This is a genomic window from Pseudomonas sp. PSB18 (assembly GCF_014596565.1).
Classification (GTDB): Bacteria; Pseudomonadota; Gammaproteobacteria; order Pseudomonadales; family Pseudomonadaceae; genus Aquipseudomonas.
The window spans coordinates 1-115343 of record NZ_NOIN01000014.1; the positions used below are offsets into that span (position 1 = coordinate 1).

Annotated in this window: 88 protein-coding genes and 1 pseudogene (1 of these 89 running past the window's edge); 52 read left to right on the plus strand and 37 right to left on the minus strand. The window is 61.3% G+C overall.

From position 1 onward, the window contains the following. The 4 genes from CGA22_RS24300 to CGA22_RS24315 form a co-directional block, all read left to right on the plus strand. Window positions 1-11513 (plus strand): DUF6883 domain-containing protein (locus tag CGA22_RS24300; protein ID WP_188258733.1); only part of this gene is annotated, 11513 nt, incomplete at its 5' end. A gap of 5 nt (window positions 11514-11518) precedes the next feature. Further along, complete coding sequence (locus tag CGA22_RS24305; protein WP_084213702.1) at window positions 11519-11716, plus strand: DUF4926 domain-containing protein; 198 nt, start codon at window positions 11519-11521, stop codon at window positions 11714-11716. Between the two features lie 28 nt (window positions 11717-11744). Then, on the plus strand, window positions 11745-12173 hold the full coding sequence (locus tag CGA22_RS24310; protein ID WP_041020783.1) for an Sbal_3080 family lipoprotein: 429 nt from the start codon (window positions 11745-11747) through the stop codon (window positions 12171-12173). After that, window positions 12170-12601: a DUF2846 domain-containing protein gene (locus tag CGA22_RS24315; RefSeq protein ID WP_041020784.1), complete on the plus strand. Its 432-nt coding sequence runs from the start codon at window positions 12170-12172 to the stop codon at window positions 12599-12601. Before CGA22_RS24310 ends, CGA22_RS24315 begins: the two co-directional genes overlap by 4 nt. A 61-nt stretch (window positions 12602-12662) precedes the next feature. Here the strand turns inward: CGA22_RS24315 and CGA22_RS24320 are convergent, their stop codons facing one another. Then, window positions 12663-12935: a hypothetical protein gene (locus tag CGA22_RS24320; RefSeq protein WP_041020785.1), complete on the minus strand. Its 273-nt coding sequence runs from the start codon at window positions 12933-12935 to the stop codon at window positions 12663-12665. Between the two features lie 543 nt (window positions 12936-13478). Between CGA22_RS24320 and CGA22_RS24325 the strand changes: the two genes are divergently transcribed. From CGA22_RS24325 to CGA22_RS24335, 3 genes are all read left to right on the plus strand, one after another. Continuing rightward, window positions 13479-15368 (plus strand): ATP-binding protein, encoded by a 1890-nt coding sequence (locus tag CGA22_RS24325; protein ID WP_041020786.1) that lies wholly within the window; start codon window positions 13479-13481, stop codon window positions 15366-15368. A gap of 166 nt (window positions 15369-15534) precedes the next feature. Next, the gene (locus CGA22_RS24330) at window positions 15535-16773 is read left to right on the plus strand and encodes a porin (RefSeq protein ID WP_041020787.1); all 1239 of its coding nucleotides are present in this window, start codon (window positions 15535-15537) and stop codon (window positions 16771-16773) included. 11 nt (window positions 16774-16784) lie between these two features. Next, window positions 16785-17222: a phosphate ABC transporter substrate-binding protein gene (locus CGA22_RS24335; RefSeq protein WP_052435078.1), complete on the plus strand. Its 438-nt coding sequence runs from the start codon at window positions 16785-16787 to the stop codon at window positions 17220-17222. Between the two features lie 24 nt (window positions 17223-17246). Here CGA22_RS24335 and CGA22_RS24340 read toward each other — a convergent pair whose 3' ends face one another. The 5 genes from CGA22_RS24340 to xylA all read right to left on the minus strand — a co-directional run bounded on the left by CGA22_RS24340 (window position 17247) and on the right by xylA (window position 25117). After that, entirely contained in the window at window positions 17247-19619 is a 2373-nt protein-coding gene (locus CGA22_RS24340; RefSeq protein ID WP_188258734.1) for a putative bifunctional diguanylate cyclase/phosphodiesterase, read from the minus strand. A gap of 108 nt (window positions 19620-19727) precedes the next feature. After that, window positions 19728-20864, minus strand: a complete 1137-nt coding sequence (locus CGA22_RS24345; protein WP_041021525.1) for a sugar ABC transporter permease — start codon at window positions 20862-20864, stop codon at window positions 19728-19730. Next, window positions 20865-22421, minus strand: a complete 1557-nt coding sequence (xylG, locus tag CGA22_RS24350; protein ID WP_041021526.1) for a D-xylose ABC transporter ATP-binding protein — start codon at window positions 22419-22421, stop codon at window positions 20865-20867. It lies immediately after the preceding gene. A 172-nt stretch (window positions 22422-22593) separates the two neighbouring features. Continuing rightward, window positions 22594-23595: a D-xylose ABC transporter substrate-binding protein gene (xylF, locus tag CGA22_RS24355; protein WP_041024488.1), complete on the minus strand. Its 1002-nt coding sequence runs from the start codon at window positions 23593-23595 to the stop codon at window positions 22594-22596. A gap of 205 nt (window positions 23596-23800) precedes the next feature. Continuing rightward, a complete protein-coding gene (gene xylA / locus CGA22_RS24360) occupies window positions 23801-25117 on the minus strand; it encodes a xylose isomerase (RefSeq protein WP_041024489.1) in 1317 nt (438 codons plus the stop codon). Between the two features lie 152 nt (window positions 25118-25269). Here xylA and CGA22_RS24365 point away from each other — a divergent pair, with 152 nt between their 5' ends. The 4 genes from CGA22_RS24365 (at window position 25270) to CGA22_RS24380 (ending at window position 28217) form a co-directional block, all read left to right on the plus strand. Beyond that, on the plus strand, window positions 25270-26469 hold the full coding sequence (locus CGA22_RS24365) for a XylR family transcriptional regulator (protein WP_041024490.1): 1200 nt from the start codon (window positions 25270-25272) through the stop codon (window positions 26467-26469). A gap of 77 nt (window positions 26470-26546) precedes the next feature. Further along, a complete protein-coding gene (locus CGA22_RS24370) occupies window positions 26547-26879 on the plus strand; it encodes a type II toxin-antitoxin system HigB family toxin (RefSeq protein ID WP_024780344.1) in 333 nt (110 codons plus the stop codon). Continuing rightward, window positions 26876-27511: a type II toxin-antitoxin system HigA family antitoxin gene (locus tag CGA22_RS24375; RefSeq protein ID WP_041024491.1), complete on the plus strand. Its 636-nt coding sequence runs from the start codon at window positions 26876-26878 to the stop codon at window positions 27509-27511. Before CGA22_RS24370 ends, CGA22_RS24375 begins: the two co-directional genes overlap by 4 nt. An 82-nt stretch (window positions 27512-27593) precedes the next feature. Beyond that, window positions 27594-28217, plus strand: coding sequence for an SMI1/KNR4 family protein (locus CGA22_RS24380; protein WP_041024492.1), 624 nt, complete (start codon window positions 27594-27596; stop codon window positions 28215-28217). A 189-nt stretch (window positions 28218-28406) separates the two neighbouring features. On the opposite strand, the gene CGA22_RS24385 is transcribed toward CGA22_RS24380, so the two are convergent. The 7 genes from CGA22_RS24385 to CGA22_RS24415 form a co-directional block, all read right to left on the minus strand. Further along, a complete protein-coding gene (locus CGA22_RS24385) occupies window positions 28407-29276 on the minus strand; it encodes a GyrI-like domain-containing protein (protein WP_041024493.1) in 870 nt (289 codons plus the stop codon). A 162-nt stretch (window positions 29277-29438) separates the two neighbouring features. Beyond that, a complete protein-coding gene (locus tag CGA22_RS24390) occupies window positions 29439-30389 on the minus strand; it encodes a DUF3829 domain-containing protein (RefSeq protein ID WP_052435198.1) in 951 nt (316 codons plus the stop codon). Beyond that, complete coding sequence (locus CGA22_RS24395; RefSeq protein ID WP_041024494.1) at window positions 30386-32050, minus strand: J domain-containing protein; 1665 nt, start codon at window positions 32048-32050, stop codon at window positions 30386-30388. The genes CGA22_RS24390 and CGA22_RS24395 overlap by 4 nt, the downstream gene beginning before the upstream one ends. Beyond that, on the minus strand, window positions 32047-33753 hold the full coding sequence (locus CGA22_RS24400) for a molecular chaperone HscC (RefSeq protein WP_041024495.1): 1707 nt from the start codon (window positions 33751-33753) through the stop codon (window positions 32047-32049). The genes CGA22_RS24395 and CGA22_RS24400 overlap by 4 nt, the downstream gene beginning before the upstream one ends. Window positions 33754-33971: 218 nt before the next feature. Continuing rightward, window positions 33972-34706: an ABC transporter substrate-binding protein gene (locus CGA22_RS24405; protein WP_041024496.1), complete on the minus strand. Its 735-nt coding sequence runs from the start codon at window positions 34704-34706 to the stop codon at window positions 33972-33974. Window positions 34707-34721: 15 nt separating this feature from the next. Continuing rightward, a complete protein-coding gene (locus tag CGA22_RS24410) occupies window positions 34722-36062 on the minus strand; it encodes a GGDEF domain-containing protein (protein WP_041024497.1) in 1341 nt (446 codons plus the stop codon). Between the two features lies 1 nt (window position 36063). After that, window positions 36064-36834: a substrate-binding periplasmic protein gene (locus tag CGA22_RS24415; RefSeq protein WP_041024498.1), complete on the minus strand. Its 771-nt coding sequence runs from the start codon at window positions 36832-36834 to the stop codon at window positions 36064-36066. 246 nt (window positions 36835-37080) lie between these two features. Between CGA22_RS24415 and CGA22_RS24420 the strand changes: the two genes are divergently transcribed. From CGA22_RS24420 to CGA22_RS24430, 3 genes are all read left to right on the plus strand, one after another. Continuing rightward, window positions 37081-39000, plus strand: coding sequence for a diguanylate cyclase (locus tag CGA22_RS24420; RefSeq protein WP_041024499.1), 1920 nt, complete (start codon window positions 37081-37083; stop codon window positions 38998-39000). Between the two features lie 119 nt (window positions 39001-39119). Continuing rightward, the gene (treA, locus tag CGA22_RS24425; protein ID WP_041024500.1) at window positions 39120-40745 is read left to right on the plus strand and encodes an alpha,alpha-trehalase TreA; all 1626 of its coding nucleotides are present in this window, start codon (window positions 39120-39122) and stop codon (window positions 40743-40745) included. 25 nt (window positions 40746-40770) lie between these two features. Then, window positions 40771-41334, plus strand: a complete 564-nt coding sequence (locus CGA22_RS24430; RefSeq protein ID WP_041024501.1) for a DUF488 family protein — start codon at window positions 40771-40773, stop codon at window positions 41332-41334. A gap of 2 nt (window positions 41335-41336) precedes the next feature. Here CGA22_RS24430 and CGA22_RS24435 read toward each other — a convergent pair whose 3' ends face one another. After that, window positions 41337-43046 carry an amidase gene (locus tag CGA22_RS24435; RefSeq protein ID WP_188258735.1) on the minus strand — a complete coding sequence of 570 codons (1710 nt, stop codon included), beginning with the start codon at window positions 43044-43046 and terminating at the stop codon, window positions 41337-41339. A 446-nt stretch (window positions 43047-43492) separates the two neighbouring features. Here CGA22_RS24435 and CGA22_RS24440 point away from each other — a divergent pair, with 446 nt between their 5' ends. Further along, a complete protein-coding gene (locus tag CGA22_RS24440; protein WP_041023158.1) occupies window positions 43493-44503 on the plus strand; it encodes an ArsJ-associated glyceraldehyde-3-phosphate dehydrogenase in 1011 nt (336 codons plus the stop codon). Beyond that, on the plus strand, window positions 44500-45717 hold the full coding sequence (gene arsJ, locus CGA22_RS24445; RefSeq protein ID WP_188258736.1) for an organoarsenical effux MFS transporter ArsJ: 1218 nt from the start codon (window positions 44500-44502) through the stop codon (window positions 45715-45717). The genes CGA22_RS24440 and arsJ overlap by 4 nt, the downstream gene beginning before the upstream one ends. Here the strand turns inward: arsJ and CGA22_RS24450 are convergent, their stop codons facing one another. Together CGA22_RS24450 and CGA22_RS24455 are read right to left on the minus strand one after the other, a co-directional pair. Further along, on the minus strand, window positions 45718-46137 hold the full coding sequence (locus CGA22_RS24450; protein ID WP_041020029.1) for a YeeE/YedE family protein: 420 nt from the start codon (window positions 46135-46137) through the stop codon (window positions 45718-45720). A 2-nt stretch (window positions 46138-46139) separates the two neighbouring features. Continuing rightward, window positions 46140-46574, minus strand: a complete 435-nt coding sequence (locus tag CGA22_RS24455) for a YeeE/YedE family protein (protein WP_041020030.1) — start codon at window positions 46572-46574, stop codon at window positions 46140-46142. A 150-nt stretch (window positions 46575-46724) separates the two neighbouring features. Between CGA22_RS24455 and CGA22_RS24460 the strand changes: the two genes are divergently transcribed. From CGA22_RS24460 to CGA22_RS24495, 8 genes are all read left to right on the plus strand, one after another. Continuing rightward, window positions 46725-47456: a GntR family transcriptional regulator gene (locus CGA22_RS24460; RefSeq protein WP_041020031.1), complete on the plus strand. Its 732-nt coding sequence runs from the start codon at window positions 46725-46727 to the stop codon at window positions 47454-47456. Window positions 47457-47589: 133 nt separating this feature from the next. Further along, window positions 47590-48879, plus strand: a complete 1290-nt coding sequence (locus tag CGA22_RS24465; RefSeq protein ID WP_041020032.1) for an MFS transporter — start codon at window positions 47590-47592, stop codon at window positions 48877-48879. Further along, window positions 48872-49729, plus strand: a complete 858-nt coding sequence (locus tag CGA22_RS24470; RefSeq protein WP_041020033.1) for an amidohydrolase family protein — start codon at window positions 48872-48874, stop codon at window positions 49727-49729. Before CGA22_RS24465 ends, CGA22_RS24470 begins: the two co-directional genes overlap by 8 nt. A 165-nt stretch (window positions 49730-49894) precedes the next feature. Then, window positions 49895-52069: a PAS domain S-box protein gene (locus CGA22_RS24475; protein WP_041020034.1), complete on the plus strand. Its 2175-nt coding sequence runs from the start codon at window positions 49895-49897 to the stop codon at window positions 52067-52069. A 2-nt stretch (window positions 52070-52071) separates the two neighbouring features. After that, complete coding sequence (locus CGA22_RS24480; RefSeq protein ID WP_041020035.1) at window positions 52072-52446, plus strand: response regulator; 375 nt, start codon at window positions 52072-52074, stop codon at window positions 52444-52446. A gap of 202 nt (window positions 52447-52648) precedes the next feature. Further along, the gene (locus tag CGA22_RS24485) at window positions 52649-53806 is read left to right on the plus strand and encodes a hypothetical protein (protein WP_156996818.1); all 1158 of its coding nucleotides are present in this window, start codon (window positions 52649-52651) and stop codon (window positions 53804-53806) included. 51 nt (window positions 53807-53857) lie between these two features. Continuing rightward, on the plus strand, window positions 53858-54433 hold the full coding sequence (locus tag CGA22_RS24490) for a hypothetical protein (RefSeq protein ID WP_223194919.1): 576 nt from the start codon (window positions 53858-53860) through the stop codon (window positions 54431-54433). 190 nt (window positions 54434-54623) lie between these two features. After that, window positions 54624-55577, plus strand: a complete 954-nt coding sequence (locus tag CGA22_RS24495) for a bifunctional helix-turn-helix transcriptional regulator/GNAT family N-acetyltransferase (protein ID WP_041020038.1) — start codon at window positions 54624-54626, stop codon at window positions 55575-55577. Window positions 55578-55631: 54 nt separating this feature from the next. On the opposite strand, the gene CGA22_RS24500 is transcribed toward CGA22_RS24495, so the two are convergent. Further along, entirely contained in the window at window positions 55632-56573 is a 942-nt protein-coding gene (locus CGA22_RS24500; protein WP_052435060.1) for a hypothetical protein, read from the minus strand. Between the two features lie 335 nt (window positions 56574-56908). On the opposite strand from CGA22_RS24500, the gene CGA22_RS24505 reads away from it, so the two are divergent. From CGA22_RS24505 to CGA22_RS24520, 4 genes are read left to right on the plus strand one after another with little or no spacing between them, the layout of a single operon-like run. Further along, window positions 56909-57391: a formate dehydrogenase subunit gamma gene (locus CGA22_RS24505; protein ID WP_041020039.1), complete on the plus strand. Its 483-nt coding sequence runs from the start codon at window positions 56909-56911 to the stop codon at window positions 57389-57391. Next, window positions 57385-58944, plus strand: a complete 1560-nt coding sequence (locus tag CGA22_RS24510) for a formate dehydrogenase beta subunit (RefSeq protein ID WP_041020040.1) — start codon at window positions 57385-57387, stop codon at window positions 58942-58944. Before CGA22_RS24505 ends, CGA22_RS24510 begins: the two co-directional genes overlap by 7 nt. Further along, entirely contained in the window at window positions 58941-61817 is a 2877-nt protein-coding gene (gene fdhF / locus CGA22_RS24515) for a formate dehydrogenase subunit alpha (RefSeq protein ID WP_188258737.1), read from the plus strand. The genes CGA22_RS24510 and fdhF overlap by 4 nt, the downstream gene beginning before the upstream one ends. Beyond that, window positions 61814-62023 (plus strand): formate dehydrogenase subunit delta, encoded by a 210-nt coding sequence (locus CGA22_RS24520; protein ID WP_041022443.1) that lies wholly within the window; start codon window positions 61814-61816, stop codon window positions 62021-62023. Before fdhF ends, CGA22_RS24520 begins: the two co-directional genes overlap by 4 nt. Window positions 62024-62090: 67 nt before the next feature. Here CGA22_RS24520 and CGA22_RS24525 read toward each other — a convergent pair whose 3' ends face one another. The 4 genes from CGA22_RS24525 to CGA22_RS24540 form a co-directional block, all read right to left on the minus strand. Continuing rightward, entirely contained in the window at window positions 62091-62786 is a 696-nt protein-coding gene (locus CGA22_RS24525; RefSeq protein WP_188258738.1) for an OmpW/AlkL family protein, read from the minus strand. A gap of 303 nt (window positions 62787-63089) precedes the next feature. Beyond that, on the minus strand, window positions 63090-64229 hold the full coding sequence (locus CGA22_RS24530) for an epoxide hydrolase family protein (protein WP_041022445.1): 1140 nt from the start codon (window positions 64227-64229) through the stop codon (window positions 63090-63092). Between the two features lie 13 nt (window positions 64230-64242). Further along, entirely contained in the window at window positions 64243-64692 is a 450-nt protein-coding gene (locus CGA22_RS24535; RefSeq protein WP_084213756.1) for a GNAT family N-acetyltransferase, read from the minus strand. A gap of 118 nt (window positions 64693-64810) precedes the next feature. Beyond that, window positions 64811-65599 carry a DNA polymerase beta superfamily protein gene (locus tag CGA22_RS24540; protein ID WP_041022446.1) on the minus strand — a complete coding sequence of 263 codons (789 nt, stop codon included), beginning with the start codon at window positions 65597-65599 and terminating at the stop codon, window positions 64811-64813. A 345-nt stretch (window positions 65600-65944) separates the two neighbouring features. Between CGA22_RS24540 and CGA22_RS24545 the strand changes: the two genes are divergently transcribed. Further along, the gene (locus CGA22_RS24545; RefSeq protein ID WP_052435118.1) at window positions 65945-66448 is read left to right on the plus strand and encodes a DUF6998 domain-containing protein; all 504 of its coding nucleotides are present in this window, start codon (window positions 65945-65947) and stop codon (window positions 66446-66448) included. Between the two features lie 46 nt (window positions 66449-66494). On the opposite strand, the gene CGA22_RS24550 is transcribed toward CGA22_RS24545, so the two are convergent. Further along, window positions 66495-66779: a hypothetical protein gene (locus CGA22_RS24550; protein ID WP_041022447.1), complete on the minus strand. Its 285-nt coding sequence runs from the start codon at window positions 66777-66779 to the stop codon at window positions 66495-66497. A 179-nt stretch (window positions 66780-66958) separates the two neighbouring features. Between CGA22_RS24550 and CGA22_RS24555 the strand changes: the two genes are divergently transcribed. Beyond that, complete coding sequence (locus tag CGA22_RS24555) at window positions 66959-67654, plus strand: tRNA (adenine(22)-N(1))-methyltransferase (protein WP_041022448.1); 696 nt, start codon at window positions 66959-66961, stop codon at window positions 67652-67654. Here CGA22_RS24555 and CGA22_RS24560 read toward each other — a convergent pair. Beyond that, window positions 67635-68894: an acyl-CoA dehydrogenase family protein gene (locus tag CGA22_RS24560; RefSeq protein ID WP_041022449.1), complete on the minus strand. Its 1260-nt coding sequence runs from the start codon at window positions 68892-68894 to the stop codon at window positions 67635-67637. The two genes, CGA22_RS24555 and CGA22_RS24560, sit on opposite strands and share 20 nt — an antisense overlap. A gap of 378 nt (window positions 68895-69272) precedes the next feature. Here CGA22_RS24560 and msuE point away from each other — a divergent pair, with 378 nt between their 5' ends. From msuE to CGA22_RS24600, 8 genes are all read left to right on the plus strand, one after another. Beyond that, the gene (gene msuE / locus CGA22_RS24565; protein ID WP_041022450.1) at window positions 69273-69878 is read left to right on the plus strand and encodes an FMN reductase; all 606 of its coding nucleotides are present in this window, start codon (window positions 69273-69275) and stop codon (window positions 69876-69878) included. Beyond that, window positions 69875-70972 (plus strand): dimethylsulfone monooxygenase SfnG, encoded by a 1098-nt coding sequence (sfnG, locus tag CGA22_RS24570; protein WP_041022451.1) that lies wholly within the window; start codon window positions 69875-69877, stop codon window positions 70970-70972. Before msuE ends, sfnG begins: the two co-directional genes overlap by 4 nt. Window positions 70973-70987: 15 nt before the next feature. Then, window positions 70988-72133 (plus strand): AMP-binding protein, encoded by a 1146-nt coding sequence (locus tag CGA22_RS24575; RefSeq protein WP_041022452.1) that lies wholly within the window; start codon window positions 70988-70990, stop codon window positions 72131-72133. Between the two features lie 11 nt (window positions 72134-72144). Next, window positions 72145-72927: an ABC transporter ATP-binding protein gene (locus CGA22_RS24580; protein ID WP_041022453.1), complete on the plus strand. Its 783-nt coding sequence runs from the start codon at window positions 72145-72147 to the stop codon at window positions 72925-72927. 61 nt (window positions 72928-72988) lie between these two features. After that, window positions 72989-73870, plus strand: a complete 882-nt coding sequence (locus CGA22_RS24585; RefSeq protein WP_041022454.1) for a branched-chain amino acid ABC transporter permease — start codon at window positions 72989-72991, stop codon at window positions 73868-73870. A gap of 10 nt (window positions 73871-73880) precedes the next feature. After that, entirely contained in the window at window positions 73881-74948 is a 1068-nt protein-coding gene (locus CGA22_RS24590; RefSeq protein WP_041022455.1) for a branched-chain amino acid ABC transporter permease, read from the plus strand. 63 nt (window positions 74949-75011) lie between these two features. Continuing rightward, on the plus strand, window positions 75012-76337 hold the full coding sequence (locus CGA22_RS24595; RefSeq protein WP_041022456.1) for an ABC transporter substrate-binding protein: 1326 nt from the start codon (window positions 75012-75014) through the stop codon (window positions 76335-76337). 57 nt (window positions 76338-76394) lie between these two features. After that, complete coding sequence (locus tag CGA22_RS24600; RefSeq protein WP_041022457.1) at window positions 76395-77189, plus strand: ABC transporter ATP-binding protein; 795 nt, start codon at window positions 76395-76397, stop codon at window positions 77187-77189. Here CGA22_RS24600 and CGA22_RS24605 read toward each other — a convergent pair. From CGA22_RS24605 to CGA22_RS24625, 5 genes are all read right to left on the minus strand, one after another. Beyond that, window positions 77181-78284: a sigma-54 interaction domain-containing protein gene (locus CGA22_RS24605; RefSeq protein ID WP_041022458.1), complete on the minus strand. Its 1104-nt coding sequence runs from the start codon at window positions 78282-78284 to the stop codon at window positions 77181-77183. The genes CGA22_RS24600 and CGA22_RS24605 overlap by 9 nt on opposite strands. Window positions 78285-78525: 241 nt before the next feature. Beyond that, the gene (locus CGA22_RS24610; RefSeq protein ID WP_041022057.1) at window positions 78526-79560 is read right to left on the minus strand and encodes an HlyD family secretion protein; all 1035 of its coding nucleotides are present in this window, start codon (window positions 79558-79560) and stop codon (window positions 78526-78528) included. Between the two features lie 6 nt (window positions 79561-79566). Beyond that, entirely contained in the window at window positions 79567-81120 is a 1554-nt protein-coding gene (locus tag CGA22_RS24615) for an MFS transporter (protein WP_041022058.1), read from the minus strand. Further along, the gene (locus CGA22_RS24620) at window positions 81117-82586 is read right to left on the minus strand and encodes an efflux transporter outer membrane subunit (protein ID WP_188258739.1); all 1470 of its coding nucleotides are present in this window, start codon (window positions 82584-82586) and stop codon (window positions 81117-81119) included. Before CGA22_RS24620 ends, CGA22_RS24615 begins: the two co-directional genes overlap by 4 nt. A gap of 144 nt (window positions 82587-82730) precedes the next feature. After that, window positions 82731-83120, minus strand: coding sequence for a response regulator transcription factor (locus CGA22_RS24625; protein ID WP_041020730.1), 390 nt, complete (start codon window positions 83118-83120; stop codon window positions 82731-82733). 271 nt (window positions 83121-83391) lie between these two features. On the opposite strand from CGA22_RS24625, the gene CGA22_RS24630 reads away from it, so the two are divergent. From CGA22_RS24630 to CGA22_RS24655, 6 genes are all read left to right on the plus strand, one after another. After that, a complete protein-coding gene (locus CGA22_RS24630) occupies window positions 83392-88860 on the plus strand; it encodes a trifunctional serine/threonine-protein kinase/ATP-binding protein/sensor histidine kinase (RefSeq protein ID WP_041020731.1) in 5469 nt (1822 codons plus the stop codon). 127 nt (window positions 88861-88987) lie between these two features. Next, window positions 88988-89596: a lecithin retinol acyltransferase family protein gene (locus CGA22_RS24635; RefSeq protein ID WP_041020732.1), complete on the plus strand. Its 609-nt coding sequence runs from the start codon at window positions 88988-88990 to the stop codon at window positions 89594-89596. A gap of 43 nt (window positions 89597-89639) precedes the next feature. Beyond that, the gene (locus tag CGA22_RS24640) at window positions 89640-90290 is read left to right on the plus strand and encodes a response regulator transcription factor (protein WP_041020733.1); all 651 of its coding nucleotides are present in this window, start codon (window positions 89640-89642) and stop codon (window positions 90288-90290) included. Window positions 90291-90579: 289 nt separating this feature from the next. After that, a complete protein-coding gene (locus CGA22_RS24645) occupies window positions 90580-91842 on the plus strand; it encodes a serine hydrolase domain-containing protein (RefSeq protein WP_041020734.1) in 1263 nt (420 codons plus the stop codon). A gap of 117 nt (window positions 91843-91959) precedes the next feature. Continuing rightward, window positions 91960-93294 carry a hypothetical protein gene (locus CGA22_RS24650; protein ID WP_041020735.1) on the plus strand — a complete coding sequence of 445 codons (1335 nt, stop codon included), beginning with the start codon at window positions 91960-91962 and terminating at the stop codon, window positions 93292-93294. A 38-nt stretch (window positions 93295-93332) separates the two neighbouring features. Next, window positions 93333-94436 carry a polyamine ABC transporter substrate-binding protein gene (locus CGA22_RS24655; protein WP_041020740.1) on the plus strand — a complete coding sequence of 368 codons (1104 nt, stop codon included), beginning with the start codon at window positions 93333-93335 and terminating at the stop codon, window positions 94434-94436. 194 nt (window positions 94437-94630) lie between these two features. Here the strand turns inward: CGA22_RS24655 and CGA22_RS24660 are convergent, their stop codons facing one another. Then, window positions 94631-95242: a TetR/AcrR family transcriptional regulator gene (locus CGA22_RS24660; RefSeq protein WP_041020736.1), complete on the minus strand. Its 612-nt coding sequence runs from the start codon at window positions 95240-95242 to the stop codon at window positions 94631-94633. A gap of 301 nt (window positions 95243-95543) precedes the next feature. On the opposite strand from CGA22_RS24660, the pseudogene gabP reads away from it, so the two are divergent. The 8 genes and pseudogenes from gabP (at window position 95544) to CGA22_RS27250 (ending at window position 104140) form a co-directional block, all read left to right on the plus strand. Then, window positions 95544-96943: pseudogene (gene gabP / locus CGA22_RS24665) on the plus strand (GABA permease). 418 nt (window positions 96944-97361) lie between these two features. After that, window positions 97362-99083 carry a type I secretion system permease/ATPase gene (locus CGA22_RS24670; RefSeq protein ID WP_041020737.1) on the plus strand — a complete coding sequence of 574 codons (1722 nt, stop codon included), beginning with the start codon at window positions 97362-97364 and terminating at the stop codon, window positions 99081-99083. Then, on the plus strand, window positions 99076-100446 hold the full coding sequence (locus tag CGA22_RS24675) for an HlyD family type I secretion periplasmic adaptor subunit (RefSeq protein WP_188258740.1): 1371 nt from the start codon (window positions 99076-99078) through the stop codon (window positions 100444-100446). Before CGA22_RS24670 ends, CGA22_RS24675 begins: the two co-directional genes overlap by 8 nt. 2 nt (window positions 100447-100448) lie before the next feature. Beyond that, on the plus strand, window positions 100449-101798 hold the full coding sequence (locus tag CGA22_RS24680) for a TolC family outer membrane protein (protein WP_041024964.1): 1350 nt from the start codon (window positions 100449-100451) through the stop codon (window positions 101796-101798). A gap of 237 nt (window positions 101799-102035) precedes the next feature. Further along, the gene (locus tag CGA22_RS24685; RefSeq protein WP_041024965.1) at window positions 102036-102332 is read left to right on the plus strand and encodes a DUF5629 family protein; all 297 of its coding nucleotides are present in this window, start codon (window positions 102036-102038) and stop codon (window positions 102330-102332) included. Further along, complete coding sequence (locus CGA22_RS24690; protein ID WP_041024966.1) at window positions 102319-103494, plus strand: lactonase family protein; 1176 nt, start codon at window positions 102319-102321, stop codon at window positions 103492-103494. Before CGA22_RS24685 ends, CGA22_RS24690 begins: the two co-directional genes overlap by 14 nt. Window positions 103495-103650: 156 nt before the next feature. After that, window positions 103651-103830: a hypothetical protein gene (locus tag CGA22_RS24695; RefSeq protein WP_041024967.1), complete on the plus strand. Its 180-nt coding sequence runs from the start codon at window positions 103651-103653 to the stop codon at window positions 103828-103830. A 184-nt stretch (window positions 103831-104014) separates the two neighbouring features. Next, the gene (locus CGA22_RS27250) at window positions 104015-104140 is read left to right on the plus strand and encodes a hypothetical protein (RefSeq protein WP_256223202.1); all 126 of its coding nucleotides are present in this window, start codon (window positions 104015-104017) and stop codon (window positions 104138-104140) included. Window positions 104141-104277: 137 nt separating this feature from the next. Here CGA22_RS27250 and CGA22_RS24700 read toward each other — a convergent pair whose 3' ends face one another. From CGA22_RS24700 to CGA22_RS24735, 8 genes are all read right to left on the minus strand, one after another. Further along, on the minus strand, window positions 104278-107919 hold the full coding sequence (locus CGA22_RS24700) for an AAA family ATPase (protein ID WP_041024968.1): 3642 nt from the start codon (window positions 107917-107919) through the stop codon (window positions 104278-104280). Continuing rightward, the gene (locus CGA22_RS24705; protein ID WP_041024969.1) at window positions 107916-109160 is read right to left on the minus strand and encodes an exonuclease SbcCD subunit D C-terminal domain-containing protein; all 1245 of its coding nucleotides are present in this window, start codon (window positions 109158-109160) and stop codon (window positions 107916-107918) included. The genes CGA22_RS24700 and CGA22_RS24705 overlap by 4 nt, the downstream gene beginning before the upstream one ends. Before the next feature lie 123 nt (window positions 109161-109283). Continuing rightward, window positions 109284-110921, minus strand: a complete 1638-nt coding sequence (locus tag CGA22_RS24710; RefSeq protein ID WP_041024970.1) for a BatD family protein — start codon at window positions 110919-110921, stop codon at window positions 109284-109286. After that, the gene (locus CGA22_RS24715; RefSeq protein ID WP_041024971.1) at window positions 110918-112651 is read right to left on the minus strand and encodes a tetratricopeptide repeat protein; all 1734 of its coding nucleotides are present in this window, start codon (window positions 112649-112651) and stop codon (window positions 110918-110920) included. Before CGA22_RS24715 ends, CGA22_RS24710 begins: the two co-directional genes overlap by 4 nt. Next, window positions 112648-113727: a vWA domain-containing protein gene (locus CGA22_RS24720; RefSeq protein WP_041024972.1), complete on the minus strand. Its 1080-nt coding sequence runs from the start codon at window positions 113725-113727 to the stop codon at window positions 112648-112650. The genes CGA22_RS24715 and CGA22_RS24720 overlap by 4 nt, the downstream gene beginning before the upstream one ends. Continuing rightward, the gene (locus CGA22_RS24725) at window positions 113720-114214 is read right to left on the minus strand and encodes a DUF4381 domain-containing protein (protein WP_041024973.1); all 495 of its coding nucleotides are present in this window, start codon (window positions 114212-114214) and stop codon (window positions 113720-113722) included. The genes CGA22_RS24720 and CGA22_RS24725 overlap by 8 nt, the downstream gene beginning before the upstream one ends. Next, on the minus strand, window positions 114211-115155 hold the full coding sequence (locus CGA22_RS24730) for a DUF58 domain-containing protein (protein WP_041024974.1): 945 nt from the start codon (window positions 115153-115155) through the stop codon (window positions 114211-114213). The genes CGA22_RS24725 and CGA22_RS24730 overlap by 4 nt, the downstream gene beginning before the upstream one ends. A gap of 9 nt (window positions 115156-115164) precedes the next feature. Continuing rightward, window positions 115165-115343, minus strand: the 3' portion of a protein-coding gene (locus CGA22_RS24735) for an AAA family ATPase (protein ID WP_041024975.1). Its footprint extends 781 nt past the window's final position; the window shows 179 of its 960 coding nt (coding positions 782-960); its start codon lies off the right edge, out of view; the stop codon is at window positions 115165-115167.

A 115343-nucleotide genomic window follows, 5' to 3' on the forward strand; every position in this document is an offset into this window, starting at 1 on the left:
AAAGCCTCAACAACAGCGGCAAGAGCGTGATCGCCAGCCGCAACCTGACGGCCAACGTGGCGCAAACCCTGAACAACCAGGGCGGGACCCTGAGCGCCGGGCAGGCCTCGACTGTCAAAGCCGGGACTCTGGATAACCAGAACAATGGCCGAGTACTGAGCAGCAACACGCTGAGCGTCAGCGCCGACACACTGCTCAACACCCAGGGCACCGTCAGCAGCAATGGCAACCTCACGGCGAATATCGAGCAGTTGAATAATAACAGTGGCCAACTCAGCAGCCTGGGCAACGTCACGGTGCACGTCACTTCGCTGGATAACGTGGCGGGCTTGGTGGCGGTCGGTCAGGTGCTGGACATCAATGCCAGCGGCCAGGTTAACAACCAGAATGGGCGCCTCAGCGCAAGCAAGGGTGTTCAACTGACGGCCGCTTCGCTGGATAACACTGCTGGACGTTTGCTCACGGACGGCGCGCTCACCGCCAGCATTTCGGCGCAGTTGCTCAACCAGGCTGGATTGCTGTCATCGGCCGGGCTGCTGAGCGTCAATGCGGGGAATCTGGACAATCGCCAGGGATCTCTTTATGCCCAGCAAGGCTTGGACGTGAGGCTGAGCGGGCAATTGCTCAACGCTCAGGGCAGCTTGAAAAGTGACGCCACGGGTAGTGTCAAAGCGGCGGGGATGAATAACGACGTTGGTCAGATCTCCAGTGTCGGTGCCTTGAACGTCGACAGCACTGCGAACCTGAGCAACCTGGGCGGCAGTGTGATCAGCAGTGATAGGCTGGTCTTGAACGCGGGGCAGGTTAATAACGCCAATGGTCGCATCGCCAGCGCGAAGGCCCTGAATGCCACCGTGACCGGCCTGGATCAACGCAACGGCCAGCTCTTCAGCAATACCAGCGTTTCTCTCGATCTCAGCCATGGGCAATTGAATAACCAGGGTGGGCTGATCAACGCCCCCGGCAGCTTGTTGTTGAAGAACCTGGGTGCAGTCAACAACCGCGACGGTGAGATATCCAGCGATGCGGCGTTCAGTCTGATCGCCACAAGCCTGGATAACAGTGCAGGCTCGATCATCAGCCAGCAAAGCCTCAACCTGGTTGTTGCTCAGGTATTGAACAACGCCAAAGGCCTGGTCTCGGCCAAGGGCCTTGAGCTGCACGCGGCCAGCCTGGACAACAGCGCTGGCAACCTGAGCAGCGACGCAGACCTGAGCATGAGTGTCGACGGAACGCTGATTAACCTCAGTGGCCAGATGTCCAGTGCAGGCCTGACCCGCCTCAACGCGATGGCATTGGATAACGGCAACGGCCAGATCCTCGGCGACAAGGCCTTGAGCATCACCTTGGGCGGCGCTCTGGACAACCGCAAGGGCGTGCTCGGTTCGGCTGAAGCCGTGGATATCACCGCGGCCAGCCTGAATAACAGCAACGGCGGGCAGTTGATCAGCGACGGTACCCTGACCGCACGCATAAGAGGTTTGTTGGACAATCAGAACCTGGGTGAAGTGGCCGCCAAGGGCGCGGTGGATCTACAAGCCGCTGCGCTCGACAACCGTGGTGCACGCATCCGCGCCGACAAGGCGTTGCAGTTGACGGTCGATCAGCTGGATAACCGAAACAGCGGCGTCATCACGGGCAAGATCAGCCTCAACGTCGAAGGCTCGCACCTGGATAACAGCGGTGGCTTGCTGACGAGCGTCGGTCCGCTGACCCTGAAGGTCGGCGAAGTGCAGAACGGCCTCGGTCGTATTTCCAGCCAAAGTGATTTGACCGCCGTGATCGGTGCCCTGCAACAGCAGGGCGGCGAGCTGATAGCCCAGGGTAATTTGAGCTTGACCGGCAACACGCTTGATAACCGCAACGGTGGCCTGGTCGGCACCACAAAAGCGCTGGACCTGCACGTTGGGCAGATCGATAACCGCGCGGGGGAGATATCCGGTGCGCTTGGTTTGAAAGTCGGCGGACAGCGGCTCGATAACAGCGATGGCGGCAAACTCATCGCCGGCACTGATCTTGAGCTGAAAGTCGCCCAACTGATCAACCAGAACAGCGGGCTGATTCACGCCCAAGGCAGCATGATGCTGCGCGGCGACACGCTGGACAATACGGGCGGTGCGCTCAACAGCCTCAACGGTCTGGTGATTACCCTCGATAACGCTCTGTTGAACGGCGAGGGGCTGATCAACAGCGAAGGCGAGTTGACCGTGAACGCGGGCACGATCGATAACACAGCCGGTGGCTTGAGCAGCGCCGCTGCATTGTCGATTGTCAGCAACGGTGGGCTGATCAACCAGGACGGCTCCATCAGCACCGATGCCGCTCTGACCCTCAAAAGCACTCAACTGGACAACAGCCTGAACGGTCTGGTCTCGGGCAAGACCGCGGCCCAGGTCACCACCGGCGCTTTCGACAACAGCCAAGGTGGACGCCTGACCTCGGGCGGTACGCTCACGGTTACCGCTGCCAAGGTGAACAACGCTGCCGGTCGTATCGCCAGCAGCCAAGCCCTGACCGCCTCCGTTACCGGGCTGGATCAACAGCAAGGGGAATTGTTCAGCAACACCAACCTGAGCCTGGACATGAACCAGGGCCAATTGAACAACCAGGGCGGTCTGATCAATGCGTCGGGTACGCTCCTGCTGAGCAATCTCAAGGACGTTAACAATCAGAACGGTGAAATTTCCAGTCGGCAAGCGTTCACCCTGGCCGCGCGTTATCTCGATAACGGCGGCGGCAAGTTGCTGAGCAATCAAGGGCTGGTGCTGAAGACTGCGCAACCGCTGAACAACGCCCGAGGAGTGATTTCGGCGGCGTCGCTGGACAGCCGAAGCGCCAGCCTGGACAACAGCGACGGCCTGATCAGCAGCCTTGGTCAACTCGACCTGACGGTCGATTCCACAGTCGACAACCAGCGCGGCTCGGTGGTCGCCGACGGTGCATTGTTACTGGCGGCAGATCGCCTGGACAACCGTGCCGGGAGCATTGCGGGCAAAGCTGGGCTCCAGGCCACGGTCGGTACCATGGATAACCGCCAAGGAACGTTGGTCAGCGCTGACGCCTTGAAGCTAGAGGCGGCCAGCCTCGACAATCGCCAGGCCGGTCTGGTGGGCGCAACTAAAGCGTTGGAAATCGACGTCGATCATCTCGACAACCGTGGCGGTGAGTTGTCGGGTAACGGCGACGTTACGTTGCTCAGCCAGAACCTCGACAACAGCGATCGCGGCCAGGTTCTCGCCGGACAGGCGCTGAAGCTGACCGTGGACACATTGCTCAACCGTAGCAAGGGCTTGCTCAGTGCCAAGACCGAGTTGAGGCTCGATGGCGGCTCCCTGGACAACAGCGGCGGTTATCTGGTCAGCCAGCAGAATCAGCGCATGACCCTGAGCCGCGACCTGGTCAACAATCAAGGCCAGCTCAGCAGCGAAGGTGCGCTGAGTGTCAACGTGGCCAACCTGACCAACACCGGCGGCAGCTTGTCCAGCGCTGGCGACCTCACTGTGAACAGCCAGGGACGTCTCGACAACCTGGGCGGCGAACTGGTCACCGACAACGCGTTGTTGCTCACCAGTACGGCGCTGGATAACCGCCAACAGGGCAATATCAGCGGCAAAGGCGCAGTGAGTGTCACCACCGGCGCCTTCAACAACAGTCAGGATGGGCGTCTCAACAGCGGCTCCACACTGAATCTCAAGGCTGCCCAAGTCACTAACCAAGACGGTGGGCGCATCGGCAGTCAAGACGCGTTGACCGCCTCGGTTGCCGGTCTTGATCAGCAGGGCGGCAAGTTGTTCAGCAACACCTCGCTGAGCCTGGACATGAACAACGGCCAGCTCAACAACCAGAACGGCTTGATCAACGCGCCCGGTACGCTGCTGTTGAAAAACCTCAGCGGCGTGGACAACCGGGGCGGTGAGATCTCCAGCGGCCAAGCCTTTACCCTTGCGGCGCAAAACCTCGACAACGATAACGGCCGGGTGCTGAGCAGTCAGGGCTTGACTCTGCGCATCGCCCAGGCGCTGAACAACGTCAGAGGCATGATCGGTGCGGCAACCCTGGATGCCCAGGCACAAAGCCTGAATAACAACGGTGGCACGTTCACCAGCCGCGGTAATCTTGATCTGACAATCGATAACCAGCTGGATAACCAGGCCCAGGGCCTTATCAGCGCCGCGCAATTGCTCACGCTCAACAGCGGGGACCTGAATAACCAAGGCGGCAGTCTGTTGGCGGGCGGTGCGTTGGTCCTCAATGCCATGGCGCTGAACAACAGCGTCAACGGCCTGATCAATGCTCAGGGTGACCTGACCCTCACTGCCGATTCGCTGGACTCCAGTGCTGGGGGCGAGGTGTCAGCCAAGGGTGACGTGAATCTCACGCTCTCGGCGCTGACTCAGGAGGGCGGTCGACTGCTGGGCGAGAAAGCCGTCACGCTGAACCTCGGTGGCAGCGATCTGAACAACCGCAATGGCCTGATCACCACCAAAGGCCCGCTGACCCTCAACGGCTTGCGCAACCTGAACAACCAGGGCGGTGAAATCTCCAGCAGCGAGAGCTTCGGCCTGCGCGGCCAGACACTCGATAACAGCGGCGGCAAGCTGATCAGCAGTCAGAACCTGAGCCTCGATGGTACTGCGCTGGTCAACCAGAACGGCTTGATCTCCGGGTGGCAAGGCCTGCTGGTCAACGGCGCCAGCCTGGACAACCGCAACAACGGTACGCTGTCCAGCCGCAACGGTAACTTGAATCTCTCTCTGCTGGGCAACCTGCTCAACAGCAATGGCGGCGCACTGGTGAGCCAGGGCAGTCTGGGCGTACTCGCTGTTTCGGTGGACAACAGTCAGCAGGGCATCCTCAGCAGTGCTGGGGCGCAGAACCTCAATCTCAGCGGTGCCCTCGATAACGGCCAGGGCGGTCTAATCGACAGCGGTGCCGGCCTGACCATCAAAACCACGACCATGAATAATGCCGGCGGTTCGGTCAATGCCCAGCAGACACTGACCCTCAACACCTCCGACCTGAACAACAGCCTGGGTGGCCTGATCGGTAATGCAGCGGTCAACCTGAACCTCAATGGCGTCCTCGACAACAGCGGCGCCAAGCTCGCCAGCGGCGGGCCGTTGAGCGTTCAAGGCGCGACGACAATCAACAACCAGGGCGGCCAAATTGCCAGCCAGGGCTTGCTGACTTTGCTCACCGCTGGCCTGGACAACCGCAATCGCGGCACCGTTGCGGCCAATGATCAACTTACCCTGACCGCCACGGGCACGGTGCAAAACGACGCCGATGGCTTGATCTACAGCCAGAACGGCGGCGTGCAGATCGACGCCGCCAGCCTCACCAACGGCAAGGGCACGGTGCAGAGCCAGGGCGCCATAACCCTGACCGTCACCAACGACATCGACAACCAGAGCGGTCGCCTCCAGGCCAAGGCCGGTGACCTGATGGTCGTCGCCCGCAACCTGGACAACCGTGGCGGCGTGCTCGCCAGCCTGCAAGGTTTGCTCACCACCCAACTGAGCGGTGTGCTGAAGAACGGCTACGACCTGAACAACAACCGCCTGGGCGGCATCACCCAGGCCCAGCGCCTGAACCTCATTGCCCTGGGTGGCCTCGACAACTACGGCGGGCGAATCTCGGCACAGACCGGCGATGCCATTGTCAGCGCCCGCAACTTCGACAACCGCAACGGTGGGCTCTACGCGAAGGGCAAGGTCAGCGTTACCGCCAACGATTTCGACAACAGTGGCGACAATCACGGCCAGATCGCCGGTAGCCAGATCGATCTGAATCTGACCGGGGCGCTGAACAACCGCCTGGGCATCATCGAGAGCGACAGCACCCTGGCGATCAGAGCGGCGAGCGTTGATAACCAGACGGGGCAGTTGCGTGCATTGGGTACCGGCGGCAAGACCGATTTCCAGATCGGCGGCCTGTTTGACAACCGCAACGGCAAGGTAGAAACCGCCAACAGCGACCTGATCCTCAACGCCGCAAGCTTCCAGAACCTGGGCGGTAGCCTGTTGCATGTCGGCAGCGGTACCTTCGATATTTCCACGGCCAACATCACCAACGCCGGCGGCAGCCTTGTCACCCGCGGGGGACTGACGCTCACGGCAGACAACTGGACCAACAGCAGTGTGATCCAGGCAGGGCGGCTGACCGTCAACGTCAACAACCTGACCCAGACCAGCACCGGGCAGTTGCTGGCGTCCACCAGCCTGGTGGGCAACGGGGGTAACTGGACCAACGATGGTCTGATCGCCAGCGATGGCTCCATCAGCCTTGCGTTGGGGGGCAGCTATGGGGGCAATGGGCGGCTGTCGAGCCTCGGGGGGATAGACCTGAGTGCGGCGCAACTGAACCTGAATGCTTCTTCCAGCATCGCCGGTGGGGATGACTCCACTGTAAGGGTAAGCGGACAACTGGCCAACGCCGGACGCCTGACTTCAGACGACGACTTGACGGTGGAGGCCGGTAGCCTTGTCAACTACGGCACTCTGGGGTCAGCGCTGAACCTCGTGTTGAAAACACCGTCGTTGCTCAATGATCGTGGCCTGATCTTCAGTGGCGCGGACATGACTCTTAAAGCCGCTGAAGTGACCAATCGGAACGGTAACCTGTATGGACTTGGCGATGTCGTGATCGGTGGTTACGGCGCCGCCGCGCGCGCTGCCGATGTCCGCAATATTGCCGGTGCAATGGAAAGCGGTGGCACCTTCACGATCAACGCTGATGTGTTCCAGAACCGTACCGAAGGAGACGTCGCCTCGGGTGGACGCAAGTTGCTGTCAGGCTTTATCGCCAACATTTGTAACGACTGCCGAGGGGACTACTACACCTTCACAGTGGCGCTTCGTGAGGTTTTCGAGAGTATCGACAACGACACCAGCGCTTCGGCGTTTCTGACAGCCGGCAAGAATCTGATTTTCCAGGGCGGCACTTTTCTCAATAGCAAAAGCACCGTCAGTGCCGCTGGTAACATCAATATCACGGCTGACAGCTTTCAGAACATCGGCTCGCAGAACGGCAAAATCGAGCGCACGCGCACTTATCAGGTCGCAGGCATGAGCGACGGTGGCACCGATCGGTTCTTCACCAACGTCCTGACCCCCTACAACCAGCGAAACAATCCTGATTTCCCTTACGTGTATTACCTCGACCTGGATGGTGGTATCCACAAAGCCATTCCCACGTCAGCCCATGTCAGGGAAGGCGGGCGAGAGGGGGAAACCTATGAAGTGGTGTCTCTAAAGGACAGCCAGACGGGACAGGTTGTCAGTGCCCGTCTTGGCTACAACATCGTGTTGCCCGGATTGAAATATGGCTTCGAAACTTCGACGCCATCCCGATACGATCCGAATAACCTGGCTGAAGCACCGGACTTGTCCCCGTACAAGTTGCTCAGCGACATTGAAGTCGCCACAGACAGTTCCGGCGCTGCAAGCATGGCCGGTAGTCGTAACGCCGTTGTCCAGGCGGGTGGCAGTGTTTCGATTACCGCCACCCAGGATCTGCAGAACAGTGTCATCCATCAGGACTACGGCATCAGCGGTGGGACGAACAAAATTGCCGATACCAAGGCAACCGGCGTCGCAACCACGGTCGTCAGACTCAATCGTCAGCTGCCACCCGATCTCTCCCAGCAACAAGTGAACCCGCTGAGCCTTCCGGGCTTTTCCTTGCCAACCGGGCAAAACGGACTGTTTCGCTTGAGCGGGCAGAATGGTTCGGCTCAACAAGTCGCCCAGGTCAACAGCGGTCCGCAAAACTGGAGCATGGGCAGCGCTTCGGTCGACACTGGCCGGGCGCCCCAGGGCTTGCCGGACACTCAGTCTCGAAGCGTCCAGATTGCCGGTGTCACTCCAGTCGTCTCTGATAGTCAGCAACTGACGCCGATCAACCGTCAAACCGTTATCGGTCACATCAACCCCAGCGCGCTTGATGCCAGTCCACCCATCGAAGGTAGCGGCCACTCTATTCCAATGCCCGCCCGTGGCACGGGATCCAACACGGCCACCCATATGTGGCCGGTGCGCTCCGACGACAGCGGCCTGATTCGACCGATCGGTAGTGTCCCAGTTGCGGGCAATCCCGTCGTCGCTACTTCAGTAACGGGCCAGCAACTGAGTCGCGTCAAAGGGCTGCCGGATAACGCGTTCAAAACCAACCCGCAGAAATACCTCATCGAAACCAACCCAGTGTTGACCGAGTTGAAGCAGTTCATGAGCTCGGATTACTTGCTCTCCAACCTGGGCTACAACCCCGATGAGAGTCAGAAACGCCTGGGTGACGGACTTTACGAACAGCGCTTGATCCAGCAAGCGGTTGTCGCCCGTACCGGCCAGCGCTACATCGACGGCCAAACCAGCGACGAAGGCTTGTTCAAGTACTTGATGAACAATGCCATCGCCAGCAAGGACGCCCTAAATCTGTCGGTGGGTGTGAGCCTGACTTCAGAGCAAGTCGCAGCCCTGACCCATGACATCGTCTGGCTCGAAGAGCATGAGGTGAATGGCGAGAAAGTCCTGGTGCCTGTGCTTTATCTGGCCCAAGCCAACAATCGCCTGGCCCCCACCGGCGCGTTGATCGCCGGCCAGGATGTGACGTTGATTGCCGGCAGAGACCTGATCAATGCCGGTACGCTTCGAGCGACTGACAACCTGTCTGCCCTGGCAGGTCAGAATCTCGCCAACAGTGGACTGATCGAGGCCGGCAACCGACTCAACCTGCTGGCGGGCAACAACATCATCAACGGCGCCGGGGGCATCATCAGCGGACGTGACGTCAGCTTGAAGGCGACCCTGGGCGATGTCATCAACGAGCGCACCGTCACCACTGAAAACGACAGTCGGCGGCAGGACTACATGGACAACGCGGCCCGTATCGAGGCTGCCAACGACTTGGACATTGGCGCAGGCCAGGACTTCAAGAACATCGGCAGCGTCATGGTCAGCGGTCGTGACACCCGGATTGATGCAGGTCGGGATGTGAGCATTGTCTCTGCCCAGCAGGAGAGTGCCAGCAACAACGGCATTCGCAAAAGTTCGGTGACGCAGTTTGGTTCCAGCGTGGATGCCGGTCGCGACGTCATCGTGAATGCCGGTCGGGATTTCAATGCCATCGCCAGCAAGATCGGCGCCGATCGCAATGTGGCACTCACCGCCACCGAAAACATGACAGTCTCCTCCGGCGCGGATGAAACCCACTCTTACTACAAGACGAAGAAAGTCACGGCCCAGGAAGACCACGTCAAGCAGATCGGCAGCACGATCAGCGCGGGTGAAGACGTCACGATGAAGGCCGGAAAAGACCTGGCACTCATCTCAAGTCGCATCAGCGCCGGAGACGAAGCCTACCTGGTGGCCGGCGACAAACTTGAAGTGTTGGCGGCGCAGGACTCCGACTACTCGCTGTATGACAAAAAGAAGAAAGGTAGTTTTGGCAGAAAGCAAACGCGGCATGACGAGGTCACCAAGGTCACGAATATAAGCAGTGAGATCACCACCGGTGGGGATCTGACATTGGTAAGTGGGGGTGACCAGCGTTATCAAGCGGCCAAGCTGAATAGTGGCGCTGATCTGACGTTGGAAAGCGACGGTTCAATTACTTTCGAGGGCGTCAAGGATCTGGTCCAGGAAACCCATACAAAGAGTAATTCCAGCATGGCCTGGAACTCGATGAAGGGTAAAGGACACACCGACGAAACCTTGCGCCAGAGTGAGTTGGTGGCTCAAGGGAACTTGGTCATCAAAGCCGTCGACGGCCTGAATATCGACATCAAACACGTCAATCAACAAACCGTCAGCCAGACCATCGACGCCATGGTCAAGGCAGATCCGAAGTTGGCATGGCTCAAGGAAGCCGAACAGCGTGGGGACGTCGATTGGCGCCGCGTGGAAGAGATTCACCAGAGCTTCAAGTACTCGAACTCGGGGCTCGGTGTGGCTGCTCAGATGGTCTTGGCAATCGCACTGGCAGTGGTCACAGGCGGGGCAGGGGCTGGTTTGGTAGGGGCGACGGCAGGCACCTTCTCAGCTGGTTTCGCCAACGCTGTGCTGATTGCCGTGGAAACCCAAGCTGCCAACAGCGCCATCAGTAACAACGGCGACCTGGGCGCGGTTCTAAAAGACACCTTCAGCAGTGATAGCCTCAAGGGCTATGTGGTTTCAGGCATGCTGGGCGGCATCGGTAGCAGCAGCCTTGGTTATGATCCGACCAAGCTAGGGTTCGACCTGAATAGTGCAGGTCAAGTCATCCTCAAGACGGGTGCGGACACGTTGGTCCAGACTGCTATTCAAGGTGGCAGCCTGGGTGATAACTTCGTCAATAACCTGCTGGGGGCGGTTATCGATATTGGTGGTGCGGTTGCCGCCAATAAAGTTGGCAACCTGACTTTGGCTGAAGGCAGCCCGACCAAGATTGCTGCCCACGCACTTGTGGGTGGTTTGAAATCGATGGCCATGGGCGGCGACTTCAAGACCGGGGCCCTGGCCGGAGGCGCCAACGAAGCGCTCGTGGGCTATCTGGCAGAACTGGTACTGCCCGAAGGATACGATCCAAATCGCCCGGGAGCCGATCAGGCCAAAGCCAATCTGTCGGCGATGTCACAGCTACTGGGTGTACTCACGGCGGTCGTCTCAGGCAGCGACCCCAGCATTGCCGCGAACATCGCTGCTAATGCAACCCAGTACAACTATCTGAGCCATTCCGACCTTGAGCGGGCGGGAAGCAAGCTACAAGGTTGTGGAAGTGACCGCTCATGCATAGACGATGCATATACCACCTACCACGAGTTGAGCGAGCGGCAGACCCAGGAGGCATTGGTTAGCTGTGCTCAGAACCCCGATAATTGCAAGCCAACTTCGAGCGTGGTTGCCGAAGCGCAAGCCAAGACGGAGCAGCTCCGTGATCAGATGGACTCTGCGTCGCCCGAAGCCCGTGAGGCCTATGAGCGGTTGATTGCGGAAAACTACGAGTTTCAAAATCTGCTGGCGGGAGTGACCACAGAGCACTCCGCCAAGGCGGTGACAGATGTTCTGATTTCAAAGTGGGGTATTAGTCCAGAATACGCTAGGGCTATTATTGATGGCACAGTGACGCTTGCGATCGGGATGGGGGCAGGTCGTGGACGTAATAGCGGAGGAGGGAAAGGATCTCCAGAGCTTGTTGAAGGGGCTTATTCGCTTATAGGAGCTAATCGCGCGATCATCGATCCACGCAAGCTAACAGATTATGCATTGAACCCAGATCATCCGGTCGGTGGTAACAAGGCTCGTGTTTTTGAATCTGTACTCGGATTTACGAAGGATAATTCGGATTTACTAATGAAGCAGCTTCGGGAAGGTATAATGAGTAATACGCCAACTCCAGGGAAGGTAGATCAGTATGGGGCGCGCTTTACTGTAGATATTCCCGTCACAGGACCAGCTGGAAATGGTGTGGTTAGAAGTGGCTGGATTTATAAATCTGGCTCAAATGTCCCGGAATTAACAACTATTTTTGTGAAGTAGTCTATATGTCTTTTGAGATTAATACATTAGTGCGCCTGCTAGAGGATATTCCTTCGGAAGGAATTTGTAGTGGTGATCTTGGAGTAATAGTTGCCGTGTACTCAGAGCCAGAGGAAGCTTATGAGATTGAGTTTTGTGATAAAGATGGTGTTGCCGTTGCGCAGGTGCCTCTAACACCATTGCAGTTTAAGGTTTGTAAGTAACTATTGTTTCGTATTTTAAGGACAGAACATGCTGCCCAAAGCCATCACGACAGGCCTTCTATTGGCATTGGTCGGTTGTACCAATGTCACAGTCGAGCCAGTCGCTTCTCAATACAAAATCTCGCAGCTCTGTATCGAAGAAAACCCGAAAGTGGTGACGAATGACTTCGTGGATGGCTTGCAAACACTACTGCACCAGCACGGCGTCGAAAGTCGGCTTTACACGGCGCGCGTTCCAAGTAGTTGTGAGTACCGCCTTACTTACACCGCCATTCGTTCTTGGGACATTTCCCCGTACTTGTCCGATGCTAGCGTCCGGCTCTTCAAGGGCGATCAGCAGATAGGTTTTGGGCAATACCATCTGGTGGGCGAGGGCGGTTTTGATCCGTCTAAGATAGCCTCAGTCGAGCAGAAAATGGCGCCTGTGATTAATCAGTTGCTAGGGCAAAATAAATGAGTTCAATATTAAAAAGTATACCGGTCCTATTGTTCGTGCTGTTCTTGGCCGGCTGTGCTCACACCAGTTCCAGTCAGCCATATTTCGAGCCACCGCCGTTACCACAGGGCAAGGCGTTGGTCTACATGATGCGGACTCAGGTCCTTCAAGGCAGTTTTTATGACAGCGTGTTCAGCATCAATGACAGTGCGGTTGTGGGGCTCAATAACAAGACCTATTCCTGGGTGCAGGTGAGTCCGGGTCTGCATAAGGTATCAGCTGGGCCACGTCCGCACCCCAATAACGTATTTCTGAACCTGCCGGTCGAACCGGGTAAAGAATACTTCGTTGAATATACACAGGAGTATGCAGTCGAAATGGTCCGGATACGGAACGCCGAGGAAGGGAAAGCCATGGTGATGGGATACTCGTATATACCGGTCAAGTAGGAGGCTTCCTCAAATAGCATGAGTGCAAGCTAAGCGGGCGACCTTGGGTCGCCCATTTGCATTATTCGGCAACCTGCTCCCGCAACCGCCTCCCAATCACAACCATCACATCACACCCATCGCGTAATGCAATCGTCAGCATTTTGCAAAAATCAGAAAGCACCACCGTATCCGAGCCGATATCGGAACGAAACGCAATATTCTCCAACACCTGAGTCACGGTGCGAACACGGTAGTCGGCAGTTTCGAGGAGGACATCAAGCGGCGCTTCGGTGTCGATGAGCAGGGTTGCCGGCGTGCAGTCGACGCCGGTGATGGGCATGTATCTGGTCATATAAGAGCCTCAGTGAATAGATGACTCTCTGTAGTTCGGGTCGCCAAACCTGGCCGCCATTTGGGCGACGAGAAAAATATAGACCTCCCCGCCAAACCACTACAAGCCACCACTTTCCCACCTTCACGTAGGAATCCGCCCCGATTGCCGTTGATGTCGATCGAGGTTGCGTAGGCCTCGGCAAAGCACACGACTGCTGCGCAGCCGAGCGGGAGCGAGCTCCCTCGCCACAGGGGGAGCAGCTGTCTTGCATGGGTGTTGGATGTGCTGCCGTCATCGCGAGCAGGCTCGCTCCCATAGGGATTGGCGTCATAGCCGATGTAGTGATCAGCCCACGACCAGGGTGGGAGCGAGCCTGCTCGCGATAGCGGTATCCCAGCAGCTTCGGGCTCGCCCACGCGGTTTGTGATCTATAGTTTCCAGCGAACCCATCGGCAATCTGCCTCGCACGGACGCCGCAAGAGATTCCTGGCATCTCCTTGAGCCCAAGCCCCAGCGGGTGCCCGCTAACCTGAAGTGCTGATACAACGCAGGGAGCACAGCATGCAGTTTCAACGGCCCCATGGATTGAGGTTGGTCACCGGTATCAACCCGTCAACGGACGCCGCCTCGGGGGGCGTGGGGCGGGGGCTTCGACGTGGGCTGGCTCATGTCAAGGAAGCCTACGTCTTGTTTCCGCTGCTCGCCGTCATGCTATTGCTGGCGATCTGGATGACAACGTTCTACCTCATCAACAGCGAGCTGGCGCGTGCCCGGTACAACGCCGCCACGGTCAGCCAGGAAATCAGCGCCACCTACGAAGCGCAGATGTTGAGGGCGGTTCACGAGATCGATCAGACCCTCAAGCTCGTCAAGTACACCTACGAGGCCGAGGGCAAGCGCAATCCGTTGCCCCGGCTCAAGGAGCGGGCGTTGTTGCCGCCGGCCCTGTTGTTTGACGTGAGTGTGGTCAATGCCGACGCAAAGCTCGTGGCCAGCACCCGGGCCAACGAAACGGGGCCGGTCAGCGACCCGGATGAGCTGCGAATCCTGCGCAACAATGACACGTTGCTGATCAGCCACCCCTGGAAAGACCCTTCGACGGATGAGTGGCGGCTGCGTTTCAGTCGCCGCCTCGACGCGCCGGATGGCTCATTCTCGGGCGTCGCCAGAGTCGAGGTCGATGCAGCCTACTTCGCCAGCAGCTATGACACCTCGAAACTCGGTGAGCGAGGTGTGCTCGGGCTGTTGGGCACCGATGGCGTCTTTCGGGTGCGGCGCACCGGGGAGTCGATCCAGGCCGGCGATGCGGTCGATTATGGGGCGCTGGTGCCGGACAGCGAGGACACCGAGGCGCAGCTGTTGACCAACGGTTGGGACGGGGTGCGGCGCTACACCAGTGCCCGTCAGCTCTATGACCTTCCCTTGGCGGTGATCGTCGGGTTATCCGAAGAGGAACAATTGGCCGCCGTGACCGAGCTGGCCCACACCTATCAGTGGCGGGCCGCTGGAGGCAGTCTGTTGTTGGTGGTTCTGGTCGTCTTGCTCAGCCGGACGAGCTGGCAGCTTGCACAAAGCCGTTTGCGCACCGCCGAAGCCCAGACCCAACTCGTCGCCGTTGCGCGTCAGGCCGGCATGGCCGAGATCGCCACCAACGTCCTGCACAATGTGGGGAACGTGCTCAACAGCGTGAATGTCTCCGCCGAGGTCCTGACGCAGAAGCTGCGCACCAGCAAAGCCTTGGGGTTGAGCAAAGCGATGCAGTTGATGAACCAGCATGCCACCGATCTGGGCCATTTCCTCGTTGAGGACGAGAAAGGCAAGTTGCTGCCGGGGTATCTGAATCAGGTGACGGAAGCGTTGGCTGTCGAACAAAAAAGCATGTCCGATGAATTGGAGCAATTGGCCAAGAGCATCGATCACATCAAGGAAGTCGTCGCGGCCCAGCAGTCTTACTCGGGCGTATCCAGCCTCTGTGAGAGCGTCCAGGTCGAGCAATTGCTGGAGGACGCCTTGCGCATGAATGCCGGCATCATCACTGCTCGTCGGGTCACGGTGCTGAAGGAGTATTCGGCAATGCCCGCGGTGCAACTGGACAAGCATCGGGTGCTGATGATCATGGTCAACCTGATCAAGAATGCCAGCGGGGCGATGGTCAACATGTCGGATCGGCAGCCATTGATCACCCTCCACGCCGAGCTGACGCCGGAGCACAAGCTGATCATCCGGGTGGTCGACAATGGGGAAGGCATCGCCGAGGAGAACCTGACGCGAATTTTCGCCCATGGCTTCACCACTCGCAAAGAGGGCCATGGTTTCGGTTTGCACAGCTGTGTCCTGGCAGCGATGGAAATGGGCGGTGTGCTGAAGGCCCATAGCCACGGGCCGGGGCAGGGTGCCACGTTCACCCTGGAGTTGCCCATTACCGCCTTGAGCCCGGCAACCGTTGCATGATCCGGGCACGTAGAATTTTGTCGTCTACAATTCGGTCATGGTATTGAGCCGACGTCATAAGGACTGGAACGAATGGTGGCAATTCCTTCAGGCAATCTCGAACAGGGTCCCGGCGCAATAGTCTGCCTGGATGGGTGGGTTCTCCTGTCGAGGCCGCACTGACTCCATGGCGCCTCGACTCCATCCGCTGGCCCTGGCCGTGATGTCGCTTTATGCCTGCACGGCCACCGCCACCGATGCTGACGGCCCGACGTTTTCCGTGAGCAGCTTCGGCACGGTCGGCATGGTTCATTCCAACGAGAGGAAAGCCGACTTCACTTCCAGCATCTACAAGCCCAATGGCGCCGGTCACTCGCGCAGTTGGAGTGCCGATGTCGACAGCCTGATCGGGGCGCAAGTGACGGCACGCTTCACCCCGGAGCTCTCGGCGGTGGTGCAGGTGATCTCGGAGCAGCGTTACGACAACAGCTACCGTCCCTACGTCGAATGGGCGAACTTCAAGTACCAGGTCACGCCCGATTTCAGCCTGCGTATCGGCCGCACGGTGCAGCCAGCCTTCCTGTTTTCCGACAGCCGCAAGGTAGGCTACACGCTGCCCTGGGTGCGCCCCCCGGGGGAGGTCTACAGCATGATCCCCGTCACGGCGACCGATGGCATGGACCTCAGCTACCGGCTGCACTTGGGCGATGTCATCAATACCGTGCAAGGCAATGTCGGGCAGAGCACGGTCCGGATGCCCAACGATACGGGCGAGACCCGGGCCAGAGGCTCATGGGGCGTTTCCAACCTGACCGAATACGGTGCCTTGACCACGCGCATCACCTATCAGCACACGCGCTTGACCTTCGAGCCGTTCAACCCGCTCTTCGATGGTTTCCGGCAGTTCGGTGACGAGGGCAATGACATCGCCGACCGCTACGACACCAAGGGCAAGGACTTCAATTTCGTCGGCGTCGGGGCCATCTATGATCCCGGCGACTGGTTCGTCATGGGCGAGTGGGGGCATTTCGACAGCCATGCGGTGTTTGGTGAGATGAGTGCCTGGTATGTCAGTGGTGGATACCGGATCGATGCCTTCACGCCTTATGTCACGTATGCGCGATCAAAGACTCTGAGCGAAACGTCCACCGATGGGTTGGACACCTCGACGTTGCCGCCGGAACTGGCCGGTCCCGCGGGGGAACTCAACGGAACGCTCAACGCCATCCTGGGCGCCGGCAGCCGCCAGCAAACCCTGTCGCTGGGTGTGCGCTGGGATTTCACGAAAAACATGGACGCCAAATTGCAGTACGACCACACCCGGATGGATGGCATCACCACGGGCCCGTTGACCAACTTCCAGCCGGGTTTCAAACCGGGCGGCTCGTTCAGCGTGCTCAGCCTCGCTGTCGATTTTGTCTTCTGATGAGGCCGATCATGCGGTTTCTCAAGGGCACGGGATGTGCCGTGGCGGTAATGGTCTTGTACGCGGCCAGCACGCTTGTGATGGCTGATGTGGTGGTAGTTGTTTCGACGGCCAGCCCGGTGAAAACGCTGGAAGGCAATCAGGTGGCGAATATTTTCCTGGGCAAGGCCAGTCGTTTTCCCGAGGGCGGTCAGGCCATTCCAATCGACCAGCCTGAAGGCTCTGCTGCCCGCGATGAGTTCTACACCGCATACACCGGCAAATCCGCCGCGCAACTCAAGACGCACTGGTCAAAAATTATATTTACCGGCCGGGGCCAGCCTCCGGAAACGGTTTCGAACGGTGCGGAAGTCAAGAAGCATGTCGCCGGCAATCCCGCTGCCATCGGTTATATCGATGCGCGTGAAGTGGATGGCAGTGTCAGGGTCGTGCTGTCCGGTCCGCAATGAGCAATCAGGCTCTGTACCAAAAGCCTACGCGCCTGTGTCGTTACGTGTCGTCTGCGTTTGCAGCAACACCCTGAACTGATCGGCAGGTACCGGCTTGTTGAAGTAGAACCCCTGGAATTCGTCGCAGGCGTTGTCCCGCAGGAAATCGGCTTGCTCCTTGGTTTCCACGCCCTGGGCAACCACGGTCAGGCTGAGGCTCCTGCCCATGGTGATGATGGCCTCGGTCAAGGCTCTGTCTTCCGCCAGGCTGGTGACATCGCGGATGAACGAGCGATCGATCTTGATCGAGTCGAGCGGGAACTGTTTGAGTGCCGAGAGCGAAGAGTAGCCAATACCGAAGTCATCGATGGCGATCCGGATATCCAGTTCCTTGAGGCCGGTCAATACCTGCAGGGTCTTCCTGACATCCTGCATGAGCAGGCTTTCGGTGATCTCCAGCTCCAGCAGACGGGCGTCCATGCCGGTTTCGCTCAGTATCGTCGCAAGGTCGCTCAAGAGATGCTCATCGACAAACTGGCGGGCCGTCAGGTTCACAGCGATGCACAGGTGCGGCAGGCCCTGTTGTTGCCAGGCCACGTTTTGCTCGCAGGCAGTCCTGAGGACCCACTTGCCGATGGGGACGATCAGGCCGGTCTCTTCGGCCACCGGAATGAACTGCATGGGAGCCACCAGCCCCAGGTCGGGGTGCTCCCAGCGCAGGAGGGCTTCCATGCCGGTGATCTGGCCGCTGCGAATGTCCCGCTTGGCCTGGTAATGCAGCCGGAACTCGTTACGTTCCAGTGCATGACGCAAGCCGAATTCCAGCGTCTGCCGTTCCAATGACTCCGCGTTCAGTTTTTCGGAATAGAACTGGAAGGTGTTTTTACCTTGTTGCTTGGCCTGGTACATCGCGATATCGGCGTTTTTCTTGAGGGTCTGTTCGTCCTGGCCATCCCGGGAAAAAAGACTGATGCCGATGCTGGCGGTGACCCGGAACTCTTTCCCTCGAAGATTGAAGGGCCGGGCAACCGCGGCGAGGATTTTCTGCGCGGTGGCCGCCACATACTTTTCATCAGACAGCTGTGGCAGCAACACCACAAACTCGTCACCGCCCAATCGGGCCACGATATCGCTCTCGCGCAGACAGGCCTTGAGGCGGTTCGCGACCTCTTGCAGCAACTGGTCGCCGGCATCGTGGCCGAGGGTGTCGTTGATTTGCTTGAAGCGGTCCAGGTCGAGGAACAGCACCGCCATTTGCCGCTGATAACGATGGGCTTCGTGGATGTGCTGAATCAACAGTTTGCTGAACAGGCTGCGATTGGGCAGCCCCGTGAGGGCGTCGTGATAGGCAAGGTATTCGACGCGCTCGGCATAGGCCACCTTGGCTTCGGCGGCCTGCAGCCGGCTTTGCGCCAGTTGCCAGCTCATTCGGCTCAGCAGGCCGGCGAGAAGCACCAGCAACAGGCTGACACCCGCCGAACGCCGCAGGTAGGTCTGGGCTTGCCGGTTCACCGCAACCAACTGTTCTTCTTCGGATAAGCCGACGATCACCGCCAGGGGAAGGTCATAGAGCTGACGGGCACTGGTGTAGCGCCGTACCCCGTCCCAGCTGTTGGTCAACAACGAGGTCTGGATGTCTTCGGTATCCGGAACCAACGCCCCATAGTCGACCGTATCGCCGGCCCGGACCGACTCCCCGGTGCGCCGTACCCGGAACACCCCGTCGGTGCCCAACAACCCGAGCACGCCGCGCTCACCGAGTTTCGAGGCGTCGTAACTGCTGGCGAAATAGGCCGCATCGACCTCGACCCTGGCGATGCCCGAGAAGGTGCCATCCGGCGCATTGAGGCGACGACTGAAGCGCAAGCGCCATTCCCCGGTCAGGGGATCCTTCCAGGGGCGGCTGATCAGCAGCGTATCGTTGTTGCGCAGCGTCCGCAGTTCATCCAGGTCATTGGCGGGTCCGGTTTCCTCCGCTCGGGTGCTGGCCAACAGCTTGGCGTCGGAACCGACCACACTGACATCAAATAGCAGGGCTGGCGGCAACAACGCCCGCTCCTTGAGCCGCGGCAACGGGTTGCGCTCGCCCTCGGCTTCGTAGGTGTATTTGACGAGCTTGAGGGTCTGGTCGATCTCACGAACCGCACGCAGTATTTGCGCTTCATACGTGGCGCCGATTTCCTCGCTGACCGTGGCGGCGTTGCGCTGGGCACGGGTCTGTTCGACCTTGATGAGGTAGAAGGTGGCGGACCAGAGGGCAATCAAGAGCAAGGCGGACAATAGCGGAAGCAGGATATAGGCTTCCCTGAGGTGGCCGAGCCCATATCGAAAGACATGGCTCGTACCCCTGGACGTCGTGTCTTCGGATGCCGTGATACCGGGAGCCAGTCTCAGTTCACTTGTCCGTTGGATCGACATGCTGTGCTCCCTGAATGACACCTGCGCGTCCGTGCGAAAAATATCGGTTGATTAGAGGGAAACTATAGACCAGATATTCTCCTTGCCCCTGTGCGCTGACCACCCGGATCAGCGACGACCCACCCGTGTACTCACATCCACCCACACCGCCAGCACCAGAATGCTGCCCTTGACGATCATCTGCCAGTAACTGTCGACGTCGAGCATCGACATGCCGTTGTCCAGGCTGGTGATGACCAGCGCGCCGAGGAGGGCGCCGTAGACGGTGCCGGAGCCGCCGCGCATGGAGGTGCCGCCGATGAAGCAGGCGGCGATGGCGTCGAGTTCACCCATGTTGCCGGCCGAGGGTGAGCCCGCCGCCAGGCGTGCGGTGTTGACCAGCCCGGCGAGGGCGCACATCACCCCCATGATGCCGAAGATCCACAGTTTCACCGCCTGCACGTTGATGCCGGACAGGCGCGTGGCCTCCATGTTGCTCCCCACCGAGTAGACACGGCGTCCGAACACGGTCTGGCTGGTGACGTAGCTGAATACCCCCAGCAGGATCAGCAGGAGCAATACCGGAACCGGAATACCGTCGTAGCTGTTGAGGGTATGGACGAACCCCGCCAGCACCGCGCCAATCGCCACCACGCGCAGCACGTCACGCACCAGGGAGTGTGCCGCCAGGCCATGGAGGGCGCGGTTGCGACGCTGTTTCCAGGTCAGGAAAACGGTGAGGGCGAACAACAGTACGCCCAGCGCTACACCCACGGTTTGCGGCAGGTAGCCCTGGCCGACGTAGACCAGCTCCGGCGAGACCGGGGCAATGGTGGTGCCGCCGGTAATGCCCAGCAGGATCCCGCGAAACGCCAGCATGCCGCCCAGCCCCACGATGAAAGAAGGGATGCGCAGGTAGGCGGTCATGAAACCGTTGGCCAGGCCGATGACCAAGCCGCACAGGGCGACCAGGCTCAGGTTGGCCAGCAGCGGTATGTGATAGACCACGTCGAGAATCGCCGCCAGACCACCCAGCAGCCCGAGCAATGAGCCCACCGACAGATCGATTTCCCCGCTGATGATCACCAGTACCATGCCGCAGGCGAGGATGCCGGTGATGGACATCTGCCGCAGCAGGTTGGACAGGTTGCGTGGGGTCAGAAAACCGCCGTCGGTCTGCCAGCTGAAGAACAGCCAGATGATCGCCACGGCGATCACCAGCGCGAGCATTTTGTAGCGGGTGAAGAGTTGTTTGACCTGATTCATCTACGCGGACTTCCGATCATTATTGTTATGGCCATCGGGATGGCTGAGCGCAGCAGCGAGCACTTGTTCCTGGGTGAGTTCGTGGTTGATGAAGTCTCCACGCAACTGGCCTTCGCCGATCACCAGCACGCGGTCGGAAACCCCCAGCACTTCGGCCAGTTCCGAGGAAACCATGATGATCGACACCCCCTGGGCCGCCAGCGCGCCCATCAACTTGTAGATCTCGTATTTGGCGCCGACATCCACGCCGCGGGTAGGCTCATCGAGGATCAATACGCGGGGTTTGGTCAGGAGCATTTTAGCCAATACGGCTTTTTGCTGGTTGCCGCCGGAGAGGCTGGTGATCGGCAGGAACGGGCTCGCCGTCTTGAGGTGCATGCGTGAGATTTCCCGGTCGATGCTGCCCAGTTCGGCTTCGGCGTCGATGCGGGTCAGCTTCGAGAAATTCTCCAGTACCGCGAGGGTGATGTTCTGGCCGACGCCCAGGTCCGGAATGATCCCTTGGCGCTTGCGGTCCTCGGGGACCATGCACAGGCCGGCGCGGATCGATTTGAGGGGCGTGCGGGTGTCGATCGGTTGGCCATCCAGCCAGACTTCTCCTTCATGACGGCCGGGGTAGGCACCGAACAGCGCCGACACCAGTTCCGTGCGACCGGCACCGACGAGCCCGGCGATGCCGAGGATTTCACCGCGCTTGAGCTCGAACGAGATATCGTCGACCCGTTTGCGCCGGGGATTATCGACGTCGTAGCACGTGATGTGGCGCGCTTCGAAAATCACCTCGCCGATGTCATGGGGTTCGGTGGGGTAGAGGTTGCTCATTTCCCGCCCGACCATCTGGGTGATGATCTGTGGGATGTCCATGTCGGCCATGGCGGTGGTCGCGATGTGTTTGCCGTCGCGGATCACCGAAATGGTGTCGCAGACCGCCGCCACTTCATCGAGCTTGTGGGAGATGTAGACGCAGGCGACACCCTTGGCCTTGAGGTCACGGATGATATCCAGCAGCACCTCGATTTCCGAGCGGGTCAGGGCCGATGACGGCTCGTCGAGGATCAGCAGGCGCGCCTGTTTGTTCAGCGCCTTGGCGATTTCCACCAGTTGCTGGTAGCCACCGCCGTACTGCGACACCGGCAGCGAAACGTTCATGTCCGGTACCTTGAGTTCACGCATCAAGGCTTCGGCGCGATGGATCATCGCCGGGTAGTTCATGCGCCCGCCGGGCAGGGTCAGCTCGTGGCCCATGAAGATGTTCTCGGCTACCGACAGGTCGGGGACGAGGGTCAGTTCCTGGTGAATGATGACAATCCCGGCGGCTTCGGTTTCGCTGATGGATTGCGCCTTGAGCGGCTGGCCGTCCCAGAGGATTTCTCCGTCCCAGGTGCCGTAGGGATAGACCGCCGAGAGGACTTTCATCAAGGTGGATTTTCCGGCGCCGTTCTCGCCGCACAGGCCGACGCATTCCCCCGGCCGGACCTTGATGTCGATGCCATTCAGGGCTTTGACACCGTCGAAGGTTTTGACGATGCCGTTCATTTGCAACAGGTAATCGGACATGGCAAGGACTCGTGGGAAGGTCTTACACATAAACCTGCCGGTCAGTTCCCTGTGGGAGCGAGCCTGCTCGCGATAGCGGTGGTTCAGCTTGCATCCATATTGAATGTGCTATCGCTATCGCGAGCAGGCTCGCTCCCACAGGACTGTGCTTCACTGACCGGTGGTGTTCAACTTACTGCCCGGCGATCTGTGCCTTGGTGTAGAAGCCGTCTTTTTCCAGCAGGTCGATGTTGTCCTTGGTCAACGGGGTCGGGGTGAGCAGGATGGTGTCGACTTTCTTGCTGCCGTTGTCGTACTGCGAACTGAAGGACGGCTTCTCGTTACGCGCCAGTTGTACCGAGAGCTTGGCGGCTTCGGAGGCGATCAGCTTCAGGGGCTTGTAGACGGTCATGGTCTGGGTGCCATCGATCACCCGCTTGACCGCTGCCAGATCGGCGTCCTGGCCCGAGATCGGCACCTTGCCGGCCATTTTCTGCGCGGCCAGGGCCTGGATGGCGCCGCCTGCGGTGGCGTCGTTGGAGGCGACGATGCCGTCGATCTTGTTGTTGTTCCGCGTCAGGGCGTTTTCAACAATGCTCAAGGCTTCGGTGGGGTTCCATTCCTTTACCCACTGTTGGCCGACGATCTTGATATCGCCCTTGTCGATGGCCGGTTGCAGCACCTTCATCTGGCCTTCGCGCAGGACCTTGGCGTTGTTGTCGGTGGGGGCGCCGCCCAGCAGGAAGTAGTTGCCCTTGGGCGCGGCTTTCAGCACGCCGCTGGCCTGCATTTCGCCGACCTTTTCGTTATCGAAGGAAATGTAGGCGTCGATATCGGCGTTCAGGATCAGCCGGTCATAGGACACCACCTTGATCCCGGCTTTCTTGGCTTCGGCGACGGCGTTGGTCAACACGGTGGCGTTGAACGGCACGATGACGATCACATCGACGCCACGGGAGATGAGGTTTTCGATCTGCGAAATCTGCTTCTGCTCGTTGGCATCGGCTGATTGCACGAAGACCTTGGCGTCCATTTTTTCCGCCGCCGCCACGAAGTAATCACGATCCCGTGACCAGCGCTCCAGGCGCAGGTCATCGATGGAAAAACCGATCTTCGGGTGCGCCGCATCGGCCATGACCGGAAGTGACAGCAGGGCCAGGGCGCTGGCGAGTAAGGTGCGTTTTACAGTTTTCATTGTGGTGCGTCCTTTTATTTTTGTTTGAAAGACACTGCCTGACGATGAGCGTGATGCCGGTAGAACTGTAGAGCGTTGCACAGCGTCGTGGGCGGAGATTTGTCGTGGGAATGTCACAGCCTCTTTTGCAGGCCAGACTAATCAGGATTGCTTTTGGGGGCCGCTTCGCAGCCCAGCGGGGATAAATCCCCTCGCCACAACGGAGTCAGGGGTAGATGAACCGGTTGACGACGCCTTCGAGCATCTCCTGCCGGCCACTGACCGCCTGCGGATTCAGCTCGTTGACGAAGGCATGCTCGGCCAGCGAGGCCAGGCTGAACTTGCCCGCCAGCACCGCCTGGCCGAACGGTTGCTGCCAGCCGGCGTAGCGTTGATCCTTGAATTGCTGGAGCCGGTCGTTCTGTACCATGGCCGCTGCGCGCTCCAGGGCCATGGCCAGGACGTCCATCGCCGCGACATGGCCGTGGAACAGATCGAGCTCGTCCACGCTCTGGCGACGGACCTTGGCGTCGAAGTTGAACCCACCATTCTTGAAACCGCCGGCCTTGAGGATTTCGTAGGTGGCGAGGGTCATTTCCTCGACGCTGTTGGGGAACTGGTCGGTGTCCCAGCCGTTCTGCGGGTCGCCACGGTTGGCGTCGATGCTGCCGAAGATTCCCAACGAGGTGGCCGTGGCGATCTCGTGATGGAAACTGTGCCCGGCCAGGGTCGCGTGGTTGGCCTCGATGTTGACCTTGATTTCGTTTTCCAGGCCGAACTGCTGCAGGAAACCGAAGACCGTGGCGCTGTCGTAATCATATTGGTGCTTGGTCGGCTCCTGGGGCTTGGGCTCGATCAGCAGGTCGCCCTTGAAGCCGATCTTGTGCTTGTGCTCGACCACCATGCCCATGAAGCGGCCCAGTTGCTCGCGCTCGCGTTTCAGATCGGTATTGAGCAGGGTCTCGTAACCTTCACGGCCACCCCACAAGACGTAGTTGGCACCCTTGAGGCGCAGGGTGGCATTCATGGCACTGAACACCTGGGCGGCGGCGCAGGCGAAGACTTCCGGGTCCGGGTTGGTGGCGGCACCGGCGGCGAAGCGCGGGTTGCTGAAGCAGTTGGCGGTGCCCCACAGCAGCTTGATCCCGGTCTGCTCCTGGTGGCGCTCCAGGTGGTCGGTCATCAACGCGAAGTGGTTACGGTACTCCTTCAGCGAGCCGCCTTCCGGGGCGACATCGGTGTCGTGGAAGCAGTAATAGTCGACGCCCAGTTTGGAGAAGAACTCGAAGGCGGCTTCGGCCTTGCCGATGGCCAGCTCCATCGGGTCCCCGGCGTGTTGCCAGGGGCGCTTGAACGTGCCGGCACCGAACACATCGGACCCCGGCCAGACGAACGTGTGCCAGTAGCACACCGCCATGCGCAGGTGTTCGCGCATGGGTTTGCCGAGGACCAGCTTGTCGGCGTCATAGTGACGGAAGGCGAGGGGCGAATTGCTGGCGGGGCCTTCGTAGCGAATCTTGTCGACACCGGGAAAGTACGGCATGGGCGATATCCTTTTTATTCTTGGCGGTGTCTCGATACTAACGCCGGCCTTGTGGGTGATGATTATGAAAATCACCAGAGTGCAGTTCGATTTTGTATTGAGCTTCGAGGTCCACGCGCCTAGTCTGTGGTCACCGGCCCAGGGTGAAAACAATGAAAACCGTCCCCCCCGTCCACCGCATTGCGCTGTTGTTCAATGGCAGCAAGATCTACGACCGCGGCATCATCAGCGGCATCGGCAATTACCTGAGCAGCACCCGTGCGTCCTGGGATCTCTTTCTTGAGGAGGATTTCCTGTGCCGGCTGAAGGGGATCGAACGCTGGCAGGGCGATGGGATCATCGCCGACTTCGACGACCCGCTGATTGGCGAGGCGTTGGCCGGGATCCGCTTGCCGGTGGTGGCGGTGGGCGGTTCCTACCAGGATACGCGCGCCTATCCCCAGGGCATTCCCTATGTCGCCACCGACAATTTCGCGCTGATGAAGTTGGCCTACGAGCACTTGATCGAAGCCGGCCTCACGCGCTTTGCCTGCTTCAGCCTGCCCGAAGCACAGGCCAATCGCTGGGCTCAGGAGCGGGAGAAAGCCTTCCGTTCACTGGTGCAGCGCGATGGCCTGCCGGCGGAGGTCTATCGCGGCATGGGCACCAGCGCGCCACTTTGGGACAGTGCCGTCGAACAGCAGATCGCCTGGCTGCAAAGCCTGCCCAAACCCATCGGCATCATCGCCGTCAGCGATGCCCGCGCCCGACAACTGCTGCAAGCCTGCCTGACCGCGGGTATCGCCGTGCCGGAGCAAGTCGCGCTGATCGGCATCGACAACGACCCACTGACCCGCAGCCTGACCCGGGTGCCCCTGAGCTCAGTGATCCAAGGCACCGAAACCATGGGTCGCACCGCCGCGCGCCTGCTCCACCAGATGCTGCACGGCATGCCGTCCACGGGCACGCAGATACTGATTCCACCCGACGCGATCAACGTGCAGGCCTCGAGCCTGCATCAACCATTGGGTAACCCCTACGTCATGCAAGCGCTGCTGTTCATTCGCCAATACGCTTGCCAGGGCATCAAGACCGCGCAGGTGGCGGGGTATGTGGGGGTGTCGCGGTCATCGCTGGAAGCGCATTTTCGCAAGGAGCGAGGGTGCAGCGTGCATGACGAGATCTTGCGGTTCAGGTTGGCCGCGGCTGCCAGCGGGTTGGAGAGGACGGATTTGGCGATCGCTGACATTGCCCGCAATTGCGGCTTCAAGTCGGCGCAATATCTGCACACAGTATTTCGTCGGGAGTTTGGGTGCACTCCCAGGCAGTATCAGCAGGAGGAGCGCGGCCCTTCTCCGGGAAGCGCTCTTTGAACTTCACCATTGCCGAAAAATTCCGGTTGTGAAAAAACACAACTGGAGTAGCATCCGACTCAAGGACAGGGAAGCCTATGGATATACTCAAACCATCACGTTTTGACGCCGCCGCCATTTTGTACCCGAACGACAAGGCCGGGCTCGATCGCTGCCGGCGCATGTTGAAGATGGCCCGTCCGACAGCGTTCGCGGACCTGCAAAAACTGTTCGGTACCCACGGTATCGATCTGTTCAAGCCGAGGGCCACGGCGAATTGGGTCGTGATTGATGTAGGGGGCAACAATCTCAGGGTGATAGGGGGAGTCCACTACATCCGACAGAAATTCTACGTCAAGCACATCTGCACACATGCCGATTACGACGTTGCCAACGTCTGGTATGCAAGAAACAAAGGAGTAAAACGATGAGCGCAGTCACGAATGACTTTCAGACCGTGATCGCAACGCTTGGCGAGCTAAATGCGGTGCTGGAGCGTCTGCGCGGTGAATTCGTGCATGGCATCAAGACGCCCGCCGACTATGAGCGTGCGACCGATCTGCTTGACGAACTCACCGACGGGCGTGAGCTGAGCAAGGTCGAGGAGAAAATCCTCGTCGAGCTCGAAGACGAAATACTGGCCTACCAGCGCGACTCCGACCAGTTTCGCGAATCCACTGCCGCGTTCGAAGCGACATGCACCCCGGTGCAATTGATCAGGGACCTGATGGAGACGCTTGGGCTCACGGGCTCGGACCTTCCCGAAATTGGCGACAAGACGGCGGTGTCCAAGGTGTTGAGTGGGGATCGGCCCATCAGTCACAAGATGGCGTATGCGTTGGCACAGCGGTTTGCGATGGAGCCGGGTGCTTTCCTGTCGACAGCCCCGGCCAGGCCGACCCCCATTGAAACCGCTCGCCCTGTGGCCAGGAAGCCCGCGAAGTACAGCGTTCGCAACGAGCCACTGGTCGCACACCTGGCAACAGAGGCCGGTACCGGTGGATACAAGGTGGCTGCTTCCAAAAAGCGTAAACCGACCGATAAGGCCCCGACCAAGGGCTAGTGCGCGGCTGATTCGTCCACTCAAATTAACGTACAGGCCACTGGCTGAGTACCGCCTCCACGTCATGCGCTTGTGAGCCCCAATGATTGAATATCACGGATTGATCCTCGAACGAACCCGCACAGGTGCCACGGACCTTGCCATCTCGCAACTGGAAACCAGCCTTGGCGCCCGCCTGCCGGAAGACTACCGGCAGTTTCTCAAGACCTGCAACGGCGCCTGCGTGGAATACGATGTTGTCGCGACCCTGGCCAATGGCGACGAGGAGCTGCTGAGTTTTTCGCTGTATGGGCTGGATCCGGACAAAGCGTATGAGTCCAACCCCTTCGAGCTGGAGCAACTGCGGGCGGAACCCGGCTTTCCCGCGACCGGGCTGCTGCCAATCGGGCGTGACGGTGGCGCAAGCGTCTTGCTCCTGGACCTGCGTGAAGGTCGCCAGGACGTGGCCGCGATGGTCGCCGGCTTACCCGCCTGGACCGGCCGCCGTCAGCAAGGCGATGAATACGTCGTGTTGGCGAGTTCCTTTACCGGCTATCTGGATGCGCTGCATTTGTCCCACGAGCGGATCGAGGAACATATCAATCACTTCATCATCAGCCCGGACAGTATCGAGGCGACATTGGAGTGGCTGGATAAAGGCAGTCCGGGTTGGCGTGAGCGCTACCGTGCGCAGTGGAATGCCCGGGTTGTGGACAGGCCGATCTGAAGCCTGCTCCCACAGGGTTTTTTGGCGTATGCAAAGGCTGCGTAGACCACCAGATTCAATGTGGGAGCGAGCCTGCTCGTGATAGCGGAACGTCAGTCACGAAGATGTTGAACGTGCTGCCGCCATCGCGAGCAGGGCTCGCTCCCACAGGGGGTTGTGGCTTATGCAATAACCCCCATCCCGAGACCTCTACTGCAATGGCACATAGATATCCGTCTCCCACTGGTCCTTTGGCGTCTCTGGGTAAACGCTCAGGTAGTGGAAGAACAGTGGCTGGTCGCGAAGCTCTTCTCCGCTGTTCGGAAGCCAGTCGCGGTAGATCGGATAGATGCTTTCGCTGATAAGGTCTGTCGAGCCCAGGTGTCGCACCACGGCGCAGCGGCCGCCGGGGATGAGGATTTCGCGTATGCCGAAGGTGTTAGGCGCGACGGCCTGGTGTATCTCACCGCAAATGGCAAAGCGAAACGCCTCCGGCGGTGTGGTATCGGGGTTGCTGAAGGGAATGCCGAAGGTGCGACTCGATGCCACTGGCGATTGCCCGCTCTGCATGCGCCACTGGATGAAATGGCGCACGCTTTCATCGAGAAGTTGTGCCGGGCCGCGGTGCTCGAGTGCAGCGACTCTGACTTCGGGAAAGTCCACGATGTGTAATTGCATGATGACGCTCCTGGAAAAGTGGGGGACTTCAAACGCCGCATTCCAGACCTGCCAGTTCGGTTGCTGCCTGAAAGTACTCGGCGCCACGCCGAACGCCCGCCTGAAGGCTCTGCTGAACGCTTCGGGGCTTTCGAAGCCGGCATCGAGGGCTGCCTCCAGCACCGCATAATCTGCACGTGATGCCAGACGATTGGCTGCCTGCCGCAGACGCATCAGTTGCACGTACCGTGCGACAGGTAAACCCATGTAGGCGGTGAACTGTCGATGGAAGTGAAACGCCGAGAAGTTCGCCACCTGGCTCAGCGTATTCACCGACAGCTCACCCTCGAGGTTGGCGTTGATGTAGGCGAGTACGGCATTGAATCGCTTTATGTAGGCAGCATTGGTCGATTTGGCGGGCACCGGGCAAAGGCTCCTGGAAGGACGTTGGACGACAGGATCGGTGATGTCGATAGGTGTCCGCCTAGCCGTATTTGCTCAAGGTTGCGAGAGCACTGTCGGGCGACGGATGCGCAGCAGCCCTGAAAACAGGACTGCTGCGCGCTGAATCACCAACCGCGTCAATCAATACTGCTTTGCCACGGCCATGTTGTACCGCGACTGCAACTCGTCGTAACCAGCCTGAGCGGCGGCCAGGTCCTGATTCAGTTCTGCCGCATCGGCGCCGGAGGCCCAGTGTTGTTGCAGGCGATTGAGTGCAGTAAGCCATTCCTCGCCCGCCAGACTGATCTTGCTCCAGACGGGCTGGCCGCCATTCGCCGAACGTAAGCGTGGCCGTGCCTTTACGAAGGTTTCGGCATCCGACCAACTGCCGGCCAGGGATTGCTGCAGGCTGGACAACTGCTGCGGCGTCAGTGACGCGCCGTTGGCCATCGCGTCGAGGGCATTGATGGTCTGGCGGGCGCGGATCATGAAGCGCAGCGTGTACCAATGCTGGTCGTGTCCCAGTCGTTCTTCGATGGATGCCAGTTGTTCTTCGCGAATGAGTAACTGCGGCTGCTCCAGGGCTTGGCGCAAAGGTATCGCCTGGTCGCGTGCGTCTTGCAAGTGGAGGTTCAGGGCCCGCTCGATGGGTTCGAAGGGAGGCCGGTCTTGCACCCGAGTCGCAAGCCATCGTTCAGCAGCTTCAGCGTTCGGTCGCAGGTTGTCATACGCCCCGAGGTAGTTTTTGGCCAGGTACTGCAGGCCACCGGGTTCGCCGCCGCCGAACCACCGATAGCATGGCGATGGTTGCGCTCCCTGGGGAGGAATGGCATCGCCCGAGCCCATGCCGAAGCCGGCAAAGCCCTTCCAGAGCCCATTTTTTTCCTGGGACTGAGCAACCAGGTTGCGGTAATCGCTGTAGCGCTGTTCCAGCAGGTCCGCGCCGTCCACCAGGCAGGTGTTTATTTGCTGGATTGCCTCCCAGCGCAAATGGGTTCCATAGTCGATATTCGCCGTGTCTATCTGTTTGACCAGCCAGCTCAGGCCCAACGACACGAGCACGGCGGTTGCGAACGCGCGGCTGCTGATCATGGCTGGCCTGCCTTGGTCGTCTTGGGCAGGTGCCACTGGTCGGCCGACAACTGGGACGGGCAGGGGGAGGCCGTGAGCTGGCGGGCGGCGCAGGTTCGCTGCGGCCAGGCCTGCAGGCCTTCATTCGCGGCGAGGGGCGCATTACCGGCCAGAACATTGCCCAGCAGGAGCAGGGGGACAAGAATGCCGAGGAAGAAACCGATAAGGATGTCTCCGGGCACCCGCTGATAGACTCGGGAAAGCAAGGGCGCGCAACGTTCGGAGAACGCTTTCCCGCTCAGGATCGCCAATACGGCGAGGCTGGTGAAGTACGCGACTGCCCCGAGAATACCTCCGGCCAGGTAGATGATACCGCCCAGCAGCCCGACCCAAAGGCCCTCGCGGATTGGCAGCGGGGTAGGACGTCGCAGGCTCAGCCAGTGGCCGAAGCGCGCATGAAGCTTTTGGTCCAGGCGCCAGGCGATACGGCTCAGCGGTTTGCAGGCTGCGTTGAGTCCCCAGGCGACGACGCCTAGCAACATCGCGCGCAGGAGCATGTCGACCACACTGGTATAGAACGAGCCACCCAGGCGATATTCCAGGAACCAGCTCATACAGGCGGACGTGCTGAGGATCGCCAGCGGCACGGCCAGGACCGGTGGTCGCCGACGCAGCGGCCGCCAGTTGTCCGGTGCCAGTTGTGGCATCTGGTACAGCAATTGCGGATAGCGAAGCTCAACGGTGCGATATAACGCTTCGCAAGCCTCCCAATCGGCATCGCTGAAGGTCAGGCTCAAGGGTATCCGGGCGTCTTCGTCGGCGGCTCCAAACAGCATGCGCGCTGCTTGAGACTCACTACTGTCGAAGAGCCCCGTGAGACGGTCCTGTTGTTGGAGAAACGTGTGGCAATGGCTGCGAGCCAGGAGTTGACTCCACCACGGCTCGGGGCAGGGGCTATGGTGGCCGGTCTGCTTCCAGCCTTGCTGCGCACAAATGGCGTCGAACAGTTGTTCCGACCAGACCGGTGCTTGCAAGAGCGCGATGGCCAGGCTCTGGTTCAACCATTGGCGCGCATCCAGCCCTTGCAGCCACGGGCTGGCTGCCAGTTCCCGGGCCAGTTCGAGGAAGCGTCCGGTGTCGGCGCAAGCTGCATTCAGGCGGGCCTCGGCCAATTCCATGAGCTTGCCGCGCAGCTGCTCGAGCGCTGCACGGGGCAGATCCTCGTGTTGCCAGGGCGTCAGCCAGTGCAGATGTCCAATGGCGGCTTCGGCGAGATCGTAGTTGTCCTCGTCGCTCAGGCAACGTTGCAGCAGGGCATGTTCGAATGCTCGCTCGCATCCGTAAAGGCGAGCCTGGGCCAGACGGTCGGCGAGGTTGGCCGCCGTGATCGCTTCCAGGCATTGAACCGCCAGGCGCTGGGCCGGGGAGGGACCTTGCGATTCCAGCGGCTGAGGTGGCGTCGGCGAAAGGGGGAGGTCAATGGGCGCAGACGGCGGCTCGACGACCATCTCCTCTTCTTGCCATTCGCTCCACTCCAGCGCCTGTTCGTAAGCCTCACGCAGCCGCTGGAAGCCCTCGGGGTCTTCGTCGGGCCGATGACGTTTGAGCAGGCTGGCATACTGGCGCTTGACGCTGCGCTTGTCGGCATCGGCGGGTAGACCCAATATTTCCCAACAGCTCATCGCCAGACATCCTGCTCCAATGCTTCGAGCTGCTCGCTGATCTGTATCCGCAAGGCGCGGATGTCGTGCAGTTCCTGGGTGTCGAGCACCTGCGCAAAACGTGTGGCCAGGTCATCGACCCGATGGCGCAGTTCGCCGCGGCTTTCCTGGTAAAGGCGTTCAAGCCGGGCGATCAACAAGGTGTTCGGCTGTTCGTCACGGGGATGGATCTTCAACGACTCCAGGGCCTTGAGACGTTGGGCGATCTCCTCGTTGTCGAGCACGCCGGCGTTGTTGGCGATCACCAGGCTACGCCGTTCCCCGGTCTGGACGATCAGCGCATCGGCTTCCAACAGGCCATTGGTGTCATAAGTGAAGCGCACGTCGATGCTCACTTCCCCCGCCGGCATGGGCGGCACGGGTATTTCCAGTTCACCGAGGAGAATGTTTTCGCTGACCTGGCGGCTTTCGCCCTGATAGACCTTCAGCAGGACGACCTTCTGCTGGTCACGCAAGGTCACCACACGCTTGACCTTGCTCACCGGCACCACGCAGTTGCGTTCGATGATCGGCAGGTAGTGGCCGGTTTCGAGTTTGTTGCCGTATTCGACTGAAATCTCGATCCCCATCGAATACGGGCAGACATCCGTGAGCACCACTTCTTCGAGTGCTGCATCGCGGCTTTTCAGCCCCGCCTGCACCGCGGCGCCCAATGCCACGGCTTCGTCGGGGTTGAGCTGGATCGAGGGGAAGCGTCCGAACAGGCTGGCTGTCAGTTTGCGCACCAGCGGCATGCGGGTGGTGCCTCCCACCAACAAGACTTCGTCCAGTTCGCTGGCGCGGATACGTGCATCGCGCAAGGCTGTTTCGATGGGGGCGCGAAGTCGGGCGAACAGCGGGGCGTAAAGCTCGGCCATCGCTGCCTGGGTGTATTCATGGCGCCATTCGCGATCACCCTGGCGAACCGAGAACGTGGCGCTCGGCTCGTGCCCCAGGGCTTTGCGCACGCGTTCGGCTTCACGGCGCAGGCGGCCGAACAACTGCGCGTCGTCCATGGGCACCGGGCCTGCGGCAGAGCCGGCCTGGGCAGCCACGAACGCCTGGAGCAGTAACGTGTCGAAGTCTTCTCCACCGAGGTAGTTGTCGCCGGCACTGGCCCGCACCTCCATCACACCTTCGAACAGCTCCAGGATGGACACGTCGAAGGTCCCGCCACCGAGGTCGAACACCAGGAACGTGCTGGCGTTGTCGCGCTGGTGCAACCCATAGGCGAGGGCGGCGGCGGTGGGTTCGTTGATGAGTCGTTCGACCTTGAACCCGGCCAGCTCACCGGCGATACGCGTGGCTTTGCGCTGGGCATCGTTGAAATAGGCCGGGACGCTGATGACGGCTTCCTCGACCGGCTCGCCGAAATGCCGTTCGGCATCCTCGCGCAGACTGCGCAGGACCATCGCCGACAGCTCCTCGGCGCGGAACTGGCGGTTGCCGAGCGCTGTGAGGCGGGCGCTGCCCATGTAGCGCTTGAACAGCGAGGTCGTGACCTGCGGGTGGGTCTGCAACCGTTCCAACGCCGCGCGGCCGACCATTATCCGACCTTCGTCATCCAGGCCTACCACACTGGGGGTCAACCACTCGCCGAGTGCATTGGGTACCAGCTGCGCGGCGCCGTCGCGCCATGCCGCGATCAGGCTATGGGTGGTACCCAGGTCAATGCCGACAATCATGTCCGTCAACTCTCCTTAGTCGTTGATTCGCGATGGCGCTGCGTGCGAGCCGGCTAGCGTATCAGACCTGTGTCGGCGAAATGATGGAAAACTTTGCCATGCCAGGCTTGCCTGATGTCAGCCAAGCCAAAGACCTGTGGGAGCGAGCCTGCTCGCGAAAGCGGTAGGGCTGCTTTCGCGAACAGGATCGCTCCCGCAGGGCTTGCGTCGCCTGGGGTTTAACGCTCTTCCCGCATGATCCGCGCCACTTCCCCCGACGCTTCCAACTGCTCGAAAGCATGCTGCGCCCGGGCGACGACCTCGTCCGGCGTGCTCAGGCTGAAGGCCATGTAGACGCGGGCTGGGCGCTCATCGAAGGAGTAGACCTCCTCCAGGTCGGCGAAGGCCACATGTGCTTCGTCGCAGACGATCCGTGCGGCGTTCTCCGGCATTGGCAAGAGTTGGACCTGGCGGTTGAGCAGTTTCTGGAAGTTATCGTGACGGTCCGCCGATACCACCAACCGGGTAAACCCCTGCTGTTGCATGAGCAACTGCTTGGAGTCGTTGCGCACCACGCCCACGGTGTAGAGCTTGGCATCTTCGAGGTTGGCCAGCGTGATGTCTTGGCGCTCGCGCAGCTTGTAGAGCTTGATGGTCACCCGTTCCAGCTCGCCCACCCACTTGAACAACGGCTCGCGCAGCACGGTGCGGTCCATGGGGTAGATCAGCACATTGGGTTCGTGCAGGGCCTTGTCGTAAGCCCGGGCCCAGGGATATAGCAGGATATGGTGGTCGGTCAGCCCCGCTTTGGTCAGTGTTTCTTCAACGACGCGGGTGCCCGGCCCGACGAGTTTGCCGTCGCGCAAGTACGCGTATAGCGAGTCTTCGGTCACGACTTCGATTCCTTCGGCGTGACTGTGCAGGCTGGTCAAGGCCACGAACAAACATAAGCAGAGCGTCAGGCGATGGTGCATACAGGCCTCACTGGATTAGAAGGCAACGCAATTACGTCCTTGATGTTTCGCCCGATACAACGCCTGGTCGGCACGTTGCAGCAACAGGTCGAAGTGATCCATGGTCTGCGGGTCCAGCTCGGCGACGCCGATGCTGAGGGTGACAAAGGGTGATACCGCTGAGGCGCTATGGGGCAGTTCGCGCTTGGCCAGGCTGGCCCGGACCCTTTGGGCCGCTTCGTAGGCCTGCGCTGCGCCGACGTTGGGCAGCATCACGACGAACTCTTCGCCACCCACCCGGGCGGTCAGCTCACCGGAGCGCTCGAAGACGGCGCGAAGGGTTTCGGCGATTTGCTGCAGGCATTGGTCGCCCTGGATATGGCCGTAGGTGTCGTTGTAGAGCTTGAAGAAATCGACGTCGCACATGAGCACTGACAGCGGGGTCTTTTGGCGAAGCGCACGACGAAGTTCGATTTCCTTCAGTTCGTCGAAATAGCGACGGTTGGGCAACCCGGTCAGCGCGTCATGCCGTGACAGGGCTTCGAGCGCCTGGTTGGCTGCCTTGAGTTCCGCGGTACGCGCCTCGACCAGCTCGGCCAATTGATCGCGGCTGGCCTCCATGGCCTGTTCATCCAGGCGCTGACGTTCCAGGTGAGCGTGGAGGTTGTCCTGGAGTTCGTTGAGCTGGGATTCGAGCAGGCTCAGTTCGTCCGGGCGCCGTACCGAGCGCTGCAGCTTGAAGTATTGCCTGAGGGTCTGTGGCGTGAGTTGGCCCAGATGCCGGGCAATGTGGATGACATGCACGGTCACCAGGCGATTGAACACGGTCATGACCAACCCGGCCAGCAGCAGCGACTGGATCACCTGGGCGATGACGATGCTGCGTGCCTCGCTCCAGAGACGTTCCCAGAGCAGGTTGTTATCGCCTTCAATGGTCAGCTCACCGACCTTTTCGTTGGCGCCTTCGTAGGGTTGCGCGACGAGTTCATGTTGCAGCACGGGCGCCGGGCCGGACATGACGACGGCGTATCGATTGAGTTCGATGATCTCGGGCGATTGACCGGGCCGCAGGATCTTGAGCACCACGCGGCCCACCGGCGCTGCCTTGGCAACGCTGGAGAGTTGCTTGCCCAGGGATTCACGGTCCAGCTCCCAGATGGCGTGGGACAAGGTGTTCTGGAACACCTGGTCGATCAGGACCAGTTCCGAGTTCATTTCCGCCAGGTTGTTTTCCCAGGCGAGCCAGGTACGCAGTGTGACCATGGTCAGGGTAAACAGAAGGCAGAACAACAGTGTCGCGAGTACCAGGCGACGCCCCAGGGAGCTGAACGCCTTGACTTGTGGCTGGGTTGAGGGAGTCTCGGAGTTTCGCGCCATCTCACAGCCATTTGTGCAGGATGGCGTCATAGACGCCATTGCGGCGGATGGCTTCCAGGCCGGCGCGGAATTTCTCTACGGTCTCGACCGGCGTGTTGCGGCTGAACGCCATGCTCAGCGCTTCATCGCTGCTCAAGCCGGAAATCGGCAGTGAACGCACCAGCACCTTGGCCGGGTCTTCGCCGTTCTGGCGAACCAGGTACTGTGCGTTGAGCTCGTTGGAAATCCACATTTCCACATGGTCGACCTTGAGCTTGCGGTAGTTGTGCTCGTACTTGGTGCTCGACTGCAATTGTTCGCCTACGCGAAACCCCTTCGAGATCAGGTACTGCTCGCCCACGTCCTGGTTGACGGTAGCGATCTGGTAGGCGCGGGCTTCGTCCAACGAGTTGAGTTTTACCGGCCGGTCAGCCAGCGAATACAGATACCAGTGGGTGGGCGCAATGGCCCCCACCCACTGGAACAGCGATTCGCGCTCAGGAGTACGGGCGATGGAGTAGATCAGCACGTTGCTGTCATCGAGCGCTAGCTGATAGGCGCGCGCCCAGGGCATGGATTGGATGGGAGCCTGTACGCCGATTTCCTTGAGCACGGCCTGGACCACCTCGGTGCTCATACCGGTCATCCGCCCATCCTGGGTCATGTTATAGGGCGGCAGTTCCTCCGTAACGATGCGCAACGCAGGCTCTGCCGCGGCCTTCGGCGAGAATCCGCTTGCAGCCATGAGCATCAGAACGCCAAACACCAGCAAACGGTCAAGCGACAGGACCATCGACAATTACCCTATGAAACCGGCAGGACACGGTGGGGCGAAAGAGCCCTCTTCTCGATAGTTATCGGCTGGATCGACCCAGGCTTGAGTGTCACCCGTCGCCGCCGTTCGTTTCCGTGGGATTGTAGAGGTTCGCCCGATTGTTTAGCTGAAATTCGCCCGGGAAAACTCCAGCCCCTGGCTGCCGAGCCGATACAGCCCATATGCGCATTGACGCTGGCGAGATGTTGGAGCGGAGAGCAAGAGATGGTGCAACAAGACCCGGGGCTGAGTTCCGGCAAACACTCACTCACTGCTCGTGCGCTGCGTCTGGCGGTCCTGCGGATCGGCCTGGTTTCGTTGTGTGCCGGTGCGATTTCCTATTATGTGAACCTGTCCTCGCTGGAAAAAGCGATTACCACGCAATTGTTGCTCTCCACCGAGCAGACCTTGCAGCGCGAATCCCTGCCGTTCAACGAAATAAAGGATCTGCAGCGCAATTTCCTGAATGAGTTCAGGAGCCGCCTGGACAATCCGGGAAGTCGAGCTGCACTGGTGCAGGACTTCGACCGGATCTTCTACCGGCACGAGGACGGCTCCTACACCCAGCGACCGATGCTGTTCGAAGGCGAACCCTTGCCGGATGGCCGTCGGTTTGCCGGGATGTCAGCCACCTACGCGCCCGACATGCCACCCGACGATGACATCAAGGCGCGGTTTGCCCTGTCGTATATTCTCTCGTACAAATACGGCTCCAGCGTCCAGGGACGGCTGTTCAATTTCTATGGTGTGGTGCCCGAGAAGGGCTTTCCCATCTACCAGCAGGCTGATATCGCCAAGGTCTTTACCTATTCCGGGCCGGATGCCCTGAAGCTGGAAACCTATGAGTTCTATGCGCGCGGTTTTGCGAGCCCAGCCAGCGAAACGTTGTTCACGCGGATGTACTGGGATGCATCGAACGACGCCTGGATGACCACCGTGGCCACGCCCGACGTGGCCGACGCCTCCGGCAAGCACCAGATCCTGGCCTGTGTCGATGTGCTGCTCGATGAACTCATGAAGCGCACGGCGAGCCCCTTTGTGGACGGTGCGTACAGCACCATGTTTATCGCCGATGGCGACGGCACGCTGATCTACTACCCAGGCAAGATGGACCAGGTCAAAACCAGCGAGGGCAAAGCCTCCATCCGCTCGCTCGGGCTGGACGGCGACTATCCGCTTCTAGAGACCGTACCTGCGCTGACGCCCGGCAAGGCCGTGGTGGTGCAGACACGTGACGACATTGTCGCGATGGGCCTCGTTCCCGGTACGCCCTGGGCACTTGCCGTGCACTTTCCCCGGGCGCACATGGTGCCGGCGATTCTCAACAACCTGCTGATCGTGGTTGCCCTTGGACTGCTGACCCTGCTGGTGGAGATTTTCATCCTGCGCTCCATTCTGCAGAAGCAGGTGGCCATCCCGCTGTTTCGCCTGATGCAGGCAACACGCTCGCTGGGTTTGTCCAGGGAACGCCTGAACCGCGACAGGCTGCCGGTCCGCTCCGCCGACGAAATTGGCGAACTGGCCCGGGACTTTGCCTCGATGGCGGATCGGATCCAGGACGCCCAGGAGCAATTGGAGCTCAAGGTCAAGGACCGGACAGCGGCGCTTGAGGAAGCCAATCGGCAATTGGTTGTGCTGAGCACCACTGACGGCTTGACGGGAATCGCCAACCGCCGGCATTTCGATGAGACCCTGGTCAACGAATGGCGGCGCTCGGTGCGCGCGGGAACACTGTTGTCGTTGATGCTGATCGATGTCGACCTGTTCAAGAGCTATAACGACCATTACGGGCATCAGGCTGGCGATGACTGCCTGCGAAGCGTCGCCAATGCGCTGAAAGTCCATGCCCAGCGGGCCGGTGACCTGGTGGCGCGCTACGGGGGCGAGGAGTTTGTCCTCATCACCACGACGCCCAACGCCGACAGTGCGCTGCAGCATGCCCAGGCCTTGGGCGAAGCCGTGGAAGCCCTGGCGCTGCCCCATGCCAGGTCGCCGTTCGGCTTCGTGACGGTGAGCATTGGCCTGGCGGTCATGGTGCTCATGGAGGAGGTGACGGCGCAAGACCTGCTCAAGCAAGCCGATCAGGCGCTCTACATGGCCAAGGCCAGGGGGCGTAACCAGACCATGCTGGCGAGTGCTTCGTGAGCTGGGGCTTGACGTTGCTACGCGAATGACAAACACCATCGATCCGGTTATTTAAAGGAACCCAGTGTCACTCCCTCCTGTCACTCGTTTGTCCAGGAACGACAACAGGGAGTCCACTGATGCGACCTTTGCATTTCACCAGCCTGTCCTTCGCCGTCGTGCTTTGCGCGGCCTGTTCCAGTCAACCGTCGGCAACATGGAGCTACGCCGATGCCCAGGGACGGGCCAACTCACCACCTGACCAGGCTTACCCGGAACTGTTCGAAGCGGTGCAACGCGGCCAGGTGTTTACCGACCAGAAACACTTCGTGGACGCGCTGCCCAACCGCGATCCGGCGCGGATCCGTGCCGATTACCTGGCCCGCCGCGACAGCGCCGGCTTCGACCTCAAGGCCTTCGTCAAGGACAATTTCACCGAATCCGGTCAAGCCGAAAGCCCGGCACCCAAGCCCGGCGCGCCGATCCGGGAGCACATCGACAATCTCTGGCCGGTGCTGAGCCGAACCTACAGGGAAGTGCCTCAGTACAGCAGCCTGTTGCCCTTGCCCCAGCCTTATGTGGTGCCGGGCGGGCGTTTTCGCGAGATGTACTACTGGGATTCCTATTTCACCATGCTCGGCCTGGAGCAAAGCGGCGACAAGGCCCGGGTGCGGCAGATGGTCGACAACTTCGCCTACATGATCGACACCTACGGCCACATTCCCAATGGCAATCGCACCTATTACCTGAGCCGCACCCAGCCGCCGTTCTTTGCCTACATGGTGGAGTTGCAGGCGCACATCGAGGGTGATCAGGCCTACAGTCGATACCTGCCACAACTGCAAAAGGAATACGCCTACTGGATGGCCGGCGCACAGACGCTCAAGCCCGACGCGGCTGCCCGGCATGTGGTCAAGCTGGCGGATGGCAGCGTGCTCAATCGCTACTGGGATGCCAGTCCGACGCCGCGGCAGGAATCGTGGTTGCAAGACGTCAAGACCGCCGAACAGACGCCGGACCGGCCGAAGCAGGAGGTTTGGCGTGACCTGCGTGCCGGGGCAGAAAGCGGCTGGGATTTCAGCTCCCGCTGGCTGGGCGACGGCAAGGACCTGACGACGATACGGACCACCTCCATCGTGCCGGTGGACCTGAACAGCCTGATGTATCACCTGGAGCGCACCATCGCCAAAGGCTGCGAGACCGTTCAGAACGTGCCTTGCGTCCAGGCCTATGGCCAGCGCGCCGACCAGCGCCAGCGTGCCATCGAGCGACATTTATGGAAGGCCGATGGCGGTTATTACGTGGACTACGATTGGCAGTTGAAGCAGTCACGCCCAAACCTGACTGCTGCAACGCTGTTTCCGTTGTACACCGGCCTGGCCTCAGCCGAGCGTGCAGGCCGTACTGCCGATGCGGTACGCGCAGGCTTGCTGCGTCCGGGCGGCATCGCGACCACCCAGGTCAGCAATGGCCAGCAGTGGGATGAGCCCAACGGCTGGGCACCGCTGCAATGGGTAGCGGTGGAAGGTTTGAGCCGTTATGGGCAAACCGCGCTGGCGGAGCAGATTGGCACGCGCTTTCTGCAGCAAGTACAGAATCTCTATCGCGACGAAGACAAACTGGTGGAGAAATACGACGTGTCCGGCGCGGGGCAGGGTGGCGGCGGGGGCGAATACGAGTTGCAGGACGGCTTCGGCTGGACCAACGGTGTCACGCTGAAGTTGCTGGAGAAATATGGCGCGAACGCCGAATCCGGTAGCCATTGATCGTACTGTATCGAGGGTTTTGGTCATGAGTGAGGTTTATACGATAGGTCATTCGACCAGGACCCTTGAGCAGTTCGTGGAAACCATCGGCAGCTTCGGTATCGACACCGTGGTCGATGTGCGAACGGTTCCACGATCCCGGACGAATCCCCAGTACAACCTGGATACCTTGCCTGGAGAATTGGCCCGGCTTGGAATCAACCATGAGCAGATTCTGGAACTGGGAGGACTGCGAAAGAAATCAAGCGTCGTCCCCGACGAGACCAATGCCTTCTGGACCAATCGCAGTTTTCACAATTACGCCGACTATGCGCTCTCGGATGAGTTCGAGGACGGTCTGAACCGGTTGCTGGCGCTCGGTGAAACCCAGCGGTGCGTCATCATGTGCGCGGAAGCCGTCTGGTGGCGCTGCCATCGCAGGATCATCGCCGATTATCTGTTGCTCCGCGGTGTCGAGGTGATCCACGTCATGGACAAGGATAAATCGAGCAGGGCTATATTGAACCCTGCTGCACAAGCGCACGGACTCAAGCTGACTTACCCGGCGGCGAGGGGAGAGGGTGGCGGGACAGGCTCCGCCACCCTTTAGCTTCAGCGAATCGACAACGGCGGAGTGCGCGGAGGTACTCGCCGCTTCGAACCGGTCGACTCGAATGCCGAGGCCAGGCGCAGCAGCTTCGAATCGTCATAGGCACGACCGGCAAACGTCAGCCCGACAGGCATGCCGATGTCTGCCATGACCCCCATCGGCACCGTGACGGTAGGCACGCCCAGATGGCGGATGGCGAGGTTACCGTTGGCGACCCAGACCCCGTTGCTCCAGGCGATATCCGCGGAGACCGGGTTGACGTCGGCGTCCGCCGGCCCGACGTCGGCGACAGTGGGGAAGATCACCGCATCGAGTCCAAGCCGCTTCATCCAGTCTTCAAGGTCGATCTGCCGGGTCTTTTCCAGCCCCCGCAGGCCATCCGGCAGCGTGGGGATCTGGTCCCAGGGCGTGATGCCGCGTTCGGCCATTTTCACGTATTCGTCCATCCCGGCGGCCAGATCGTCCTCGCGGTTGGGCAGGGTGCCCGGGTCGTGGGGGAAGATCAGCGGGCCGTTCACGTCGGCCAGGCGATTGAGTTTCGGATCACCGTTGGCCCGCAGGAAATCATCGAACGCCCAGGCCGACAGGTCCCACAGTTCGTGGTGGAGGAACTCCTTGGAAACCAGGCCACGGGTAAACACTGTCGGAGCGCCGGGGCGGTCGCCTTCACAGTTGGACACCAGCGGGAAATCCACTTCGACCACTTCGGCGCCGCAGGCTTCGAGGGCCTTGCGTGCTTCTTCCCAGAGGGCGATCACCGAAGGGCGGGTGATGATGCGTTGCCCGGTCGGACCGCCGATGCCCGGGGCTTCAGCCGTGCCGGCGTCGGGATCGGCATTGATGTACATGCGCGGAACGCCGAAGCGAATACCTGCCAACGCCTCGGGAGCGGCGGCGAGCGCGGGGTAGGAGGCGGGTCGCACGGCGTCGACGCTTGGAATGGGCACCCAGGGTTGCAGGCGCCACAGGTCGCCTCGGGTGTCCGGGTCCTGTGCGACCACCACATCCAGCACTTCCAGCAGATCGGCCATGGTCCGGGCGTAAGGGACCACCACGTCCATCGTGGGCGTCAGTGGCCAGTTGCCGCGCACCGAGATCACGCCGCGTGAAGGCGTATAGGCACACAAGCCATTATTCGAGGCCGGGCCGCGCCCGCTGGACCAGGTTTCCTCGGCCAGGCCGAATGCCGCGAAACTGGCCGCCGTTGCCGTGCCGGCGCCGTTGGAAGAGCCCGAGGCAAAGGGCGCGGTGAGGTAGTCGCCGTTGTACGGGCTCTCGGCACGGCCGTACACGCCGCGCTGCATGCCGCCGTTGGCCATGGGCGGCATATTGGTCTTGCCCAGGCAGATCGCCCCGGCGCCGCGCAGCCGCTCGATGGTGAAGGCATCGCGGTAGGCAACCAGGTCCTTGAAGGCCGGACTTCCGGAGGCGGCGGTGAGGCCTTTCACCAGATAACTGTCCTTGGCGGTGTAGGGAATGCCATCGAGCGGACCCAGCGTCTTGCCCTGGGCCCGGCGGGCATCGGATGCCTGTGCTTCGTTCAACGCTTCCGGGTTTCGCACCACCACCGCGTTCAGGGCGGTGGGCGTGTCCGGCCCATCGTAGGCCTCGATCCTGGCGAGGTAGGCCTGGACCAGCTCTACCGCTGTCGTCTGTCTAGATTCGAGCGCGGCGCGCAATTGGGCAATGGAAACTTCAGTGATTTCGATCATGCTGTTATCGCTGCGGATGACGAGAGATGGAGGTTGGACACCCTGGGCCTCTCAAAGTGGGTTCTCATTCGATTGCCGTGCACTTTACCACCGCCATCGCGAGCAAGCTCGCTCCCACATTGGGTCGGCGGTGCATGTGCGATACAGACCTTTGTGGGAGCCGGGCTTGCCCGCGAAGGCGGTGATACATTCGACATGGATGCAAGCCGAACCACCGTCATCGCGAGCAGGCTCGCTCCCACATTGGATCGGCGGTGCATGCACTACTTATGCACGACACCGGACCTCTGTGGGAGCGAGCCTGCTCGCGATAGCGGCGGCATATTCAACATTGAACTACCTGATCCACCGCTCTCCCAATTTGCCTTCGCAATACCGGCGCGTGGGGGTTCCCATTACATACGGTAAAACATATATTCGATTTTTCGCATATAGGTTCGAACAACATGACGATCAAAGTGGGCATCAATGGTTTTGGCCGGATCGGTCGTCTCGCGCTACGGGCCGCCTGGCATTGGCCCGAGTTCGAGTTTGTGCAGATCAATGACCCGGCCGGTGATGCGGCCACTCATGCGCATCTGTTGAACTTCGACTCCGTGCACGGCCGCTGGAGCCACCAGGCTGATGCAGACGGCAACGACATCGTCATCAAGGGCAAGCGGATCAAAGTGACGGCCAACAGGGCCATTGCCGACACCGACTGGTCGGCCTGCGATCTGGTGATCGAAGCCAGTGGCAAGATGAAGACCGTCGCGGTGCTCAAGGCTTACCTCGACCAAGGCGTGAAGCGTGTGGTGGTCAGCGCCCCGGTGAAGGAAAAGGGTGCGCTGAACATCGTCATGGGGGTCAATCACCACCTGTTCAAAGCTGCCGAACATCCCATTGTCACTGCCGCATCCTGCACCACCAACTGCCTGGCCCCGGTGGTCAAGGTCATTCACGAGAAGCTCGGCATCCGCCACGGCTCGATCACTACCATCCATGACCTGACCAACACCCAGAGCCTGCTCGATCAACCCCACAAGGACCTGCGCCGCGCCCGCGCTTGCGGCATGAGTCTGATCCCGACCAGCACCGGCTCGGCCACCGCCATCGCGGAAATCTTTCCCGAGTTGCGTGGGCGCCTGAACGGTCACGCCGTGCGCGTACCACTGGCCAATGCTTCGCTGACCGATTGTGTCTTCGAGGTCGAGCGAGCCACCACCGTCGAAGAAGTGAATCAATGGCTCAAGGACGCCTCCGAGAACGAATTGAAAGACATCCTCGGTTTCGAAGAGCGGCCGCTGGTGTCTATCGACTACCGGACCGACCCGCGCTCATCGATCATCGATGCGCTGTCGACCCTCGTCGTCAACGGGACCCAGGTCAAGCTCTATGCCTGGTACGACAATGAGTGGGGCTATGCCAATCGCACCGTCGAACTGGCGCGAATGGTCGGTCTGGCCGGGCATTCATGAAGTCACTGGCGGCCCTCGCTCCGGAAGTGCGGCAATACCTGCTCGTCACGGGCAACTACTGGGCATTCACCCTCACCGACGGTGCCTTGCGCATGTTGGTGGTGCTGCACTTTCACGCGTTGGGCTACAGCCCGCTGCAGATCGCTGCGTTGTTCCTGTTCTATGAACTCTTTGGCGTCATCACCAACCTGGTGGGCGGCTATCTCGGTGCCCGGCTGGGTTTGAATCGCACCATGAACGTCGGCCTGGGCATGCAGGTCGTGGCATTGCTCCTGTTGACGGTGCCGACGGTCTGGCTGACGGTCCCCTGGGTGATGGCGGCCCAGGCCCTGTCCGGGATCGCCAAGGACCTGAACAAGATGAGTGCCAAAAGCACCCTCAAGCTGCTGGTGCCCGACGGGCAACAGGGCACGCTCTACCGGTGGGTGGCGATGCTCACCGGCTCGAAAAACGCCCTCAAGGGTATTGGTTTTTTCCTCGGTGGCGCGTTGCTGGCGTCGCTGGGGTTCAGGGGCGCGCTGCTGGCGATGGCCAGCGTGTTGGGGCTGATCTGGATCGGCAGTCTGATCCTGTTGAAGAGGGACCTGGGCAAGGCGAAAGCCAAGCCCAGGTTCCGCGACCTGCTGTCCAAGAGCCGCGCGATCAATATCCTGTCGGCGGCGCGGCTGTTCCTGTTCGGCGCCCGCGACGTCTGGTTCGTGGTGGCCTTGCCGGTCTATCTGAGCAGCGTCTTTGCCTGGGACTTCTGGAAGGTCGGCAGTTACCTCGCCGCCTGGGTGATCGGCTACGGCCTCGTGCAGTCGTTCGCGCCCTATATCACTGGCAAAAAACGGGGGCATGTACCGGACGGGCGTGGCGCGTTCCTTTGGGCGCTGGCACTGGCGGGCCTGCCGATGGCTATTGCGCTGGGCCTGGGCAGCGGACTGCCGCAACAGACGGTGCTGCTCGGCGGGTTGGCGGTGTTTGGTGCGTTGTTCGCGGTGAATTCGTCCTTGCACAGCTACCTGATCGTGTCCTATGCCAAGGAGGACGGCGTGTCGCTGGACGTGGGTTTTTACTACATGTCCAACGCTATGGGCCGGCTGATCGGCACGCTGCTTTCCGGTTGGGTGTATCAGGCTCATGGGCTGGAGGCATGCCTATGGATTTCCAGCGGCTTTGTCTTGCTCGCCGCGCTGATCTCCATGGCATTGCCCCGTCACGCGGGTCATTGATCAAGGGCGTGGTCGGTTTTCCAGTACAGAAAACACGGCCATGCCCGCCAGCATGGCCAACGTGAAGACGATGATCTGCCAGTGTCCGGTCAGCAGGACTGTGACGGCGGGGCCGGGGCAGATGCCCGCGATGCCCCAGCCGACGCCAAACACCAGGCTGCCGCCGATCAGGCGCCTGTCCAGTTCACGCTTGACCGGTAACTGCATCGGGTTTCCCAGCAGCGAGCGCGATTGCCGGCTCGCCCAGGTCAACGGTCCGATGGCGACGCCAATCGCCCCGACCATCACCCAGGCTAGGGACGGGTCCCAGGCCCCGCTCAAATCGAGGAAAGCCAACACCTTGGTCGGGTTGGTCATGCCTGCCAGCAGCAGGCCGATACCAAACAGCAGGCCGGCCATGAACGCGGTCAGCTTGAGCATGTTCAGGCTCCCAACCCATGGCGCAGGACAAACACCGTCACGAAGCCGCAGAGCATGAAGCACGCCGTGGCGACCATCGAACGCGGCGAGAGCCGTGCAATGCCGCACACGCCGTGCCCACTGGTACAGCCCGAGCCATAGCGGGTGCCAATGCCCACCAACAGGCCCGCTGCAACCAGCCCAACCCCACCGGTCTGGAATTCAATCGGTGGCACCGAGGCGAACGCGCCCCACACAAGCGGTGCGACCAGCAACCCCAGGAGAAACAGCATCTTCTCGCTCGCACCCTCGCGGCGGCGTTGCAAGAGGCTGCCAATCAGGCCGCTGACGCCGGCAACGCGCCCATTGGCGACCACCAACAGACTGGCGGCCAAGCCGATCAATGCGCCGCCTGCAAGGGATGACCAAGGTGTGAAGTTCAGCCAGTCGACGCTCATCAAGCTTCTCCGATCCGTGATGGGGGGCCGGCGTAGTGTACTCGCCATTCGTCAGCCCTATACCGAGACCATTCTTGACAACGTCGCTGGCTCGGCAAATACTCGGCGTATATTCATATATATGACTAGATAACAAGGTGAATAAAGTCGATGAAAGCCCTTTCCAGCGATGTCCGCCTGCCGCTCTATCAACGTCTACGAGACCAGTTGGCTGAACAGATCGCCAATAATCGCTGGCGTCCGGGAGAAGCGATTCCCACTGAGGCCGCCCTTTCGGCGGAGTACCAATTGTCTACCGGTACCGTGCGCAAGGCGGTCGATGCGTTGGTCAGCGAGGGCATTCTCGAGCGTCAGCAGGGGCGCGGTACCTTTATTCGCCGCCCTCAGTTCCAGTCTTCGTTGTTCCGCTTCTTCCGGTTTCAAAGCGCCTCGGGCGAACGTCGGGTCCCGGAGAGCCGCATCTTGTCCATCGAGCCAGTGGCTGCGCCGTCGGCGGTGGCACAGGCGTTGGGATTGCCCGTCGACGCACCGGTGATCCGCATCGTTCGTGTGCGTCTGCTGGACGTCGAGCCAGTGCTCGCCGAAGAAATCTGGTTGCCGCGCAGTCGCTTTCAATCGCTGCTCGATATCGACCTGAGCCAGAAAGGGCCGCTGCTCTATCCCATCTACGAAGAAACCTGCGGTCAGGTTGTCGCCTATGCCGAAGAAACCCTCACCGCCGAATCGGTGAATGACGTTCACGCCCGTTTGCTGCAAGTGCCGGTCAATAGCCCGGTTGTGGTGATCGAGCGTCTGGCGCGGGACTACGCCGGCAACCCGCTGGAGTGGCGACGCTCCCGCGGGCATGCCGAGCATTTCCGCTACAGCGTGGAGATCCGTTGACCCTGCCGGATTAGCGGGTCACCCGGCGGCGAGTCGTCGCCGCGGCTTTTACCGTTGTGTTTGCCCTCACTGGCCCTGTAGCGGCGCGGTTCGCTCTCGGCTGCCTTTCGTTCTGCTTATAAGGATAAAAATCATGTTCAGTTGGTATCGCCAAGTCACCGCGCGGGAGCGCAAAACGTTTTGGGCCTGTTTCGGCGGATGGTCGCTCGACGCGCTGGAAGTACAGATGTTTGGCCTGGCGATACCGGCGCTGATTGCGGCATTTGCCTTGTCCAAGGGCGATGCGGGGCTGATCAGCGGCGTGACCCTGGTGACCTCGGCTCTCGGCGGCTGGGTCGGCGGCACGTTGTCGGACCGCTACGGCCGGGTGCGCACGCTGCAATGGATGATCCTGTGGTTCTCGTTCTTCACCTTTCTGTCCGCGTTCGTCACCGGCTTTCACCAGTTGCTGATCGTCAAGGCGCTGCAGGGATTCGGGATCGGTGGCGAATGGGCCGCCGGTGCGGTGCTGATGGCCGAAACCATCAATCCCAAGTACCGCGGCAAGGTCATGGGCACGGTACAAAGCGCCTGGGCAGTGGGTTGGGGGCTGGCGGTCGGTGTGTTCACGCTGATCTACTCGTTCGTGCCCCAGGACATGGCCTGGCGGGTGATGTTCATCGTCGGCCTGCTGCCGTCGTTCCTGATCATCTGGGTCCGGCGTAACGTCGAGGAGCCGGACAGTTTCCAGCGCCTGCAAAAAGAACAGGCGATCCCGCAGAGCTTCTTCAAGTCCCTGGCCGGCATCTTTCGCCCTGAGCTGATCCGCGTGACCTTGTTTGGTGGGCTGCTGGGGCTAGGCGCACATGGCGGTTATCACGCGGTGATGACCTGGCTGCCGACCTTCCTCAAGACCGAACGCAACCTGTCGGTCCTCAATTCCGGCGGCTACCTGGCCGTTATCATCTTCGCCTTCTGGTGTGGCTGCGTGGTCAGCGGCTTGCTGATCGATCGCATTGGCCGTCGCAAGAACATTGTGCTGTTCGCGCTATGTTGTGTCGTGACTGTGCAGTGCTACGTATTCCTGCCGCTGACCAACACTCAGATGCTGTTCCTGGGGTTCCCGCTCGGCTTCTTCGCCGCTGGCATTCCGGCGAGCCTCGGGGCGCTGTTCAACGAGTTGTACCCGGCGGATGTGCGTGGCGCGGGTGTGGGCTTCTGCTACAACTTCGGCCGGGTACTCTCGGCGGTCTTTCCCTTCCTGGTCGGCCACATGAGCGATTCCATGTCCCTGGGTTCAGCCATCGGCATCGACGCCGGGATAGCTTATGGCGTGGCGGTGCTCGCGGCGCTGTGTCTGCCGGAAACCCGCGGACGCAACCTTGAAGCCTCCACTGCACCGGCAAACGCCACGGTCGACGGTAACGAGAGCGCCCATGCCTGATACCTTTTCTACGCCAATCACCGGCATCGACTCCCATGCCCATGTGTTCAGTCGTGAGCTGGCGCTGGCTGCCGAGCGGCGCTACACACCTGACTATGACGCGACGCTTGGCCAATACCTGCACCACTTGCAAGCCCATGGCCTGAGCCATGGCGTGCTGGTGCAGCCCAGTTTTCTTGGCACGGATAACAGCTATCTACTGGCCGCGCTCCAGCAGGCTCCCCAGCAATTGCGCGGGGTCGTGGTGCTGGAGCCTGGCATCAGCCGTGCGGTGATGGAAGGCATGGCCCGGCTGGGGGTGGTCGGTGTGCGCTTGAATCTGATGGGCAAGGACCTGCCTGATTTTCGGGACGCAGCCTGGCGAGATTTCTTCGGCCATCTGGTTGCGCTGGACTGGCATGTCGAATTACACCGCAACCTGGCGGACCTGCCGGGGCTGATTCGCCAACTGATGCCATTTGGCATCAGGCTGGTGATCGATCACTTCGGACGAGCGGATTCGCGCCTGGGCATCGAGCAAACTGGTTTTACCGAGCTGCTGGAGCTGGGTTTGAGCGGACAGCTGTGGATGAAGGTGTCCGGCATCTACCGATTGGCCGGGACCGATCATGAGAATCTGGAGTTCGCCCGAGCCTCATTGGCCTTGCTGGCGCAGAGCTTCGGCCCCCGACGCCTGGTGTGGGGCAGCGACTGGCCGCATACGCAACATGAACGAAGCGTCGGCTTCGAGACGGTCATGGGGCAGTTGCGCGCGCTGGGGTGTTCGGCGTCGCTGATGAAGGCGCTGATGGTGCAAGCACCTCAAGCATTGTTTGGTTTTCCGGATACAAGGGCTATTGCATCAAGTTAACCTGAACTCGTACGACGAATAAGGATCTAGAATCCATTGTAGCTGCATGCAAGAGACCCCCACCTGAATTCAGAGTGCGTTGCTCGAGGCGGATTGCCGGCCCGAATACATGCATGGGGCGATGGACAGCAAGGGCAGGTTAGCCAGGTGGATCGAGGATCACTGATGTCAAACGTTGAAGAACTTCCCAGGGAAACACTGGCTCCGAGCGAGTACGAAAGCCTGGTTTCGATTGGCGAAAATGCGCTCGAGGCCATTCCCGGTGCGGTGTATCTGTGTGATCGCGAGGGCTGGCTCGTCAGATACAACAGTGAGGCGGCCGAACTGTGGGGGCGCAGGCCGGAGCTCGGCGTGAACGGTGATCGCTTCTGCGGTTCCCATCGATTGTTCTTGACCGACGGTACACCGCTGGCGTTTGCAGATAGCCCGACGGCCTCGGCCCTCAGTACCGGTGTTGTGACCCGCAATCAGGAAATCCTCATCCAGCGCCCGGACGGGTCGCGGTTCGTGGCACTCATGAATATCCGGGCCCTGAGAGACCGGCGAGGTGTCATTCAAGGGGCAATCAATTGCTTCCAGGACATCTCTGCGCAGCACGCCATGGCCGAGGAGCTTCGGCGCAAGAGCGCCGACCTTGAAGACTTCTTCGAGAACAGCGCCGTGGGCCTGCATATCGTCAGTGGCGAGGGCATCATCCTGCGTGCCAACAAGGCTGAATTGGCCCTGCTGGGTTACTCGGAAGAGGAATATATCGGTCGTCCTATCACCGAGTTTCATGTCGATGAGCCGGTGATCGGCGACATTCTCAATAAACTGGGCAGCGGTGATTGCCTGGAGAACTACCCGGCGCGCTTGAGGGCCAAGGACGGTTCGATCAAGTATGTCTCGATCACTTCCAATGGTCGGTTCGAAGACGGAAAACTCTTCAACACCCGGTGTTTCACCATCGACGTGACGTGCGTTCATGCGGCCGAGGCTGCGCGCCAGGAGAGCGACGACAGGCTTTCTGCCACCTACGAGGCGGCGACCATCGGGATTGCCGAGGCCGATGTCGACGGTCGCCTGCTCCGGGTGAACGACGCCCTCTGCCACATGCTGGGCCGTACTCGCGAGCAACTGCTGGCAATGACATTCCTGGACTACACCCACCCGGACAGCGTCGAGCAGGACGCGACCTTGTACGCGCGCCAGGTTGCCGGCGAAATGGACAGTTACGTGCTGCGCAAACGCGCGCTCAAGCTGGATGGCGAGATCGTCTATCTCGACATACACAGTTCGTCGGTACGCGATGCTAGCGGCGAATTCCGCTATGGCGTGCGGGTGCTCCAGGACGTCACCCTTGCGCAGCGAATGGAAAACCAGGTTCGCGAGAGCGAGCGGCACATGCGCAATGTGCTCGAAGCGCTGCCCGCTGCGGTCTATACCACCGACGCCGAAGGCCGGATCACGTTCTACAATCGTGCGGCTGTCGAATTATCCGGGCGCACGCCCCAGTTGGGCGACCTGTGGTGCGTGACCTGGAAGCTGTTCAACACCGATGGAAGCCCGCTTCCCCACGACCAATGCCCAATGGCCGTGGCGTTGAAGGAGAACCGGGCGATTCGGGGGGCCGAGGCTATTGCCCAACGACCGGATGGCACCCGTGTGCCGTTCAACCCCTATCCCACGCCCCTTCATGATGCCGATGGCAACCTCGTGGGCGCGATCAACATGTTGGTGGACATTACCGAGCGAAAGCAGGCGGAAAACCGCCAGAAGACGTTGATCGACGAACTCAATCATCGGGTCAAGAACACCTTGGCCACGGTGCAATCCCTGGCGGCCCAGACCGCGCGCAACGCAGAAGACGCCAAGGACGGCTACCGGCGATTCGAAGCCCGGCTGCTGGCGTTGTCGCGGGCTCATGACCTGCTGACGAAGCGGCACTGGGAGAACACACCTCTGGACGCCCTGGCCAAGGAAGTGCTGATGCCGGTCTTCGGGCTCGAGCCCGACCGCATCACGGTCGAGGGCGCGACCATCGACGTCGGCACCCGGGTGGCGCTCAATTTCACGATGACCCTCAACGAACTGGCGATCAATGCGCTCAAATATGGCTCGATGTCCGTCGAGACGGGGACGCTTTCAGTGTCCTGGGACCTGCAGCCCCAACCAAACGGTACCTTGTTGACCCTGGATTGGCGCGAGCAGGGCGGGCCGCTCGTGGCCCGGCCGGAGCGGGAAGGACTGGGTTCGCGGTTGATGAAGCGTTGTATCGAGCGCGACCTGGGAGGCCAGTTCGACATGACCTTTGCCCCGGAGGGCGTTTGCTGCCGCTTCTCGTTTCTGATCGGAGCCTAGGCATGCCTCCATTCGCTGGAGTCAGGGTACTCGTGGTCGAGGATGAAGGCGCGATTGCCATGTTGATCGAGGAAATGCTGGAAGACCTGGGCTGCGAAATCGTGGCCTCGGTCGCACGGCTCGCAACGGCGCGGGACGAGGCAAGCACGGCGTATATCGACCTGGCCATCCTGGATGTCAACCTGGCCGGCGAACGGGTTTTTCCGGTCGCCGAGATTCTGCGCGATCGCGGCATCCCGTTCTTATTCAGCACCGGATACGGTACCAGCGGAGTGCCGGGCGAATTCGCCGGTTACCCGGTCCTGCACAAGCCGTTTTCGGAAAGCGAGTTGCTGCAGCGTATGACCCTGGCGTTGAGGCATCGAGCGTCGACGTGATACTCCTACGCAATGATCCACTGCCATCGCGAGCTGGCTCGCTCCCTCGTTCTTCGAGTTTCCCAGGAAAATCGAATCCATCACGAAACCTGTGGGAGCGAGCCTGCTCGCGATGGCGGTGGCACATTCAATGCCCATGAAAACTGCCCCAACGCTCTGGGCAACCTCCCTTAAAAGTAGAATGTGCCGCCGCTGAGCGCACTTGGACAAAACCGTTATTTTCTTCCGATTGATGTGCTGGGAATCGACTCTGGTGCTAGCCTTTTTCAACGCATCCAAGGAGGAGAGTGCCGTGTCCAATTGCAAGAAGTGCCACTATCCGGTCAGCGATCTTTTCATGTATTGCCCTTTTTGCAATACGTTACTGGACGATGGTTCAGCCTCTCTACCAAGCGCCTCTCCACCGAGCAGCGCAACGATCAAACATGTCGCACGCGTCACGCCGAAAATCGCCATCGGTAAGGTTCGAATCGAAGGGCTGGGCGAGATGGATCCGCCGGAAGGGGTGACTCCGCCGTTCAATTTCCATCCGACACCCGGCGGAACCGGTGCACTCGGCCGGCTTGTTGATTCAAAGGGGCGTGGTTGGTATTTGATGAGAAATCGACCTCACTCCAGCCTTTACCATTGGCGCAAGATCTTCAAGGCCAAGCGCAAAGGTGGCGGTTTCCACATGACAATGCGGCTTGAGCGCGAACAGCCTTCGATGCACCAGATCGCCGCCGACTGGAACCATCGTCAATGGGCGGTTGATGAGTCGGGCTACAGCAATATGTCGCTGGAACAAGCGCTGGTGGGCACCGGCCGCAATGCCGACAAGCGCAAGTCTCAAGGCAGCGTCATGGCGAAGTTTTTCATCGCCGTGGCTAACGGTACGGCATTCGGCCTGCTGCCCCCCTTGAGCAGTGTCACTGTCGAAGACGCAAGGCGAGCCGTGGGATTGATCGAAAGTGGGTCGCTGTCGGCATCGCGCTATGCCGCCCGTGACGATCAGGAATGGCTTCATCTGCGCGGCCATGGTCTCGGTGGCAGGGAAGAGCCCAGTAATCTGGTCGCGGGCAGTCACGGAGCCAACAGTGAAATGGCAGCCATCGAAATGGTGCTCCAGCAATTCGATGGCAAGCGGCCCCTGACCTACAGCGTCAAGGCAGACTGCCTCCCCGGGACATTGATCAGCACCCTGATCACCATGGAAGTGCTCCTGAACGGCACGCGAATCTTCTCCCAGGTGATCAACGCAGCTCGCTTGCGACTTTCTTTATCTGAGTACGCTCATATCCAGGATGAATTGGTGAATCGCATCGTGACAGATGGCCGCAAAGGGCGTGAAACGGTGTTTGTGCCGGCGTCGACGAGTTGAATGACCTTCCTTGGGGAATAGTCTTCTGTGGGGAGTGGTAGCTAATCAACCATGCTGTTGATGCGCTACTATCTGCGCTCACCTCCCGTACTTCGGACTTTCTCTTTCATGAAATTGCACTTGCTTACTGCCAGTCTGTTCCTCGCCTGTACCCTGACTCACGCCGCCGAGCCGAAGTCCCTTCCAAAACCTTTGGAGGAGCAGGTCGGGCATCTGGTGGCACTCCTCAAGGACAGCTACGCCACCGGCTACCCTGAAGCGACGCTGGTGCAGACGCTGGATACCGGGGAAGACAGCGAAGTAACGCTTGCGGTGTTCACCATTGAAGGTTTTGGCATGGGCAACAATTACAGCCAATACCTGGCGGTTTTTAACCCTGAAGAAAACGAAGAGGGCAAGCAGCGTTACAACTTGCTGGATGTGATTCGCATCGGTGGTGACAGCTGGCGTTCGATCGACAAGCTGGATGCCAAACTGGTCAGCGATCCGACGGGTGAGCAGACGTTGATCGATATTCCGGTCATGGAGAATACCGATGACGATGCGCCGAATTTCCCTAGCCGGGCGGCAACCATTCACTTGTCGCTGGACGGGGCGCAGTCGCTCCGACTGGTGGAGTTGAAGTAGGGGCGGCGTGTCAGGCCGTGCCCTGAAGATCCAGTTCCTGTCGTCAGCGCAGCGTCGGTCAGGTCGTGCGTCCATTCCCTGCGCCGACCTGCCAGGAATAGAGTTCGAATGAAACCCACCTCTCCTCATGCCCAGGATTAAGTTGGTTGTGCTATACAACTAACTGTATGTTTCTGCTGAGGCGTATCCCATGGACCATTTCCCGCAAGGCGCGATCAACCACATCCGTTCGGCGTCGCGCCTCATGGTGCGAGAATTGGGATTCATGAACGCCACGCTGGCGGCTACGGCGTATCCGCCATCGTCCGTGCATGCCATCGTCGAGATCGGGAACCGACAGGTGCTGACGGCCGCCGAGCTGGTCGAGCTCCTTGGCCTGGAAAAGTCCAGTGTGAGCCGCATGGTTCGCAAGCTCATCGAAGCGGGTGAACTCGAAGAAATTCCCAATGAGGCTGACGCACGCTCAAAGCACCTGCGACTCACTGCGCAGGGAGCCGATACACTGCGTTCCATCGATCGCTTCGCCACGCAGCAGGTAGAAGCGGCCATGTCTCTCTTGACCGAGGAGCAACGCCGGACAGTCCGTGAAGGCATCGCCCACTATGCTGTCGCGCTGCGTGCACATCGACTCGGTACTGAACTGTCATCCCCGGCGCAACTGCTGGACATTGCCCGCGGTTATCGCCCCGGAATCATCGGCCGCATTGTGCAGATGCATGCGGACTACTACGCCAGGCATTCGGCTTTCGGCCAGCCCTTCGAAAGTCTGGTGGCCTCGGACATGGCCGAACTGATGGGACGTTTGCACAACCCACGCAATGAAGTCTGGGTGGCCCTGGAGGGGGAGCGCATTGTCGGCTCGATTGCCATTGACGGTGAAGGCGAAGGCGGTGAAGCGATCCTGCGTTGTTTCATTCTCGACGATTGCGCCCGAGGCAAGGGCGCAGGCAGGCGCCTGTTGGCCGAAGCGATGAAGTTCTGTGACCAGTGGCAGTTTCCTGCTACCCGGCTCTGGACATTCCAGGGGCTCGATGCGGCTCGCAGGTTATATGAAGATTTCGGTTTCAGATTGGAACATGAGCAGGAAGGACAACAGTGGGGGCGGCGGGTCATGGAGCAGTGTTTTGTGCGCCCCTTTTTGTAAGGTCGCCCACTATCTGGAAATCCCACAGGGCCGTGCGGGATTCAATTGCCTTGATTATCCGGCCTTATCTCCACTCTCCGGTTTGGGTGGAGTGATGAGCCTCGTGTTGCGTTCGATGATGATCGAGTCATTGGGGATTTCCAGCCGAATGGCTGTATCCGCGGTACGCATTTCAATCAGTGTCGAGTTGCCTACTCCGCGGAACACCACGGTCGCGTTATCAAAGGCTTTATAGCCCTCCAAGGGGGAATCCTTAGGAGCGGGAAGTAGGCCGGCATAAGGCGGTTTCACCAGAATCGTCGCTCGTTCGATGCGTATCTTGGCAAGGCTCATGGCGGTTTGCAGCAAGTCCGAGGTAACGCCGCCCATGAGAATGGGTGCCAGGATGAGGAGTCCGGCGATCATCGCCCTGAGTCTTTTCATGGGTTTCACATCGACGTGGACGTCGTTGTCGACAGGCTCGGCGCCGGCTGTCTGCGTCTGCGGGGGCGACCCGTACACGGCCTTTATTTTTTCGTTCTGCTTAAGAAAGGCCGAATAAACGACGTATTGAAAAATCGGCAGCAGAATGAGGGGCATATGCTCAATGGGATTTCTGCGCGCAAGAAAATAAATGGTCACCACGCCACAAATGCCAAGCAACACCGTCAGGAACGTTATTTTCTGCAGTTTCAGTTCCGGCTTGGGCTTTTCAGTGCTGAATATTGTTGCGAACCAGATGAGAAATCTCAGCACTGGTACGAACAGTGGCGCAAGCAGTACGCCCGCAGCCGTGACGGACGCCGAGAAGTAAAGGCAGATGACCCCGAAACAGAACGCCGCGACCAAAAACAGCAGGCTATCTCCGATGGAAACGCCTTGCGGGTAATGGCCGTTGACGAGCAGGTAGCTGACGATGCACGTCCCGCCAGTCAGTAAGCCCACTTTCGCTGCCAGGGAAAGCAGCTTCGTTACCAGATCAATTTGCTTTTCCAGTTCACTCGTTGCTTCCCGCATCCTGCGTTTCTCATGAGCTATATGATGAGTGGGTTTAGAGCCGTTTTCGCCAATGTGCAAGTCGCCGGCAATGGGTTATAAGACAAGTTCCCGTGGAGCGCGGGTGACTTTCACCTCGAGTCGCTTTCAGAACGCGTTTTGTCGTCCATGTGCAATTGCCAGTTCCCGGGAGTGGCAAGCTGTAACGATGCCCCGGATCAGGCGCACCAAGATGCCTGACCGGAGAGCGAGGAGGGCGACCGGATAACCACGCTTCCGTGACGTGGCCGGACGCCGCAGCCAAGACTCCGGACGACTGCCTTCAGCAGTGTCGTTCGAGATGCCGAGGTAAGTTTATGCCCGATGAGACGCTTCACCTGCCTCTGATTCAACGTGTATTGGAGCGCGAAAAGGACACCCCCGGTGCCTTGCTGCCGATTCTTCATGCCATCCAGGAAGGCTGCGGGTACGTTCCCGACGCAGCCGTCCCGGAAATCGCCCATGCCCTCAACCTCAGTCTGGCTGAAGTGCGCGGCGTTATCAGTTTCTACCACGATTTCCGTACCACGCCGCCTGCGCGTCACACCCTGCGCCTTTGCCGGGCGGAGTCCTGCCAGAGCATGGGGGCCGAACAGCTGGCTGCCCAGTTGCGCGAACAGTTGTCGCTGGACGATCACGGCACCAGCGCCGATGGCAGCATCAGCCTGCGGCCGGTCTACTGCCTGGGCGCCTGTGTCTGCTCGCCGGCCCTGGAGCTGGATGGCCAACTGCACGCACGGCTGACGCCTGAGCGCCTGCGCGAGTTGGTCAATGGCTGCCTGGAGGAAGGCACATGCTGAAGCTCTGCATTCCCCGCGATTCGGTAGCCCGTGCCGTCGGCGCGGACACGGTGGCTGCTGCGCTGGTGCGCGAGGCCGAACGTCGGCAGTTGCCGCTGGAGGTGCAACGCACCAGTTCCCGTGGCCTCTATTGGCTGGAGCCGCTGCTGGAGCTGGAAAGCGCCAACGGCCGGCTGGGCTTCGGCCCTGTCACACCGGCGGACGTGCCTGGGCTGCTCGACGCCCTGGCAGGCGACCCCGGCAACCATCCATTGGCCCTGGGGCCGGTGGAGGACATCCCCTATCTCAAGAGCCAGCAGCGCCTGCTGTTCGCTCGCGCCGGTATCACCCGGCCGCTGTCCCTGGATGACTACCGCGCTCATGGCGGTTTCCAGGGCCTGGCACGCGCGCTCCAGCAGGATGGCGCGCAAGTAGTCGCCAGCGTGCTCGACTCGGGCCTTCGTGGCCGGGGCGGCGCGGCGTTCCCGGCGGGCATCAAGTGGCGCACCGTGCGCGATGCACCGGGTACGCAAAAATATGTGGTGTGCAACGCCGACGAAGGTGACTCGGGCACATTCGCCGACCGCATGCTGATGGAAGGTGATCCGTTCCTGCTGATCGAAGGCATGATCATTGCCGGTATCGCCGTGGGCGCCAGCATGGGCTACATCTATGTGCGCTCGGAGTATCCGGACGCCGTCTCCACCTTGAACGATGCCCTGGGCATCGCCCGCCAGGCCGGCTATCTGGGCAGCGACGTGGCAGGCAGTGGCCGCACTTTCGAGCTGGAAGTCCGGGTGGGGGCCGGTGCCTACATCTGTGGTGAAGAAACCGCTCTGCTGGAGTCCCTCGAAGGCAAGCGTGGCACGGTTCGCGCCAAGCCACCGTTGCCTGCGCTGCAAGGTCTGTTCGGGCTGCCGACCCTGGTCCACAACGTGCTGACCCTGACCTCGGTCCCGGTGATCCTGGAGAAAGGCGCACAGTTCTACCGCGATTTCGGCATGGGTCGCTCCCTGGGGACGATGCCGTTCCAACTGGCCGGTAACATCCGTCATGGCGGCCTGGTGGAGCGCGCCTTCGGCTTGACCCTGCGCGAGCTGGTGGAAGAATACGGTGGTGGTACCGCCAGCGGCCGGCCATTGAAGGCCGCCCAGGTGGGTGGTCCGCTGGGTGCCTGGGTCCCGCCTTCGCAGTTCGATACACCGCTGGACTACGAGGCGTTTGCCGCCATGGGCGCGATGCTCGGCCACGGCGGTGTAGTGGTGGCCGATGACAGCCTGGACATGGCCCACATGGCCCGCTTCGCCCTGCAGTTCTGCGCCGAAGAATCCTGCGGTAAGTGCACGCCGTGCCGTATTGGTTCGACCCGTGGGGTGGAAGTGGTGGACCGACTGCTCGCCAGCACCGATGCCGGTGCCCGTCAGGAACAGGTCCTGTTGCTCCAGGATCTCTGCGACACCCTGCAATACGGTTCGCTCTGTGCCTTGGGTGGGATGACTTCCTATCCTGTCGCCAGCGCCCTCAAGCATTTCCCTGCCGACTTCGGTCTGGCGACCACGGAGGCCGACCAATGATCAACATTTTCGATCCCGCCAGCGATATCGACCTGGGCACCCCGGAACGCGAAAGCGAGGTGCAAGTCAGCCTGAGCATCGACGGCCGCGAAATCACCGTTCCCTCCGGGACCTCGGTGATGCGCGCCGCGGCATTGCTCGGCACCACCATCCCCAAACTCTGTGCCACCGACAGCCTGGAGCCGTTCGGTTCCTGTCGCATGTGCCTGGTGGAGATCGACGGCATGCGCGGCTATCCAGCCTCGTGCACCACGCCGGTCACCGAAGGCATGGTGGTACGCACCCAGACCTCCCGACTCGCCGGCCTGCGGCGTAACGTGATGGAACTGTACATCTCCGACCACCCGCTGGACTGCCTGACCTGCTCGGCCAACGGCAACTGTGAATTGCAGACGGTGGCGGGGCAGGTCGGCCTGCGTGAAGTGCGCTATGGCTACGAGGGTGACAACCACCTGGCCGAAACGAAGGACGTTTCCAACCCTTATTTCGACTACGACCCGAGCAAATGCATCGTCTGCAACCGCTGCGTGCGGGCCTGCGAGGAAACCCAGGGCACCTTCGCGCTGACCATCACCGGGCGCGGCTTCGATTCACGGGTGGCGGCCGCTGGCGGTGACAACTTCCTCGACTCCGAATGCGTGTCCTGCGGCGCCTGTGTGCAGGCCTGCCCGACGGCCACGCTGATGGAAAAAAGCGTCGTGGAAATCGGTCAGCCGGAGCGCAGCGTCATCACCACCTGCGCCTACTGCGGTGTCGGGTGCTCCTTCCGCGCCGAAATGAAAGGCGACCAACTGGTGCGCATGGTTCCGGACAAGAACGGCCAGGCCAACCATGGCCATTCCTGCGTCAAGGGGCGTTTCGCCTGGGGCTACGCCACCCACCCGGATCGCATCACCAAGCCGATGATTCGCAAGCACATCAACGATCCGTGGCAGGAAGTCAGCTGGGACGAAGCCGTCAACTACGCGGCCAGTGAATTCCGTCGCATTCAGTTGAAATACGGCCGCGACTCCATCGGCGGCATCACCTCTAGTCGTTGCACCAACGAAGAAACCTACCTGGTGCAGAAGCTGGTGCGTACCGCCTTCGGCAACAACAACGTCGACACCTGCGCCCGGGTTTGCCATTCGCCGACCGGTTATGGCCTCAAGCAGACACTCGGCGAGTCCGCCGGTACCCAGACCTTCGATTCGGTGATGCTGGCCGACGTGATCCTGGTGATGGGCGCCAACCCGACCGATGCCCACCCGGTGTTCGGCTCCCAGCTCAAGCGTCGCCTGCGCCAGGGTGCGCGGCTGATCGTCATCGACCCGCGGCGCATCGACCTGGTGGATTCGCCCCATGCCCGCGCCGACCTGCACTTGCAACTTCGCCCGGGCACCAACGTGGCGATGCTCAATGCGCTGGCCCATGTGATCGTTACCGAAGGACTGGTCAACCAGCCTTTCGTCGACGAGCGCTGCGAAGCGGCGGACTTTGCCCGCTGGCGCGACTTCGTCAGCCTGCCTGAGAACGCGCCCGAGGTCCTGGGCCCGGTGTGCGGCGTGCCTGCCGAGCAGATCCGCGCCGCCGCACGGCTCTACGCCACCGGCGGCAACGCGGCCATCTACTACGGCCTCGGCGTGACCGAGCACAGCCAGGGCAGTACGTCGGTGATGGGTATCGCCAACCTCGCCATGGTCACCGGTAACATCGGTCGCGAAGGCGTCGGCGTGAACCCGTTGCGCGGGCAGAACAACGTGCAGGGTTCCTGCGACATGGGTTCGTTCCCCCACGAGCTGCCTGGTTATCGCCACGTCTCCAACGAGGCAGTGCGCGCCCAGTTCGAGCAGGCCTGGAACGTGACCCTGCAACCCGATCCGGGGCTGCGCATTCCAAACATGTTCGAGGCGGCGCTGGATGGCTCCTTCAAGGCGCTTTATTGCCAGGGTGAGGACATCGCCCAGAGTGACCCGAACACCCAGCACGTGACTGCGGCCCTGAGCGCCCTGGAGTGTGTGGTGGTGCAGGACATCTTCCTCAACGAGACGGCCAAGTTCGCCCACGTATTCCTGCCGGGCAGTTCGTTCCTCGAGAAGGACGGTACCTTCACCAACGCCGAACGCCGTATCTCGCGGGTACGCAAGGTGATGGAGCCCCTGGCCGGCAAGGCTGACTGGGAGGCCACCATGGCCCTGTCCGAAGCCCTGGGCTACAAGATGGACTACAAGCATCCTTCCGAGATCATGGATGAAATCGCCCGCCTGACGCCGACGTTCACCCGGGTCAGCTACGCCGAGCTGGATCGCCATGGCAGCCTGCAATGGCCGTGCAACGATGACGCGCCGGACGGTACGCCGATCATGCACATCGACGAGTTCGTGCGTGGCAAGGGGCGCTTCATGCTTACCGGCTATGTGCCGACCGATGAGAAGGTCAACAGTCGCTATCCGCTGCTGCTGACCACCGGACGTATCCTCAGCCAGTACAACGTGGGTGCCCAGACCCGGCGCACCGAAAACGTCGCCTGGCACGAGGAAGACCGGTTGGAAATCCATCCGAGCGACGCCGAGAGCCGCGGTATCGTCGAGGGCGATTGGGTCGGTATCGGTAGCCGCGCCGGACAGACCGTGCTGCGCGCCAAGGTTTCTGAGCGGGTGGCGCCAGGGGTGGTCTACACCACCTTCCACTTCCCGGAATCGGGTGCCAACGTGATCACCACCGACAACTCCGACTGGGCCACCAACTGCCCGGAATACAAGGTGACGGCGGTGGAAATCGTGCGGGTCAGCCAACCTTCGGAATGGCAGAAACGCTACCAGGCCTTCAGCGATGAACAGGGGCGCCTGCTGCGCGAGCGCCGTCATGCCGAGAAAGCCGAGGTGCGTCGATGAGTACCGAAAGCCTGATCAAGATGGCCAACCAGATTGGCCAGTACTTCTCCAGTGAGCCGGACAAGACGCTGGCGGTGAACGGCGTGCGCCAGCATATCCAGAGTTTCTGGACACCGGTCATGCGCAATCAGCTGATGAAGTGGCGGGTGGAGAATCCTGGCGATGGGCTGCACCCGCTGGTGCAGGCGGCATTGACGGAATCCTAGCGCAAAGGTTCGGTGCGCAGCCCTGGTCGGCTGCGCACCGTTCCCCGGACACAGAGGGCTGTTGTGTTCAGAATTTGTAACCCAGCCCAACCATGTACACGAAAGGGTCCACCTCGACATTCACTTTGGACCTGACCCCAAGCGTTGTATTGCTTACATAGGCATCGGTCTCGATGTCGATATAGCGCATCTGTGCGTTGAGCATCAGGCGATCGGTGAGCATGTAGTCTGCGCCCACCTGGGCTGCCCATCCCCAAGAATTGCTGGCGTGAAACGAGTCGAAGCCCGCGGCGCTGGCGCGGCTGCCGACGCTTTCATCGTAGACCCAGGTGTAATTGATACCAACGCCCAGGTAGGGCTGGAAGGCTGCCTTGTTGTTGAGCGGGTAGTAGATCAGGCTCACGGTTGGCGGCAGATGCTTGAGGGATCCCAACTTGCCATCGGCAATGCCACCGGAGGTGCCGGAGATATTCACGTCGTGTTCGAATGGCGTCGCCGCCAGCAGCTCGACGCCCAGGTGGTCGGTGATCATGTAGGCGAAATTCAGGCCCAGCTGGGTATCGCTGTTCAGGCTCGCCTTGCCGCCCAGGTCGGTACCGGCGAGGCTACCGCGATCGACGCGCACGCTGGAGCTGCTTTCCCGAGGGTCGACGGTCACGGCTCCCGCGCGGATCAGAACATCGCCGGCTTCGAAGGCCTGGGCTGTGGTGGCCGACATCGCCCCGATCAACAGGGCGCTGTTCAGAAGATTCGATTTACGCATGCATCACTCCACAATTCGAACGAAGGCCATCCAGCTCGAACCGCGGACGGTTCCAGGTGGTGCCGGAGATTCGAGTATCGAAAACCCCTGGCGGATGAACATCGGCCGATTGGCATAGTGCGGTGGGGTGATGTGTTTCAGTCCTTGTCAGCCTGCGAGAAGGCCTCAGAGGACAAAGTCCTTCATTCCCCGCCAATCCCCTGTGGGAGCGAGCCTGCTCGCGATGGCATTGGGTCAGCTTGCATTGAGGTTGGATGTGCCGCCGTCATCGCGAGCAGGCTCGCTCCCACAGAGGCATCATCGCTAGCGCAACGCCCGAAAGAACGCCCTGATATCCGCCGCCAGCAACGCCGGCTGTTCCAGCGCCGCAAAGTGGCCGCCGCGGGGCATCGTGGTCCAGCGCTCCACTGCACAGCACCGCTCCACCCAGCTTCTTGGCGGCATGGGCAGTTCCTTGGGGAACAGCGCGACCCCGACCGCAGGCTTCACCCGCTCGCCGCTGTTGAACTGCAAGGGGCGCTTGCTGCCCTCCACGTACTGACGAAACGACGAGCCAATGCAGTTCGTCAGCCAGTAGAGCGTCACATTGGTCAGCAGCCAGTCACGGTCGATGGCCGGGTCGGTATCACACCAGGCCAACAGTTTTTCCCCCATCCAGGCCAATAGTCCGGCCGGTGAATCGTTCAAGCCCACGGCCAGGCTCTGGGGTTTGGTTCGCTGCAGGTGAGCGTAGGCGCCTTCGGCATCGCCAAATGCGGCGGCGCGCTGGAGGAAAAGCGTTTCTTCCGCTGTTTGCGGCGGCTCGGTTTCGCCCAGGGGAGGGCGGTAGGAGCCCGGAATGTAGTTGAGGTGAATCCCTGTCACCTGCTCGGGAAACCGCACACCCAGCCAGGTCGAGACCCCCGCGCCAATGTCCCCGCCCTGGGCACCAAAGCGCTCATAACCCAGCCCGCCCATCAACGTCTGCCACAATCCGGCAATCTCATGGGGCCCCATGCCCGCTTGCGTGAACGGCGCGGAAAAGGTGTAGCCGGGCAGCGACGGCACCACCACATGGAACGCATCCGCCGGGTCGCCACCATGACTGCCCGGATCCGTCAGCAACGGAATGATGCGCTGCATCTCGATGAACGAGCCGGGCCAGCCATGGGTCAGGACGAGCGGCATTGGATCCGGCCCGATACCGCGTTGATGAACAAAGTGAATCCGGTGCCCGCCGAGATTGGCGACAAACTGCGGCAAGCAATTGAGCTCCGCCTCCCGCGCGCGCCAGTCGAACTCCGTCGACCAATAGGCGAGCAGATCGCGCAGCACGCCCATGTCCATGCCCTCGCTCCAGCCTTGATCGAGCAACGGCTCGGGCAGCCGTGTATGGCGCAAGCGATGACGCAGGTCTTCCAGGGCGTGTTCGGGGATGTCGATGGAGAAGGATTCGATGAGCATGGTCTTGGCCTGGCTACTTTGTTGGGGTCAATGACTTCACATGTGTAGCAAAATCATCCCGTATTGGCTGGAACCCACAGCGAACATAAAACGCGGCACCCTCTGGTGTGTCCGTGGATAGACGTACCGTACGAAATCGCTGGGTTGCGTGTTCCAGAAGGTGATTGACCAGGAACCTACCCACATTCTGACCTCTTGATGCAGGCGCGACATAAACCCTGCGCAACCTTCCGGTGTCTGACCCGGCATAAGGCTCATAGGAAAGGCCACCGACAGCGATCAGTTGATCGTCGCGAAAGGCACCAAAAAATCCCTCGCCGCACCGATCAAATTGGTTCACGCCGCTTTCCCACTCTGCAATCAAGCGCGTCAGGAACCTGAAACCTTCCGCAACCGCTTCTGCTTCTAACACCTGAACGCCAGGAGATAGTGCGCAGATCGGCTGTATTGACAGTCTGTTCATAACCGATTCGTCGTTGCGGTCTAGGGTTGCCTATTGACCGAAGGTGTGATCACACACCGTCGTCTTGTTGGTTGCTCGCATCCTGCCTCAATACGGGAATATGGAAAAAGGCTGCTCATCATCCCCAGGTCTCTTCCAGCACTGAGCGAAACAGCGTTGAAAGCAAGGGTTCGACTTCTTTGCGTTCGCTACGGGTCGGCTTGATGGCCTCAAGACGAAGCAGCTCGCGCTCGATGAACTGTTGGATGGGCATGATCTGCGGGGACAGCCCCAATTCTGGAGATGCGCGTTTGATTGCCAGCAGGTCGTCGATCGCACTCTGGAGTTCTGATTGCCCCTCGATGACCGTTCGCAGCGTGTCAAACTCAATGGGGGCAGGTGTATTGAACTGCTCCAGCCATCGCACCGATAACAAGGGGCGCAGGACGTAAAAGTATTTCTTCAGCGGTACTTGAGGGGCCTGCAAGTACCCCCGATAGTTGGTCTTGGCCATGCTGCGATAATGATAGATTCCACTTTCGACCGAATACACCTGTGGCAGCAGGGCCTTGGCTCGTTCGTGAAAAGATCCTGAGTGTTCATAGACAATAGTGGACTGGAGCCATTCGACGAAGCCTGGATTGGACTTCCAGAACAGTCGCAATGCCTTGCGCAGGTCCCAGCCATTTATGTCCATGTCGTCGACGATGGGGTATTCGATGACGTCGCGTCGTTCCTCGAGTCCGACAGAGAGGTACCATTCAGGCTTGTTGACGTAGATGAAACGGGCGTCGTAATCGCTGTTGGGCGAGGCGAACCCCCAGGCACGACTGCCTGACTCCACGGCGAGTAGGACCTTCACTTCATGCTCACTCTCTGCACGACGAAGACGACTTCGGACTTCTTCCTGAACGACCACGGATACCATGAGCAAACTCTAGATCGGATGATGTTGACCGCATCCTACCCATTTATGCCGGAGGCGCACAAACAAAGGCCTCCCAACCGTCTTTCAGGCGCTTGGGCAGCCTTGGCCATAATTGCTATTACTCCGCAGCCCTGGGTAGATGAAGCATGGACATCCCTGTGTCTGGATGGTGATGATGGGCACCACGCGAGACAGTGAATGCCATCTGTCAGGCGCTTTTTATTGGCTGCGAAGCCTAAGGGGTTTGGTTGTATTTGGCTGGCAAGATCTGAAGTATGCAGCGCTACGGTCCAGATCGGTACTTCAAATAGACATTTGAAAATTGCCATAAAGGAGAAGGATTGAATGGGTGGAAAAGAGCCCGTATTGCAGTTACCCGAGGTGATACGCGATTTATGGAAGGCACAACAAGCACTGGTTAATCACTATTCGAGTACGAGACTGAAGTTCACTCTCGATGGGCGTCTGGTGGGCGACATCGCAGAAGCCTTGGCACTGGAGTACTTCGACCTTGTGCTGCCACCTAAACGTACAGGTGGGGTGGATGCGTTGACTCGAAATGGAAGAACCGTACAAGTGAAGGCAACGGGCAGGATCAATTCAGGACCCGCTTTTACGCCGGGAGTGGGCTTTGCCGATCACCTGCTCTTTTTCAGGATCGACTTCACGTCGAACACTGCATCGGTGGCCTATAACGGGCCAGAGGCTCCTGTCCGGAGTTTGTTGCCTAAAGAAGACTGGAAAGGAACGAAGGTAATTGCCCTTAGGGACGTCCGGAAACTGGCTGTACAGGTAATCCGTGAGGACTTTCTTCCATTGAGATCCTTCATGGACGAGAGAGTACTGTAACGGTGAGGTTTTCGACGGGCACGGCCCGCTAACTTATGACCATTGCTCAGCCACAAACGCGATACCTGATCTCCCGATCAAACGAGTCCTCAGGGTTTTCGTAAGCTTCCAGCGTTTCCAGGAAGCCTATCTGCTCAAGACCCACCAGGTCTTCGAGCGACCACCCAAACGGAAAGTCGCTGGAAACGTCTTCGCCCTGGCATTCGACCCAGTGATAAACCCCGAACGGGATGTAGCCGAGCCACTCCGACTGATAGACGATTTCGTCGGTTTTGCGGGCTTTCACCACGGCTATGATCAAGTCTTTGATGATTGCTTGACGGTCATTCATGGCGACTTCTCATGGTTTATCGATCTGGCAGCGGGCGGCACCGGTTATAGGTGTGGATGCCGTTGTTGTCAAAAGCCACGACCCTGGTCGCATAAATTTGAAATGCATCGCGTAGCTCGACAGAATCGCAGCCCGGTCCGGCCAACGCTGTCGGACACGAATGATGATTAGGGGGGCGGTTGAACGAGCAGACATTGTCCATGCGCCTGGAGCGGGTGGCGGCGCAGGTGCCGGTAGGGGCGCGGCTGGCCGATATTGGCTCGGATCATGGTTACTTGCCGGTGGCCTTGATGCGCCGTGGCGTCATTGCGGCGGCGGTGGCCGGGGAGGTGGCGATGACGCCGTTTCGCTCGGCCGAACGGACGGTGCGCGAGAATGGCCTGGAGCCGTGGATCACCGTGCGCCTGGCTGACGGCCTGGCTGCAATCGAGCCGGGAGACGGGATCACGGCGGTCAGCTTCTGTGGCATGGGAGGTGAGACGATCCGCGACATCCTCGAGCGGGATCAATCGCGCCTGAACGGCCGGGAACGCCTGATTCTGCAACCTAATGGCGGCGAGCAACCGCTACGCCTGTGGTTGATGGAAAACGGCTACCGCATTCTCGGCGAGGAAGTGCTGCGAGAGAACCGCTTCGACTACGAAATCATCGTCGCCGAGCGCACCGGGCCGATCCTGTACACCGTCGAGGAGCTGTACTTCGGCCCGCTGCTGATGGGCGCGCGAAGCCCTGAATTCCTGAGTAAGTGGCAGCGCAGGTTACGCCAGAAGCAGAAGACCCTGGTGAGTATCGCTCGGGCGCGACAGGCCGTGCCCGAGGAAGTGGTAGAGGATATTGCCCGACAGATCCGCTGGATCAGCGATTTGCTACGTTGACCTCCTTCACTCCGCCTCCAATCTGCCAGACATACGGCGGCTCCGTACCATTGATAGCCCAATCGCCAATGATGCGTTCCTTGTAGATCAGCGGGTTGTGCGAAGCCGCGGTGCGCGCATTGCGCCAATGGCGGTCGAGGGCCTTTGCGGTGCTGGTGGCCGAAGCGCCGAGGGCGTTGAACAGGTCGCTGGTGGCGCGTAGGACCAGTTCGGCGATGGCGACTTGGGCCTGGGCCGATTCCAATTCGGCGGCGATGTTGGCCTGGTGTTCGGTATCGGCATTGTGGCCGAAGCGGCTTTCATAGGCGCGTTGCGAGGCCTGCGCAGCGCGTAGGGCGGTGGCTTCGGCCGCGTAGACTTGGGCCGAGGCCTTGCCCACCACTTGCTGCACCTGCACGTCCTGGCTGACCTGACTGGCATTGCCGGTGCTGAAGATCCGCGTGCGTTTCTGCACCTGCTCGGTGATGTCGCGGACCGCTGCGCGGCCAGAGCCGGTCAGCACGGCCAGCAAGACCAGTTGATAAAACGCGGTCTGGTATTTGAACCGCGTGGAAAAGTCGATGAGGTTTTCCGGCTCGACCACGGCATTCTCGAACACCGACGTGCCGCTGCCGGTGGTGCGTTGGCCGAAGCCGTCCCAATCGTCGATTTGCCGGACACCCGGTTGTTGAACACGGACCGCAGCGATCACGTCGGTGCCGTTGTCGTCGCGTTGGGCATACAGGTCGATCCAGTCGGCGAAAATACTGCCGGTGCTGTAGTACTTGGTGCCGTTGACCACCCATTGATCTCCTTGGCGGGAAACCCGGGTACCGACCTGGCCGATTTTCACATCACCGATTTCGGTCCAGGCGTTGCCCACCAGTTCACCGGCCACGAAGCGTTTGAACCATGTGTCCTGGGCACTGCCGGCATGGGCATTGAGACGGTCTTCGACAAAGGCAAAATGTCCGCGCAAGGCCTGGGGCAGGTTGGAGTCGGCTTCGGCGAGTTCGATCAACAGTTGCAACAACTGCGGCAACGAAGCACCGGCGCCGCCATGTTCGACAGGCACGCGCACGGCACCGAAGCCTGCTTCCTTCAGCCATTTCACCTGCTCATAGGGCAGGCTACGGGATTGTTCACGCTCCAGCGCGCCGGCCTGGATACGCGCGAAGATCGGCCGGAAGCGCTCGGCCAAGGCCTCGTAGTCGGTGCCGGTGGAAAGGCGCTGGGGCAGATGTTGTTGCTGTGCGGTCATGGCGAAGTTCCTTCTGATGACGAGAGGGGCGGGCAGGGAGAACCTGCCGCTGCAGCACCGGTATTGCACGCTCCATGCCCAACCTAGAAAGCCCCTGGAACCGGGGGGTTGAGGTCGCTGTTCGAGTGAAGGCGCTGTCGTCCTGCGGGCAATCTGTTGCCTGACTGTGTGCCTGCCAACAGTGCCCCTTGTAAGCCGTAACGCCCTAGGTGTTGGCCTGGCAACAGCCGAGCAACAACCTGTCTGCCGGGTGACAGTGAAGGGATTGGGGTTTTACTGATAACGCGCTGATTAAAAAAGAAAAAATTCGTTGGCACGGTTGCTGCTCTATGCCTTGTGCAGATGCTGGTGAGGCATCGAAGACCATTAGGGTGAGTGATGAGCAGGCAATTCAAAGTGGTGGCGATATCAGGCAGCGTGCAGCGACCGTCCCGCACGTTGGTCCTGCTCCAGGCCCTGGTGGAGAAGCTCGGGCAGCAATTGCCGATCGAGGTACGCCTGATCGAGTTGGCCGAAGTCGGCCCCCAGTTCGCTGGAGTACTGCGTCGTGAAGGGTTGCCTGCCGCCGTGCAAGATCACCTGCGCGCCATTGAAAGTGCCGATCTGCTGATCGCCGCCAGCCCGGTCTATCGGGCGTCGTACACGGGGCTGTTCAAGCATCTGTTCGATTTCGTTCATCACGAAGCCCTCAGGAACGTTCCCGTGCTATTGGCCGCCACGGGGGGCTCCGAGCGCCATGCCCTGGTCATCGACCACCAGCTACGCCCGCTGTTCGGGTTTTTCCAGGCCCTCAGCCTGCCGGTGGGCGTCTACGCCGCTGAAACCGATTTTACCCACTACCGGATCTCCAGCACCGAGGTGTTGGAGCGTATCGAACGTGCCGTCGAATCGGCACTGGCGAGCCTTGCCCCGGATGCCCGACGCAAGGCCAGCGCTGCCCGAACATCCCCTTCATTTCAACAAGCCGTGGAGTACATACAATGAGCCAGGACTCGATCAAGTTTGCCTACTGGGTACCTAACGTCAGCGGCGGGCTGGTGGTCAGCAAGATCGCGCAGCGTACCGACTGGGGGATCGACTACAACCGCAAGCTGGCCCAGATCGCCGAGGCGGCCGGATTCGACTACGCCTTGACGCAGGTGCGTTTTACTGCCGGCTATGGCGCTGAATACCAGCACGAGTCGGTGGCCTTCAGTCACGCCTTGCTGGCTGCCACCACGCGTCTGAAAGTCATCGCGGCGGTGTTGCCGGGGCCATGGACGCCGTCGGTGCTGGCCAAGCAGATCGCGACCATCGATCAGCTGACCGGCGGCCGCGTCGCGATCAACGTAGTGTCCGGCTGGTTCAAGGGCGAGTTCACCGCCATTGGCGAGCCATGGCTGGAGCACGATGAGCGCTATCGTCGTTCCGAAGAGTTCATCACGACGCTCAAGGGCATCTGGACCACCGACAACTTCACGTTTCGCGGTGACTTCTACCGCTTCCATGACTACACCCTCAAGCCGAAACCCTTGCAGCAGCACCCGGAAATCTTCCAGGGCGGCAGCTCCCGTGCGGCACGGGACATGGCTGCGCGGGTGTCCGACTGGTACTTCACCAATGGCAACACCGTGGAGGGCGTCAAAGCCCAGATCGATGACATTCAGGCCAAAGCCGCCGCCAACAACCACAAGGTCAAGGTTGGGATAAACGCTTTCGTCATCGCTCGCGACACCGAAGAAGAGGCGCGTGCGGTGCTTGCGCAAATCATCGAACAGGCCGACCCGGAGGCGGTGCATGCCTTTGGTGACGCGGCGAAACAGGCCGGCAAATCCAGCCCGGAAGGTGAAGGTAACTGGGCCAAGTCCAGTTTCGAGGACCTGGTGCAATACAACGATGGCTTCAAGACCAATCTGATCGGTACGCCGCGGCAGATCGCTGAGCGCATCGTCGCGCTCAAGGCCGTGGGTGTCGATCTGGTGCTGGCGGGCTTCCTGCACTTTCAGGAAGAGGTCGAGTATTTCGGTCGTGAGGTCCTGCCCCTGGTGCGCGAACTGGAACAGCGCAAAGTGGCGACCAGAACAGCGGCGGTTGCTTAGGTCTGGGAGATGAATATGGCTACGTTCACCGACCTTCGCGACGAAACACCGTCCAGTTTGCCCCAGTGGTTGCAGCTACAGGCGCAGCGACAGGGCGCGGACATCGCCCTGCGTCACAAGCACCTGGGTATCTGGCAGGTGCGGACCTGGGGGCAGGTGGCTGAAGAGGTGCAGTGTCTGGCGAATGCCTTGCATACCCGAGGCTTTGTGGCGGGTGCGACCCTGGCGATCATCAGCCGGCCGAGGCCGCAGGCGCTGCTCGCGGCATTGGCTGCGCAGTGGCTGGGGGGCGTAGCCAGTCTGTTCGATCCGCTCGAGTCGGCGATGGAGCAGGGGCAATTGCTTGTCTCGCTGCAACCGGAATTCGTGCTGGTCGAAGGCGCGCAAGAAAGCCTTCGCCTGCACGCGGCACAGGTCACAGCGCGGGTGCTGATTTATCTCGACAAGCGTGGTCTGGCGGATGTTCAAGCGCTGGATTACGCCGTGCTGGTCGCCCGGCCGCATGCTGAGCGAGCGCCGCAAGCACGCGCACAGCGCACGGCATTCGTGCTGTATCGCCGAGGTGCGCAGGCCATCGAGCAGCAACCCATCAGTCACGCCGAGTTATTGCGCGAAGGCCAACGGTTGGTGACGCGCGAGTCGCTCGGCCGGCAGGAAGAGGCGCTGGCCGCGCGTGCGTTCGCTTCGGGCGGACAGGCCCGCTATCTGCTGGCGCCCTGGTTGATGGCCGGTTTCCGTCTGAATTTTCCAGAAAGCCTCGCCACCCGTGACCGTGACCGGCGTGAGCTGGGACCGACGCTGGTGGCGGGGACTCGGGAGACCTACGAGCGTTTGCATGGGTATGCGCTGGAACGTTTGCCGGAACCAGGCAGTTGGAGTCGCACGTTAGTGAACTGGGCGTTAGCCACGGATCCGGGGAGGCTGCAACGGCATCTGGGGGGCTGGCTGGTTCGGCGGCCGCTGCGCGATGTGTTGGGTTTTACGCGCACCCGTACACCCTTGTTGGTGGGCGATGCCTTGCGGCCCGAGACCCAGGCATTCTTCGAGACCTTGGGAGTCCGGGTGCGTCACTGGGGCGATTTCGCCCAGTGGCAAGCATCGGCGAATGCTGTGGGGAAAGCCGCCGATGAATGGATCGAGCGTCAGCCACAACGGGCCTGAGGGAGTGTTCCATGACCGACACCGTCGTCACGCATTTACTGGAACTGGAGAATATTTCCCTGTCGTTCAAAGGGGTCAAAGCGGTCAACGAGATCAGCTTCCGGGTCGCCACCGGGGAGATCTGCGCCTTGATCGGCCCTAATGGTGCCGGCAAGAGTTCGCTGCTGAACGTCATCAGCGGTGTGTACCAGCCACAGGCAGGGCGCATCCGTTTTGACCGGCAGGAGTGGCGCAAGATGCGCGCCCACGATGTGGCGGTGCGGGGTATCGCCCGGACGTTCCAGAACATCGCGCTGTTCAAGGGCATGAGCGTGCTCGACAACGTGCTGACCGGGCGCAATCTCAAGCGCCGCAGCACCTGGATTGAACAGGCCCTGCGCATCGGCCGGGCCCGGGGGGAGGATGATCGCCAGCGCGAGGCGGCGGAGCACGTCATCGAGTTCCTGCACTTGCAGCCGTGGCGCGACGTGCTGGTTGGCACGTTGCCCTATGGCTTGCAGAAACGGGTAGAGCTGGCCCGTGCGCTGGCGACGGAACCCCGGCTGTTGCTGCTGGATGAGCCCATGGCCGGGATGAACGCCGATGAGAAGCAGCAAATGAGCGGTTTTATCGTCGACATCAATCGTGAACTGGGCACCACCGTGGTGTTGATCGAACACGACATTGGCGTGGTCATGGATATCAGCGACCACGTGGTAGTGCTGGATTACGGCCGCAAGGTCGGCGACGGCTCGCCCGAGGCCGTGCGGCAGGACCCCGAAGTCATTTCGGCTTACCTGGGCGCTCGTCACTGATACCGGATATTCGAGGCTTCCCGTCAGGGAAAGCAGGCACGCCCGCAGAACAGGAACAGGCATGGAATTTTTCTTTGAAGTATTGATTGGCGGGCTGCTGGCGGGGGTGATGTACGCCTTGGTCGCTATCGGTTTCGTCCTGATCTACAAGGCCTCCGGCGTGTTCAATTTCGCCCAGGGCGCGATGGTGCTGTTCTCTGCGCTGACGTTTGTCAGCCTGTTGGAGCGCGGCGTGCCGTTCTGGCTGGCCTTTCTCATCAGCCTGGCGGCCATGGTCCTCATCGCTGTGGCGGTGGAGCGCGTGGTGCTGCGCCCGCTGGTCAATCGTTCGCCCATCACGCTGTTCATGGCCACTCTTGGACTGTCCTACGTCATCGAAGGGTTCGCCCAGGCGTTGTGGGGCGCCCAGGTGCATGGATTGGAGCTGGGCATCAGCGATGAACCCCTGGAGCTGGGCGGGATGTTGTTGTCGAAGTTCGACATTTTCGCCGCGCTGACGGCCGCGTCGTTGGTGCTGGTGTTGTCCTGGCTGTTCAACAAGACCCGACTCGGGTTGTCGTTGCGAACGGTGGCCGATGACCCGCTGGCGGCGTTGGCGGTGGGGATCCGCTTGCAACGGGTATGGGTGGTGGTGTGGTCGGTGGCGGGGTTTGTCGGGCTCGTGGCCGGCCTGCTCTGGGGCGCCCGACTGGGGGTGCAATTCTCGCTGTCGCTGGTGGTGCTCAAGGCGCTGCCGGTGTTGATCATCGGCGGCTTCACCTCGATCAGTGGCGCGATTGTCGGCGGGCTGATCATCGGTGCCTCGGAGAAGCTGGCGGAGGTGTACCTCGGGCCCATGATCGGCAGTGGCATCGAGAACTGGTTTCCCTACGTGCTGGCGCTGCTGTTCCTGTTGGTGCGTCCGGCGGGGTTGTTTGGCGAGCGCGCCATCGAGCGAGTCTAAGGGGAAGCACATGTTCTATCGAGAAGTCGGCCAGTTCAGTACGCGCTATGCCCAAGGCCGTCGGGTCTTCGCCTTGCGCCAGGATCGTCACGGACTTGTCGCGTTGTTGCTGGTGGCTTTCATCGTCGTGCCCTGGCTTGGCAACGACTACTGGCTCAGCGCGATCCTGATTCCGTTCCTGGTGCTGTCGCTGGCGGGATTGGGCCTCAATCTGCTGACCGGCTATGCCGGGCAATTGTCCCTCGGTTCTGCGGCGTTCATGGCGGTCGGCGCTTTTGCCACCTACAACCTCGAAGTGCGTGTCGCCGCCTTGCCGTTGTTGTGCAGCATCGGCCTGGGCGGGGTGGCGGCGGCACTGGTGGCGGTGTTGTTTGGCTTGCCGAGCCTGCGCATCAAGGGCTTCTATCTGCTGGTCTCGACCCTGGCGGCGCAGTTTTTCGTGACCTGGGCGCTGACCCGGTTCAGTTGGTTTTCCAACAACAGCGCCTCGGGTGTGATCAGCGCACCGCGCCTGGAGGTATTCGGGGTGAACCTGGACGCTCCGGCCGGCCGGTATCTGTTGACGCTGACCGTGGTGGTGGCGTTGTTCTGGTTGGGCAAGAACCTGGTGCGCAGCGAGTTGGGACGCAACTGGATGGCGGTGCGCGACATGGACACCGCCGCGGCCGTCATCGGTATCCCATTGGCCAAGACCAAGTTGCTGGCCTTCGCCATCAGCGGCTTCTTCCTCGGCGTGGCCGGCGCTCTCTGGGCCTTCGCTTACCTGGGGACCGTGGAGCCCCATGGTTTCGACCTCAATCGGTCGTTCCAGATTCTGTTCATCATCATTATCGGCGGCCTCGGCAGCCTGTTGGGCAACTTCCTCGGCGCGGCCTTCATCGTCCTGTTCCCTGTTTTGCTCTCGAACCTTGTTTCTCTGCTGCCCGGCGGACTGATTGACGCCGGCCAGGTGGAGAACCTGCAGAAGATGCTGTTCGGTGCCCTGATCATTCTGTTTCTGATCAAGGAGCCAGAGGGCCTTGCGCGTCTCTGGCAGCGGTTTCGCCAGCGCGCGCGGTTGTGGCCGCTGCGTTACTGAACGGCCCGGGGTCAGCCGTCCATTGCATTGATTTATCACCGGCTACATCACAAGGAAAACCCGATGTTCAAACGATCATTCGCCAGCAGCCTGGCGTTGGCCCTCAGCCTCACCGCCGCGGCTTTTACCGTTCAGGCGGACAACGAACAATACTTCCCGCTGCAAAGTTATCGCGTTGGCCCTTATGCGGCCGGTGGGACCGGTTTCTTCGGTGGGTTCATCGACTACCTCAAGTACGTCAACGCCAACGGCGGCGTGAACGGCGTCAAGTTGACCTGGAGCGAGTGCGAAACCGAATACGTGGTGGAAAAAGGCGTCGAGTGCTACGAGCGTTTGAAGAAGGGTTTGAACGGTGCACCAGCGGCGGCGACCAACCCATTGTCGGTGGGGATCGCCTACGCCACGCTGGAGCGCTCGACGGCGGACAGACTGCCGCTGATCACCATCAACCACGGACGCACCGACTCCACCGACGGCAGCGTATTTCCCTATGTCTTTCCGTTGCAGCTCAACCCCTATTCCGAGGTGTCGGCGATCATCAACTACATCGGCCAGCGGGCTGGTGGGCTGGATAGACTCAAGGGGTTGAAGATCGTCACCCTGTATCACGGTTCGCCCTATGGCAAGGAAACCAATGAGGTCCTGCAGACCCTGGCGGACAAGTACGGCTTTACGCTGACCCTGCTGGAAGTGCCACATCCTGGCAACGAGCAGCAATCGCAGTGGCTGAACATCCGCCGGGAAAAGCCCGATTGGGTGATTCTGCGTGGCTGGGGTGTGATGAACCCGGTGGCGTTGAAGACCGCGCAGAAAGTCGGCTTCCCGGCCGATCACATCATCGGCAATATCTGGAGCAACTCCGAGGATGACGCCGCGCCGGCCGGTGCCGCCGCCAAAGGGTTCATCGCCATTACCACGCACCCTTCGGGCACCGATTTCCCGGTGCTGCAAGGTATCCGCAAGCAGGTGGTCGACGCCGGTCACGGCGACCTGGCCGACCCCAAGCGTTTCGGCACCGTGTATTACAACCTCGGGGTGGTCAACGGCATTCTCAATGTCGAAGCGGTGCGTATTGCGCAGCAGAAGTTCGGCAAGCAACCGCTGACCGGCGAGCAGGTGCGTTGGGGTTTCGAGAACCTCAAGCTCGACGACGCTCGACTCAAGGAACTGGGGGCATTGGGGTTGGTGCAGCCGCTGCAACTGTCATGCTCGGACCATGAAGGCGGTGGCGCGGTGCGCTTCCAGCAATGGGATGGCACGCAATGGAAGCTGATCAGCGACTGGGTCCAGGCCGACCGCGCCTTGCTGCGGCCGATCATCGAAGCTTCGTCACGTCAGTACGCCCGGGAAAAAGGCATTACCCCGCGTGATTGCAGCCAGCCAACCTGAGGCAACCCGATGACCCGGACACTCGCGTCCGGGCTTTCCACTAGGAGGCGAAACAGCATGACGACGAACGTGCCGATCCTGCAGATCGACGATATCGAGATCTTCTACGAACAGACCATCCTGGCCGTGCGTAGCGTGTCTCTGGAAGTGAAGAAAGGACAGGTCGTGGCGCTGCTGGGGGCCAATGGTGCAGGTAAAAGCACCACGTTGAAGGCCGTCTCCAATCTGGTGCGCGCCGAGCGGGGCGAAGTGGTACGGGGGCGGATTGTCTACCAAGGAAAAGAGGTGACCCGCAGTGCCCCTCACTGGCTGGCGGCAAAAGGCCTGGTACAAGTGCTGGAAGGTCGACATTGCTTTGCCCAGTTGACGGTGGAGGAAAATCTCCTGTCGGGCGCCCTTGCGCGCCAGGTTCCACGGCGCCAGATACTGTCCGACCTGGAGTGGGTCTACGGTCATTTCCCGCGCCTGAAACTACGCCGCAAAACCCCGGCCGGCTACACCTCGGGCGGTGAGCAACAGATGATCGCGATAGGGCGGGCGCTGATGGCCAAACCGCAACTGGTATTGCTCGATGAACCCTCGATGGGCCTGGCACCGCAGATCGTCGAGGAAATCTTCGAAATCATCCGCCAGCTCAATCAGCAGGAGGGCGTCAGTTTTCTGATCGCCGAGCAGAACATCAACGTTGCTCTGCGTTACGCCCATTTTGGTTATGTATTGGAAAATGGTCGCGTGGTCAGTGAAGGCAGCGCCGAACAACTGGCGGCCCGCAGCGACCTTCAGGATTTCTACTTGGGGGCTCGGGCCGAAGCGAGAACTTCATCGTTAAGTGCGGTCGCAGGATCAGGTTGAAAGATTGACCACTTGACCGTTCAGCGTGCTCAACGCCGGACGGCGCTTGTTGACCACCAGCTCGCCGATCCTGATCAATTGCGTGCGCGTGACATTGCGGCTGAGACCCAGCAGGGCGGCTGTGTGAACCTGATTGCAATGGGCGTATCGGTAGGCGGCGCGCAACAGCGCCGTTTCGACCTTCTCATGTAAATTGCCGTGCTCTTGTTCAAGCAGTTTTTCAAAGGCTTGTTGCAAGAGCGTCTCGGCATTTTGAGGGGGACTATCCGCGGGTGCGTCCTGGCGGTCGATGCGGAAGTTGGACAGGTGCAGATCCTGCACGCCAATCAACGGACTGCGGCAAATCAGCAGCGTGTGATGGATGACATTTTCCAGCTCGCGGATGTTGCCCGGCCAGGAATAATCGAGCAGTTTGCGTTGTGCCTGCGCATCCAGCGCGACCTCGCCGTAACCCAGCTTGCGACTGTACTCGGCGATGAAGTGGTGTATCAACGGCAGGATGTCACCGGGGCGCTCGCGCAGCGGTTTGAGAACAAGGCTGACCACATTGAGGCGGTAGTAGAGGTCCTCGCGAAAGTGGCCGGCGTTGATGGCTTTTTCCAGTTGCACGTTGGTGGCCGCCAGTACGCGCACATTGATCTTGATGCTCTTGCGCGACCCCAGGCGGACCACTTCACGCTCCTGCAATACCCTGAGCAGCTTGACCTGGATCGGTAGAGGCAGGTCACCGATTTCATCCAGGAACAAGGTGCCGCCGTCCGCTTCTTCGAACCAGCCGGCTTTTGCGCTCAATGCACCGGTGAAGGCGCCTTTTTCGTGCCCGAACAGCTCGGCTTCCACCAGCGTCTCGGAGAACGCCCCACAGTTGACCGCAACGAACGCCTTGCCCCGGCGGGCGCTGAGATTATGTATGTGCCGGGCGACCAACTCCTTGCCCGTGCCGGTCTGGCCGATGATCAGCACACTGGCATCGCTGGGGGCCACTTGCTGCAAATGAGCCAACAGGGCCCGAGAGCTCGGGTCTTCAAAGACCTGCGCCGTGGCACGAATCGACGTGGCCAGGGCAGGGGAAGGCGGAAGCGTGAGAAGTTGCATGATGGTGACTCGTTAATGAGATCGCAGATCGGAGTGCCGGGGCCCACACACCCTGTTGGTCAAAGGCCTTAAGGGCAATCTAAATGATCTAAAAAACTCTCAATAAATAATTTTTTGTTATTTGCTTAAGGCTTTAGCCTTTAATGAACCCGATGGAGGCAGGCCCGACGCTATCGCGAGCAGGCTCGCTCCCACAGTGGTCGGCGGTGTTTGTGGGGTGTGCGACGTCCCCCCGGTGTGGTCATCCACGGATACGAATGTGCGGTGTAACCGACATCCCCACCCGCAGTTTCGCCGCCGCCGGTTGGTCGGGTTCGATGCGGATGCGTACGGGCAGGCGTTGGACGATCTTCGTGAAGTTGCCCGTGGCGTTGTGGGGGGCGATGGCGGAGTAGCTGACGCCGCTGGCGGGGCCCAGGCTCTGTACGGTTCCTGTCAGTGTTTCGCCGGGCAGGGCATCCACTTCGATGTCCACGGTTTGGCCGGTTTGTACACGGGCCAGTTGCGTCTCCCGGAAGTTGGCGGTGATGTAGACGGCATCGAGCGGGACAATCGCGAGCAAGGGCTTGCCGGCATTGACGAACGCGCCGACGCGCACGGATTTTTCCCCGATTGTGCCAGTGATCGGCGCGGTGATGCGGGTATAGGACAGCTTCAATTCGGCGATGGCCTGCGCGGCTTGGGCATGGGCGAGGGTGGCCCTGGCCTGTTCCAGGTCGGCCTTGAGGATGTCCACCTGCTGCCGGGCCGCCTGCAGGCCCGCCTGGCTTTTCTCCAGGCCGGCCTGTTCCACGCTCAATTGCGCTTCTGCCTGTTGCTGGGCCTGCACGGTGCCCGAACCGTCGGCCGCCAGGTTGCGATAGCGAGCGTGGTTGACCTTGGCCAGCTTGAGCGCGGCATCGTCTGCGGCGACTGCGGCCTGGGCCTGGCGTATGACAGTTTGCTGCTGGATCAGGCGTGCTTCCAGGTTGGCGATTCCGGCCTGGGCGCTGGCGACCTGGGCCTTCGCCACGTTCACGGTGGCGATGAAATCCCGGTCGTCGATGACCGCCAACAGATCTCCTTTCTTGACCGGCTGGTTGTCTTCGACCAACACCGTTTCAATCGTGCCCGATACCTGCGGCGCCACCGTGGTGAAGTCGGCGAGGACATAGGCATCGTCCGTCGATTGGGTCGATGCGCTGGATTCGGAGCGATTGAGATAGAACACGCTGCCGATGGCCACTGTGAGCAGCAGCGCAGCACTGAGGATCCGGGCTTTCTTCGGTAAGGCCATGATGAGTTACCCGTGTGAGGGAGAAGGAGGTGTCAAGACAGGCGCCGGGATGTAGGCCAGCCGCAGCACCAGGGGAATCATCAGCAGCGCCAATATGCCCAGCACGCGATAGGCATCGGCGATGGACAGCACCAGCGACTGCTGGCTGACGATGCCCATCAGCGATGACGGCTCAGGCACGACAAGGGCGTTGCCGGCCAAGGCCGCTTGATCCAGCAGCATGTCCCCATGGAAGCGGCCGCGCACGGTCATGAGCTGGCCGATGAGCGCCGCGCCGAACAGTGAACCAAAGGCCCGCAACGTGTTGATGGTGCCGGACACATAAGGACCTTCGGGGGGCTGCACCACGCTGGTGATCAGGAACAGCATCGACACCACGGCCATCGGTTGTCCGAAAGCCTGCAGCGTTTGCGCCAGGACGAACTGGTCGCGGTTCCAGTCGGCCGTCAGTTGCGCGCCACACAGGCACGCCAGGGCGATCAGCAACAAGCCCGAGGCGAACACGCGGCGCGCATCGACCCATTTGCGGTATAGCAACAGCGCCACGACAGGCCCCAGCACCACTTGTGGCAGCGCGACAATCAGCCCAATCGATGCCATTTGCAGCGGTCGATAGTTTTGCAGTGGTCCGAGATAACTGGCCGGTAACAATGAGCTGGACATCAGCACCACCAGCAACGACAGAAACAGAATGCAGCCCAGGCCCAGGTTGCGGCGCCCGAGGATCTGCAACTTGATGAACGGCGAGGGGTGATACCACTCGGTCAACAAGTAGACCGCCATCAAGGTCAGGCCCATCGCCAGGGATGCGGTGATCAACGGCGACTGAAACCAGTCCAGTCGCACACCCTGGTCCAGCGCGACGGTGATCAGGCCCAGCGCCGGTACGCCACACGCCATGCCGGACCAATTGGCCTGGCGAAAGCGCGGGGTCTGGACGGCCTCCCGAGGCAGTCCCCAGGCGATCAAACCGGCAGCGATGAGGGCCAGGGGAATGATCTGCCAATACACCCAGCGCCAGTCGTGCAATCCATCGGTCCAGCTTCCGGCCAGCCAGATGGACAGGTTGGGCGCGAAGGTCGCGGTCATCGCGTACAGCGCCAAGCCGTACAGTCGTATGGCCGGTGGCAGGAATTTCAGGGCCGCCATCATCAGCAAGGGGATCGTCGTGCCGCTGGCGATGCCTTGGGCAAAACGCAGGGCCAGCAACAGCTCCAGGTTGTGAATGAACGGCAGGATCATGGCGAGCAGGGTGCAAACAGCGAGCATCCACAGTTCGAAGCGCCGCAGCGACAGGGTCAGGGCGAACCAGGCTGAAAAGGGCATGGCGATCAGTTCTCCGGCGCTGTACACCGTGGTCAGCCAAGAACCGTCGTCGAAGCCCAGGCTCAGCGCGCCCCTGACATCCGCCAGCGCCAGGGCGCCGACCCGGGTGTTCAGCCCGGCCATCATGGCCGCGAGGAAAATGCCGACCAGGCCGACCAGCGGGCGGACGGAGGATTGGGCCCGGGGCGCCTCGCCAATCGCTACGCCGACCGGCGACACGGCGGCGACGTTCATTGTCCGCCCTCCGGATCCCAACCACCGCCCAGGGACTTGTAGAGATTGACCACCGTGAGCGTGGCGTCGGTCGTGCTGGCGCTGAGGCGGGTCTGGCTGGCGAGTACGTTGAGTTGTGCGGTCAGCACGCTCAGATAGTCAGCGGCACCTTGCTGGTAGCCGCGCTCAGCCGCATGCAATGCCTGCTTGTTCTGCTCGAAGGACATCTGCAGTTCGTCGTGCTGGCGCTGTTGGGCGGCCCAGGCATCCAGGGCGTTGTCGACTTCATGCCAGGCCCGCAGCACCGTTTTGCGGTAGGCGAGGGCGGCGCTTTTCTGCCGTGATTCATTCAGTGTCAGGCGCTGGGTCAGACGTCCACCCTGGAAGATCGGCAGGTAAACCGTCGAGCCGATGGAGAAGGTGCGTGAATCCCAACTGCTGAGGTCGCCGCTGTCGAAGGCTTCCACGCCGATGCGTCCCTTGAGACCGATACGCGGGTAGAAATCAGCCTTGGCAACGCCGATGGCCGCGGTCGCGGCGTGCAGCCGTGCTTCGGCGCGCAGGATGTCTGGGCGTCGGCGGGCCAGTTCGGAAGAAACGCCGACCGGTATGCGGCTGGGCAGCGTCGGCAAGGGCATCGCCGGGCCCAGTTGGGCGTCGAGCCGGCGGGGCTGCTCGCCCAACAGCAACGCCAGTGCGTTCATCTGGGCATTGCGGCGCTGGCCCAGTTCCGGCAGCAGGGCCTTGATCGTCGCCAGTTGCGCGCGGGCGGTCGCGGTTTCGAAATGGGTGGCGACGCCATTGCGTTCGCGGCTTTCAGCCAGGCCCAGGGTCCGTTCGGCGACGGACAGGTTTTGCCGGGCGATATCCAGCTGCGCCTGGGTTCCACGCAACTGCAGATAGGTGCGGGCCACTTCGGCGGACAAGGCGACCCGAGCGGCTTCGCGGTCATACACCGTGGCTTCCAGGGCAGCCGCGGCGCCTTCACGGGCACGTCGGGCTCGGCCCCACAGATCGATTTCCCAACTGGCATCGAAGCCCAGCTGCCAGAAGTTGGTGGCATCGGTAGGCGCTCCCAGGGCGGCGAACTTGCCGTTTTCGCTGTTGGCCTCGCGGGTGTAGCTGGCGTAGGCACCCACGTTGGGTTGCAGTTGCGATGAGGTGATGCCCAGTTGCGCCCGGCTCTGCTCGATGCGCTCGGAGGCCATCTGCAAGTCGAGGTTGCCGGCCTGGGCTTGTGATTGCAGTTGGGTGAGGATTGCGTCGTTGAACAGCAGCCACCATTGGGATGGAACCGCGGCGCTGGACATGGGGGTGGTGTTGGCATGCTCGGGCCGGGGCGTGAGTTGCAGGGCGTCGAGATCGTTGCCGGGTTTCATGAAGTCGGGACCGACCATGCAGCCCGCCAGGGTCATCGTTCCCATGGCTATAAAGCCGATACTGAACCGTCTCAGGACGCGTTGGGGTGACTCGAAAAATGCCGACATAGCCAGTTCCCCCGGAAGATTCACGGGCGTGTCGCCCGCCGTGAATCCATGCTATTGAGGGCAGCTTGCGGGCGCACTTCTACATCGGTTCAGAAAAACCATACGTCAGTGGCGGCGGACTATACGAAGGTATGAGCGGGGTGGTCAGTGCCGTTGGCCGAGGGCGGTTTCGATACATTCCAGCAACCGGTCGGCTTCACAGGGTTTGGGCAGGCAGGCAACCAGGCCTGGGGTGTTGGCGCCCAGATGGGAAACCTTTCCGGGATAGGCGGTGATGAGAATGGTGGGTATCCTGAAACCCATCGCGCCGAGTCGCTCGTGCAGTTCCACGCCACTCATGCCCGGCATCTGGATATCGGACACCAGGCAGTTCGTCCCGGCGGGGCCGGCGGTGTCGAGAAAATCCAGGGCGCTGCAATAGGTGCGGACGTCGTAGCCGCTGGAGCGCAACAGGCTTTTGAGGGCTGCCCGAACGGATTCGTCATCATCGACGACTGCAATGGTTTGCGTGTTGCGTATCTGGGTGTCTTCCATAAGGGTCGCTCGTGACAGCGCCTGTCGTGAATTACAAGATACGCGGTCTCACAAGGCACAGAAGTATACCTACGTATAGCCGGTTAAGACCAAAGGGTCGTTTCGTGCGTTTCAATGAAGCGGTCCGGCCCGGCTCGACGGAAATAGCTGTGAAGGGCTTTCGCGGAGCGCTAATCTACGGGCCGGTGACACGACTCGCTCCGTTCCCGACGGTGCCTTGCAACAGCCCGGATAACCAACGATTTATTGTTCCGTGCCGATGGAAAACAGCATGCAAATATTATGGGACGATGGTGAGCGTACCTTCTCTCGGCAACTGCGTTCGGGCGTAGACGGCAAGTGCTCGGTACTGGTTGCCCGGCCTGCGGGCGAACAACCTCGCTCTGGTTGTCTGGGCCGTCTTGCCCATGAGTTTGGCCTGAAGGACGAGCTGGACAGCACCTGGTCGGTGCGCCCGCTGGAGATGCTGCGCGAAGGCGCCCAGATGCACCTGGTGCTCGAGGACCCGGGCGGCGTACCGCTCATGCAACTGCTGATCGCGCCCATGGAGACCGCCACGTTCCTGCGACTGGCCGTGGGCATTGCCGTGGCACTGGGCAAGCTGCATCAACAGGGCCTCGTCCATAAGGACATCAAGCCCAGTCATATTCTGGTGAACTGCACCGACGGCCAGGCCCGGCTCACAGGCTTCGGCCTTGCTTCGCGCCTGCCACGGGAGCGACAGGCGCCAGAGACCCTGGCCGGCACGCTCGCCTACATGGCGCCCGAGCAGACCGGTCGGATGAATCGCTCGATCGATTCGCGTAGCGACCTCTATTCCTTCGGTGTCACCCTTTACCAGATGCTGACCGGCTCGCTGCCGTTCACCGCGTCCGACCCCATCGAATGGGTGCACTGCCATATCGCCAGGATGACCTTGCCACCCCACGAGCGGGTCGCAACCGTTCCCGAGATGCTGTCCCTCATTGTCATGAAGCTGCTCGCCAAGACCGCCGAGGAGCGCTACCAGACGGCGGCCAGTGTCGAGCATGACCTGCGACGCTGCCTGGCGGACTGGCAGCAACAGGGCCGCATCGATGCCTTTGCGCTGGGCGAACATGGCGCGTCGGATCGGCTGCTGATACCCGAAAAACTCTATGGCCGAGAGCGAGAGGTCGACACCCTGGTCGCCGCATTCTCCCGGATCGTTCAAAGCAGCTCACCGGAACTGGTGCTGGTCACCGGTTATTCCGGCATCGGCAAGTCCTCGGTGGTCAATGAGTTGCACAAGGCGCTGGTGCCGCCGCGAGGGCTCTTCGCCAGCGGCAAGTTCGATCAGTACCGGCGGGATATTCCCTACTCGACCCTGGTGCAGGCGTTCCAGAGTCTGGTGCGCACGCTGCTGGGCAAGAGTGACGCAGAGCTGACGACGTGGCGGGACGCCTTGCAGGAGGCACTGGACGTCAACGCGCGACTCATGACCGACCTGATCCCCGAACTCAAGCTGATCATCGGCGAGCCACCGCCGGTCACGTCCCTTGATCCGCAACAGGAGCAACGCCGCTTCCTGCTGGTGTTCCGGCGCTTTATCGGTGTGTTCGCCCGCGAAGACCATCCCCTTGCGCTGTTCCTCGACGACCTGCAATGGCTCGACGCGGCGACCCTTGACCTGTTGGAGGACTTGCTGACCAGCTCCGACGTGCGACACCTGATGCTCGTCGGTGCCTACCGCAGCAACGAAGTGGATATCTCGCACCCGCTGACCGCCAAGCTCCAGGCCATCCGCAGCGCCGGCGGCAAGGTCAGCGAGATTACGTTGACGCCGCTGGCCAAGGCCCATGTCGAGCTGTTGATCGCCGAAGCACTGCAGGACGAACGCTCACGCATCGAGCCTTTGGCTCAGTTGGTGCTGGATAAAACCGCCGGCAATCCGTTCTTCGTGATCCAGTTCCTGCACGCGCTCGCCGAGGAACATCTACTGACCTTCGACCACGAGGCACGGCAGTGGTGGTGGGACCCGGATCGTATCCATGCCAAGGGCTATACCGACAACATCGTGGACCTGATGGTCGGCAAGCTGGGCCGTCTGCCGGAGGACACGCAGCTGGCTCTGCAGCAACTGGCGTGTCTGGGTAACGTTGCCGGCTTCAAGACGCTTTCGACTGCCCTGGGCACTTCCGAGACAGCGCTCAGGGCGGTGCTGTGGGAGGCGATCCGCCAGGAGTTGGTCGAACGATTGGACGACGCCTATCGGTTTGTTCATGACCGTATCCATGAAGCGGCCTATTCGCTGATTCCCGAGGATTCACGTGCCGAAGCCCACCTGCGCGTCGGGCGTCTGCTAACCGCGCAGGCGTCCGCCAAAGAGCGGGATGAGGCGATTTTTGAAATCGTCGGCCAGCTCAACCGCGGCGCCGCGCTGATCACTGATCAGGCCGAGCGTGAGCAACTGGCGCAATTCAACCTGATCGCCGGTCAGCGGGCCAAGGCGTCGACGGCCTATGCCTCGGCACTTAATTACCTCAGTACCGGCATGCAATTGCTGGATGAGGATTGCTGGACCCGTCGGCATGAGCTGATTTTTGCATTGGCCTTGAGTCGAGCCGAGTGTGAGCTGCTGACCGGACAGTTGGGGGTTGCGGACGAGTGCCTGACCGCCTTGTCGGATCGCGCCACGACGGTGATCGAACGGGCCAGCGTCACTTGCCTGCTGATGGACGTCTACCTGCTTCTGGACCGCAGTGACGGCGCGGTTGCGGTCTGCCTGGCCTATCTGCGGCATGTGGGCATCGAGTGGTCCGCCCATCCGACCGACGCCCAGGTCCGGGAGGAGTATGAGCGTACAGGGTCGTTGCTCGGTGAGCGGGCCATCGAGGAGCTTATCGATTTGCCGCTCATGGACGATCCAACGTCCCTCATGACCCTCAACGCGTTGGGCAAACTCTTCGCGCCGGCCCTGCAGAGCGATGGCAACCTAGCGGATCTGTTGATCTGCAAAGCGGTCAACCTGAGCCTGGAACGGGGTAACTGCGATGCATCCTGCGTGCTCTACGCCAATTTCTTCCGGGTCGCCGGCCGGCGTTTCGGTGACCACCAGATGGGGTTCCGATTCGGCCAGCTCGGTTGCGAACTCGTCGAACGACGAGGCCTGACGCGATTCGAGGCCAGTACCTACCTGTGCTTCTCCTGTTTTGCCGTGCGCTGGATGAGGCCGGTGGGGGAGTGCCGCGATCTGCTGCGCCGTTCATTTGCAGCGGCGAACCGGATCGGCGATCTGCCCTACGGTGCCTATGCCGGCAACAACCTCGTCGCCGACCTGCTGTTCGCCGGCGAGCCCTTGGATGACGTACAAGGTGAATCCGAGCGGGGCCTGGCGTATGCAAAGAAGGTGGGGTTCGGATTGGTGACCGACTTCATCGTCACGCAGCTCACGCTGATCCGAATGCTCCGTGGCGAGACACCCACCTTCGGGCGTTTGGACGATGGCGAGTTGAACGAGTCCGTCACCGAAGCCCATTTGTCCAGTAACCCGGACCTGGTGCTGGCCGAGTGTCTGTATTGGGTCCGCAAATTACAGGCGCGCTACTTGGCCGACGATGCCGAGGAAGCTGTTGAGGCGGCCGCCAAGGCTCAGCAGCTGCTCTGGGTTTGCCAGGCGTTCTGCGAGGAGGCCGAATATCACTTCTACAGCGCACTGGCCCGGGCCGCTCGCTGCGACAGCGTCTCGGTAGACGAGCAGGCGCAGCACTTGATCGCCATGGCGGTCGATCACCAGTGGCTCGAAGCCTGGGCCCGGCAATGTCCGGAGAATTTCGCCAGCCGCGCGGCGCTGGTCGGCGCGGAGATCGCCCGGGTCGAGGGGCGGCTGATCGAGGCCGAGCTGCTTTACGAGCAAGCCCTGCAAGCCGCCCAGGCAAGCGGTTTTATCCATGTCGAGGCGCTTGCCAATGAACTTGCGTCGCGTTTCTACCGGGCGCGGGGGTTCGGCAAGATCGCCCGCGTCTATTTGCAGGATGCCCGTTACGGTTACCTGCGTTGGGGCGCCGATGGCAAGGTGCGGCAGCTTGAGGATAAGTATCCCGCGCTCAGGGCCGAAGAACTTGCGCCCGGTCCGACCACCACGATGGCGACACCGGTCGAACACCTTGACCTGGCCACGGTCCTCAAGGTTTCACAGGCCGTGTCGGGCGAAATCGTTCTGGAAAAACTGATCGACATGATCATGACCACGGCAATCGAGCAGGCTGGCGCCGAACGCGGGTTGCTGGTTCTTTTGCAGGACGGTGAACAGCGGGTCGCTGCGCAAGTGACGGCCGGCGGCACCACTCAACTGCGAAATGCGCCAGTGAGCGCGGTTTTGGTGCCGGAGTCGGTTCTTTATCATGTCCTGCGCACCCGTGAGAGTGTGGTGCTGGACGATGCGCTGGTCGAGGCGGCGTTCGCCACGGATCCTTATATTCGCCAGCAGCGCGCCCGTTCGGTCTTATGCCTGCCGCTGACGAACCAGGCCAAACTCGTCGGTGCGCTCTATCTGGAAAACAATCTGGCGGCCCATGTGTTCAGTCCTGGCCGGATCGCCGTGTTGAAGCTGGTGGCCTCACAGGCCGCCGTTTCCCTGGAAAATGCCCGTCTGTACCGCGAGGTCGCCGAGCGCGAAGCGAAGATCCGCCGCCTGGTGGATGCCAACATCATCGGGATTCTCGTCTGGCACGCCGATGGACACATCATCGAGGCCAACGATGCGTTCCTGCGCATGTTGGGTTACCAGCGAGAAGACCTTGCTTCCGGCGGCCTGCGCTGGAGAGACCTGACCGTGCCGGAGTTTCGTGAACTCAGCGACCGCTCGCTGGCGCAAGCGTTGTTGACCGGGCACTCCAGGCCCTACGAAAAGGAATACTTCAGGAAGGATGGCAGTCGCTTGCCAGTGATTGTCGGCCTGGCGCTGTTCGAAGCGGGCAGCAATGAGGGGGTTGCCTTTGTACTGGACCTGACCGAGCGCAGGCAGGCGGAAGAAAAAATTCGTGAAAGCGAACGCCGCTATCGTGAGGTACAAACCGAACTGGCCCATGCCAACCGCGTGGCGACCATGGGTCAATTGGTGGCTTCCATCGCCCACGAAGTCAATCAACCGATCGCCGCCGCCATCCTCAACGCCAATGCGGCGTTACGCTGGTTGAACGCCCAGCCACCGGACATCGACGAGGTCCGGCCGGTGCTTGAACGCCTCATCCTCGACGCCAATCGAGCGGCGGACGTGCTGGGCCGGATCCGTGGGCATATCCGCAAGGCTCCGCCGCAGAAGGGCCCGGTGGACATCAATGCGGCCATCGAGGAGATGATCGAGTTTACCCGTGGCCAGATCATCAAGAGCGGGGCCTCGATACAGACGCAACTCATGGACGGCTTGCCCCTGATTGAAGGTGACCGCGTAGAGCTGCAGCAAGTACTGCTCAACCTGATCATGAATGCGTTGGAGGCCATGGGCAGTGTCAGTGCAGGCGAGCGGCAGTTGGTGATCCGCGCGACGTTGGGCGAGGCGAATTGCGTGCTTGTCAGTGTGAGTGATTCGGGCCCGGGGTTTGCCTCGCAAAGCACCGACCTGGTGTTCACTTCGTTCTACACCACCAAGCCCACCGGCCTGGGATTGGGACTGTCGATCTGTCGTTCGATCATCGAAGCCCATGGCGGTTGCCTGAGCGCCATCGCCAACCCGCCCCGTGGCGCCACTGTTCAATTCACGCTGCCCATCGCGCGCCCTTGAGGGCGCCGGTTTAATACTTAGGTTTAGGGGCCATATATCAATCGGTCACCCGAACCAACCCACGTACAAATGAAACGCGATATCCCCCGGCGATATATTCCCCATCAAGGACTGCGGAGAATGTGTCGTGAACAACTTGACCGCCAGAGCAGCAGAGCAACTGTCATCTCTTCGTTCGATCGCGCTGATTTGCATGGCGCTCATCACGACGAGTGCCTTCTATCGCTTGAGCATGCCGATAGCCGAGAGTCATAGGCTCGCCGAGCCACGTCACTGCCACCCACGTCCGGCGCGCCTGGCGGATGTTGAATTGCGGCCGGTCGATGTCGAACAGCCTGCGGGCCACCTGCCGATAGGCGCACACCTGATCAGCCCGCGCCGGTTCTACCTGCACCACGGGATCTACCTGGGCGGGGCAGACGTTGCCCATTACTCGGGGTTCAGCGGTTCGCTCCGGCCGGGTCCCATCGAAGTGACCGATCTTGAGCATTTTGCCAACGGCAAGCCGGTCTGGATGCTTCAGGAACCCTGCAAATACTCCAGCGAAGAAATCGTTGATCGGGCGCGTTCGCGATTGGGTGAAAAGCAGTACAGGGTGCTCTTCAACAACTGTGAGCATTTCTGCAGTTGGTGCGTCAGCGGGAACAGCTACAGTGCCCAGGTCGACGCCTGCTTCCATCGTCCCCATGATCTGTTCGCGTTGATTTCGGCACTGGAGCCCCGCTTGGTGGCCTAGTGGTCTGTGCTAGAATTTTTCCGTCCACCCAAGAGGATCGTGCATGAACGGTAGCCCCTCATCCCATGAGTCAGGCAGCAAGGATTCCATGGTGTTCGTGGTGGATGACGATGCCTCCATGCGCGATGCATTGAGCAATCTGTTGCGCTCGGTCGGGATCCGTGTCGAGACGTTCGCTTCCACGACGGAGTTTCTTCAGCAACCAAAGACGGATTGCGCCAGCTGCCTGATTCTCGACGTGCGACTGCAGGGGAGCAGTGGCCTGGACTTCCAGCGCTGGTTGGCGGAGTCGGATTCGAATATTCCCATCATCTTCATCACCGGCCACGGCGACATCGAGATGTCGGTCAAGGCGATGAAAGCCGGCGCCGTGGATTTCCTGGCCAAACCCTTCCGCGAACAGGATCTGCTGGACGCCGTGACCGCTGCACTCCAGGCAGACATCAGGCGTCGCGAAATCCGGCAGCAATCTGCCGACCTGCATGCCCACTACCAGACACTGACCGCCCGGGAAAAAGAGGTGATGGCTTTTGCGGTCAAGGGCCTGATGAACAAGCAGATTGCCGGGCAGATGAACCTGAGCGAAATCACCGTGAAAATCCATCGCGCCCATGCGATGAAGAAAATGCACGCCAAATCGTTCGCCGACCTGGTTCGAATGGCCGAGTCGCTGGGTGCCGGGCCGGGTCGCTGAACCCCGATTTTCGCGCCTTCCCAAATATCCTGAACACCCGAATAACCCTGTGGGAGCCGAGCTTGCTCGCGATAGCGGTAGGTCAGCTTGTATCAATGCTAAATGTGCCGCCGCCATCGCGAGCAAGCTCGGCTCCCACAGGTTCGATGCATTCCCGGAGGTAATGATAGGCCCGCATCTTCCAAGGTAAAAATTATTATGTAAAAAGTTTTATTGACTAAAAAATATAATCGGGTAATTATTTCCCTGCATCTGCTGTCACGCAGAGTCATTTCCCAGGGGCAACCCGATGAATCAGAACACCGTGCCTTCATTGGCCAGTCTTTATGTCGAGACGCATGAGTCGTCATCCGACACGCGCTTTACCTCTTCGCTCATGCAAGGCTTTCCGGCCGAACCTCACCGTCGTGTTACCTGGCACAACTGGATGCGTCCGCCCTTCAATCGATGGGGCTTTCGCAATCTGGCGCGCCTGCGGCCTTCAATCGATGTGCAGGCGGGGGCAGGGCCGGCCAGCGTCCTGCCGCAGGCGCCACTGGCACTGGATGAGCTGCACTTCAACAGCGAGTGCGGCTTGAGCATCAGCGTGATCGAACACCTGGTGGCCAGCCAGACCGACGCGTTCCTGGTCATGCAGGGTGATACCGTGCTGTTCGAGCGCTACTTCAACGGCCAGGCGCCCCAGGACCGACACGTCATGTTTTCGGTGACCAAATCGCTGGTCGGCACCCTCGGCGAACAGTTGGTCAGCGACGGTGTGCTGGATCCAGCACTGCCCGCCGCCCACTACGTGCCGGAATTCGAAGGCAGTGCCTACGCCGATGCAACCGTGCGCCAGTTGTTCGACATGGCGGTGGGCATCCACTACAGCGAAGTGTACGAAGACCCGGATTCGGAGAGTTCCCAGTACGGCTATGCCTGCGGTTTCCAACCGGCACCCGCGCAGTACGCCCAGTTCGAATCGCTGTACCAATTCCTGCCGTCGCTCCGAAAGCAGGGCGAGCACGGCGGTTTCTTTCACTACGTGACGGCCACCACCGAGGCCCTGGCCTGGGTCATGGAACGTGCCAGCGGCAAGGCCTGCCATCGCCTGCTGGAAGAGATCTGGAGCCAATTGGGGTGTGAGCGCGACGGCTATTTCATGGCCGACCCCTGGGGGCGCAGCGTGGCCGGTGCCGGTTTCAGCGCCACCTTGCGCGACATGGCCCGTTTCGGTCGCCTGCTGGCCAATGACGGCCGTCACGACGGACGCCAGTTGCTGTCGTCCGAGACAGTCGCGCGCATTGCCGCCGGCGCCGACCCGGCGATCTACGCCACATCCCCCGACTTTGAAGCCTGGACCCCTGGCGCTTCCTATCGCAGCCAGTGGTACGTCTTCAACGACCACAGCCAGGCGCTCATGGCCGGTGGCATTCATGGCCAGTACCTGTTCGTGGACAAGCCATCCGGCGTGGTGATCGTCAAGCAGTCGTCCCTGAACGATGCCGTCAGCCCGTTCGATGGGGACAGCGTGCGCATGTTGCGCGCCATCGCGGCGCACCTCGGCGACTGACCACGCGTTCCGATGACAAGAATCACGTTCCATTCACCTGGCCTCGCCAGGTGTTGGCGACGTTCTGCGCCGCCATTCACTGCCCTGTAACAACAATAAATCACACAGGAGCTTCACATGGTTTCCACGACGCGTTTCTCCCGAACGCTCTTAGCGCTCGGGTTACCCCTGAGCGCCCAGGTCGCACTGGCGGGCTACACCTTCGAGGATGGCAACCTCAAGGGTGAGGTCAACGTCACCGCCGGCGGTGCAGCCATTTTCACTCGCAACGTCAACTTCGGCGCTGGCCGTGTGGACATGCGCAGCCGCAAGAATGGCGGCAGCAAAATCGATTGGCAGGAGTTCTACGTCAAGCCGGGCGTCAAACTGGAGTATGCCTTGCAGCCGGACTTCAGCCTGCTGGCCGGTGGCTCGCTGGTCGGGGCGACGACCTTCGGCGATGGCGATGCCGGCGGCTTCACCCGCAGTTCCGATGGCGAGGTGGCCACCGAAGAACTCTACGGGGGATTCCGGGCCGGGGAGTGGACGTTCACCGCCGGCCGCCAGAACTACATGATCGGCACCGGCTTCATCGTCATGGACGGCAATCTGGATCAGCTCAAGGACGGCGCCTACTGGCTCGCACCCAGAAGCGCCTTCAAGGATTCCGCGGTGCTGGCCTGGGATCACGGTGCCTTGAAAACCCAGGCATTCACCTTGCGCACCGACGATGACCTGGGTGACTTCCGGATGACCGGGGCCAACCTCGACTACAACCTCGACGATCGGGTGACGCTTGGGGCCATGGCCATGAAGGTCAACGCACTCGGTCCCAAAGGCGCCACACCGCTGCGCCGAGACGGCATGCAGGTGTACAACCTGCGGGCGCTCAACGCCAAGGTTCCGGGCTTGCCGGCCTTGACCCTCAACGCCGAGTACGCCTTGGAACGCGGCAACGGCGAAGGCGTCGAGTATGATGCCGAGGCCTGGTATGGCCAGGCGGACTATGCCTTCGATACCTTGCCGTTGACGCCGGTCGTGGGTTACCGCTACACGAGCTTTTCCGGCGATGACAACCTGACGGACAACCGCCAGGCGTCCTGGGACCCGCTCAGCAAGGGCTATGTCGATTGGGGCACCTGGCTGGTGGGGGACGTCGTTGGCAACTATCTGCTGTTCAACAGCAACGAAAACGTTCAGCAATTCTCGATCAAGACCCACCTCAACGAAACCCTCAACCTCGGCGCCATCCACTACCAGTTCTGGCTGGACGAAAAGAACTACATGGGCACGGCGGTCAGTGATCGGCGTTTTGCCGACGAAAGCGTCGTCTTCCTGGACTGGGCGCCGTCGAAGGCGTTGGTTTCCTCGCTATCCTATAACTGGGTCAAGCCGATGGCCGCGGCCAAGCAGGTGTTCGGCAACGACCGGAAATTCAGCGCGCTGGAATTATCGTTCACCTATCGCTATTGATGCCGCGAGCCTTCGCGGCCGCGCTGGAGTGTTTTGCCATGAACAAGTCTTTGCGTAATACGGTATTGGGTGCTCTCGTTTCGTTGCTCGCCAGCGGTGCAAGCATGGCCGAAGAGCGGACGGTGCGAATCTATAACTGGATCGAGTACCTGCCGCCGGAAATCCTCAAGAGCTTTCAGGAAGAGACCGGGATCCGTCCGATCTATGACGTGTTCGACAGTGTCGAAACCCTGGAGTCCAAGCTGCTGACCGGCAATTCCGGGTACGACGTGGTGTACCCGAGCAGTTCCAACGTCAGTCACCTGATCGCCGCCGGCGCCGTCCAGCCCCTGGATCGCAGCCAACTGCCAAGCTGGCAGCAATTGGACCCGGAGTTCATGAAAGGCCTGGAAGCCGTGGGTGACCCGGGCAACCGCTATGCGGCGCCATACCTGTGGGGCACCACACTGATCGGCTATAACGTCGACAAGGTTCGGCAGGCGCTGGGAGCCGATGTGCCGATAGACACCTGGGACATCATCTTCAAGGAAGAGAACCTGTCCAAACTGGCGAGTTGCGGGGTCGGCTTTCTCGATGCCGCCAACGAGATCGTGCCCATCGCCTTGCATTACAAGGGATTGGACCCCAACAGCCAGAGACGTGAGGACTACCCGCAGGCGCAGGCGGCGATGGCCAGGATCCGGCCGTTCATCTCCTACTTCAATTCGTCACGCTACGGCATGGACCTGGCCAATGGCGACGTCTGCATCGCCGTAGGCTGGTCAGGCGGCGTGGCGCTCGCCAAGCGCCTGGCCGATGCCGCTGGCAAGGGGGTCAAAGTGGCAATGGCGCTGCCCAAGGAAGGTGCGCCGATGTGGTCGGACGTGATGATGATTCCCACCAACGCTCCCCATACCCAGGAGGCCCACGCGTTCATCAACTACATCATGCGGGCCGATGTCATCGCCCGTATCAGCAACAAGATTGGCTACCCCAATCCGAACAAGGACGCCACCGCGCTGGTGATCCCGGAAGTCCGTAACGACCCCGCGATGTACATCCCGGACGACGCACGCAAGACGCTGTTCGCCCTGGAGCCCATGCCGGCCGCCATCGAGCGGATCCGCACGCGGACCTGGACGGCGATCAAGACCAATCGCTGATCCGGGCTATACGAACTGTGGGAGCGGGCTTGCTCGCGAAGGCGGTTTATCAGTCGACTCTGCAGTGGCTGATCCACCGCCATCGCGAGCAGGCTCGCTCCCACAGGGATTAGCGTCGGACGCAGAATGCGCGGTCACTGAAAACCTGTGTGGGAGCGAGCCTGCTCGCGATGACGATCTGTCAGTGTCTTCCTTCAGGCACGCATGCCCTGGAACAGCAACGCCGTAATCCGCTTGACCTGGGCGGAGTGTGCTTCGATATCCGGCTGTTCCTGGTTGACCAGCCTGAACAGCTGCAAGTGTGAATAATCGTTCAACAGGAAGGCGGCCAGCTCGACGTCCAGGTCGGCGCGCAGCTTGCCGGCCTGCTGCAGTTCCTTGATCAAGCCACTGATCTCAGCCCTGAGCGCATCGTTCATGGCGCGATAGCCCTCCGGCAGCCCGCCGTCGCCGCCAAACAGAATCAAGGGCAGCAATTCGCGCCAGAGGCTGGGGTGCATGACCTCCAGGGCGTAGCCCGTCAGCAGCCGTTCCAGGTAACACAGCGCCTCGACCGGATCCTCTATTTCAGGGACCTGCAATCGGGTGTCCTTGAGCGCGCGCTGATCCGCCTCATGGAGGATTTCCAGGATGATCTCCTGCTTGTTGCCGAAGTACTTGAACACGGTCGGGGCCGACACCCCGGCCTGGCCGGCGATTTGTTCGATGGTGGTGTTCTGGAAGCCCTGGCGCTCGAACAGTTCGATCGCCGCCTTGCTGATGGCTTGGCGTCGTTCGGCTTTTTGACGTTCACGCAGTCCGCTCACGGGAGGTCCTTTGTCACTGGAATAGAGGGCATACAGAGGCCCGGATCCATGCAAAATACTTAACTCGATAAAATATTTAAAGCGTTTATTTGGATGCTGGCTTTTTAGTGCGACCGCTCTGCAACGCCCCTTGCATGAGGCAGGTATGGCCAAATGCTAGGTAATTTATGACGAGATCAGGCACAAAAGGAGCGCTTACAGATAATTCAGCGAGCAAGTGAGACGGGTAACGTGGCGCACCGTTTCTTCGTAGCGTCTGTTCCTCGGTACGTTCAATGTCGATTAAAAAGAGAACAAGAAAATGACCAGCCCCAGTTTCAAGGATTCGAACGGCCATCTGGCACAGGGCTTCAAGCCTCGTCACGTCACCATGCTGTCCATTGCCGGGATCATCGGCGCAGGCTTGTTCGTAGGATCGGGGCATGCCATTGCGGCGGCCGGCCCAGCGGTACTGCTGGCTTATCTGTTCTCCGGCCTGTTGGTGGTGCTGGTCATGCGCATGCTCGGTGAAATGGCGGTAGCCCGCCCGGACACCGGTTCGTTCTCCACCTATGCCGACCAGGCCATCGGGCGCTGGGCCGGCTTCACCATCGGTTGGCTGTACTGGTGGTTCTGGGTCCTGGTTATTCCCATCGAAGCGCTGGCCGCCGGGCATGTGTTGAACCAGTGGTTTCCTTCCATTGACGCTTGGCTGTTTGCTTCGGTATCGATTGTGGCCCTGGCGGTGACGAACCTGTTCAGCGTGTCCAAGTACGGTGAGTTCGAATTCTGGTTCGCGATGGCCAAGGTCGTGGCGATCATCGGTTTCATTTCCCTGGGTTTCGCCGTCCTGATGGGCGGATTCCCGAGCGGGAAGCCAGCGGCCTGAGCCGCTTGATGGAAGAACATGGCGGTTTCGCTCCCAACGGTTTGTCGGCGGTGGTCGGGGCCTTCATCACCATCATGTTCAGCTTCATCGGGACGGAGGCGGTGACGATTGCGGCAGCCGAATCCGATAACCCCGCACAGAACATTGCCAAGGCGACGCGTTCGGTGATCTGGCGGATTGGCGTGTTCTACCTGCTGTCGATTTTCGTGGTCATCTCCGTGGTGCCGTGGAACGATCCGCAGCTGGCTTCGGTGGGCTCCTACCAGCGAGCGCTGGAGCTGATGAACATCCCCCATGCCAAGTTCCTGGTGGATGCCGTGGTACTGATCGCGGTGGCCAGTTGCATGAACTCCTCGATCTACATCGCCTCGCGCATGCTGTACTCGCTGGGGCGACGCGGCGATGCGCCAAAGGCCTTGAAGGTGACGTCGGGGGAAGGCGTCCCGCGCACAGCAGTGATTGCCAGTACTGTGTTGGGGGCAGGTATCACGCTGTTCAGCTACTTCATGCCCGCCGGCCTGTTCCAATTCCTGCTCGCCAGTTCCGGCGCCATCGCGTTGCTGGTGTACCTGGCGATTGCCATCTCCCAACTGCGCATGCGCCGGCTGCTGCGTCAGCAGAACGTCGAGCTGACTTTTCGCATGTGGCTGTTCCCCTGGTTGACCTGGCTGGTCATCGTGTTCATCTGCGCGGCGCTGGCGGTGATGATGGTGACGCCGGAACACCGTAGTGAAGTCAGCTCGACCCTTGGCCTGGCGCTGATCATTTCCTTTATCGGACTGGTCACGTCGCGGCAGCAGCCGCAGGGGGAGAGGGCGGCGTCCCTGGGCTAGCCCCAGGGAAAGCTAGATAAAACACTTGTGGCGAGGGGAATCTGTGGCGAGGGGATTTATCCCCGCTGGGCTGCGCAGCAGCCCTCATGCAGAGCACTCATTTGCCGGCGATTTTGAATTGTCTGGTTTGGGGCTGCTTCGCAGCCCAGCGGGGATAAATCCCCTCGCCACAAGAGGCGTGCCCATCCCCGATCTGTTTCACCTCTGAAACACCCTCCTGAAACCAGGCTCTCCGCCTGTCACCCTGCCTGTAAACCCTTTCTGCCGATCTGGCACTAACCCGTTCGAGCGTTGTCATTAATGGGCGCCCTGGCGGCGTCACGTCAGCTGTATCGATGGGCTTCTCGAACGCCTTCGGGCAAAAAACTCGCGATGGATTGCGTCCTGGACCGACTATTTTTTTGCGGGTTGCCATTCTATGGGGCTGCTTCTCGATCCTCGTCATGACATCGATGCCGCGTTATTGAGCTATCGCCGGGTATTCTGGTCCCTGGCGCTGTTCAGCGGCGTCATCAATCTACTGGTGCTGGTGCCGTCGCTCTACATGATGCAGGTGTACGACCGGGTCCTGACCAGTCGCAACGAAACCACCTTGTTCATGCTGACCCTGATCGCCCTGGGCCTGTTCATGTTCAGTGCCTTGATCGAGTGGGTGCGCGGCGAGGTGATGATTCGCATGAGCGCAGGGCTGGACGATGCCCTGGGCGAGCGGATTTTCGATGCCGCCTTTGCCCGCAGCCTGCGCGAGCACAACGCCAACCCGGCGCAGGTGCTCAGCGATCTGGCGACACTACGGCAGTTGATTACCGGGCAGGGGCTGATCGCCTTGCTCGATGCGCCGTGGCTGCCGATCTTCCTGTTGGTGGCATTCATTTTTCATCACTGGTTCGGGGTGTTGACCCTGGTCCTCGCCCTCGTGCTGATCGGCCTGGCGCTGTGGGGCGAACTGGCGACTCGCACGCGCCTGGGGGAAGCCAACCGCCTGGGCGTGCAATCGGCCGCCTACGTCAACAGCACGCTGCACAACGCCGAAGTCATCCAGGCGCTGGGCATGCTCGGGCCGTTGCGTCAGCGCTGGAGCCTGCTGCAGCAACGCATCATCGCCGCCCAGGCCCATGCCAGTGATCGCGGCGCTCGTATCACCTCGATGACACGGTTTGTGCGCATCTCGGGCCAGTCGCTGTCGCTGGGGTTGGGGGCGTTGCTGGTGTTGGAAGGCCAGTTGTCGGCGGGCATGATGATCGCCATGTCACTCCTGCTGGGGCGGGCCCTGGCCCCCGTGGAAATCGCCATCGGATCGTGGAAGCAATTCAATGCCGGGCGCCAGAGCTATCAGCGCCTGAGCCTGCTCCTTGCCCAGCATCCCCGTGATCGCCTGCGCATGCCCTTGCCGCCACCCACCGGTGCGGTGCGCCTGGAGCAGCTGTACGTCGGCCCACCCGGCGCCTCACAGCCGATTCTGCGGGGGATCAATTTTCACTTGGATAAAGGGGAAGTGCTCGCGGTCGTGGGCCCCAGCGCCAGTGGCAAGTCGACCCTGGCCAGGGCGCTGGTCGGTGTATGGCCCCCACTGGGTGGATCGGTGCGCCTGGACAATGCCGAGATCAGCCAGTGGTCCCATGATGCCCTGGGCCCCCACCTTGGGTATCTGCCCCAGGACATCGAGTTGTTCGACGGCAGTGTGGCCGACAACATCGCCCGCTTCGGCGAGCAGGATGCCGACAAGATCATCGCCGCCAGCCGTCACGCCGGCATCCACGAGATGATCCTGAGGTTTCCCAAGGGCTATGACACGCCTCTAGGGCCTGGAGGGCTCGGTCTGTCCGGCGGACAGAAACAACGCCTCGGCCTGGCCCGTGCGCTCTATGGGCGCCCGGCGCTGATCGTACTCGATGAACCCAATTCCAACCTCGATGAAGCCGGCGAGCTGGCCCTGGTACAGGCCATCGCCGTGCTCAAGGCTGCCGGCAGCACGGTGGTGCTGATCACCCACCGGCCCAGTGTGCTGGCGATGGTCGATCACATCCTTGTGCTCAAGGACGGAACCCAACAGGCATTCGGTCCCCGCGACCGGGTACTCAAGGCGCTGATGCCGGGGCCGCGGCCGGCTGCGGTGAGGGAGGCTGGCGAAGATGCATGATCTGACTCCAAGTCCACACGCGTATAGCGAGCAGGGGCGGAACCTGCGCAACGTCAGCTCGTTGCCCGGCGCCAGTACCGATGCCGGCGGTGCGGCGCGTTATGGCGTGGGTTTCCTGGTGCTGGCGTTGGGTGGCGCATTGCTCTGGGCCTGCCTGGCGCCGCTGGACCAGGGCGTTGTTGGCAGCGGCACCGTGGTGGTGGCGGGCGAGCGCAAGGCGGTGCAGTCGCTGGTGGGTGGCGTGGTGGAAAAGCTGCTGGTCAGCGATGGCGATCGCGTCAGCCAGGGGCAGTTGCTGGTGCAGCTCAATACCGTGCAGGCGCAATCGCAGCTGGACGTGACCCTGGGCAAGTTGCTCAACGACCGCAGCATCGAGGCACGCCTGATGGCCGAGCGTCTGGGCAGCGCCGAGATCCAGTGGCCGGAGGACCTGCTGGCCCGTGCCGACGAGCCACGGGTCAAGGCAGCCATGGCATTGCAGAGCCAGTTGTTCCTGAGCCGTCGTGCCGAGCTGGGCAGCCGCTTGCAGATCATCGAGCACGAAGTGGCGGCGCTGGAACAGCAACTGCTCGGCTACGAAGGGGTCAAGCGCAACTACGATGCGCAGATGCGCTTCCAGCGCCAGGAACTGGAGGGCTTGCGGGACTTGGCGCGTGAAGGCTATGTCCCGCGCAACAAACTCTTCGAGGCTGAGCGCAACGCCGCTCAACTGGCCGGTCAGATTGCTTCCGGGATCGGCGATGTCGGTAAAACCCGCCAGTCGATCAACGAAAGTCGGCTCAAGGCTTTGCAGGCGCAACAGGAATTCCGTCGCGATGCCGAAACCCAGCTCAGCGAAGTGTCCGCCGAGGCGGCGGGTTACGCCGATCAGATCCGCGCCTTGCAGTTCGAAGTCGACAACGGTGCGATTCGCGCGCCGGCGGCCGGGCAGGTCATGGACTTGAACATTCATACCGTCGGTGGCGTCGTCCAGGCCAGCCAGACCCTGATGCAAGTGGTCCCGCTGGATGCGCCGATGGCGATCACGGCGCGGTTCGAGCCGCTGATGGCCAACAAGCTGCGGCCGGGGCTGCCGGTGCACGTGCATTTCACGGCGCTGCAGCGGGTGGATACGCCGACGGTCACGGGCACCGTCAGTACGGTGTCGGCGGATCAGTTGATCAATGAGCAGACGCACCAGCCGTATTTCTCCGCCAAGGTCGAGATTCCCGCCGACACCGTCGCCTCGCTGCAGGCCGCCGGCCTGTGGGTACGTCCTGGCATGCTGGCCGATGTCACGGTGGTGACCGGCGAACGGACCCTGATGAACTACCTGATGAAACCTTTGCGCGAACGCTTGCTGGCTGCCTTCAAGGAGGAATGAGCATGACCGACCGGCGCCTTTATCGCTCCCGCGTGTTGTTGAGCCTGTGTAGCAGTTGGGTGGCGATCAGCCCCGTCTGGGCTGCCGAAGGTGGCCTGAGCCTGACCGCCGCGTACGATGCCTCACGCCTGAATGACCCGACCCTGCAATCGGCCACCCATGCCTTCGATGCTTCCCGGAACGAAGAGGCCATCGGTCGCGGTGGTCTGTATCCGCAGGTATCCCTGACGTCGCGCTACGGTTACGGTGGTCGCACCGACGGTGGCGACGACAGGAGCTACGTCAACAGCAACGACTACCAGGCGAACAGCGTTACCCTTGCGGCGCAACAACCGCTCTATGACAAGGGCCGCTGGGCGGCTTATCAAGAGGGCAAGGCTCGTGGGCAACTGGGCATCCAGCAGTTCGATGTTGCCGGCCAGACCTTGTTCGACCGGGTTGCCAAAGGGTATTTCGATGTGGCCCGGGCCGAGAACGAAATCAAGTTGATCACCCAGCAGAAGGCGGCCATCAATGGATTGGTCATCCAGAGCAAGAAGCTTTACCAGGGCGGCCAGGGCGCGATCACCGACATCGACGAAGCCCAGGCGAGGCTTGATCTGGTCGAAGCCCAGGAGGCCGAGGCGCAGGCTCGCCGGGTGGCGGCCTTGCGGGCCTTGTCCGGCCGGGCCAGCGTGCCCATCGACGACATCCAGCCGATGCGCGAGGAACTGCCCCTCGGCAGTCCGATTCCGCCGGAACAGGACCTGGGTTACTGGACGGCCATTGCCCGTGACGCCAGTCCCGAGCTGGCGGCCCGTCTGGCGGCGGTGAAAGTGGCCGAGGCCCAGGCCGACAGCCAGCGCGCCGGGCACTACCCGAGCCTGTCGCTGACCACTCAGCTGACCCGCCGGGAAACCCGTCAGTATCAGGAACTCGATCCGCGCCAGGACACGTATTACGTGGGGGTGCAACTGGATATCCCACTGTATCGCGGCGGCTCGGTGCGTGCTTCGGTGGCCAAGGCCGAAGCGCAACTGGCCGGTGCGCAGTCGGACTATGACGTGCAACGTCAGCAGTTGGCCGAGAACATCGAAACCGATTACCTCGGCGTGGTGGCCGGGTTCGCCAAGAGCAAGGCGATGCAGCGCGCGGTGGAGTCCAACCAGCGCGCGCTGACGTCGACGGAGAAAGGCTTCCAGGGCGGTGTGCGCTCCACCGTGGACATCCTCGATGCCCAGCAGCGGGTGTTCCAGGCCCGTCGGGATCTGCTCAATACCAAGCTCGACATGCTGCAAAGCTATGTCAGCCTGCACACCCACACCGGCCAGATGAACCGCGCGGTGCTGGAGCAGGTGCAGGGGTTGTTCTGAGGTTCCGGGTGGGCAGGTTCGTCGAAGGTGCCTGGGCTGCCGTCATCGCGAGCAAGCCCGGCTCCCACAGGGGATTGGCGGTGGACATGAGTCCTGCGGCAGCCCCGAAACCCTTGTGGGAGCGAGCCTGCTCGCGATGACGATCTGCCGGTCGGCACCGCTTTAGGACTTGATAGCCCAAGGCCAACCCAGACATTGAGCTATCATGCTCACTTTCCCAACGACCGACCAATTCCCATGACTGCCGTAACCGACACCCTGCTGCACGCCCTCGAAACCTGCGACATGCTGATCATCGACGGGTTGCACGCCTTCGATTTTTCCCTCGACGAGCAGGACCAGTTGCACGTCGAGTGCATGAACGGCCGCACCCTCGCGCATTGGCGCTTTACGCCCGCGCAGATGCAGGCCGCGACGTTCGACCCGGCTGCGAAACACTGGATCATTTCCAGCGATTCGGGCGATCACTACCTGGAGTGCGTGGAAGCGATCAGCGGCCACGACGATGAGGATGACGAACATGAAGTTGCGTAGCCTCTGGCCATTGTTGATGGCCGGCAGCCTTGGTGCCATGGCCACGCAGGCCAACGCCGATCAGCGCTATCAATTACTGGTGGGCTCCTACACGGCGGGCCAGAGCCAGGGCGTCTACCGGCTGCAGTTCGACAGCCGCACCGGCCAGCTCGAGGCCAAGCCGTTGCAGGTGATCAAGACGGACAACCCTTCGTGGCTGACTCTGTCCCCGGACATGAGCCACCTGTTTGTGGTCAACGAAAACGGGCCAGGGCAGAAGGATCCAGTGGGCAAGGTCAGCAGTTACGCCATCGACCCGGCCACCCACGCCCTGAGCCTGATCAATCAGGTGCAGTCCCTGGGCAATGAGCCGACCCATTCCAGCCTCAGCGGCGATGGCCGGCATCTGCTGGTCAGCAACTATTCGGTGGTGGAGGATCCGGGCGGTACGCTTGCGGTATTGCCCGTGGGGGCCGATGGCAAGCTGTCGCCCGTGGTGCAATTGAGCAGTCACCAGCCGAGCCGGGTCAACCCCGAGCGGCAGATGTCGGCCCATGTGCATTCGGCGGTGTCGTCGCCCGACGGCAAATACGTGTTCGCCAACGACCTGGGGGCGGACAAGGTGTTCGTCTATCACTATGACCCCAAGGCCAATCCCGAGCTGCCGCTGACCGCCGCCGTCCCGGCATTCGTGCAACTGCCCCCCGGCAGCGGGCCGCGCCACCTGCTGTTCAGTGCCGACGGTAAGCACGCCTGGCTGACCCTGGAAATGACCGCGCAAGTGGCGGTGTTCGATTACCAGGACGGTCGCCTGGTCCAACGCCAACTGGTTGACCTGGCGGCGGGCAAGCCCCAGCCGGCGAGGGCGGCTGCGGCGCTGCACGCCTCGAAGGATGGCAAGTTCCTGTACGTCAGCAATCGTGGCACCAGCAACGAAGTGCTGGTATTCGCCATCGATCCGGCGGCCGGCACGCTGAAAGAACTGCAACGCCGCTCCGTGGAAGGCGACCATCCGCGGGAATTCAGCCTCGATCCGAGCGGGAAATTCCTGTTGGTTGCCAACCAGAAAAGCAATCAGATCGTGGTATTCGAACGCGATCCAAAGACCGGCCTGCTGGGTAAATCGGTGCAAAAACTGCCAATGGATGCGCCGAGCGACGTGAAGTTCATCCAGCCTCAATAAGACGCAGGCCCCGTTTTGCGGGGCCTGCGCGGTTATATCAACGGGAGTGATATTGGCTAGCATTGCAAAACATTTCTAGACGAGACGCCTCGGCGCGTAAGTTTGCTTCACGGCCCAACCGGGCAAGACAGCCAACTGAATCCGAGGAATACCGCCATGAACCTGAACCTCTTCTCCATCATCGCCGCTTCCGCCATCTCTGCCACCGTGGCATTGCCGGCCAATGCCAGCATCGAGATCAGCGACAAGAAGAATCGTACCCAGAGCTACACCGAGAAATACCTGCAACAGAGCGCCAACTTCTACGCCGCACTGGATCACAAAATCCAACACTGAGCGCGTCGTAACGACTGAAGCCTGCGATCTTTTCGTCTCGACAGGGAGAGAAAAGATCGCAGGCTTCGTCATTTTCACCAAGCGCTTCAGCGTGTTCTGAAAAAACTCACTGTAATATCACATGGCCATGTGTTTAAATTTGACGCTGAAAAATTGACTCCTTTCTCCCATAAGGATCGACACCATGGCGATGCGTCTGGCAGTGATGCTGCTGTTTCTCTATTCCACCCCGATTGTCTCGGCTGCCCAGCCGGTACCCGACGAGCCGGAAGCGGCGCGTGAGCGATTACTGAGCTTGCTTCAAGACTGATCGGGTCAGCCAAGCCACCGATCCTGTGGGAGCGAGCCTGCTCGCGATAGCGGTGTGTCAGCTTGCATCAATGTTGACTGTACCGCCGCGATCGCGAGCAGGCTCGCTCCCACAAGGTTCACCGGTGTTCAACCGCCTTACTTCACCTCCACCGTACTCAACCCATTCCCCTGACGCTGCACCCGAATCTGCACCGGGATCCGCTCGTGCATTTCCTGCACGTGGGAAATTACCGCGACTTTGCGGCCCTGGGCCTGCAAGCCGTCGAGGGCGTCCATCGCCAGTTGCAGGGATTCGGGGTCGAGGCTGCCGAAACCTTCGTCGATGAACAACGATTCGATCCTCAGGGTACTGGACGCCATCGAGGCCAGGCCCAGCGCCAGGGCGAGGGAGACCAGGAAGGTTTCACCGCCTGACAATGAATGCACCGAACGCAGTTCATCGCCCATTTCCGTATCCAGCACCAGGAGCCCGAGCATGCTGCCGCCGCGCTTGAGCCGGTAGCGGCGTACCAATTGCCGCAACTGGACGTTGGCGTGGTGCACCAGCAAATCGAGGTTGTAGGCCTGGGCCAGTTTGCGGAAGCGGTCGCCGGTGGCCGAACCGATCAGTGCATCCAACCGGGCCCAGCGTTGATACTCGGCATAGGCCTGCTCGATTTGCAGGGCCAGGGCCTGGTTGGCGCTTTGCCGGCGTTGGTCTTCAGCCTGTTCGGCGCGCAGTTCGGCACAACGTTGTTCGCTGGCGGAAAATTGCAGCTGCAGTTGGGTGAGGGCGTCGGCCAGTTGTTCAGGCGACAGGTTGCCGTTGTGCTGGGCCTGATGATTCTGCAGGCGCTGTTCTCTTTCGGTCAGCAGTACACGGGCTTGTTCGATGGCTTTTTCGCTGTTGAGTAATCGCTGGCGCAATTGGCCGACCTGTTGCTCATCGAGAGCGAGCAGGGCCTCGAGGGAGGCGTCGTCCAGTTCGGGATGGGAAGTGCGCCATTGGGCGATACCGGCGGCCAGCGTCTGATGTTCAGCGTCCAGGGACTGTGCCTGCTCCTGTCGGGCTTTGAGTTCGGCGGCTAGCTGCACCAGGCTGTTGCGTAACTCGTGCAATTGCTGATTGGCCGTTGCCTCGGCAGTGCGCGCCTGTTCCAGGGCCTGGTCGAGTTGTTGCTGCCACTGTTCGGCGCTGCGGTGTTCGCCGAGTAATTGCGTGAGGGTCTGCTGGCAGGCCTGCTGTTGCTCGGTCAGGCCCTTGAGTTGTTGTTGCGCCGACTCCAGTTGCTGGACGCGGGTCTGTTGGCGGTCCTGCTCCTTTTCCAGGGTCTGCTGGCGCTGGAACTGTTCGCTGAGCTCGTCGCGCTGCTGCTCCAGCTGTTCCAGGCGCTGGGCAATCTGCTGGTCGAGCTGCATGAAGGTCGCGGCCGGCTCGGTGCGCAGGGCTTGCAAGGTCTCTGCCGGTAACAGGCTGCTGAAGTGGCGCAGCTCATCGTCCAGGCGTTGCCGATCCCGGTCCAGTTCCTGTTGCTGATTGCTCAGGTGCAGTGACGCCTGTTGGCTCGCCGTTTCAGCATTGCGCAGGTGCTGGGACAGGCGTGCGGCCTCCTGTTGCAGGGTCAGCAGGGCGGCTTGTCGTTGCTCGTCCTGGGTGATGCGCTGGTGCAGCTGGGTGTTCTGCTGGGCCAGCCAGGCGTCGCGCTTGACGGTGTCCTGCGCCAGCAGTTGCGTGGACAGTGGATGGGCTTCCAGGCTGGGGGCCAGCTCCTGCTGCTGGGTCGCCAGTTGTTCCTGCTGCTGTTTCAGCTCCTTGAGCTGGGCCATGACACCGCTGTATTGCGCACGCAGGTCGATGACTTTTTCATTGAGCAGGTCGACGGTTTTGCGGGCGCTGGCCTCTTCGTGTTCATCGTGGCGGCCGAGGCTTTGCAGCAGTGCTTCAGGCTGATGATAAGGATGCTCGACGCTGCCACACACCGGACAAGGTTGCTCGTCCTGTAGCTGACCGCGCAACTGCTCGACGCTTTCGCTGCGAGCCAGTCGTTGGCGTGCCAGCAGTTCACGGGTCACGGTCAGGGTCTGTTCGGCAACCGCCAGCTCGGCCTTGGCTTCGCCGCCTTCGCGCACCAGTCTGTCGCGCTCTTGCAACGCCTGTTGCTGGCGTTGTTCAAGCTCGATGCCACGTTTGTCCTGCTCCTGCTGGCGGGCCCACAACCGCGTGAGGTCTTCGAAGGCCCGTTGTTGCTTGCGATTATCGTGCAGCAGATTGCCGAGCAGCTGGATCTGTTCGGCCACGGCTTCGGGTTCGGCGTCGGCTTCCTTGTACAGCACCTCGAGTTCTTGTCGACGGGCCACCAGTTCCTCGGCGGCGCGGGTGGCGTTGTGTTCCAGCGCAGCGAGTTCGGCCTGGCCCTTGTTCAGACGATTGCCGATCAGCATCAACTGTTGGAGGCGATCACGGTAAGCCTTCCAGGCATCGCTCAGCGGCGCGAGGTGGGCGCTTTGCTCTAGCTCGCCGGCGATGCGCTGTAAGCGCGTGGCCACCTGGCTCTGCTGTTCGAGCAGGGTGTCGATGGTACGTTGGCCATCCGTGCAGGCCAGTTGTGCCTGCGTCTGGCGCTCGGCCGCCTGATTGGCCTCCGTGATCAGGCGGGCGAGGGTGTTCTGCTCTTCAAAGGCCTGGCGCAGCAACGGCGCGTTGTCAGTGTTCTGTTGACGGGCTGCGGCCAGTGCCTGTTGTGCTGCGGCCAGGCTTTTTTCCAGTTGCGCCTGTTGTTCATTCAGATCGATCCGTTGCTGGTCGAGCTGCTGGACCTGTATCGCCAGCGGCGCCAGGAGCCGGGTCAGTTCCGCCTGGCGGATGAATTGATGGCGCTGGGGGGCCAGTTGCTCCAGGCGGATCAGTTTCAGGCGCTCGTCCGCCAGGGTGTTCCAGTCGGCCTCGGCCTGTTGCAGTTGTTCGGCGGCACTGGCGTGTTCGTCCTGCAGTTGGCGCAGGTCCTTGAGCCAAGTGTGTTGCAGTTCCAACTGCTTGAGTTGTGCCTGTTGGGTCTTGAGCTGTTGCTGGGCTTCATTGAAGCGTGCGTCCAGTTCGGCCCGGGCCTCGGGGGGCAACGGTGTGACGCCTGTGGCCTGGTCCTGCAACTGCTTGTGGCTTTCCTTGGCCTGCTTGGCCTTGTCGAATGCACGGCGGCCGAGGCGGGTGTACAGGGCGGTGTCGGTGAGTTTTTCCAACAACTCGCTGCGGTCGTTGTCATCGGCCTTGAGGAAGGCGCTGAACTCACTCTGGGCCAGCAACACGGCGCGGGTGAACTGCTCGAAGTTCAGGCCCAGCGCAGCTTCGAGCTGGGCCTTGTACTCGCCTTTCTGACTCGCCAACAACTGGTCGTTGTCCAGGTCCCGCAGGCTCTGGCGACTGGCCTGCAACTTGCCGCCGGCCTTTTCCCGGGCGCGATTGGCTTCCCAGCGGGCGCGATAACGGCGTCCGTCGATGCCGCGGAAATCCACTTCCGCGTAGCCATCGCCGGTGCCGCGGCGCAGTAACGTGCGGGGGTCACCGGTGGCGATTTCACCGTCGGCGTCCGGCACCTTGGCATCGCGCCCGGTGTTGTTCAGGCGCGGTACGGCACCGAACAACGCCAGGCACAGGGCATCGAGCAAGGTGCTTTTGCCCGCGCCGGTGGGGCCGGTAATGGCGAACAGGCCGGCGCTGGCCAAGGGTTCGGCGGTGAAGTCGATGTCGAAAGGCCCGGCCAGGGAGGCAAGGTTCTTGAGACGGATCGCGAGGATTTTCATGGTTGCTCGCTCTCCATCTGGACGTCTTGCAGCAACACGGCAAAATCCTTGAGGGTCTGCTCGTCCACTTCGTTGCCATAGGTGTCCTGCCAGGCTCGGCTGAACAGTTCCTGTGGGCTCAGTTGATCCAGCTCGATCAAGGCTGCGTCGTCATCGGCACTCGCGGCACTGCCGTGACCCGCGTATTCGGCGGCGATCCGCACCAGCCGCACCGCCTTGCCTTGCAACGCGATTTCCACCTGATTGCGCAGGTCCGGCTGGGGTTCGTCGAGACGCACCCGGACTTCCAGCCAGGGTTGCCGTTGGACATCGGCCAGCAGGTCGATGTCCGGCAGGTCCTTGAGTTGCCCGAGGATCTCGGCCAGCGGCGCCGGGCCCAGGCGTTGCAAGTTGACGGCCCGGGGAATCAGTCGCGGCTCGACCTTGACCAGGGTGTCGCCGTCCAAGGTGACGTCGAGGATCTGATGCTGGTAGCCGATTTCCGAGAACGACAGCGGAATCGGCGAGCCGCTATAGCGGATGCGTTCCTCGCCGTTGACCTTCTGCGGCTTGTGCAGATGGCCGAGGGCGACGTAGCTGATGCTCGGACCGAAGAGACTGGCGGGCAGGGCTTCGGCGTTGCCGATGATCAGGCTGCGCTCCGAGTCCTCGGACACCGAGCCGCCGGCCATGTGCGCATGGCTGACGGCGATCAGCGCCTGGCCCTTCTTGCGCTTGCCGTTGGCGGCGGCGATCAGCCACTCGTGGACCTGGCCGATGCCCCGCAGGTAGTCATCGCCCAGTTGCGCGCCGGTCACTTCGGCGGGACGCAGGAACGGCAGGGCCAGGCACCACGCCTTGATCTTGCCCTTGGCATCGGGCAAGGGCAGCAGCAGGCGTTCGACGTCCAGTTGCCCGTCGTCCAGCCACAACACCCGGCCGAGGGCGTGGGTACGCAGCCGTCGCATCAGTGGCGCGGGCAGCTCGATCCGCGAGCCGGAATCGTGGTTGCCGGCGATCATCACGATGGTCAGGGTGGGGTGTTGTTCATGGGCACTGACGATGAAGTCGTACAGCCGCTCCTGGGCTTTTACCGGTGGGTTGACCGTGTCGAAGATATCGCCGGCGATCAACAGGACATCGGGTTTTTCGTTGGCCAACTGGCGCAGCAGCCACTCGAGGAAACACGCGTGTTCGAAATCGCGCTCCTGGCCGTGCAGGTTTTGCCCCAGGTGCCAGTCGGAGGTGTGGAACAGACGCAAGGCAAACTCCAGAAAACAGATGATGGCCGCGGGTGAAGAGGGCGGCTGGAAAAGTACAGAGTTTACTGGGAAGAACCGATCCTGTGGCGAGGGGATAAATCCCCTCGCCACAAAGGCCGGGGATTATTTCGGGTAGAGCGGCGGGAGTCCACTGTCACCCAACGGGTCCTGGGAGCGCTCTGCGGCGGGAATGGACCGAATCGCGCGCCACAGGTCTTCGCCTTGCCAGTGCTGGCCGGTTTCGCTGTAGAGCGCGCCGTTGAGGCCATCCAGGGCGTCGGACAGCGGCACGAAGCGCGCCGCCATGTCGGCCAGGGTTTCCGGCTGCTGGCGGGCCCAGGCGTCGAGTGCCTGACGGGTGGCGTGGGGGTCATTGGCCAGGCAGGTGCGCTTGAGGTCGTCCAGCAGGGTGCGTGGGCTCGGTCCCGCCTGGGCCGCGCGCAGGATCGCCGGCTGCGAGCGGGCGCGCCACCACAGGCCGAAGCCGAGCAGCGTCGTGCAGGCCAGGAGGAACGAGCTCAGTTGCCAGTACCACAAGGTTTCGTTGTCGACAGTGGTCACGATCTGCGGCGTGCCCGTTGGCGTATCCACCATCAGGCTCGGGTTGTTTGCCACTTGCAGGGTTCGCGCCGGGAGGCTGGTGCGGTCCAGGTGATTTTCCAGGGTGTTCCACCAGATCACTTCAACGGGCGGCAGCTCGATGGTGCCGCTGCGGTTCGGCACCAGCGCCTCGCGGTCTTCACGGCTGCCCACCAGCCCGCGTTCGCTGCTGCGGCTGCTCAGCACCGGCTGGTCGGGATAACGCCGCAGGCCGTTGATTTCCGTGGCCGGCAGGGGCGGGAGCTGGGCGCTGGCCAGGCCTTCGGCTTCAAGGGTCAGGCTGCGGGTCAGGGAGTCGCCGACCTGGCTGTGGGTCGGTTCCGGGCTCCAACTCTCGCTCAAGGACAGGCTGCGTGCCGGCAGCCATGGCACATCGGCCGGGTAGCTGGCCGGCTTGGGATCTACGGTCAGCAGCAGTTGTGTCGAGCTGACGTGCATCAACTGGCCGGGCTTCGGCCCCGACGGTGCCGAGCCCTGGGCCACTGGCTCGACCAGGGTGGCGCTGAATGTCTGGGCCGGGATCGTCAGTTCACCGCTGCGCTGCGGATAGATGCCGTAGCGCAGTTCGATCACGCCGTGGCGCACGTCGTTGATGACTTTTTCATAGGTGCGGGACTCGCCCAACTGTTCGGTGCGTGCATCGGGAATGTGCAAGGGTGTCAGGCTGCTGTCGTCGTACAGCGACACCGAATGGTAGATGCGCAGGGTCAGGATCGCCTGGGCCTGCACATACACGTGGCTTTGATCGAGGCTGGCCTCGATGAATATCGGTGCCAGGGTTCCGGCCGCGGTGCGGGTCTCGCTTTCGATCACTTGCAGGGTGATCGGCTGGCTGGACACTTCGCCCAGATGTACGGCGGGAATCACCACGGTGCCGCTCTGGCGTGGCAGCAGCGTGACAATCCAGCGGGTGGTGGCGCGGTTTTCGCCGTCCAGGGTGGTCAGTTGGTTGACCTGGCGGGTACCGCGCACATCGAACAGCGACTGCAGCGGGCTCAGGTCAGGTTTGCCGAACAGCGTGGCGTCGTTGGATTCCAGGGTCAGTTCCACCGTTTCCCCGGAGTTCAGGCGGCTGCGATCCACGCTGGCCGTCAACTGCGCCGCCTGGGCGGCGCCGATCCAGAACAGCAAGGCAAGGAACTGGGCGGTGAAGCGGATCATTGGGTTTTTCCCTGGGCCTGATGGCTTTGCTGTTCATACCAGAATTTTCGCCTGAGCAATTCCCCCGGATTGTCCGGGATCTGGCGCAGCCATTGCTCCAGCGCCTGATGCTGTTCTTCTTCGTTGCGCTGGCCGGCGGCGGGGCGCAGCGGTGGGGTGGTGGTCTGTTCGTCGGGCAACTCGCTGCCCGGTACGTCCTGGGCGGCCGTCGCAGGCTTGTGGGGCGCCTGGGTTTCATCCGGCGCCGTGCTTGCCTCGGCAGGGGCCGATTCGGTCTGCGAGGATTGGGACGGCGTACCGGCGTTCGGCGATTGCTCGGCGGGGCCCGGTTCCTCGCTTTCGGCTGGCTTGGGGTCATCCGGCGGCGGTGCCTGTTCCTTCAACAGACTTTCCACCAAGGCTTTGTTGGTTTGCGCCGGGCGCAGGTCAGGTTGCAACTCCAGGGCCTGTTCATACGCATCCAGCGCGGCCTCCAGTTCGCCACTCTTGGCCAGCGCGTTGCCCCGATTGTAATGCGCACGGGCGTCGTTGCCTTCGGCAAAGCGTCGGGCGGCCTCGCCATAGGCGCCGGCTTCGTACAGGGCGACCCCTTGCCATTGGCTGTCTTCGAAGTGCTCGGCGGCCTCGGCCGGGCGTTTTTGCTTGAGCAGATGCTGGCCCCGCTGGTCGGGGCGCAGCCACAGGTCCTGGAATTCGAAGGCATGACCAGTCTGCGGCAAGGCGAACAGCAGCGGCAGACAGAACAGCCAGCCTCGGCGCCCGGCACAGGCAGCCAGCAACAACAGCGGCAGGAGCAACCAGTAACCCTGGTCGGCCCAGGTGTCCAGGCGCAGGGTCTGCCCGTCGCTGCGCAGATGGCGCGGACCGGCCAGCAGGCCCAGGCCTTTGAGGTCGCTATCGTCCAGGCGTGCCGGACGATAACGGCCGTCCAGCTCACTGGCGAAGGATTTGAGACTCGGGCTGTCCAGGCGTGGCAGCAGGATCGCACCTTGGTCATCCTTGAGGTAACTGCCATCGTTCTGGGCCACCGGCGCGCCCTCCCGGGTACCGATGCCCAGCATCAACAAACGCGTGGCGGAACCCTCAAGCACCTGATGAATGCCTTGGCGTTCCTGCTCGTTCAACGACGAACCGATCCACAGGATCCGACCGTGGCCCAGCCCGCCCTGGTCCAGCAGGGCCATGGCCTTGTTGACCGCCAGGTCGGCGCGATGGCCGCTTTGCGGCATGATCGAGGGCGACAGGGCTTCGAGCAGGTTGGTGCTGGTGGACAGGTCGTCGGACAGCGGCACCAGGGTATGGGCACTACCGGCATAGACAATGATCGCCGTCTGCGCATCGCTGCGGTTATGCAGCAGATCCAGCAGCTTGCGCCGGGACTGCTCCAGGCGTGTAGGGGGAACGTCGGTGGCGAGCATTTCCGGGGTCAATTCCAGCACCACCACCAGCGGGTCGACGGGTTTCTGGCTGGTCTGTTCGACCCGCGCCCAGCTTGGCCCCAGCAATGCCAGCACCATCAGCAACCAGCCCAGGCCCAGGGCGATCCAGGGCAGCCGGCTTTCCCGGCCGCTGCCGCCACTGAGCAGCACGGAATGAAATGCCGGCGGCAGGATCATCTGCCAGCGGCCCACCCGTTTCTGCCGATGCCACAGTTGCCAGAGCAACCAGCCCAGCAGGGGCAGCAGCAACACGAAAGCGGGACGCAACCAGTGAGGCCAGAGAGCGATCATCGGCGCCTCCGCAAACGCAGGCGCTTGAGGCGTTGGCGCCATTCGGCGTGGTGGGCCGGTTGGAACAGCGGCTGGGTGAACAGCCGTTGCAACGGGTTGGCCGGCCAGCGTTCCCGAGCCACCAGCAACACGCTCAACAACAGCGCAACGGCCAGCGGCCACTGATAGAGCGCCCGGGCGGGACGGGCCTGGGTCGGTTGCTGGGTCACCGGTTCGAGCTGATCGAGGGTGGTCTTGATCGCCAGCATCTGCTCTCCGTCCTGGGCGCGAAAGTAGCGGCCGCCGGTGGCCTGGGCGATGTCCTTGAGTGTCGGTTCGTCAAGGTCCAGGCTCGGATTGACGCCGAGAAAACCCGCCGTGCCGCTTTGCTCCGGATCGGCACCGATGCCGATGGGGTAAATCTTCACGCCTTCGTCGGCGGCCAGCCGGGCGGCGGTCAGCGGGTCGATCTCACCACCGTTGTTGGCGCCATCGGTGACCAGGATCAGCACGCGGCTGTGGGCTGGGCGCTGACGCAGGCGTTTGAGGGCCAGGCCAATGGCGTCGCCGATGGCGGTGTTCTTGCCGGCGATGCCGATGCGTGCTTCGTCGAGCCAGCGCCGTACCGTGTGGCGGTCGAACGTCAGCGGTGCCTGCAGATAGGCCTGGCTGCCAAACAGGATCAGGCCGACCCGGTCGCCTTCGCGGCTTTCGAGAAAGTCTCCGAGCATGTGCTGGACCAGCGTCAGGCGGCTGACTTCTTCGTCCTTCCACTGCATGTCGGGAAAATCCATGGAGCCCGAGACATCCACCGCCACCAGCAGGTCACGGCCGCTGGCGGCAATGGGCAGCGGTTCCCCGAGCCATTGCGGGCGGGCGGCGGCGATCAGCAACAGCAGCCAGAGTAGAATGAAGGGTGCCTGCTGACGCCAGCTCGGCAAGTGGGTCCGGGCCCGACGCCCGACGAGGCCTTCCAGGTCTTCCAGGAAGCTCACCTTGAGCATCGACTCGCCGCTGTCGGCCGCCGGCAGCACCAGGCGCATCAGCCAGGGCAGCGGCAACAGGGCAAAGATCCACGGCCAGGCGAACTCAAACATGCTTGCGAATCCAGATTTCAACGGCTTGGGTCAGGCCGGCGATGGCCTTGTCGTCCAGCTTGCATTCGGGTTTGTAGGCGCCTTCGACCAACACCATCCAGCGGGTCAGGCCGGCCGCCGGGCAGCGGTTATCCAGGAATGCCAGCCACTTTCGTCCGTTGAGGGTATGGCTCTGGCTATAGGGATAGTGGTTGCGGCACAGGCGCTTGAGCAGCCCGTTGAGCTGTTGCAGCCAGGCACCGGCCGGTGCGCCGTCATAAGGTTTGGGCAGCAGCGCCAGTTCGGCCAGGGCGGCCAGGCGCACCGGGTCCAGGGGCTGCTCGGTGCGAGCGGTGGTGCGCTTGACGGGAAGGAACCGGCGCAGGTGCCACAAGCCCAGGCCCAGCAGCGGCAACAGCACCAGCAGCAGCCACCAGCCGGGCGCGGGGGGCCAGAAACCGACGGGAGGGGGGGCTATCAGCGGCTGCAACTGATCGAGGCTGCTCATTGGCTTTTCCCCGTCCGGCCGGGGTTCAGGTATTCGCGCAGCTGTTCGACCATGTCGCCCTGGGTGCTGAGGGGCAGCATCAGGATTCGCAGCTTCTGCGCCAGCCACTCCCAGCGCGCCTGGCGGGCCTCGGCCTGGGCCCGATACGCCTGGCGCAGTTCGACGTTCAATGTGTCGAGTTCCAGCTGCGCGCCGCGCTGGGCGAAACGCAGCAACCCGGCAGCGGGGAGGGCATGGTCCAGCGGGTCCGACAGTGGCAGCAGCAACAGGTCGCAATGACGGGACAGCAGGCTCAGTTGCTGCTCGGCACTGTCGGACAGCGCACGCTCGTCGCAGATCACGATGACCAGGCTGCCCGGGCGCAGCACCTCGCGGGCCCGGCGCAGGGCGACGCCGAACGAATCGCGGTCCGGCTCGCTTTCGGTGTGCAGCGACTGATTGACCCGCACCAGGCGATTGAGCAATTGCAACAGGCTCTGCTTGCTGCGCCGTGGCTTGACCTCGTAGTGGGTGTTGTTGCCGAACACCAACCCACCCACCCGATCGTTATGCCCCAGCGCGGCCCAGCCGATGAGACTGGCGGCCTGAGCGGCAAGCACGGACTTGAACACCTGCCCCGAGCCGAAGAACAGGCGATGGCTCTGCTCGATCATGATGAAGATCGGCCGTTCCCGCTCTTCATGGAACAGTTTGGTGTGGGGTTCCTGTGTCCGGGCGGTGACGCGCCAGTCGATGGTGCGTACATCGTCGCCGGCCTGGTAGACCCGCACCTGGTCGAAATCCACCCCGCGTCCGCGCAGCTTGGAGTGGTGCAGGCCGATCAACGGGCTGCGCTGGCCCGGCGTCGAGAACAATTGCACTTCGCGCACGCGGTGGCGCATCTCGATCAGCTCCGAAAGGCTGACGCGGATGCCCGGTGTGGGCGCCAGTGGGTTATTCATGACTCATGCTCAAGCGACAGCGACGACGTCGAGGATCCGCTGCACGACCCGGTCCTGATCGATGCCCGCGGCTTCCGCCTCGAACGACAGGATGATGCGATGGCGCAGCACGTCGAACAGCACGGCCTGGATGTCCTCCGGGCTGACGAAGTCACGTCCGGCCAGCCAGGCGTGGGCGCGGGCGCAAC

Bases quoted from the DNA above. Each gene is read 5' to 3' on its own strand.
- CGA22_RS24305 (WP_084213702.1), top strand. From the start codon at position 11,519: ATGTCTTTTGAGATTAATACATTAGTGCGCCTGCTAGAGGATATTCCT.
- CGA22_RS24310 (WP_041020783.1), top strand. From the start codon at position 11,745: ATGCTGCCCAAAGCCATCACGACAGGCCTTCTATTGGCATTGGTCGGT.
- CGA22_RS24315 (WP_041020784.1), top strand. From the start codon at position 12,170: ATGAGTTCAATATTAAAAAGTATACCGGTCCTATTGTTCGTGCTGTTC.
- CGA22_RS24320 (WP_041020785.1), bottom strand. From the start codon at position 12,935: ATGACCAGATACATGCCCATCACCGGCGTCGACTGCACGCCGGCAACC.
- CGA22_RS24325 (WP_041020786.1), top strand. From the start codon at position 13,479: ATGCAGTTTCAACGGCCCCATGGATTGAGGTTGGTCACCGGTATCAAC.
- CGA22_RS24330 (WP_041020787.1), top strand. From the start codon at position 15,535: ATGGCGCCTCGACTCCATCCGCTGGCCCTGGCCGTGATGTCGCTTTAT.
- CGA22_RS24335 (WP_052435078.1), top strand. From the start codon at position 16,785: ATGCGGTTTCTCAAGGGCACGGGATGTGCCGTGGCGGTAATGGTCTTG.
- CGA22_RS24340 (WP_188258734.1), bottom strand. From the start codon at position 19,619: ATGTCGATCCAACGGACAAGTGAACTGAGACTGGCTCCCGGTATCACG.
- CGA22_RS24345 (WP_041021525.1), bottom strand. From the start codon at position 20,864: ATGAATCAGGTCAAACAACTCTTCACCCGCTACAAAATGCTCGCGCTG.
- xylG (WP_041021526.1), bottom strand. From the start codon at position 22,421: ATGTCCGATTACCTGTTGCAAATGAACGGCATCGTCAAAACCTTCGAC.
- xylF (WP_041024488.1), bottom strand. From the start codon at position 23,595: ATGAAAACTGTAAAACGCACCTTACTCGCCAGCGCCCTGGCCCTGCTG.
- xylA (WP_041024489.1), bottom strand. From the start codon at position 25,117: ATGCCGTACTTTCCCGGTGTCGACAAGATTCGCTACGAAGGCCCCGCC.
- CGA22_RS24365 (WP_041024490.1), top strand. From the start codon at position 25,270: ATGAAAACCGTCCCCCCCGTCCACCGCATTGCGCTGTTGTTCAATGGC.
- CGA22_RS24370 (WP_024780344.1), top strand. From the start codon at position 26,547: ATGGATATACTCAAACCATCACGTTTTGACGCCGCCGCCATTTTGTAC.
- CGA22_RS24375 (WP_041024491.1), top strand. From the start codon at position 26,876: ATGAGCGCAGTCACGAATGACTTTCAGACCGTGATCGCAACGCTTGGC.
- CGA22_RS24380 (WP_041024492.1), top strand. From the start codon at position 27,594: ATGATTGAATATCACGGATTGATCCTCGAACGAACCCGCACAGGTGCC.
- CGA22_RS24390 (WP_052435198.1), bottom strand. From the start codon at position 30,389: ATGATCAGCAGCCGCGCGTTCGCAACCGCCGTGCTCGTGTCGTTGGGC.
- CGA22_RS24395 (WP_041024494.1), bottom strand. From the start codon at position 32,050: ATGAGCTGTTGGGAAATATTGGGTCTACCCGCCGATGCCGACAAGCGC.
- CGA22_RS24400 (WP_041024495.1), bottom strand. From the start codon at position 33,753: ATGATTGTCGGCATTGACCTGGGTACCACCCATAGCCTGATCGCGGCA.
- CGA22_RS24405 (WP_041024496.1), bottom strand. From the start codon at position 34,706: ATGCACCATCGCCTGACGCTCTGCTTATGTTTGTTCGTGGCCTTGACC.
- CGA22_RS24410 (WP_041024497.1), bottom strand. From the start codon at position 36,062: ATGGCGCGAAACTCCGAGACTCCCTCAACCCAGCCACAAGTCAAGGCG.
- CGA22_RS24415 (WP_041024498.1), bottom strand. From the start codon at position 36,834: ATGGTCCTGTCGCTTGACCGTTTGCTGGTGTTTGGCGTTCTGATGCTC.
- CGA22_RS24420 (WP_041024499.1), top strand. From the start codon at position 37,081: ATGGTGCAACAAGACCCGGGGCTGAGTTCCGGCAAACACTCACTCACT.
- treA (WP_041024500.1), top strand. From the start codon at position 39,120: ATGCGACCTTTGCATTTCACCAGCCTGTCCTTCGCCGTCGTGCTTTGC.
- CGA22_RS24430 (WP_041024501.1), top strand. From the start codon at position 40,771: ATGAGTGAGGTTTATACGATAGGTCATTCGACCAGGACCCTTGAGCAG.
- CGA22_RS24435 (WP_188258735.1), bottom strand. From the start codon at position 43,046: ATGATCGAAATCACTGAAGTTTCCATTGCCCAATTGCGCGCCGCGCTC.
- CGA22_RS24440 (WP_041023158.1), top strand. From the start codon at position 43,493: ATGACGATCAAAGTGGGCATCAATGGTTTTGGCCGGATCGGTCGTCTC.
- arsJ (WP_188258736.1), top strand. From the start codon at position 44,500: ATGAAGTCACTGGCGGCCCTCGCTCCGGAAGTGCGGCAATACCTGCTC.
- CGA22_RS24450 (WP_041020029.1), bottom strand. From the start codon at position 46,137: ATGCTCAAGCTGACCGCGTTCATGGCCGGCCTGCTGTTTGGTATCGGC.
- CGA22_RS24455 (WP_041020030.1), bottom strand. From the start codon at position 46,574: ATGAGCGTCGACTGGCTGAACTTCACACCTTGGTCATCCCTTGCAGGC.
- CGA22_RS24460 (WP_041020031.1), top strand. From the start codon at position 46,725: ATGAAAGCCCTTTCCAGCGATGTCCGCCTGCCGCTCTATCAACGTCTA.
- CGA22_RS24465 (WP_041020032.1), top strand. From the start codon at position 47,590: ATGTTCAGTTGGTATCGCCAAGTCACCGCGCGGGAGCGCAAAACGTTT.
- CGA22_RS24470 (WP_041020033.1), top strand. From the start codon at position 48,872: ATGCCTGATACCTTTTCTACGCCAATCACCGGCATCGACTCCCATGCC.
- CGA22_RS24475 (WP_041020034.1), top strand. From the start codon at position 49,895: ATGTCAAACGTTGAAGAACTTCCCAGGGAAACACTGGCTCCGAGCGAG.
- CGA22_RS24480 (WP_041020035.1), top strand. From the start codon at position 52,072: ATGCCTCCATTCGCTGGAGTCAGGGTACTCGTGGTCGAGGATGAAGGC.
- CGA22_RS24490 (WP_223194919.1), top strand. From the start codon at position 53,858: ATGCTGTTGATGCGCTACTATCTGCGCTCACCTCCCGTACTTCGGACT.
- CGA22_RS24495 (WP_041020038.1), top strand. From the start codon at position 54,624: ATGGACCATTTCCCGCAAGGCGCGATCAACCACATCCGTTCGGCGTCG.
- CGA22_RS24500 (WP_052435060.1), bottom strand. From the start codon at position 56,573: ATGCGGGAAGCAACGAGTGAACTGGAAAAGCAAATTGATCTGGTAACG.
- CGA22_RS24505 (WP_041020039.1), top strand. From the start codon at position 56,909: ATGCCCGATGAGACGCTTCACCTGCCTCTGATTCAACGTGTATTGGAG.
- CGA22_RS24510 (WP_041020040.1), top strand. From the start codon at position 57,385: ATGCTGAAGCTCTGCATTCCCCGCGATTCGGTAGCCCGTGCCGTCGGC.
- fdhF (WP_188258737.1), top strand. From the start codon at position 58,941: ATGATCAACATTTTCGATCCCGCCAGCGATATCGACCTGGGCACCCCG.
- CGA22_RS24520 (WP_041022443.1), top strand. From the start codon at position 61,814: ATGAGTACCGAAAGCCTGATCAAGATGGCCAACCAGATTGGCCAGTAC.
- CGA22_RS24525 (WP_188258738.1), bottom strand. From the start codon at position 62,786: ATGCGTAAATCGAATCTTCTGAACAGCGCCCTGTTGATCGGGGCGATG.
- CGA22_RS24530 (WP_041022445.1), bottom strand. From the start codon at position 64,229: ATGCTCATCGAATCCTTCTCCATCGACATCCCCGAACACGCCCTGGAA.
- CGA22_RS24535 (WP_084213756.1), bottom strand. From the start codon at position 64,692: ATGAACAGACTGTCAATACAGCCGATCTGCGCACTATCTCCTGGCGTT.
- CGA22_RS24540 (WP_041022446.1), bottom strand. From the start codon at position 65,599: ATGGTATCCGTGGTCGTTCAGGAAGAAGTCCGAAGTCGTCTTCGTCGT.
- CGA22_RS24545 (WP_052435118.1), top strand. From the start codon at position 65,945: ATGGGTGGAAAAGAGCCCGTATTGCAGTTACCCGAGGTGATACGCGAT.
- CGA22_RS24550 (WP_041022447.1), bottom strand. From the start codon at position 66,779: ATGAATGACCGTCAAGCAATCATCAAAGACTTGATCATAGCCGTGGTG.
- CGA22_RS24560 (WP_041022449.1), bottom strand. From the start codon at position 68,894: ATGACCGCACAGCAACAACATCTGCCCCAGCGCCTTTCCACCGGCACC.
- msuE (WP_041022450.1), top strand. From the start codon at position 69,273: ATGAGCAGGCAATTCAAAGTGGTGGCGATATCAGGCAGCGTGCAGCGA.
- sfnG (WP_041022451.1), top strand. From the start codon at position 69,875: ATGAGCCAGGACTCGATCAAGTTTGCCTACTGGGTACCTAACGTCAGC.
- CGA22_RS24575 (WP_041022452.1), top strand. From the start codon at position 70,988: ATGGCTACGTTCACCGACCTTCGCGACGAAACACCGTCCAGTTTGCCC.
- CGA22_RS24580 (WP_041022453.1), top strand. From the start codon at position 72,145: ATGACCGACACCGTCGTCACGCATTTACTGGAACTGGAGAATATTTCC.
- CGA22_RS24585 (WP_041022454.1), top strand. From the start codon at position 72,989: ATGGAATTTTTCTTTGAAGTATTGATTGGCGGGCTGCTGGCGGGGGTG.
- CGA22_RS24590 (WP_041022455.1), top strand. From the start codon at position 73,881: ATGTTCTATCGAGAAGTCGGCCAGTTCAGTACGCGCTATGCCCAAGGC.
- CGA22_RS24595 (WP_041022456.1), top strand. From the start codon at position 75,012: ATGTTCAAACGATCATTCGCCAGCAGCCTGGCGTTGGCCCTCAGCCTC.
- CGA22_RS24600 (WP_041022457.1), top strand. From the start codon at position 76,395: ATGACGACGAACGTGCCGATCCTGCAGATCGACGATATCGAGATCTTC.
- CGA22_RS24605 (WP_041022458.1), bottom strand. From the start codon at position 78,284: ATGCAACTTCTCACGCTTCCGCCTTCCCCTGCCCTGGCCACGTCGATT.
- CGA22_RS24610 (WP_041022057.1), bottom strand. From the start codon at position 79,560: ATGGCCTTACCGAAGAAAGCCCGGATCCTCAGTGCTGCGCTGCTGCTC.
- CGA22_RS24615 (WP_041022058.1), bottom strand. From the start codon at position 81,120: ATGAACGTCGCCGCCGTGTCGCCGGTCGGCGTAGCGATTGGCGAGGCG.
- CGA22_RS24620 (WP_188258739.1), bottom strand. From the start codon at position 82,586: ATGTCGGCATTTTTCGAGTCACCCCAACGCGTCCTGAGACGGTTCAGT.
- CGA22_RS24625 (WP_041020730.1), bottom strand. From the start codon at position 83,120: ATGGAAGACACCCAGATACGCAACACGCAAACCATTGCAGTCGTCGAT.
- CGA22_RS24630 (WP_041020731.1), top strand. From the start codon at position 83,392: ATGCAAATATTATGGGACGATGGTGAGCGTACCTTCTCTCGGCAACTG.
- CGA22_RS24640 (WP_041020733.1), top strand. From the start codon at position 89,640: ATGAACGGTAGCCCCTCATCCCATGAGTCAGGCAGCAAGGATTCCATG.
- CGA22_RS24645 (WP_041020734.1), top strand. From the start codon at position 90,580: ATGAATCAGAACACCGTGCCTTCATTGGCCAGTCTTTATGTCGAGACG.
- CGA22_RS24650 (WP_041020735.1), top strand. From the start codon at position 91,960: ATGGTTTCCACGACGCGTTTCTCCCGAACGCTCTTAGCGCTCGGGTTA.
- CGA22_RS24655 (WP_041020740.1), top strand. From the start codon at position 93,333: ATGAACAAGTCTTTGCGTAATACGGTATTGGGTGCTCTCGTTTCGTTG.
- CGA22_RS24670 (WP_041020737.1), top strand. From the start codon at position 97,362: ATGGGGCTGCTTCTCGATCCTCGTCATGACATCGATGCCGCGTTATTG.
- CGA22_RS24675 (WP_188258740.1), top strand. From the start codon at position 99,076: ATGCATGATCTGACTCCAAGTCCACACGCGTATAGCGAGCAGGGGCGG.
- CGA22_RS24680 (WP_041024964.1), top strand. From the start codon at position 100,449: ATGACCGACCGGCGCCTTTATCGCTCCCGCGTGTTGTTGAGCCTGTGT.
- CGA22_RS24685 (WP_041024965.1), top strand. From the start codon at position 102,036: ATGACTGCCGTAACCGACACCCTGCTGCACGCCCTCGAAACCTGCGAC.
- CGA22_RS24690 (WP_041024966.1), top strand. From the start codon at position 102,319: ATGAAGTTGCGTAGCCTCTGGCCATTGTTGATGGCCGGCAGCCTTGGT.
- CGA22_RS24695 (WP_041024967.1), top strand. From the start codon at position 103,651: ATGAACCTGAACCTCTTCTCCATCATCGCCGCTTCCGCCATCTCTGCC.
- CGA22_RS27250 (WP_256223202.1), top strand. From the start codon at position 104,015: ATGGCGATGCGTCTGGCAGTGATGCTGCTGTTTCTCTATTCCACCCCG.
- CGA22_RS24700 (WP_041024968.1), bottom strand. From the start codon at position 107,919: ATGAAAATCCTCGCGATCCGTCTCAAGAACCTTGCCTCCCTGGCCGGG.
- CGA22_RS24710 (WP_041024970.1), bottom strand. From the start codon at position 110,921: ATGATCCGCTTCACCGCCCAGTTCCTTGCCTTGCTGTTCTGGATCGGC.
- CGA22_RS24715 (WP_041024971.1), bottom strand. From the start codon at position 112,651: ATGATCGCTCTCTGGCCTCACTGGTTGCGTCCCGCTTTCGTGTTGCTG.
- CGA22_RS24720 (WP_041024972.1), bottom strand. From the start codon at position 113,727: ATGTTTGAGTTCGCCTGGCCGTGGATCTTTGCCCTGTTGCCGCTGCCC.
- CGA22_RS24725 (WP_041024973.1), bottom strand. From the start codon at position 114,214: ATGAGCAGCCTCGATCAGTTGCAGCCGCTGATAGCCCCCCCTCCCGTC.
- CGA22_RS24730 (WP_041024974.1), bottom strand. From the start codon at position 115,155: ATGAATAACCCACTGGCGCCCACACCGGGCATCCGCGTCAGCCTTTCG.